The organism is Streptomyces sp. NPDC051064 (assembly GCF_044455985.1).
In the GTDB taxonomy this organism is placed as follows: domain Bacteria; phylum Actinomycetota; class Actinomycetes; order Streptomycetales; family Streptomycetaceae; genus Streptomyces.
In genome coordinates this window covers 1-112,277 of sequence record NZ_JBITFK010000011.1, presented here as the reverse complement: position 1 = coordinate 112,277, position 112,277 = coordinate 1, and the positions used below count along the sequence as shown (strand labels likewise).

Genomic DNA, 112,277 nt, shown 5'->3' with positions numbered 1-112,277 from the left:
CCGGTCAGGTCGCCGTGCCAGGCCACGCTGTCGCGCCCGTCCCGGTAGTAGCAGAGCCCGGCGGTGGTGAAGGGCTCGCCCAGCTCGTCACCGTAATGGGAGGACAGCGTGTCGCGGGCCTCGTCCAGCACGGGGTCCGGCAGTGCGTCCTCGGAGCGGTAGAAGGCGAGCAGCCGGGGCACGTCGACGGTGCGGTCGTACATCTGCCGGCGCTCGGCCCGCCAGGGCACTCTGTCCACGAGCTCGGCGAAGAGCTCGTCGGCGCCGCTCAGCCAGCCCGGCAGCAGGTCGATCCACGCCCCGTCACCCAGGACCGTCCTGCGCACCCCGGTGAGCGGGCCCAGGCGGGGGCGGTCGGCCTGGTCGAACAGCGAACCCTGGAGATGAACGGACATGGGTCAAGCCTACCCGGCCATTAGAACAAACGTTCCCGTCGGTCATACGGGGCCGTACAGGCGTGATCACCGCCTCCCGTCGCCTTGCCGTGGGTCGGCGGCCCGCCCCGGTCGCAGCGGCCGGGGATCGGCCATAAGCTGCCGGGGCCGACGGGGTACGGCCGCGACGGCCCTGACCAGGGGTTCCACTCCGCCCGGCAGCCGGACCGCACACCCGGGAGGACGGGCGGCCACCCGGAAATCCACATCACTGACATGCGCGCGGGTGGGCAGGAGAGCGGCGACGCCGCACGGCCCCCCTACGGTCGGCGGCGGGTACGGCAGACCTTGAGGGAAGGAGCGCCCCCATGTCGGAACAAGGACGCGGTGACGACGTCTACCAGCCGGACGGTTCGGACGCGGACAACCGTCCGACGGACGACCTCGACCCGGAGAACGTGATCGACGAGCCCGACCTCGACGACACTCTGGACACCGGGTACTCCCCGCCGGAGAAGCCCCTGGGCGTGTCGAAGTACGGCACGACCGGCGAGGAGCAGAGGGAGGGCGAGTCCCTCGACGGGCGCCTGGCACAGGAGGTGCCCGAGGAGGACCCGCTGCTCGCCGACGACGGGCCGGAGGACAACGGCCCGGAGGAGGACGACGCCGGGGCCGAGCGCGCCGGACGCGTCGCCACCGCCGACGAGGAACCCGGAGCCACGCGCAACAACAGGGTGCTGGGCCGGGACGTCGGCATCGACGGAGGCGCGGCCTCCGCCGAGGAGGCCGCGGTCCACATTCAGGAGGACGACGGAGCCTGATCGGCCGGGGCATGTGTCCTGGGCCCTCGGGACACATGCCCCGGCCGATCAGGGGAACGTCACGATCGCGGGCCACAACCAGGTGGACCGCGCGCAGGAAGGGTGACAAACGATGACCGACAACGGCAAGAAGCAGCGCAAGGTACTGGCCGTGGTCACCAACTACGGCGTGGAACAGGACGAGCTCGTGGTGCCCGTCGACCGACTCCGCGGTGCGGGGGTCCAGGTCGACGTCGCGGCCGTGTCGACGGACGACATCGTGACGCTGGTCGGTGACAAGGACCCGGGAAAGAGTGTCCGTCCCGACCTCACGCTGGACGACGCCGACCCCACGGCCTACGACCTGCTGCTCATTCCGGGCGGCACCCTGAACGCCGACACGCTCCGGCTCCAGAGCGCCACGACCGGGATCGTCCGCTCCTTCACGGACTCCGGCCGCCCTGTCGCGGCCATCTGCCACGGCCCCTGGGCCGTGGTCGAGGCGGACGTCGTCACGGGCAAGCGGCTGACCTCCTACGCGTCGTTGCGGACCGACATCCGCAACGCGGGCGGCGAATGGACGGACGAGCCGGTGGTGACGGACGGTTCCGGCGGCTGGACGCTGATCACCTCGCGCAACCCGGGTGACCTGGAACCCTTCGTAGGGGAAATCCGTACGGCACTCGCGGAGCGCCCCTGACCGCGGGCGGCGACCGGCTTCGCGGGCGGGGAAATCGGTGGCGCCGCGCGGGACGAGCCGATAACTTCCGCCTGAGCCCGGTGGGCTGCGGGACATGACGGCGAGGGGACCGGACGTGGAGACCGAGGGCGCACGGACCGACCGGCTGGGCCTGCTGCTCACCCAGTTCGACCAGGCCAGGGAGATGGCCCAGGTGCGGCTGACAGGGCTCGGTGACGAGGAGTACCTGTGGGAGCCGGTGGCCGGTTGCTGGTCGGTCCGGCCCCGGGGTGAGGCCACGACTCCCCGGGCGTACGGGCCGGGTGAGTGGGTGCTCGACAAGGGCGCCCCTGACATCCCGGCGAACGAGTACGCCGAGGTCGCCCGGCAGGCCGCCGGCGGCATGACCGTCTCCAGGATCGCCGATGACTGGAGTGTGAGCGTCGAGCGGGTCGAGCAGGTCCTCGCGCACACCGGCGTGCCGGAGCCCGACGAGACACCGGTCACCACCATCGCGTGGCGGCTGGGCCATCTGCACTCGTGCCTGGCGGGCCAATGGGAGTGGACCTTCGGCGAACGCCGCGAGGAGCCGCAGCTGCTGGTCGACTTCACCCCCTCCGCCGGGCCGGCACTCGAAAGGTTCTGGGCGCTGATCGACCGCTGGCGCGCGAGTGTCGCCGCCCTCACGGACGAGCAGCTCGACACGGTCGGCCTCTCGCAGTATCCGTACGGCTCCGATCCCGACGACCCCTTCGTCAGCGTGCTGGCGGGGGCCAACCTCGAATTCATCCACCACATGGCCGAGATCGCGGTGCTCCGCGACCTCCACAGGGCCCGGTTCGCCGGTCCCGGGTAGCCGGTTGAGCCGGAACGCCACCTGGCGGGAGCCCCGCCGATAGGGTCGTGGTCCATGGACAACAGTGCGGTTACGGAACTGGTCGAGAAGTACATCGCGGTCTGGAACGAGTCGGACGACCGGGTGCGGCGGGCCATGCTCGACGAGGTCTTCACCCCGGACGGCGTCTACGTCGATCCGATGGTGGAAGCCGACGGCACAGCGGCGCTCGACACGTACATCAGCGATTCGCAGAAGAACTTCGGCGGGATGCTCTTCACCCACGGCGCGGTGCTGACCCACCACGACGCCGTCCACTTCTCGTGGGAGGTCGGTCCCACGGGTGGGGCTCCGGCGGTGACCGGATACGACGTGGCGTTCTTCGAGGGCGGCCGGATCAGTCGTCTGTACGGGTTCTTCAACGGCTTCTGACCGGCCTGGCCTGAGCGGTCAACCGGCTTTGTCGAGCGTGGAGTTGATATTTCCGGAGGGCGCACACCATGTCCGGTACGGCCCCCAGCCGTGACAGTCGTCGCACAGCACACGGTCGGCCGTGCTGAGGGTGAACGGCGGCTGGGACAACTGCCGTTCGGTGTACACGACCGGCCTCCAGCCGGTGAACGGCATGAGACCTCGCCCGCTCCCCTCGTAGACCCTCACCTCGAAGCCCTCGTGCACGGCCGTCACCGGCGCGCTCGCAGCGGTCGGTCAACGTTCCGGCGCATGCGGGGAGTTCCGGTGCTTCTGGCGCAACATCCTTGTCCAGGCCGACGAGCACCTCCTCTCCCGGTTCGTCGGCACCTGCCGGGGATGTGCCGCGCAGTGTGCCTACGCCTTCACGCTTCCACCGGGCCGGGACGCGGCGTAGGGACTGGAGCGATCAGGTCACGCTCGAACCAGGTGCCCGGCTCACCGCCGATGTGGGCCGGATCGGCGGGGCCGACGGGGACGAAGCCGGCTCCGGTCAGCACCTTCCGGGACGCGACGTTCCGATGCGTCGCGGCCGCCCGAACGGTGCGCAGCCCGTGGTCGGCCGCCGCGAGGCGGCACACTTCCCGGACGGTCGCGGTCGCCACGCCGCGGCCGGTGGCGTGCTGAGCGACCCGGTAGCCGAGTTCCGCGGTGCGGTCCTCGATGTCGACCAGATTGAACCTGCCGATCACCGAGCCGTCCTCGGCGAGAAGCACGTGGAAGGCGCAGACTCCCGCCTCCTGCTCCGCCAGCAAGGCGCCGTACCTCTCGGTGAACCGGGCGAAGAAGTCGTCGCCGCGGTCGGAGACCGCTGCGGCGAAGTAGGCGCGGTTCGCCGACTCGAAGGCCAGGACCGCCGGGGCATGACTGACGTGCAGCCGCTTCAGCTCGGGCATCGCCCCACCCTACTCAGGTGGTTCGCGGGGGCCACCTGGTTTTCCCAGGGGGACACGGCGGAAGTGCCCTGCCGATCGCGTGTACCGGACGCTTCAGCAGCCTCCGTCACAGCAGCTCGCAGGACACTTCCACGTGTGTCACCGTGTCAGGGGATCAGGCCCAGCAGCCGTTCACGGTGGCGGCGAGGCCGTCCAGGGAGTCCTTGATGGCGGCGCCGTCCGCGGTGGAGTTGTTCTCGATGAAGGAGAAGATCTTCCAGCGGCCGTCCTTCCCCTGCGTGAGCCCGCTCAGAGCGGTGGCCCCCGTCAGGGTGCCGGTCTTGCCCTTGACCTGGCCCACGGCACACTCGGAGTTGGCGGTGTCGAACCGTCCCCACTCGGGCCCGAGCGTGCTGCCCGCCTCACCGGCGACCGGCAGGCCTTCGGAGACGGACTTCAGCCTCGTGTGCCGGGGGTCGGTGGTGAGATCGAGGATCTCGGCGACGGTCTGGGCCGTGATGCGGTTGGAGCGGGACAGCCCGCTGCCGTCGTGGATCTCGAAGTTGGACACCGAGATCCCGTACCAGCCGGTGAGGACGTCACGCACGGCCGCAGTGCCGCCCTCGTAGGTGGCCGCCCGGCCGGAGGCGAGGCCGGTCGCCCGCAGCAGCGTCTCGGCGATATCGTTGTCACTGGTCTTGAGCATCTGCTTGACGATCACGGACAGCTCCGCGGACCGGTGCTCGGCCACGGGGAAGTCCGTCGAAGCGGCCTGGCCGCGGGTCACGTCCCCCGTGACGCCGATGCCCTGTTCGGCGAGTTGCGCCGCGAAGACGTTCCCCGCGTCGATGGCGGTGTCCTGGACGAGCTTCCCGTCCACCACCAGGGAGCGCACGGGCGCGATCTGGTCGTCGTAGTAGCTGCTGTTCCAGCCCTCGGCGAGTGTCGGCGCCGCGAAGAGACTGTCGTCGATCCGGACCTTCACCGTGCCGAGGCCGGCGTTCTTCAGACCCGCGGCCGCGCTCTTGGCGAGCTCGGTCAGATCGGCGGTCGTCAGAGTGCGGTCGCCCCCACCGACCAGAGTGAGTGTGCCGTCGCCGTAGACCACCTTGGTCGTGAACGTGTGGTCGGGGCCGAGCAGGGTCAGGGCGCCGGTCGCGGTGGCGAGCTTGGTGTTGGACGCCGGCATCAGCGCCGTCTTCGCGTCGTGACCCCAGATCATTTCGTCGGACTCGGCGTCCAGCACCACTCCGCTGAAGGTGCTGCCGATGTTCTTGTCCTGGGACCGGGCGTCGAGGTTGTCCACGAGCTTCTGGTCGGTGGAGTCGAGTCTGCTGACGCTTTCTTCGCTCGCCGCCGGCTGGTCGGCGGCGAAGGCCGACTGACCGGCCATGACCGCGCCGGCGACCGGGGTGAGAACCGCGGCGACGAGCGTCCGGCGGACGGATCTGTTCACGGGCTGGGCCTTTCGGTGACGGCCTCCGGTGGAGGATACGGGCGCGGCGTCAGAACTGGGTATCACAGGGTCTCCACGTCACACACATGACGAGTAGGGGCATGAGGAATGCAAATAAACCTAGTGGCAGTCACCCCTTTCACAGGGGCCGCACCGAGCCGCTCGCTGTGCAGATTCAGTGACGGTACGGAGACCGTTTCAGTACCGGTACACGGGTAGCTGGGGCCTCTCGTCCGGATCATGCCGGGCTCGCGATGCCTGGTCCGGACGGAAGACCCTAGCGTTCCACACGCCTCAGGCCGCGCACGGCCGGGATCGCGAGCAGCAGGGCGCAGGCGACGAGCGCCATGGACGCGGACACGTACAGCAGCGGCACGGCCCCGGCGACGACGGCGAGCGGCCCGGCCGCGGCCTGCCCTACCGGCTTCATCACCAGCGAGCCGGCGGCGTCGTACGCGTGCACCCGGCCGAGGACATGCTGCGGGATGTGCGTCTGCACGCTCGTGTGGAACATGACGATCCAGAACGCCATGCCGACGCCGCTCACCCCGTAGCATCCGGCGATGAGCGGGGCGGGAAGGTCGAGAGCGACCCCCAACGGCATGAACACCCAAAGGATCATGGACAGGGCGCCGGCCCGGAGGGGATACCGCGGGCGGAGCCTGATCGCGACGATCCCGCCCAGCACGCTTCCCGCCCCGAGGGACGACATGACCAGGCCGAAGACCGATGCTCCGTGGTCGGTGACGAGCGCGCTGTTGCCGAGAGTGGTGGTGGGGCCCGCGCCGGCCAGCTGCCAGAGCATGAAGACGACGATGACGCTCCACAGCCAGGTCCTGGCCCGGAACTCCCGCCATCCCTCGACGAGATCGGCCCTGAACGACGATTCACCGTTCCGCCCGGCGGCAGGGCCCATCGGGACCGAGCGGAGCAGGAGGAGGCAGGCGCCGCTGGCCGCATAGGTCAGGGCGTCGAGGGCGACCACCGCCGCGGGTGAGGAGACCGCGAGCAGCAGGCCGGCCAGAGACGGTCCGATGACGAGGGTGACGGACTCCGATATACGCAGGGTCGCGTTGGCCTTCTGCACGTCGTGGGCGGTGAGCGGGGTGATGCTGGCGACTCCGGGCTGGAAGATGGCGCTGCCTGCTCCGATCAGGGCCAGCAGTACCAGGATCTGCCACAACTGCGGTGCACCCAGCAGGAACAGCAGTGCGAGCACTCCCTGGGAGCAGAGCCGGGCCGTGTCCGAGACGACCATCAGCCGCCGAGCGCCGAAGCGGTCGGACATCACCCCGCCGAAGATGATCAGTACCGCGAACGGGGCTACGAGCGCGGCGAGCGCATAGCCCACCCCGCTCGCCCCGTATCCCGCCCGGATCACGGCGGCAGTGATCGCGACGGGAAGCATCGCGTCGCCCAGCAGAGAGGTGGTTCGGGCGGTGAAGAACAACCGGAAGTCCGCTGTCCACAGCGGCGGATCGGACGAGCTCACCTTGACTCGCAGGTCAGGGTCATGTCCGAGCCGGTCACCGGTCACCGCTCACCGTCCCACGTATTCCGTTGATTACGCCACGACCGCAGCCACGATAACGGCCGTGTTCCCGGCCCGCCGCCGACTGTTCGGATCTCACGTATCCGAGGATCCTACGCGGATGATCGTCTTGACGTCGGCGCCCGCCGGGGGCTCCGTCCACGCGCGGTGGGCCTCGTGCAACGGAAGCCTCCGGGTGACCAGTTCGTCAGCCCGGTAGCGGCCTGCGGCGAGCCCGGCGATCACCGTCGGCCAGGTGAACCGGTAGCGCATGACACCCCGGATCTCGACCTCACGCTCGATCACGGAGGGCATCGGGACAGACGCGTCCTGAGCACCGACACCGACGAAGACGGCCTTCCCGCCCGGCCGGACGAAACCGCACCCGGAGTGCCGCACCTGCTGGACGCCGGTGCACTCCATGAGGACGTCGTACCCGTCCCGCAGAGCCGGGTGCCCGGCGGCAGCAAGTTCGTCCAAGGAGGAGAAGGTGTCAGCGCCCAGACGTACAGCGACCAGGCGGCGCGATTCCTGGGGCTCGATCACGGTCACGCTTTCGGCACCGCGTGCGTCGGCCACCTGGAGCGCGAACAGCCCGATGGGGCCGCCGCCGGTGACGAGCACCCGGTCGCCGATGGTGATTTCGCCTCGTTGCGAGGCCCAGAGGGACACCGAGATGGTCTCGACCATGGCGGCGGCGTCGTCGCTGACCTCGCCGGGGATCGGGTAGGCGTTGCCGGCGGGGACGACCACGTACTCCTGGAGAGCACCCTCCGCCCCCGGGACGCCGTGGAAGAGCTGGGTGGGGCAGACGTTGTACTCGCCGCGACGGCAGCTGCGGCATGTGCCGCAGGGGACCAGCGGCTCGACGGCGACCCGCTCGCCGATCCGGCCGGTTTCGACACCGGGGCCCACCGCCGCGACGCGTCCGCCGAACTCGTGTCCCATCACGAACGGTTCGGTCATGACGTCGCTGCTCGCGCGTCCCTCGTGGAAGAAGTGCTTGTCGGAGCCGCAGACTCCGACCGATCCCACCGCGAGCAGGATCTCGCCCGGGCCAGGCGCCGGAACGGGCCGCTCTTCCAGGCGCAGGTCCTCCTTGCTGTGCAGGACCAGGGCCTTCATCGTGGCCGGGAGGGTGGGAGTGTCAGTCATGGTGGTCTACCGAAGTCTCTCTACGGGCCGGAGGCGGTGGCGTCCGGCAGCCGGTGCGTTGGGGGCGGGGAGGACGGCTCAGCGGGTCCTGACCGGACGCCCGTGTGCGGCGAACGTGCCGTCGAGCAGGCTGGTCTCGATCTCCTCCAGGGTGCGGCCCTTGGTCTCCGCCATCCTCCGCAGCGCGAAGACCCAGGCGAGGACGTTGAACAGGGCCAGCACTCCGAAGACGAGCCCGACGCCGAGCCGGTCGGCGGCGAAGTACAGCAGGAGGGTGACGAGGAAGTTGGTGATCCACAGGACCAATGCGGTCAGGCTGGTGCCCTTGCCGCGTACCCGCAGCGGGAAGATCTCCGCGAAGTACAGCCAGGCCACGACGGAGAGGCTGCCGCCGTTGAAGGCGAAGTACGCCAGCAGGCAGGTGATCACGACAGTCTGCCCGCCACCACCCAGTACCTCCGGGGAGCCGCTGGACCAGGGAAGCATCAGCGCCATCACGGCCAGCGCCACGACCGCGCCGGGGAGGCCGATGACGACCAGCTTGCGCCGGCCCCAGCGTTCCACCAGGTAGATGCCGAGGACGGTGAACACCGTGAGGACGACACCGACCCCGACCGAGCCGAGAGTGGAAGCAGACTCCCCGAAGCCGGAGAGTTCCAGGAGCGACGGCGCGTAGTAGATGATGGCGCTGATTCCGGTGATCTGGGAGAACAGGGCCACCCCGACACCGGCGACGACCGCGGGGCGCACGGCGGGCTGGAACAGCTCCCGCCAGGAACCCTGTTCGGTGTGGAGCGTTCCTCGGATGTCGTCCATCTCGGTGTCCACCTCGTCGGCCGACGAGCGCACCCGGGCCAGCACCGCGCGCGCCTGTGCCTCACGGCCTCGGCTGAGCAGCCAGCGCGGGCTCTCCGGCAGGAAAGCCATACCGATCAGGAACAGCAGGGCAGGCACGGCCGCCAGTGCCAGCATCCAACGCCACGCGTGGCTCGGGCCCAGCACATGCCCCGAGAGGTACGCGAGCAGGGTGCCGACGCAGATCATCACCTGGAACAGCGAGGTCTGGGCGCCGCGCACGGCCGGCGGCGCGAGCTCGGCGATGTACACGGGGACGATTTGAGAGGCACCCCCGACGGCGAGGCCGAGAAGGAAGCGCATCACCAGCAGCACGGTCAGATCGGGTGCCACCCCGCAGCCCACGGCGAAGACGATGAAGAGCACGGCGACCAGCATCGTCGTGGGGCGCCGCCCCATCCGGTCGGAGACCGGCCCGGTGAGGAGGGCTCCGAGGATGGCGCCGAGCAGCGTGATGGCGGTGACGGCGGACTGCACGAACGTGTCGTCGGCGATGCCCATCGGGCCCTTGAGATGGAGCAGGGCGCTGCCGATGATGCCGGTGTCGTAACCGTAGAGGAGCCCGCCGACGCTGGCGCTCAGCGCGATCAACAGGGTGAAGCCCCGGCTGTGCCCGGCCGGGGGTGCGGCGCTCCCGGTGGGCGCTTCCGCCCGGACCGTGCGGGCGCTCACGGCTGCACCAGCCGGTACTCAACTCCCAGCAGGTCGGCCAGTGCCTCGATGTCGGCGGCCCGGTGCCCGACGCCCATCGCCCAATGATGCGTGGAGCCCGACCGGCTCCAGGCGTCCGCCCAGTCGGCCGGGTCGCAACCGAAGTCCACCCGGGAGGTGGTGTTGCCGATGCTCAGCAGGGGGCCGTCGACGACCGAGCCCTCCGAGGCGATGAACCGCAGGCTGCCGTCCCGGAGTTCCCCGATGGAGAACTGGGTGACCGGTCCCTGGCGGATGTCCACCTCGACGGACACGCCGCCGCCGGACTTCCCGTGATACACGTCCAGACCGCGCAACAGCGGCTTGCGGGCGGTGATCGCCATGTCCGCGGCGTCGTTGTGGCCCACTTCGCACACGCCGTCGTCGAAGTTGAGTGCCTGCCCCTCGGTGAGGGTGCCGCCGGCGCCGAACTGGTCCAGTACGTACATGGCGGCGGCCGCTCTGACTTCGTACTCGGTGACGGTCGGTATGCCCCGGGAGGAGAGGAGGGTGGCACCGATGGCGAAGCCGGCACCCAGCCGCTGGAGCAGAGTGTCGTTCTCGCCGAAGTAGAAGTACGCGAGCGTGTCGAGGCCGTACTCCTCCACCAGCCGGTCCAGCGCGGCCGACACCCGCGCCTGGAAGCGGATGTTCTCCTGGTCGGCGCCGGGGTGCACGGTGAACACCTCTTCGACGGTGGCCAGCACCCGCTCGGTGTCCGCGTCGGTGACCCGGTCGTAGCGGAGCTTGAGGTCGTCGAACTCCAGGACCTCGACATGTCCGCCGAACGTCCCTGTGAGGGCTGTGATGTTGGTGGCGATATCGAACATACCGGGGTAGAGGTGCCCCATCATCCCGTGCCGGGCGCCGCGGAGGGCGCGCACCACCCCGGCCGCGCGCACCCAGCGGTCGATCTTCGCCCAGGCGCGTTCGTCCGCCAGGTGTCCCGAGACGCTGCGGACGGGCATACCCAGGCGCTCGAGGGCCACACCGATCTCGGGGAGCCCGGCGAAGCCGGCGTAGCCGAGCCAATCGCCGGTGCCGAAGGTGGCATGGTCCATGGAGGTGCCGGGCTGCAGATTGACCAACAGGATCGGTGCGCCGCCGTACTTGAAGACGGGGAGGACCTGGGCCGAGGCCATATAGGTGGCGACGAACACGATGATCAGGTCACAGTCCGCCTTCCGCAACCGTTCGGCGGCGGCGGAGCCCTGGACCGGATCGGAGATCACTCCCGCGTACTCGACGTGCGCGCCTGTCGCCTCGACGCGCTCGCCTATCACCGCCGCGGACTTCTCGATGGTGGGCAGCAGGTCGGGGAACTGCGGCCAGTAGTTGCCGAGTCCGCCGGTGACGAGGCCGATCCGGGCGGGTGTGGCGGGCACCCGGGTGAGTGGGGCGGGAGGGACTACTGCGGTGAGAGGCATGTGGGGCTCCTGCGGGGAGGTGAGGGGCACTGGTCCCGGGACGTTCCGGCCCCGGAGCGGATCGGCAGAAGAGGCGGTTCAGAGGACTTCGGTGCCGTCGACGAGGCGGAAGGGCAGGCCGAGCAGATCGGCGGTGGCCTTCAGGTCCTTGGCGCGGTGCCCGGTGCACAGAGTCCAGTGGTGTCCCGCACCGGACGCGGACCAGGCGTCGGTCCACTCGCCCGGGTCCACGCCGAAGTCGACCCGGGACGTGGTGTTGCCGATCTCCAGCAGCGGCCCGGGGACCACCTCGCCCTCGGACACGATGAAGACGAATCTTCCGTCCGCCTCCTGCCCCAGTCCGAACGTGGTGACCGGGCCATGCGTGACGTCGAACTCGACGCTGACGCCCCAGCCTCGCTTGCCGTGGTAGACGCCGAGTCCGCGCAGCAGCGGGTCCTTGGAACTGATGGCGAGATGGGCAGGTCCGTCGTGCCCCATCTCTACCACTCCGTCACGGAAGTTGAGGGCCTGGAGCTCGGTGAAGGATCCACCCGCGCCGAGGGTGTCGGCGACGAGCATCGCCAGGCTGGTACGCAACTCGTACTCACCTGCCACGGGCAGGCCGCGTGCGGTGAGCAGCGAGGCACCCAGGATCATGCCGGCGCCCAGCCGCTCGTGCAGCTCACCGTCCAGACCGCGGTGGTAGTAGGCGAGGCTCTGAAGCGCGAAGTCCTCGACCAGCCGGTCGAGCCCCACGGAGACCCGCGCCGCCCAGTCGAAGTCCTCGGCGTCCACCGAATCGTCCAGCGTGAAGACCTCCCGGGCCAGCGCCACACGCGCGGCGGCCTCCTGATCCGTGACCGCCGCAACCCGGACCCGCAGGTCGTCGAACTCCAGCACCTCCATGTGCCCGCCCAACTGGGCGGAGACCAGGGTCATGTCCGTGGAGACGTCGAGCATGCCCGGGTAGAGGTGCCCCATCAGCCCGTGCCGGCCGTGCCGCAGGGCCGCCCGCACGCCGGCCGCGCCGATCCAGCGGCCGATGCGGCTCCAGGCGTTCTCGTCGCGCAGGTATCCGGAGACCGAGCGGAACGGGATGCCGCTCCGGCGGAATACGTTGGCGACCTCCGGCAGCGGGCACTGGCCGCAGTAGGCGAGCCACTCACCGGTGCCGAACTTCGCGTGGTCCATCGCCTCGGTCGGCTGTAGGTCGATGACCAGCACCGGGGCGCCGCTCCGCTGGGCGATCGGCAGCACCATCGAGGACGTGAGGTACGTGGTGAGGAAGGTGACGATGATGTCGCAGTCCGCGCGCCGCAGGACCTCGGCGGCCCCGACGGCCTCAGCCGGATCGGAGACGAACCCCGCGTCCGTGACCTCGCACCCCATGGACTCCAGGCGACGGGTGACGAAGCCGGCGGACTTCCGGAGCTGTTCCAGCAGCCCTGGGAACTGCGGCCAGTACGCCCCCAGGCCGCCGGAGACCAGGCCCACCCGGGTCGATCGGCGGGTTATGCGTTCCAGACCCGCACCGGACGCCACGACAGGTTCGGCAACCATGACAACTTCCCTCCGCGATGTATTCTTGATGGGACACTAAACATGGATGTAACAAGAGGGCAAGGGTTTGAATCGACTCAATCAGCAGCGCAAAGAGGGACAAGCGCGGCAGACACCGCGACATTCAGGCGTTTTCGTTACTCATCCGATGAACAGCCCGGCTCGACGATGTTGTGCACTGTGATAGAAAAAGCGCATGACTGAGGATGTGAACGTGGACAGTCAGGCCCGGCGCGCCTCGATCGTCACCGCCCTGCGTGACGGGGTTCAGCGCATCGACGACCTGGCCCGCCTCTGCGGCGTGAGCGCCATGACCATCCGCCGCGATCTCCAGGCTCTGGAGGAACAGAACAAGATCCGACGCGTGCGCGGGGGCGCCATCCCCGTCGACGCCTGGTCCTTCGAACACCGGATGGGCCGCACGGTGGCGGCCAAGCAGACGATCGCGGCCAAGCTGAGGACCATGGTGCCCGCCACGGGCGGCATCGGCATGGACGGCTCGACCACGGTGCACCAGCTGGCACTCGCCCTGGGCGACCGCACGCCCCGCGACCTCACAGCCGTCACCACGGGACTGGAGACCTTCCATCAGCTGACCCGCACCCCGGGCGTGCGGGCCTACTCGACGGGCGGGACCGCCGACGCCCACACCGGAAGCCTTGTCGGGCCGCTTGCGGCGCTCACAGCCCGCCAGTTCACACTGCACACCTTCTTCGCATCGGCGACCTACATGGACGAGAGGCTCGGGTCCACGGAGTTCACCGCCGATGAGGCCGCGGTGAAGCAGGCCATGGCCGGTGTCGCCCGCCGGACCGTCCTCGCGGTCGACTCGACCAAGCTCGGCAAACATGCTGTCGCCAAGTGTTTCGCACTGGAGGAGATCGACTTCCTGGTCACCGAACTCCCGCCGGACGCACCGGAGTTGGCTGAATACGTCGGTAAGACCGAAATCCTCTGAAACTGCCCGGATCGGGCCGTCACCTACCGTCGAGGCCGCGCCGAAGCCTCCGGGCCCCGGTCGCGGCGTTCGCCCGCCCCCACCCCGGGGAGCGGCCCTCGCGGACAAGCTTCATGCCCGCTCGCCCTCGGTCGAGGGCGCCGGCCCCCGAAAAGCCCCCAGGAACGGCCGGGGGCCGGTTTCGGATTTCTCCGAAACCGGCCCTGACAAGTGCGCGGATACCGCCTGGTCCCCAACTGGTCCCCACAGCGCATGTCCGTGACGCCCGCGTCCAAGGACCGCCCCCAGGTCAAGTGGCTGGCTCGCCAGGGCCAGGGCCTGTTGCGAAAGCCTCGAGCGACAAGAGTGGCGGTGTTAGGGGCCCGCGGTGCGCTTCTACTGGGGTCGCATCAGGTGCAGGTCCTCACCCCATGCGTCCAGCACCGCGCCGTGTCCGGCCCGCCGGGCCACTGCCTCAACCTGGGCGAAGAGACGACGCTGTGTGGACACTTCGCCCGTGCCTGAGATGTGGTCTGCAGCGTCGAGCAGCAGCCTGGTGTCCCAGTCGGGCAGCGGGAATCGGGCAAGCTCCCATTTCAGGTACTTGTTGTAGGGGCGGGGGCGCCGGTCTACGGCGAAGAGCAGCTCCAGCAGGAACCGGATGCTGTCGGCGGCGTCGAGTCGGGCCGCGAGGGCATGTCCGTCACGGACATTCTTGACCGAGCGGTAGAGGGAGTTGACGTAGGCATCGAGCCATTCACCCGCCTCCCGGAAGGCTTCACGGGCGGCGAGTCGTGCCTTGCTGGCCAGGATCTGGGCGATGAGTCCGTCGAGCCGGTCGAGCACGATCCGGGCGCGGGCGAGAGCGTACCGCTCGAAGCCGGGCATTCCGGCGGCGCGGAACTCGTCGAGGGAGAGGACGACGAGGTCGAGTTCTGGGGTGCGGTGCCCCGTGAACCGGGTGAGGTTCGTCTTTGCGCCATCGGCCAGGACGACGTATAGGTCATGGTCGGAGTGCTTGGTGGTCATGCCCTCGTGGGCCCGGGAGCCCTTGAGGACAAGGCCGACGACAGCTGAATCGGCGGCGGCGAGCTCGACAAACGCGTCGTAGGTGAGGGGCTCCTGAGCAGTCATTGCGTGATCTCCGGCGTTGTAGTGACGGGTATGCCAGCCGGGCGGCCCCGGCTCATCGGGGTCGCCCGCACCGTCTGCGGCGGCGCTTGGCCGCCGCCCGGAAGATCAACGCATGTGGGGACTCTATCGCCCGGCCCGCTGAGCGGTCTCGCATTCGGCCGCCTCAAGAACGGCAGGTAGGCAGGTCAGTCTTGAGCCCCGAGATTCCGGTCATAGCCATTCATTGATGACCGCGATCTGGACGGTGGCCTCGTAGCGGACGGCAAGTGTCGTACCTCGTGGCGACGGCCCGGTGTCTCTTGAGTCGGTTGATGCCGCACTCGACTGCATGGCGCCCGCGGTAGTCGGTCTTGTCGAACTTCGACGGTCGGCCGCCTCGGGACCCGAGGCTCTGCCGGTGGCGGGCGCGATCCGCGGGGATCGGGATCGTGGCCTTGATGCCGTGTCTGCGCAGGTAAGCACGGTTCTTGCGCGAGTCGTATGCCTTGTCGGCTCGCACTCGTTCGGGGCGTTTGCGAGGCCGCCCCAGGGCCGGTCGGGGCACCCGGATGGCTTCCAGGACAGGCTCGAACTGCGGAGAGTCACCGCGCTGTCCGGCGGTGATCACGACCGACAGGGGCTTCTGGCTCTGTTCCACCGCGAGGTGGATCTTGGTGGTCAGTCCGCCGCGGGAGCGTCCGAGCGCATGGTCAGCCGGCTAGGCGGTGTCCCCGCCGGGCGGTTCCTTCTGCAGGTCCCCCTTTTCGCCGCCCCGGCGGCGTGCTGATGTGCCCGGCAGACAGTGGAGTCGACGTTCACGTCCCACGTGATCAGCCCGTTGGCATCCGCCTCGGCTTGGAGCTGGGTGACAATCCCGGCCCAGGTGCTGTCTCGCTGCCAGCGCCTGAACAGGTCGTACACCCTGTCCCACGGGCCATACCGCTCGGGCACGTCCCGCCATGGGGCGCCGGTCCGGGTCCGGTGGGAGGTCGGCAGCGGTCGTCAGCACCGGCGTGCGGTGTCAAACAGCGAATCCGCGGGAGGAAAGCGTCCGAAACCTGTGGTAGTGCCGCAGCGGATGCGGTCACCGAATCGGGCCCGCGCGCGGCGACGGACCTCCGGGCCCTGGGCCCCGCGGGCAGCCTCCGCCGAACTGGTCAGAACGTCGACAAGTCGGTGTCGTTTCGGTTGGTAGTACCCCGTAACACGCTCCGTCGCGGGTCACGGCACACACCCCTTGCATATGCGGACACGCCGGTGGCGAAGCCGGTGGAGCTGACGGTGCTGGCTGACTGCCGCCACGGAGACGGCGCGCTCCCTGCTCACCAGGGGCGGGTGATGGTGTTGGTGTCCAGGGTTACCGAGCCGTCGCGGGCCAGGGACTGGCCGCTGACGCTCACGCCGGCGTTTACCGTAATTGAAGTCGCGGCCAGGATCCTGCCGACGAAGGCGGTGTCGGTGCCTAGGGTGACTGAACTTCCGACCTGCCAGATGACATTGCGGGCCGTGGCACCATTGATGAGTAGCACGCTGCTTGCGGTTGCGGTCGTCAGGGTTGTTCCGATCTGGAAGATCCACTCGGCGTTGCGGTCGCCCTCGGCGTCCAGTGTGAGCAGGCCGGTGAGCCCGATGGAGGAGGCCGCGCTGTAGACGCCGGGAGTCAGCGTCAGACCACCGAGGTCTCCGAAGATGCTCGCGTCCGGGAGCCGGCCGACGGCGGCGTCGTACGTCGCGACCAGATCGGAGTGGGCCTGAACGGCGTCCGCGTCCGAAATATGGATGGTTCCATTCACTTGACCGGGCGGGAACCCGGTAACGGATACTCCTGGGCTCACTCCCAAGTCTCCGGTGACGCTTGACGGGCCCGTGTTGGTTACAGACTGCCCGCCCAACACCGCGAAGCGTCCCAGATAGGTGTACGCGCCCGAGGCGGTGGTGGTGCCGCCGAGGGTGGTGACCGTGATATCGGCCGGGCCGAGCGCTCCGGCGGGTACCACGGCGTCGATCTCCGTGTCCGAGGCGACCCGGTAGGAGACGACGGGTGTTCCGCCGATGGAAACGCCGGTGGTGTAGGAAAACGCGGTCCCCGTGATGACGACGAGATTGCCCCCGTCCACCACTCCTGAGTCGAGAGTGACGACGGTGACGGAAGGCGACCCGAGATAGGTGTAGGTGACTCCGCTCGCGATCCCGCCCCTGGTGCGTATGGTGACCGCCACAGGGCCGGCAGAGGACGCCGCGGGAACCGTCACCGTGAGTTGGCCGTCGGAGTCGACGATGAACGAGGCTGCCTGCGAACCGAACCGGACCTCAATCGTGGTGAAGAGGCCGAGGCCGGTGAGGATCACGGTGTTACCGCCCGCCAGGGGGCCCGCGGCAGGCGGAAGGATTCGGAAGGAGGGCGGCGGCAGGTAGTAGAAGGTCCCGACGACTCCGGTACTTCCGGGCGTGGTCACGGAGACGGGCGCGGGGCCTTGGCCGGAGGGCGTGATGGTGGCGGTGGTGCTGTCGCTGAGCACCACGAAGCTGGTGGCCTGGCGTGAGCCATAGCGAACGCTGTTGGTACCCATGAAGTGGCTGCCAGTGAGGGTGACCGCGTCGCCGCCGCCGGTGGATCCCTGGTTCGGTGAGACCGGCATAGGGGACTCCTGAATCCATCGGGTCGACTGACGGAGCGTTTCGGTTCAGCCGGTCTCGTCGACCACCGCAACTGTTCGTTACGCGAAGTAGCCCACCGACGAGAAACTGCGGCAAGGGCCAGGACGCTGTTTCACCCGAAGGGGTGAGCACCACGACCTGACGGCGGCCCGCACTCACCGGATCTGCGAACGCCAAGACGTCCCCGTCCTTGCCGACCGCGCCTACCAAGGCGCCGACCCCTGGGTAACCACCGGGCGCAGACGGCCGCCCGGCGGCCAACTGTCCGCAGCACAGCAGACGGTCATCCGGGCCTGGCAGCGTCCGGGGCCGCCCTATACGCAACGCCGCCATCGGCGCACTCCGCAGCACCGGCGTCACCAACATCGCCGCCGCCAACCGCCACCACGCCCGCGACAGCACCCGACCACTGGCACTACTCGGCATCACCTAAGGGCTCGCAGAGAATCAACATGCTGATTTGATCGCGACGGCGGTGGCCGCCGCTGCTGACCTTCCTGTCCTCGCGCGGCCAGCCGTGGCGGAAGGCGACGAGGCAGGATCTGGCGGACTACCGGCACTGGCGGTGCTGGGCCCCGGAGAACCCGCGCCGGATCAGCGGGACGAGGGGGGGCGGGCGGCGACCGTGTTCACCAAGCTGTTCCGGTGGGCGAAAGTGCATCCGTTGCCGGTAGACGTCTCGCGGCGTGAGGACCGGGCTGTGGACGCGGTGAGCTCGAAGGTGTTGTGGCTGACGCTCCGGACGTGGCGATCTTCCAGTAGGCGAAGCCCTGAGGCTGCGAGCCCAGCTGTCCCTGGAGAGGGCAGTGTTGGATGAGCAGTTGGGGGGATCTGCCGCGAACTCGACCCGGTACGCCAGGCTTCCTGAGCGCCGAGGACCTCCTGGAACAGGGGTGGGACGAGAACGCCGACCCGTTCACCAGCACGGTGACCGTCATCGTCGGCCGGTTGCGCCGCAAGTTGGGCAGCCCGGCGGTCATCACGACGACGCCCGGGGTGGGTTCCCGCATAGCCGAGGCTCCGACCGCCGAGCGCCGCAGGTAGTTCGTGTCACGGAAGCACTGCACCGCTCACCCGGTGATCCGGGGCACGGTGGTGACGCACTGCACCCCTGCGGCGGCCTGACCCCACCCGCACGCCAGGGTTGAGTCGGCCGATCAGGGGCAGATACCGCGATTTTGCGTAATCCCTTCGAGTAAGTCGTGACCCATAAAGGGCGAACCGGCACAATATGGGGGCGGCTGGTGGAAGGTGAATCGACGGGAGAGTGGTGCATGCCTTTTCGGAAGAGTAAGGCGCAGCTGAAGGCCCGGGCCGGGCAGGCGGCGGTCAATGGATACGGCGCGGCGGACGGGCGGCTGCCTGTCAGCGAGTTGGCCAGGCAGTTGTTGCGCAAAGCCTTTCCCGACCACTGGTCCTTCCTCCTTGGCGAGATCGCCCTTTACTCCTTTGTGGTACTGCTCCTCACCGGCGTGTATCTCACCCTGTTCTTCGACCCGAGCATGGTGGTGAGCGTCTACTCCGGTTCCTATGCGCCCCTTAAGGGTGAGAGGATGACCCAGGCATACGCCACCACCCTCGACATCAGCTTCGCCGTGCGCGGAGGACTGTTGATCCGTCAGATCCACCACTGGGCGGCACTGGTGTTCCTCGCCGCGATTGCCGTCCATATGCTGCGGATCTTCTTCACCGGCGCCTTCCGCAAACCGCGGGAGGCCAATTGGATCGTGGGCGTCACACTGTTCATGCTCGCGCTCCTCGAAGGATTCGCTGGCTACTCGCTGCCTGACGACCTGCTGTCCGGTACGGGCCTGAGGACGGCTGCCACCATCATGGGGTCGATCCCGGTCGTCGGAACGTACCTGGAACTGTTCGTCTTCGGGGGAGAGTTCCCGGGCAGTGTCGTCATCCCCCGTCTGTACATCGTGCATGTCCTGCTCGTGCCCGGCCTGATGGTGGCGCTGATCACCGCTCACCTCATCCTGGTGGTCTATCTCAAACACACCCACTGGGCGGCCCAAGGGAAGACCAACAAGAACGCTGTCGGTTCGCCGGCCTTCCCTCAGTTCACCGCAAAGACCACCGGTTTCTTCTTCTTGGTGTTCGGGGTACTGACCTTTCTGGGCGCGCTCGCCCAGATCAATCCCGTATGGAACTACGGTCCCTACCGCACCGACCTGGTCTCCGGGAACGCACAGCCGGACTGGTATGTCGGGTTCCTGGAGGGCGCGCTCCGGCTGATGCCACCGTGGGAGACCCATATCGCGGGCCACACCATCATGTGGAATGTGTTCATTCCGGCGATCGTGCTGCCCGGCGTTGTCTTCACGGTGCTGTTCCTCTATCCCTTCTTCGAGAAGTGGGTGACGGGCGATCGCAGGGAGCACCATCTGTGCGACCGGCCACGCAACCGGCCGACCCGTGCGGGGCTCGGCGTGGCGGCCATCGTCTTCTACGCCGTTCTCCTGGTCGCCGGCGGCGATGACGTCGTCGCGTTCGCCTTCCGGATTTCGATCGAGACCACGACCTGGATCCTCAGGATCGCGCTGATCGTCGCCCCGCTCCTGGCCTTCGCGGTGACCAAGCGCCTCTGCCTCGCTCTTCAGATGCGGGACCGCCGCCGCCTGACCGAGGGAGAGGAGACCGGCCAGGTGACCCAATCGGTGTCCGGCGCGCTCTCGGAAGGCCACCGCGACCTGAGCCCGACCGCCCGCTACCGACTGCTGATGCGTGATGTCCCGGTGCCCCTGGAGCTCCCCGCGGAGGGCCCGATCTCGCGTCGGCGACGGCTGAGGACCGTACTGAGCGGCTGGTACTACGGAGACATCGTGGAGCTGCCCGCCACGGACGAGCAACGGTCTCTGATCACGGAACGGACTGCGCCGGCGCCCGAGAAGGCCGGCGAGCGCCAGGACTGAAACGCCGCCCTCAGTCCTGCGGACGGGCGTACTGGAAGACCATTCCGAACACCCCCGCCAGCAGCACGCCCAGGCCGTTCAGGAAGAGCCACAGACCGAACACCACCCCGAGGGCTGCCAGGGCCAACCCCGCGGCGGTCAGCACCGGCCAGACGCTGTGCGGAGGGAAGAAGTCCACCGGACCGGATCGCTCATGGATGTCCCCGTCCCTGCGGTCCTCGGGGCGCAGTCCCTTCCTCCGGTAGTTGGTGGCGAAGAAGAACGTAACCAGCAACGCCATGAGGAATGAGACGGTGAGCGCCGCCGTACCGGCTGGATCCTTGGACCACACGGCGTAGAGAACATCGGTCACGAGAAAGAATCCCGCGACTCCGGCGAAGAGGATGGCCTCGGTCTTCATTCGCCAGTCTCCTTTGGGGGCTCACCCCGGCCGAGGCGCGGTTTCTCCTTCTCCAGTGTCTCCGGGTGGGCCAGATCGAAGGCCGGCGAGTCGGAACGCACCCGGGGCAGAGTAAGGAAATTGTGCCTTGGGGGTGGACAGGAGGTCGCCCATTCCAAGGAGCGGCCGAACCCCCAGGGATCGTCCACGTCGACTTTCGGTGCGTATCGGCTGGTGCGCCACACGTTGTACAGGAATGGGAGTGTCGACAGGCCCAGCAGAAAGGAGCCGATGGACGAGATCGTATTGAGGATGGTGAAGCCGTCCGCCGCCAGATAGTCGGCATAACGGCGAGGTATTCCGGACTGCCCCAGCCAGTGCTGGCCCAGGAAGGTGATCTGAAAGCCGGAGAACAAGGTCCAGAAGTGGATGCGCCCGAGGCGTTCGTCGAGCATGCGTCCCGTCCACTTGGGCCACCAGAAGTAGAACCCGCCGAACATCGCGAAGACCACCGTGCCGAAGAGCACGTAATGGAGGTGGGCGACGATGAAGTACGAGTCGGTGAGGTGGAAGTCCAGCGGGGGCGAGGCGATCAGCACCCCGCTGAGGCCCCCGAGGAGAAACGTGACGAGGAAGCCCACCGCCCAGAGCATGGGTGTCTCGAAGGAGATACTGCCGTGCCACATGGTGCCGATCCAGTTGAAGAACTTGACCCCCGTGGGCACGGCGATGATGAACGACATGGCGGAGAAGAACGGGAGGAGGACGGCTCCTGTCGCGAACATGTGATGGGCCCAGACGGCCGCCGAGAGCATGGTGATGGTGATCGTGGCCATGACCATGCCGAAATACCCGAACATGGGCTTTCGGCTGAACACGGGAATGATCTCACTCACCACTCCGAAGAACGGCAACGCGACGATATAGACCTCGGGGTGGCCGAAGAACCAGAACAGGTGCTGCCACAGCAGCGCGCCGCCGTTGGCGGAGTCGTAGATATGGGACCCGAACTTCCGGTCGGCTTCGAGGGCGAGCAGCGCGGCGGCGAGCACCGGGAACGAGAGCAGCGCGAGGATCGAGGTGAAGAGAACATTCCAGGTGAAGATCGGCAGCCGGAACATGGTCATTCCCGGGGCGCGCAGACAGACGATCGTGGTGATGAAGTTGACCGATGCCAGGGTTGTGCTGATCCCGGACAGCACCAGGCCCATGGTCCACAGGTCTCCGCCGGCGCCGGGCGAGAAGACGGCGCTGTTCAGCGGGGCGTAGGCGAACCAGCCGAAGTGGGCCGCGCCGCCCGGGACGACGAATCCGGACACCACGATGATTCCGCCGAAGAGGAAGAGCCAGTAGGTGAGCGCGTTGAGGCGTGGGAAGGCAACGTCGGGTGCGCCGATCTGCAGCGGCATGATGGCGTTCGCGAAGCCGCCGAACATTGGCGTGGCGAACAGCAGCATCATGACGGTTCCGTGGATGGTGAACAGCTGGTTGTACTGTTCGGCGCTGACGACCTGCATGCCGGGCCGGGCCAGCTCCGCTCGCATGACCATGGCCATCACCCCGCCCAGGAGGAAGAACCCGAACGCGGTCACCATGTAGAGATTGCCGATGACTTTGTGGTCCGTGGTCGTCAGCCAGCCCATGAGCCTGACGCCGGCGCTGATGCGCTTGTTGGTCACCGGCTCGGCCGGCGCGGCTTCCTGCTGGTCCAGCGCCATCGGTTCTCCGTCTCGTCTCTGGTGACTCGATAGTGGAGCCTTCGACCACGGACGGGCGTACGACTGGCCGTAGGACTGGCGGCGGCGCCCCGAATTTCACCAGTTCACCGGCGCACCCAACGGCGTCCGAGTGTCCCGCCGCCCGCTGGGCGCCGGCTGCGGCTCCATAGGACGGTGCCCGTTTCGTCCAAGATGACAGCCGCTCGTCTCTACTGGCCAACGCCTGGTGTACGACGAGCGATCTCGCCGCCTGCCTGCGTGTAAATTCCTCGACTCTGCGCCGTTGGCGCACCGCTCGGCCACCGCAGGGCCCGCCGTTCGTCTCCGTTTCAGAACGCGTCATCATGTATAGCGCGCTGGACGTTGAGGAATGGTTGCACAGCCACCGGATCGTCCCGCGTCGAGAAGCCTGATGGCCGAGAAAGCCATTGTGCCGGTCGGTGTCCGACTCTCCACCGACATCGAGTACCGGCCGGATCGCCTCAACCCCCTACCGCGCGCGAGTCCGCTGGTTCGATCCGGCTACGAAGCGCCGCCTGTCCCTGTCGGAAGGAAAGGCGGACGAGGACGAAGCACAGGAGTGGCTCCAGTCCATCATCGAAGCCGCAGAGGCAGGACTGTCCCCGTCGCTCGCCACCATGAAGCTCGCCGAATACGGCGACGCGAACATGGATCTCGCCCTGCACGGCCTGGAGTTGAAAACACTCGACCCATATCTCGCAGGCTGGCGGATGCGTGTCGTCCCCGCCCTGGGCCCTCTCGCGGTCCGGATGATCACTAACGGCGCTGTCGATCGCACCGTGCAGAACTGGATCGCCGACGAGCACAGCCGCTCAACGGTGAAGAACACCATCGCCGTCCTGGTCCGCGTCATGGAGCAGGCAGTCCGTGACGGCATCATCAAGGTGAACCCCGCCCGGGTGACCGGCTGGCAAAAACTTTACAAGCAGGCAGAGGACGAACTCCTCGACCCACGCGCGCTGGCCCTGCCCGACTGGGAGACGCTCGTCGCACTGGCCGACGCACTTGTGGCCGCCCCCCACGACGAGTACCGGGGCTGGGGCGCATCATGTCCGCTGGCCCCAATCCCGACGCCCGCCTGTTCACGGGCCCGCGAGGCGGACGCATCTCCACCGCCGTCCTACGCGACGCCACACACTGGGACGACGTGGTCACCAAGCTCGGCTACGAGCATCTGCGCCGCCATGACCTCCGGCACACCGGATTGACCTGGTTCGCCGACGCCGGGGTCCAAGTAAACGTCCTTCGCGGGATCACCGGCCACGGTTCACTGACCACCACCCAGCGCTACCTGCACCCGGACGTACACAAGATCACGGCTCAAGCGCGCTGGTCCCCAACTGGTCCCCAGGAACTGCTCAGGGCCAGTTTCGGATTTCTCCGAAACCGGCCCTGACCTACGACTGTCTCCAGTCGGGACGACAGGATTTGAACCTGCGACCCCTTGACCCCCAGTCAAGTGCGCTACCAAGCTGCGCCACGTCCCGATGCGATTCCCCCGGCTTCCCGGGTGACCGCGCAGGACAAACATTACCTCACTCCGAGGACCGTATCGACGCCCCTACCTGCTGCGCGCGGGTCGCCAGCCCTTCGGCGCCGCAGGCGGTGGCGAGCTTCTCGGCCCGGGCGAGCTCCTGCCGGGAGCGGATCGCGGTGCCGTACTCGAAGCGGGCCACGGCGTGCTCGTACGCCGACGGGGATGCCTCCAGGCGGCGTACTGACTCGGCCAGCAGGTGGGTGGCCTCCTCCTCCGGTGCGAACAGGGCCACACAGCGCAGTGCCTCACCGATCGCCGTGTCCGTGCCGAAGCGTTCCGCGTGGACGCGCGCCCGGGTGGCCAGCTGCGCGGCCCGGGCCGGGTCCGTGTCGGCCAGGGCCCGGGCGAGATCCCCCGCCCAGGGCGCCCAGACGCCGTTGAAGCGGCCTCGTGGCTCCAGTGCCGCTCCAGCCGACTCCAGCTCGGCCACGGCTTCCTCCGTGCGCCCCTCGGCCAGCAGCAGCCGTCCGCGTACGCACGGGGCGTCCGGCAGGACCATCGCGCTGGGGTAGGGCGGGCCGAAGTCGTACCGGTCGGCGACCAGCCTCGCCTCGGCCGTCCGGCCGCGGGCGAGCAGGGTCTCGACGAGGAGACAGGTGGCGTCCCAGTGGACGGGCAGTCCGCTGCCGACCCGGTCGGCCAGGCGCAGCCCCTCGCGCAGGAAGCCCTCCGCCTCGGCGAGACGGCCGCGTCTGCGGTGGACGAGGCCCAGGAGGGTGTGCGCGAACGCGAGGTGCGCACCGCTCCATCCCGAGATCTCGAAGGCGCGGACCGCCTCGCCGAAGAGTGCCTCCGCCCGGTCGAGCTGGTCGGTGAACGCGTAGGTGATACCCACCATGGTGGGGAGTTCGAAGCCCCATTCGGAGTCGGTCCAGCCGAGCCCGCGCGCGGGCCTCCCGTCGACGAGGGCGCGCTCGCAGAAGCCGACGACGAGCTGGGCGTTCTCGCCGCGGAGCATGGCGTCGAAGGCCCGCAGGGTGAGCAGGGCGCGCTCGGCGTTGTCGCGGCCCTTGAGGTGGTCCGCGTTGCGGGCGAGACGGGCCGACCGTGCGGGTCCGTCGTCCTCGGCGGCCTGCATGCCCTCCCACAGGAAGTGCGCGGCCTGCAGACGCATCAGACCGGGGCCGGGAGCGGTTCGCGAGGCCTCGGCCGCCAGCGAGAGCGCCGCGTCCTTGAGCTGGTTGTTGTGGGAGAGGGCGGAGGCGAGCCGGAAGGTGGCGTCGATCCGGAGGGTCTCGTCGAGCCCAGGCGTGTCGAGCGCGGCGCACAGGTGCTGCACCGTGGTGGCAGGCGAGGAGAGCAGTGTGGCGCAGCCCAGTTCGTACAGCAGCGCCGCTCGGTCCTGGGGGCGCGGCGGCTCGTCCAGGGCGCGTTCGAGACAGCGCCTGGCGGCTTCCGGGGCGCCGACGGCGAGGTGCTGCCGTGCTGCCTCGCGGAGCTGCGCGACCAGCTCCTGGTCGTCGTCCGGGTGGACTTCGAGCAGATGGCGGGAGGCCGCAGCCGCCCCGAGCCCGGCCTGGGTGATCGCCCAGGCCGCCCGTCCGTGCATGGCGGTGCGGGTCGCCGGAGGGATCGAGCGGTAGACGGCGGTGGCGATGAGCGGGTGGACGAATTCCAGCGGGTCGAAGCCGCTGACGATGCGGGCGTCCCGCAGCCGGGCCGTGCAGTCGGCGGCCTCCGCCGAGCTCATTCCCGCCAGTGTCGCGGCGAGCTCCTGGGAGATCTCGGTGCCGAGCACGGCCGCCGCCCAGGCGAAGCGGTTGGCGTTGGTGCCCAGACGCTCGAGGCGGGCGACGAGCCCGCTGCCCCGGGCCGAGGCACCGAGCTCGCGCAGGAGGCCGGCGGATTCCTCGACCGGTGCCAGTTCGCGGTCCTGCGCCTTGGCGACGAGTTCGACCGCTTCGTACGGGTTGCCTCCGGTGACGGCCCAGACCTCGCGGCAGAACGGGTCGTCAGCGTGGTCACCAAGGCCGGCGCGCACCAGATCGGCGGTGGCCTCGGGGGTGAGCGCCCGCAACGCGACCCGGGTCAGCGCCGGGTGGCCGGCGGCGCTGCTCTCCTGGGGGCGGGCCATGGCCCAGTCGGCGTCGCGGTCGGCGAGCTCCTGGGGGCGGTGGGCCTGGACGACCAGCACCGGCAGTTCGGAAAGGCGCGCGGTGAAACCTGCGAGCCAGGCGAGGGATTCGCCGTCGGCCCAGTGCGCGTCGTCCACTATGAGGAGCAGCGGCCGGTGGCTGAGGCGGGAGGCGAGCCGGGACACGACGTGGTCGAGGCCGTCCCTGACACCCTGCGGGTCGGGCTGCGGGCCGCTGGGGTCGGCCAGGCCCAGTGCGGGTGCCGCGATCTCGAACCAGTCGCCGAAGAGGGCGCGGGTCTCGTCGGCGGGGAACCGGGCCAGCGCGGGCTGGAGCAGCTGGCGTACGACGTGGAACGGCACCGAGGTGACCGTCTCGCCGCCGCGCGCGGACCAGATGGTGCAGCGGTCGGCAGCCATGGCCTGGATCTCTCCGAGCAGTGCGGTCTTGCCGATGCCGGCCTCTCCGCTGAAGACCAGCAGTCCGCCGGCGGCTTGTCCGCCGCAGAGGGCGTCCAACGCCTGTGCGGCTGCGGCGAGTTCCGGTTCGCGCTCGTACAACGGCCGGGACGGCTTCATGCCTCCCCTTCCCAGGGTGGTTGCGAAGAGCACAGAGCCTAACCGTGCGCGGGTGCGGACGGACAGGGTTCCCGCGGTTTCCGCAGGTGCGAGGCACAATCGGGGGGTGGACGAATCTCGCAGGGACCGCGACGAGGAAGGGCGGGCGCGCAATGCGCGCCCCCGGGACGGGCTGGGGCGCCCCCTGCCCTACGGGGCTCCGGGGGTGGAGCGGCAGCCCGAGGGTGTGGTGCGCTCCCCCGACGAGACGGTGGGCGAGGCCCAGCGGCTGCTGGACGCGGGCATGCCGTTCCATGCCCATGAGGTGTTCGAGGACGCCTGGAAGTCGGGGCCGGACGCGGAGCGCGAGCTGTGGCGGGGGCTCGCGCAGATGGCGGTGGGGCTGACCCATGCCGCTCGGGGCAACACGGCGGGCGGGGCGCGGCTGTTGAGGCGGGGCGCCGCGGCCGTCGACGGGTTCCGGGCGTCGGATCCGCACGGGATCGGTGTGGACGGGCTGATCGGCTGGGCGCGGGAGCTGGCGGGCCGGGTGGATCCCTCCGCGTCCGGGGGCGCGGGCGGGGCCGCCGGCCGTCAGGAGGGCGCTCCTGCCGTGGACGCGGCCGCGGAGGCGCCCTGGTTGCGGCGGGGAGACCGGCCCGGGGAGTGAGAACACGAATGCGGTAGGTTTTGCTACTTCTTGACGCCGTGTCGATCACACCCGTCATGTTCACGTTCCATTCTTCGACCACTCTCTCAGGAGACGGACGCCCCGATGACCGACATCATCAACGGCCTCGGCCGTGCCACCGCGTACGGGGCCCTCGGCGTCGTACTGCTCGTTCTCGGCATATTTCTGATCGACGCCCTGACCCCGGGCAAGCTCGGCCGCCAGATATGGGAGGAGCGCAACCGCAACGCGGCGCTGCTCCTCAGCTCGGCGCTGCTGGGCATCGGCGGCATCGTGTTCACGTCGATCTGGACGACGTACGAGGACTTCGGCAAGGGGCTCGCCTCGACGGCCGCGTTCGGTCTGCTCGGCCTGATCATGATGGCGGTGGCCTTCCTCGTCGTCGACCTGGTCACGCCCGGAAAGCTGGGTGCCACGCTGGTGGAGCGGGAGCCGCACCCTGCGGTGTGGGTAACGGCGGCCTGCAACCTGGCGGTGTCCGCGATCGTCTCCGCGTCGATCGCCTGATCACCCCGGGATCCCCCGGTCCGGCGAACATCACGGTGCGCAGCCATTACGATCCGGCGTCATGAGCACTTCTGACCAGGACCAGGAACAGGATCACCGGCAAGCGCAGGACCGCGAGCCGGGTGAGAGCCCCGCGGCGATACCGGGGGCCGCGGCGCAGGAGCGGAGACTCACTCCGCGTCAGGCGCGGCGGCTGCGGATCGTTCTCTCCTCGGTGGGCATGGCGGCGATGGCCGTCGTCCTGGCTCTCCGGATCGCCAGCCGTTCGTCGGTCCTGGTCGTCGGGGTCTACGGGCTCGCGCTCATCCTCTGCGGCGTGGTGATCGAGCTCAGCAGGAACGGCCGCACCCGGCTCGGCAGCTGGCTGCTGGGGGTCGGCCTGGTGGCGGCCGTCGGCGCCGACTGGCTGCTCATTCCCTGAGCCGGTCCCGCCCCGCCGTCACAGCGCGCTGATCCGTACGGACGGGCCGTCCGGGGCGACGTGGTCGGTCCAGTCGGCCGCCAGATGGAACGGTCTGCCCGGGACGGCGGCCGACAGCAGCCGCTGCCGGTGGAGTTCGCGTCCGTCCTGCGAGACGACGAGCAACGGCCGGGACAGCCGCCGCGCGGTGCGCAGGACGAAGCGGTCCCCCTGCGGGCGCGCGCCGTGGGGACCCGTCATGTTGGGGGCGATCCACCGCAGGGGTGCGTCGACGACCAGGGGCCGGCCGCCGCCCGCGGGTTCGTCGGTGCCGGCCAGGCGGTGCAGCACGGGCACAGCGACGGCCCGTCCCTCCTGGGCCGCGAACCCCGCGCGTTCGACGGCGTGCAGCACGTTCCCGGCGGCGAAGACGCCCGGCCGCGAGGTGCGGAACGCGGCGTCGTACGCCGGTCCCCGGGTGCCGGGGTCGAGGAGGATGCCACCACGCCTGGCCAGTTCGTGGTCGGGTACGAAGTCGCCGGTCAGGACGACGGTGTCGCAGCGCAGCGTGAGGGTGCGGCCGTCGTCGTGCCGCAGGGCCACCCCGGAGAGCCGGGTCCTGCCCGTGAGCCCTGTGACGGTGGCGGCGGTGAGCAGCGGGGTGTGCCCGCTCCGCAGCCGGAGCGGTCGGGGCGGCCGGCCGGTGACCATGGCGACGACATGGACCCCGGCGGCACGCAGGGTGGCGGCGGCCGCGTGCCCGACGGGCTCGTCGCCGACGACGACCGCCCTGGTGCCGATCCGCTGCCCGTACAGATGGACGGCCTGCTGGAGTTCGCCGGTGGTGTAGACGCCGGGCGGCCGGGTGCCGGGGATCAGGCGGGCGCTGCGCGGCCGTTCGCGGGCGCCGGTGGCGAGGACGACGGCCCGGGCGGTGATCCGCTCGAGTCCTGCGGGCCCGGTGGTCTCGACGGTGCGGGGGCCCGCCCAGCCGGTGACGGTGACGCCGGTGCGCAGCTCGGCGCCCGCGTCCAGGGCCGCGGCCACGCTCCACCGGGCGTAGGCGGGCCCGCTCGTCCCTCCTCGGGCGTACGCGGATCCGGTGGCCGACGCCCAGGCGTGGGCGGCCCGTTCGAGGCGCCCGCCGAATCCGCCGTGGTGGCAGTGGCGGGGGATCCCGCCCGCCTCCTGCTCGCGTTCCAGGATCTCCACCCGGCCCGCTCCCGCCGCGGCGAGTTCGGCTCCGGCCGCGAGACCGGCGGGGCCTCCGCCGATGATCAGGACGTCGATGTCGCGTGCGTGTCCGGTCACGGTCGCGCCTCCTCGAACAGGGCGCGGACGGCGGCGCCGCAGTAGAAGCCCTGGCACCGGCCGCCACGGGCGCGTGTGCGGCGCCGCAGGCCGTCCAGGGAGTGCGGCGGGACCGTGGAGGACAGCGCGTCCCGGATCTCCCCGAGGGTGACCTGTTCGCAGTGGCACACGAGTGTGCCGTACGCCGGGTCCCCAGCGATCAGGGCGGCGTTGCGGTAGGGGCGGGGGTACGCCTCGCCGAGGTTGGGCATCGTGAGGGGCGGGAGCGGGCGGGGCTCGGTGAGGTCCAGGCCGGTGGCGGCCAGCAGGCCCATGACGTGGCGGCCGATCGCCATGGACGCGGTGAGACCGGTGGAGCGGATGCCGCCCACGGCGACGTAGCGCAGTTCGGGGTACTCCTGGATGCGGTAGTCCTCCTGCCCGGTGGCGGCGCGCAGCCCGGCGTAGACGGCGGTGACCTCCTCGTCGAGGAGGGCCGGCACGATGCGGCGGCCCTTCTCGCGCAGGAGGCCCAGACCGTCGGCGGTGGACCCGGTGGCGGTCTTGTCGTCGAGTTCCTCTGCGGTGGGGCCGAGGAGGACGTTGCCGAAGACGGTCGGCGCGACCAGGACGCCCTTGCCCGCCGGGCCGGGAACCGGCAGGAGGATGTGGCCGACGAGCTCGCGGGCGAGCTTGTCGAAGACGATGAGCTGGCCTCGGCGAGGGGTCACGGTGAAGACGTCGTGGCCGAGGAGCCGGTCGATCTCGTCGGCGTACAGCCCGGCGGCGTTGACCAGGTGGCGGGTGCGCAGCGGGCCGCGCGAGGTGGTGAGCGTGTGGCCTTCGGTATCGCTCGCGATGCCCTGCACCCGGCAGTTCAGGTGCAGGTGGACGCCTGCCCGCACGGCCTGGGTGGCGAAGGCGAGCGGGGTGGTCCAGGGGCAGATGACGCTCTCGTCGGGGATCTCGAGCGCGCCGAGCGCTCCGGGCCCCAGGTGCGGTTCGACGGAACGCAGTTCGTCGGCGCCGATGATGCGGGACGCGTGGTAGCCGTTGCGCTCGGCCTTGTCCCGGAGCCGGGGCAGTGCGGCGAGCTGGTCCTCGTCCCAGGCCACCAGGAGGGCGCCGACCCGCTCGACCGGGATGCCGGTCTCGGCGGCGTAGTCGGCGAGGAGATCCCGTCCTTCGCGTACGAGGCGGGCCTCGAGCGAACCGGGGACGGCGTCGAAACCGGTGTGCAGGATCGCGGTGTTGGCCTTCGACGTGCCGTTGCCGATGTCGTCGGCGGCGTCGACCAGTGCGGTGCGCAGGCGGTAGCGGGCGAGTTCGCGGGCGATGGCCGTGCCCACGACGCCCGCGCCGACGACGGTCACGTCGTACGTGTCCTCCGCGTCCTGCTCCGAGGGCAGCGTGCCGGTGGTGGTGAGGGTGACGGTCACGCGCGCTCCAGCAGGCTGTCCACCGCGGTACGGAATCCGGCGAGGCGCTCCGACGCCTCCTCGGGGCCGATCCGTGGTTCGTACACGGCGGAGGGCCGCCACTCCGGGGTCGCGCTGCCCGGCGGCAGCCGCGGGTCGAGCCCGAGCCTGGCCACGACGCCGGCGCCGAGCGCGGTCACGTCGGGCAGCGCCGACACCTCGACCGGCCGTTGCAGCAGGTCCGCCTGTGTCTGCATGAGCAGGGAGGAGCGGGTCAGGCCGCCGTCGACCCGCAGCGCGGTCAGTGGGGCCCCCAGGTCCGCGGCGACGGCGTCCGCCAGGGCGACGACCTGCGCGGCGATGCCCTCGCAGAGGGCGCGGACCAGGTGGCCCGCGGTGGTGTCGAGGCCGAGGCCGGTCACGGAACCGCGCAGGTCACTGCGCCACCAGGGCGCGGCGAGGCCGGCGAGCGCGGGGACGAAGGTGACTCCCCCGGTGCCGTCGACCGAGGCGCCCACCGGGTCGAGGTCCGCGGCTCCTGAGATCACCCCGAGGTCGGTGAGCCAGCGCACGGCCGAGGCCGCCGTGTAGACCTGTCCGTCGAGGCAGTAGTCCGTCCGGCCGCCGAGGCGCCAGGCGACACAGCTGACCAGGCCGGTGGAGCCGGTGCTGGGCCGGGGGCCGGTCTGGGCGAGGAGGAACGCCCCGGTGCCGTACGTGCATTTGGCCTGGCCGGGTTCGAGTGCGTTCTGTGCCAGCAGGGCGGCCTGCTGGTCGACGATGAGGCCGGTCAGGGGGACTTCTCCACCGAACGCGGTGGTGGTGCCGACGGACCCGGCGCAGTCGACGACCGTGGGCAGCCGCTCGTCGGACAGTCCGAAGATCTTCAGGGCGTCGGGCGACCAGCCGACGTCCTGGAGGCCGAGCAGCTGGGTGCGTCCCGCGGTGGCCGCGTCGGTGACGAAGGCTCCGGTGAGCTGGTGGACCAGCCAGGAGTCGCTGGTCGTGACGACCCCCTCCCGGGTCAGTTCGCGGCGGATCCACGCCATCTTGGGCGCGGCGAAGTACGGATCGAGCGGCAGCCCGGTGAGCTGCTTGAGCTCGTCCCCGTGTGCGGCGAGGGCGCCGCAGATCTTTTCGGCACGACGGTCCTGCCAGACGACGGCGTCGGTGAGCGGCCGGCCGGTCGCGGGGTCCCAGGCCAGCACCGTCTCGCCCTGGTTGGCCAGGCCGACGGCCGCCACGGGTTCGGCGGCGTCCGCGACCGCCTGCCGGCCGGCGTCGAGGACCGACCCGATCAGCTGAGCCGGGTCGGCCTCCACGAGGCCCCCGGCGCCGTACCGCGGGCGCACGGGAGCGGAACCGGAACCGATCACACCGCGCTCGGGACAGATCACCAGCGCCTTGGTCCCGGACGTCCCCTGGTCGATGGCGAGCACCGGTCCTGTCAATCCACGCTCCAGCCGTGCGGGCCGCCCGGACCCGAGCGGAATCGTGATCATTCGGTCCCTGCCCCACAGTCGTGCAGACCACGCCCTGCGTCAAGCCTCCCAGAACATCCCGTCCGGAGCCGCCGGGGATGATCAACGTCCGGTATACGCGGGCTACTTGAGTAAGATCCGCACAGCCGCCGGAAGGCGGGCACGCGGCGCTCTACACTCACCGCCGAGTGGACAACCGGACGATGACCACCCGCAGTTCATGACCGAACCGCCCAACCCCCCACGTTCCTTGAGGATTCATGACGAGAAGAACCTGCGCCGTGCCGCTGTGCCCGGCCCACCGCCCCTCCCTCACCGCGTGTTCAGGGGCGGGGCGCACACATGGCTGCCGGTGACTTCCGGCCGGTCTACCACCCCGCAGGGCACGATCACCCGCTGCGTGTGGCGCTACAGGACCTGCGTACCGGCCGTTGGCTCTCCATGCGGAATCTGCTGGAAAGCACACCGGACTGGGCGCTGTGGACCCAGCGGACCCAGGTCCTCGCGGCCGTGGCGGCGGGCTCCGACACGGTGCACGCCTGGCTGGCCGAGGAGCCTCGGAGTGTGGCCGCGGCGGTGATGCACGCCCGGGTGACGGTGGAACGCGCCGTCCGCGCCCACCGGGAGAGGCACCCGAGGGCCGAGGAACTGTGGCAGGAGGCGTGGGAGGGGTGCCGCACCGCCGCGCACGCCTCGCCCGCGGATCCTGTGCCCTGGGTATGCCTCCTCGCCCTGTCCCAGCTCGACGAGGGACAGCGCCTGGAGGAGCACCGTCTGCTGCCGCCGGGCCCGATGCTGTTCCCGGGGCCGTGGGGTCTGCTGGCGGAGGCGGACAAACGTGATCCGTTCAATCGCGAGGCGTACCACCGGATGCTGCAGTTCGTCTATGCGCGACAGCCGGGCGGCACGCTCTCCGAGGCGGTCAACTTCGTCCAGTGGGCGGCCTCCTCCGCCCCGGAGGGCTCCGCGCTCCATGTGCTGCCGCTGTATGTCCGGGTGGAGCGCTACCGGCGCGAGCACGGCAACGAGCGGGCACTGGACCTGCACTGGGTCACCGAGGACGGCGAGCGGGACGCCCGGCGCGCCCTGCGCATCTGGTTCGCCGCGGCGGACCCGGCCGCCCGGTCCCTGCTCGACCTCAACCACCTGGCGCACGCGCTGTGGGGTTCGCTCCGGTTCGCCGACGCCGCCCCGGTGTTCCGGGCGATGGGCCCGTACTACACGTCCGTCCCCTGGGCCCACCGCACCCGTACACCGCAGGATCCGGCCAGTGCCGAAGACGTGTTCCTCCGGGCCCGTAGCCGCTGTCTGGCCGCCGAGCCAGAGCCCGGGAGGGAGCCGCCCGGCTGACCGGCCGGCGCCCCTCCGTGGAGAGGCCGGTCCGGCCGCCGCTCCGCCCCACGATTTTCCCCGTCCCCCTTCCCCCTGGAGGTCGTCTCCATGTCCATATCCGCCTCGACCCCGTCGAGCACGGAGCCCACGCCGCACAAGGACGAAGAGCAGCGGCTGCGCGAGCTCGGCTATCAGCCGGTGCTGGCACGTCGCATGGGCGGCTTCGGCAACTTCGCGATCAGCTTCTCCGTCATCTCGATCCTCTCCGGCTGCATGACGCTGTACGGCTTCGGCATGTCGACCGGCGGCCCGTCCGTGATGCTCTGGGGCTGGGCCGGCGTCGGCCTGTTCGTGCTCTGCGTGGGCATGGCCCTGGCAGAGGTCACCAGCGCTTACCCGACGTCCGGGGCCCTCTACTACATGGCCGACCGGCTCGGTGGCCGTAAGTGGGGCTGGTACACCGGGTGGCTGAACCTGCTCGGTCTGCTGGGCGCGATCGCCGGCATCGACTACGGGGCTGCGCTGTTCACGGGCGCCCTGCTCAATCTGCAGTGGGGGTTCGATCCCACCCCCGGCTCCACGATGGTGATCTTCCTCTGCATCCTGCTGCTGCACGCCGTGATGAACCTCTTCGGGGTGCGCCTGGTCAGTGTGCTCAACTCGATCAGCGTCTGGTGGCACCTGGCCGGTGTCGCCGTGATCGTGACGGTGCTGGCGATCGTGCCCGCGAACCACCAGTCGCCGTCGTTCGTCTTCACCGAGTTCGTCAACGACACCGGCTGGGAGAACCCGATCTATGTGGCGGCGATCGGTCTGCTCCTGGCGCAGTACACCTTCTGCGGTTACGACGCCTCGGCCCACCTGTCCGAGGAGACCTCGAACGCTTCGGTGACGGCGGCCAAGGGCATCGTCCGCGCGATCTGGGTCTCGTGGATCGCCGGTTTCGTTCTGCTGGCCGGACTGACCTTCGCCATCCAGGACTACGCGGGCACCCAGAACAGTGCCACCGGGGTCCCGCCCGCCCAGATCCTCATCGACTCGCTGGGGACGGCGGGCGCCACCGCCATGCTGCTGATCGTCATCGCGGCCCAGCTGTTCTGCGGCAACGCGGAGGTGGCGGCCGCGAGCCGGATGGTCTTCGCCTTCAGCCGGGACAACGCGCTGCCGGGCTCGGCGCTGTGGCGCAAGGTGAGCGCGCGTACGCAGACCCCGGTGCCCGCCGTGTGGCTCTCCGTCGGTGTCGCGGCGCTGCTGGCGGTGCCGTCGCTGTACTCCGCGACCGCGTACGGCGCGGTCACGGCGATCAACGTCATCGGGATCACACCCGCGTACGCCATCCCTATCTACCTGAAGCTGCGCGCCGGGGACCGCTTCCAGCGCGGCCCCTGGCACCTCGGCCGCTGGTCGAAGCCGATCGGCTGGATCGCCGTGGTGTGGGTCGCCGTGGTGACGGTGCTCTTCCTGCTGCCGCAGTCCTCGCCGGTGACGATCGACTCGATGAACTACGCGTCGATCGCCCTGGTCGCCGTGCTGGTCCTGGCCACGGTGTGGTGGTTCGTCGCGCGCCGTTCGTACAGCACACCGGCCGCGTACGGGAACGCCCGTGAGCAGGCGGAGATCGCCGAGGGCATCGTCTGACATCCGCCCCCCGGGCGGTCTTCAGCGCAGCAGCAGCTGGAGGCCGCCCAGGACGGTGGCTCCGATGACGATCCGGTCGAAGAGCTTCTGGTTGATCCGGCCGACGCAGGCACGGCCGAGGTAGGCACCCGGGACGACGAACAGCACCAGGGCCGCGTCCAGCATCAGCGACTGCGCGTCGATGAGGCCGAGTCCCACGCTGAAGGGCACCTTGGACGTGTTGACGATCAGGAAGAACCACGCCGACGTCCCCAGGAAGCCGAGCTTCCGGAATCCCGCGGAGAGCAGATAGAGCGACATCACGGGGCCACCCGCGTTGGCGACCATGGTCGTGAAGCCTCCCAGCACCCCGTAGGTCCGGGCCTTGAGGCGCCCGCCGCGCGAGGGTCCGCCCGTCTCCTCCTCCGCGGGCGGCCGGGGACGGGCGCGCCGACGCCAGAGGGTGACGCCCGCCATGAAGAGCAGGATCGCACCGATGGAGCGGGCCACGGCCTCGTCGTCGGCCCACAGCATGAAGACCGTGCCCGCCACCACGCCCGCGGCGACGGCGGGGAAGAGCCGCAGCAGTGTGGGCCAGTGGGCGTGCCGGCGGTAGACCAGCACAGCGAGGATGTCACCGGCGATCAGGATCGGGAGCAGAACTCCGGTCGATTCGCGGGCCGGCAGTACGGCCGCGAAGACCGCGAGGCTGATCGTGTTGGCGCCGCTGACGGCCGTCTTGGAGAAGCCGACGAGCAGGGATGCCGCCGCGAGCGCGGCCAGTGGCCACAGTGTGATGGTGTCCATTCCGGATCAGATGGTAGACACGTCTTCCTCTCGGCGGATCATCGTTCCATCCTGTGAGCCCTCGAGTGGCGGCCCTCGCTATGCTGCGATCACTCGAAACGTTCAAACGAACATCGCACAGCGGTAGGCAAGGGGGCCAGCATGCGGGAGCCGGTTGAGCTGAGGCGCAAGCGCATTCTCGCGGTGGTGCACGCACGCGGTGCCGTCAAGGTGAGTTCGCTCGCCGACGAGCTGGACGTCTCGGCGGTGACGCTGCGGCGGGACGTGGAGGAGCTGGCCAGGACGGGGATGCTGCGGCGCGGGCACGGGGTGGTCCGGCCGATGGGGGACGCCGGCCCGGCCACGGCCGTGCCGGCGGCCCGTGGCGGGGAGCCGGCCGGGGAAGGGGCCGCGATCGCCCTGGTCGTACCGGAGCGGCATTCGTATCTCTACGAGACCCTGCACGGCGCCAGGACCGCCCTGGAGGAGGCCGGGTCCCGGATCACCCTGCACATCGCCCCACAGGCGGCCGGCGCGGAACGGCCGCAGGTGGAGCGGGCGCTGGCAGGCGGGGCTCGCGGCCTGCTGATCGCCCCCCGGTGGCGGAGCGCCGCGGGCGAGGAGGCGGACTACGGCTGGCTCGCCGAACTGGAGGTGCCGACGGTCCTGATGGAGCGGCGGCCCCGGCCCGGAAGCGGGCTGCACGCCCTGGACTCGGTGTGTTCCGACCACTGGTACGGCATCCACCTGGCCGTGGACCACCTGATCTCGCTCGGCCACCGCCGGCTCGTCCTCGCCGCCAGGAACGACAGCCCGACCGCGCGCTCCATACGTTCCGCGTTCACCGACATAGCCGCCTCCCGGCCCGAGGTGGAGGACTGGTCCGTGGTGCTCAGCTCCCCGAACGCGGGCCCCGGGGAACCCGGCACACGGGAAGCGGTCCCGGATCTCACGGCGCTGCTGAGGGAGCGCGGTGTGACCGGCGCCGTCCTGCACGGCGACGAGGACGCCCTGATGCTGGTCCAGCGACTGGCGGAGAGCGGGATCCGGGTGCCGAGGGACTGCTCCGTGGTGGCGTACGACGATGTCGTCGCGGCGCTGGGCAGCACCGCACTCACCGCGGTCGCCCCGCCGAGGGCCGAGATCGGGCGGGCGGCGGCGGAGTTGCTCCTGCACCGGCTGGCGCACCCGGCCGGGACCACCGGCCCGGTGCGCCGGGTGGAGCTGCTCCCCCGCCTCGAAGTGCGCGGATCGACTCAGGAGTTGCCCCGCACCGCTAACTGATCGTTTGAACACTTCAATCTTCTTTTGATCGATCTATTGACCGCTACCGATCAGCCGATCAGTATTCCCGTGTCTCGAATCAGGAGCCGCGGGAGGCGCACATGCCTGGTCGACAGAGCCGTCGATCCGTGCTCGCCACGATCGCCGCACTGCCTCTGACGGGCGCGCTCAGCGCCTGCGGAGGTGGTGGCGGAGACACACGATCGGGCGGTACGAGCAGTACCGGCAGGAACGTAAGCAGCAGGACCGGCAGGAAGACGCGGATCACCTTCTGGTCCGCCCTGCGGGGCAGTCAGGAGGTCGTGGACGCGTTCAACCGCGGACACGACACCATCGAGGTCGATTACCAGCAGGTCCCGTCGGGGACCCAGGGCGGTTACGCCAAACTCAGCAGCGCCGCACGGGCCGGCAACGCCCCGGACATCGCCACCCTCGAATACCCGCAGGTCCCGGGCTTCGCCATCGACGGGGTCTGCCGCGACATCACGGACCTGGTCGGCGAGGGGCTGCGGGCGAAACTGCTGCCGCAGGCCCTGGGGCTGACCACCTTCGAGAAGCGGGTGTTCAGCGTCCCGCTCGACATAGAACCGATGGTGCTGCACTACCGCACGGACCTCTTCGAGCGGTACGGGCTGACCGTCCCGCGCACCTGGGAGGACTTCGAGGACGCGGCAAGGACCGTGCGCGGCAGGAGCGGTGACCGTCGGATGGCGCTCTTCCCGACGGACGGTGACACGCACCTCGCCGCGTTCGCGTGGCAGGCGGGCGCCCAGTGGTTCGACACGGCGGGCGGCGCCTGGAACGTCTCGCTCGCCGACGCGCCCACCCGCCGGGTGTCCGCCTTCTGGCAGCGGCTGACCGACCAGGACCTGGTCTTCATGAACGCGGTGGAGAGCCGTCAGAGCGATGTCCAGATCGGCAACGGCCTGGTGCTCAGCCGGCTCAGCGGCGCGTGGGACGCCGGTGCCCAGATGAAGGCCCGGCCGAAGCAGACGGGGAAGTGGGCACTCGCGCCGATCCCCCAGTGGGATCCGGCCGACCCCGGTGTCGGGACCCATGGCGGCTCGACCTTCGCGATCACCAAGGACAGCGCGCACCCGGAGGCCGCGATGGAGTTCATCGAGTGGCAGGTCTCGCATCCGGACGCTCTTCGGGCCCGGCTCTCCAGCGGTGCGAGCAGTCAGTACCCCGCCGCGCCGGGCCTGGTCGACGTGGGCCGCAAGGCCTTCGACCGGGCCTACTACGGCGGGCAGGACATCTACACCCTCTTCGAGCAGGAGGCGCAGAAGGTCCGCCCGGGCTGGATCTGGGGCCCCCGCATGACGGCCACCGGCAGGCTCATGAAGGACGGACTGGCGCGGGCGAGCGGAGGCCAGGGTTCCATCCTCGGAGCGGTCCGTGCGGCGGAGGAGGGCACCATGCCGGACCTCAAGGCGCTCGGTCTCTCCACCACCCGGCGCTCCACCTGACAGGCGATCCGCATCCCGTTCCCAGCAGCAGAGAGGCAGGTGACACCATGACCAGCGCCACCCCTGTGTCCGTACCGGCGGACGCCCCCGCCCGGCCGTCGCCGGAGAGCCCGGCCGCCGCCGCGCCGGCGCCCACCGCCCGCAGGTCCGCCCGGCGTCGCGAACTCGGCGCCTGCGGCGCCCTGATGACGCCGTTCTTCGTCCTCCTGGTGACCGTCTTCCTGATCCCGGTCGCCACCGCCGTCTACCTGAGCTTCTTCAGCGACGACCAGCCCGGGCTCGGCTTCGGCCCCGAGCGGACCGTCTTCGCCGGACTCCGCAACTACGCCGCCGTACTGGCGGACCCGACGTTTCTCAGCGGTCTCGGCATCGTCGCCCTGTACTGCGTGGTCTACATCCCGCTGATGGTGATCGGCGCCCTCGTGCTGGCGCTGCTGCTGGACTCCGGGGTGGTCCGCCTGCGGGGCACCGTCCAGCTCGCCCTGTTCCTGCCGCACGCCGTGCCGGGCATCATCGCGGCTCTGATCTGGCTGTATCTGTACACCCCCGGCATCAGTCCGGTCATCGACCTGCTCGGCAGTGCCGACATCACGGTCGACTTCCTCGGGGTGCACATGGTGCTCCCGTCCATCGTGAACATCGCGCTGTGGAGCAACCTCGGCTACAACATGGTCGTGTTCTACGCCGCCCTGCAGGCGGTCCCCCGCGAGGTCATCGAGGCGTCGGTCGTCGACGGCGCGGGCCCGGTCCGCACGGCGCTCCAGGTGAAGGCCCCGCTGGTGCGGTCATCGATCGTCATGGTCGCGATGTTCACGCTGATCTTCGCGCTCCAGCTCTTCACCGAGCCGATGCTGCTCAGCCAGTCGACCCCGATGATCAACTCCCGCTTCTCACCCAGCATGTACATCTACGACGCGGCCTTCACCCGCAACAACTACGGTCTCGCGGCGGCCGCCTCGGTCATCCTGCTCCTGTGCACGATCGCCCTCTCCTACGGCGTCACCCGCTGGACCAACCGCGCCAACGCCGCCGAGGAGGGCTCCCGATGAGTGCGTCGACCGTCACCCGCACCGCCTCGCCCCTGCGGCCCCGGCTCCTCGGGCGCTCCGTCGTCAACCTGGTGGTCTTCGTCTCGGTGCTCTACACCCTGCTGCCGGTGCTGTGGCTGGTGCTCGCCTCCACCAAGGACAGGGACGCCCTGTTCAGCAGCGACATCCTGTCGACGAGCGGCTTCTCCTTCGTCCAGAACATGAAGGACCTCTTCGCCATCGACGGCGGGCTGTACGGCCGCTGGTACGGCAACAGCCTGCTGTACGCGGTGCTCGGCGCGGCCCTGGGCGCGCTGATCAGCGTCGCCTGCGGCTACGCCTTCGACAAGTACCGCTTCGCGCACAAGGAGAAGCTGTTCGGCCTGGTGCTGGCCGCCGTCATGGTGCCGCAGACCGTGCTCGCCCTGCCGCTCTATCTGATGGCCTCAGGCGCCGGTCTCGTGAACACCTTCTGGGCGGTGTTCATCCCCGTCCTGTTCAATCCGTTCGGTGTCTATCTCGGCCGGATCTTCAGCCAGGGGTACGTGCCCGACGAGGTCCTCGAGGCCGCGCGGATGGACGGCGCGGGCGAACTGGCCGCCTACTTCCGGGTGGCGCTCCGCATGCTGGGGCCGGGTCTGGTCACCGTGTTCCTCTTCCAGCTCACCGCCATCTGGAACAACTTCTTCCTTCCCATGGTGATGCTCTCCGACCAGGACCTGTATCCGGTCAGCCTCGGCCTGTACTCCTGGAACAGCGCCGCGTCCGTGTCACCCGAGTACTACCCCGTCGTCGTCATGGGCTCGCTGCTCGCGGTGCTGCCCCTGATCCTCGCCTTCGCCCTGCTCCAGCGATTCTGGCGGTCCGGACTGACGGCGGGAGCCGTCAAGTAGCCGCGCCGCCCCGCCCGGACCACCGCACAGGAGAACCATGCCCAGCACTCCCCCCGCACCCCGCCGGCCGCGCGCCGCGCTCGCCATGGGAGCGGAAGCCGCAGCCGCGGTGCTCTCCCCCGACTCCCTGGCGGCGCTGGCCGAGGTGTGCGATCTCGCGCCCCTGCCCGCGATCGACGACTTCACGACCGAGGAGGCCAGGGCCGTACTCGCGGACACGGAGGTCCTGATCACCGGCTGGGGCTGCCCGCCGATCCACGCGGGTGTCCTGGCCGCCGCTCCCGCGCTGCGGGCCGTCGTGCACACGGCGGGCTCGGTGCGCGGCCATGTCACCGACGCCTGCTGGGACAGGGGCATCGAGGTGTCGTCGGCCGCGGCGGCCAACGCGCTCCCGGTCGCCGAGTACACCGTCGCGATGATCCTGCTGTCCGGCAAGCGGGCCATCGAGCGGGCCGGGGAGTACCGGGCCACCCGCGTTCGCGACAACTGGCTCGCGATGCCGCCCGGTGTCGGCAACTACCGCCGCACGGTGGGCATTCTGTCCGCTTCCCTGATCGGCCGACGGGTGATCGAACTGCTCCGGCCGTACGACCTGGAGGTGCTGCTCCACGACCCGTACGTCACGGACGAGGAGGCCGCCGGGCTCGGTGTCCGCCCCGTCTCCCTGGCCGGACTCTTCGTGGAGAGCGACGTGGTCAGCGTCCACACCCCGCTGCTGCCCGCCACCACAGGGCTGGTCAGCCGAGGGCTGCTCGCCTCGATGCGGCCCGACGCCGTCCTGATCAACACGTCCCGCGGCGCGGTCGTCGACCAGGACGCCCTCACCGACGCACTGCGTGCCGGCCGGATCCGGGCGGTGCTCGACGTCACCGACCCCGACCCGCTGCCGGCCGGCCATCCGCTGTGGGACTGCGACAACGCGCTCATCACCCCCCATCTCGCGGGTTCCCAGGGCAACGAGCTGCGGCGGCTGGCCGATCTGGCCGTCGGCGAGATCGCCCGGTGGGCCGCGGGCGACGGCTTCACCCATCCCGTACGACGCGAAAGGCTGGCATTTCTCGCATGACCTCCACTCCCTTTCAACTCCCCTCCGAGGACCGCGCGCGGAGCCCGTACACCGGCTACACCCGGGACCACTGGGAAGCCGTGGCGGACGGACTGCTGGACGCCGCCTGGAAGTGGGCCACCCCCGGCCGGGCCCTCCTCGACCTGCCGGGCCGCCCCTCCCGCTCGGGGGTCCGGTCCGACGGCCTGGAGGGCTATGCCCGTACGTTCCTCACCGCCGCGTTCCGGGTCGCCGGCGCGGAGGGCAAGGATCCGCACAACTGGCTGGAGCGGTACGCCGACGGGCTCACCGCCGGTACGCGTTCGGCCGGGCGCGACGACGCCGAGTCCTGGCCGCTGATCCTGGACCACACCGTCTTCGGCCAGCCGATGGTGGAGTCGGCCTCGGTGGCGATCGGGCTGCGGCTCACCCGGCCGTGGCTGTGGGACCGCCTGGACGCCACCACGCAGGACCGTGCGGAGGAGTGGCTGCGGGGCGCCCTGCGGCACACTCCCGCGCCCAACAACTGGTATCTCTTCCCCTTCTCCGTCGCCGGGTTCCTGGAGTCGGTGGGGCGGGGCGACGCGGAGACGGCCCGGGGCCGGCAGCGGGCGCTCGACCTGCTGGAGGTCTGGTACCGCGGCGAGGGCTGGTACGCCGACGGGGACGGGCGCGCCTTCGACCACTACAACGGCTGGGCGCTGCACCTGTATCCGGTGCTGGACGCGTATCTGTCGGGTGACGCGGAGCTGTCCGCGCACTACGGGGCACGGCTGAGCGAACATCTGGAGAGCTTCTCGCTGATGTTCGGCGCTGACGGCTCTCCGCTGCACTTCGGGCGCTCCCTCACCTACCGTTTCGCGGCGGGGGCGGCGGTCGGGATGGGCGCCGTGGCCGGGCACACCCCTCTGGCTCCGGGCGTCTCGCGCCGGCTGATCAGCGGTTCGCTGCGGTACTTCCTGGAGCGCGGGTCGGCCGGGGACGACGGTCTACTGAGCCTGGGCTGGCACGGGCCGCACGACGCGACGCTCCAGGTGTACTCCGGTCCGTCGTCGCCGTACTGGGCGTCGAAGGCCTTCGTCGCTTTGCTCGCCCCGGCGGAGCATCCGCTGTGGACGGCGGACGAGGAGCCCGCCCCGAGCGAGGGTCCGGACCGGGTACTGGCGCTCCCGTCGCCGGGACTGCTGGTGCAGTCGACACGGGCGGACGGCGTGGTGCGGCTGCACAATCACGGCAGTGACCATGTCCGGCCGCACGAGGGCGAGACGGCGGACCTCTCGGACCCGCTCTACGCGCGCCTCGCGTATTCGACGGCCACCGGCCCGACGGCGTCCGCGAACACCGCGGACAACCATCTGTCGGTGCGAGTGGGTGGCTCCCGCAGCAGCCGGGTCCGCATCCACCCGCTGGGCGCCGGACATGGCGAGGGCTGGGGCTGGGCCGCGTCCTGGCACCGTCCGGTCTTCCCGGAGGGCCCGCCGACGGTACCGGGGCTGCGGGTGGAGAGCGTCACCGTCGTCCGGGGCAGGTACGAACTGCGGGTGCACCGGGTCCTGGGCGCCCCCGCCGGGACACGGGCCGAGCTGACCGGCTGGGCGACGGACCCCCAGGGCCCGGTGCGTTCCGCGTTGCACGGACTGTACGGCTGGCCGGAGCAGGAGGACGTACGCGCTCCGCAGGGCACGGCGTTCACGCGGTGGGCCGTGCTGCCCCGGCTGGGTGCCGAGGTGGAGGGAACCGAGGTGCTGGTGGCGCTGGCCTCGCTCACCGGGGAAGCGGACACCGGGCCTCTCGGTGCGGCGGTGAGCGGAGTGGACGTGAACGGGGAGACGGTCACGGTGCGCTGGGCCGACGACGGTGCGACGACCCGTATCGGCTTCGCACCGCTGGAGGTCACCCACGTTCCCTGAGCCGCTCGGCAAACGGAGAGTTGCACTTGTCTTAACGGAATACTGCGGAACCGGTAATACAACGGGGCCGTTCCCGGAACTCCACAGAATCCCCTGAAATCATTTCCGGAGATCACGTCGCACAGTTACGCTGAGCCCGCTTCGCCGAATGGTGGAGCGACTGCCGAAACGCCCAGGGAGGGGCGTGGACAGCAGTTTCGGGGTGGGGAATTCAGGGGGCTGCTCCGCCATGCCGTGGAGACGGCTGACGGCGCACGACTGGGCCGTGCCGTTCATTCGACGAATCCGCCGATAAAGCGACCGGAAACCATGGCGAACCCTTTGTCCCGCAGGCCCGGAATTCTTTGACGACAAGTGAGGAAGACCCTGTGCGACGCATCACGTCCGTTTTTCTTTCCCTGAGTGCCCTTGTTGCGGCCTCCGCGCTGGCCGTACCGGCGGCCGGGGCCGCACCGGCGGTGGACAGACCGGCCGCCGTGCCCAGCGGTTGGGAGGCGGTGGACGGCGCCGAGCTGGCGCGTACCGCCGAGGGGACAGACGCCCGGCAGGCCCCGTTCGCGTCCGGTGAGGGTGTCTCCGCCACGGCCGGGGAGACCGAACTCGTAGCCCTGCAGTCGGGCCGCAACGCGCAGTTCGTCGCCACCGAGGTGAACTACTCCGCTCCGAACACCGGTGTACTGCGGGCCCGTTCCCTGGAAGTCGGCGGGTCATGGGAGGGATTCGCCTTCGAGTGGGACGACGCCTCGGCGACGTTCGCCATGAAGTCCCTGGCGAACAACCGCTATGTGGCGGTCGAGAAGAACTACACCGGCAGCGCACAGAACGTGCTGCGCGCGCGTTCCACGAGCGTGGGCGGCTGGGAACGGTTCGTCCTGTACTACAACGAGGTCCTGGACCGCTGGGCGCTCCAGTCCACGCTGAACGGGCTGTTCGTCACCATGGAGAACAGCTACACCGGATCGCTCCAGTACGTGCTGCGCGCCCGGTCGGCCGACATCACCGGGGCCTGGGAGGAGTTCGTCCTCTACGACCTCGGCGCCTGACACCCTGACACGTCTCCGGGGTCCGCGTGTGTCGCGGGCCCCGGGGACGTGCGGCTTCTACGGGTGCACGGGGAAGGAGGCCTGGAACGCGAGCCGGTACTCGGCTCCGTCGCCTATGTGCACCAGCAGGTCGTCGAGTGCGAGGTATTCCTCCCAGCGCTCCCTTCCGGTTGCTTCCGCCAGCCGCGCGACGACGAGATCTTCGAGTCCGGCGACGCGCTTGTTCTTCCAGACCTTGTCCGCCGTGCTCACCAGCAGGTCTTCGAGCGTCACACCGGGCGCGGTCCAGGAGGCGTGGGTCCCTGCGAACCGGGCCATGTCAGGGCTGAACCCATGAGCCAGCAGCAGTTCCCTCCCGGCCTCCTCGTGCGAGGAGCCTGGTCCGGACAGTTCGGCGACGTGCACGGTCTTGCCGATGTCATGGGTCGCCGCGCCGAACAGCACGGCCGCCCGGTCGACGGCGATGTCCGGGTAGCGGCGCTCCGTCCAGTCGACAAGCTGGGCCGCCACGTCGTGGACGGCACGCAGATGGGCGGCGAGCCGCGGCGGTGCGCCGAGGGACCGGAGGAGCTCCGCCACCGGGGGCGGGAGGAGGCGAAGGGGCGGATCGGCCGGACCGTGCAGGGCCCGGTGAAGGAAGCCTGATGGTGTCACCGGCTCAGGCTACTGACGCGCCCGGCTGCCGTCTGCCGCCCCGCCCCGGGCCCTCAGGTATCGGTACGGATCACCACCGCGAGGGTGCGGGGGCCGTGGACGCCCTCCACCCGCTCCAGTTCGATGTCGGACGTGGCCGAGGGGCCGCTGATCAGTGTCGTCGGCCTCTGAGGCACCAGCCGGGCCACCGCCTCCGGGACGCCCGCCACGACGGAGGACAGGTCGACCACGCAGACGTGGAGGTCGGGGACGAGGGACAGGGCGCGCCGGCCCTGGTCGGGCGACCCGTCGAGGAAGATCGTGCCGGTCTCCGCGCAGCTGACGGCGGAGGCCGTCACCACTCCGTCCAGCGCGTCGAGGCTCGGGGCCGGGATGTCCGCCGAGTCCCGCTGGATCTCGCCGTCGTAGGCGGTGAGCCACTGCTCGTCCAGGCCGTCCGGAACGCCGATCCGACGGGCGCCGCGCTCCTGCAGGATCTCGGCGATCACCTCGGCCGTGCGGTCGGCGGTGCAGGGGTGGACCTGCGCCTTGTAGTCGACGAGCCGGTCGGTCAGCAGCTCCAGACGTTCGTCGTCCGGGAGGGTGCGACCGGTGCGGTACTCGCGAGGGATCTCGACGCCGGGGGTGGGGGCGATGGCCAGGGCATCCCTGATCCGGCCGAGCACCGTGTCGCGCGCGGTGGTCGTCACTGTTCCTCCTGGTGGTCGTCGGCGCGCCGGGCGGCGCCCTCCTCCGCGGCATCCCGCATGGTGGCCGCGCCTTCGGCGGAGGCCAGCCAGGAGCGGAAGGACTGCTTGGGCGGTGCCGCGGTGTCGCGGCTGTCGCTCCAGCCGTCGAACGGTGCGGGCAGGTGGGAGATGGTGCGGTCGCGTCCGCCTACGCCGACGGAGCGGCTGAGGGAGGCGGCCTTCTGCGCGGCCGTGTAGATCTTCGGCGACTTCATCACGGCGGCGGCGGCCTTCATCGCCAGCTTCTCCGCCGTGGTGCCGGCCTGTTCGGTGTTCTGGTGGCGGAGTTCGACCAGCAGAGAGGGGATGTCGATCTTGACCGGGCAGGCGTCGAAACAGGCGCCGCAGAGGCTGGAGGCGTACGGCAGTGAGCTGTTGGGGTCGTCCTTCGCGGCGTGCATCCCGGCGAGCTGCGGGGTGAGGACCGCGCCGATGGGGCCGGGGTACGTCGATCCGTACGCGTGCCCGCCGGCCCGTTCGTACACCGGGCAGACATTGAGACAGGCCGAGCAGCGGATGCAGTTGAGGGCTTCGCGGCCGACCTTGTCGGCGAGCGCGGCCGTGCGACCGTTGTCGAGGAGGACGAGGTGGAACTGCTGCGGGCCGTCCCCGGGGGTCACCCCGGTCCACATCGACGTGTAGGGGTTCATCCGCTCACCGGTGGAGGAACGCGGCAGCAGCTGGAAGAAGACCTCCAGGTCCTGGAAGCGCGGCAGGACCTTCTCGATCCCCATCACGGTGATCAGGGTGTCGGGCAGGGTCAGGCACATCCGGCCGTTGCCCTCGGACTCGACGACGGAGAGGGTTCCGGACTCGGCGATGCCGAAGTTCGCACCGGAGACGGCCACCTTGGTGGTCATGAACTTCTCGCGCAGATAGGCGCGGGCGGCGGCGGCCAGGTGCGCGGGAACGTTGTCGAGCGCGGGATCGACACCGGGGATCTCCTTGAGGAAAATCTCCCGGATCTCGTCGCGGTTGCGGTGGATCGCGGGGACCAGGATGTGCGAGGGCTTGTCGTGCGCGAGCTGCACGATGAGCTCTGCGAGGTCGGTCTCGTAGGGCGTGATGCCCTCGGCCTCCAGGTGTTCGTTGAGGCCGATCTCCTGCGTGGCCATCGACTTGACCTTGATCACGTCGCTGCTGCCGGTGTCCTTGATCAGCCGGGTGACGATCTCGTTGGCCTCGACGCCGTCGCGCGCCCAGTGGACGGTGCCGCCGTGCTCGGTGACCTTCCGCTCCAGCTGCTCGAGCAGCTCGGGCAGCCGGTTCATGGTGTCGGTCTTGATGGCCGATCCGGCGTCACGCAGCTCTTCCCAGTCCGGGAGTTCGCCGGTGACGTTGATGCGCTTGGCACGGATCGTGCGGGTGGCCCGGCCGAGGTTGCGGCGCAGCTGCTCGTTGCGCAGTTCGTCGTGGGCGGCCTTGGGGAACTTACGCTCCCCCCGGAGGTTCCCTGTCCCGTACGGGGAGCGGGGCGGGGCGGCGGGCATGCCGAGGAACGTGCTCATCGGGCGGCCTCCATCAGGGCGTACGGCGCGGTGCGGGTGGAGCCGAGGATCTGGGCGAGATGCAGCGTGCGCGTACCGGACCTGATGCGGGAGAGCCCGCCGCCGATGTGCATCAGGCAGGAGGAGTCCCCTGCGGAGCAGACATCGGCCTTCGTGGCGGAGATGTTGCGCATCTTGTCCTGGAGCATCGCGGTGGAGGTCTCGGCGTTCTTGACGGCGAAGGTGCCGCCGAAGCCGCAGCAGGAGTCCGCCTCCGGCAGCTCGACGAGGTCGATCTCCTCGACGGCGCGCAGCAGCCGCAGCGGCTTGTCACCGACCCGCAGCATCCGCAGGGAGTGGCAGGTGGGGTGGTAGGTGACGCGGTGCGGGAAGTACGCGCCGACCTGGGTGACTCCGAGGACGTCGACGAGCAGCTCGGAGAGCTCGTACGTCTTGGCCTTGACCGTGGCGACCCCGGCGCGGAGCGCGGCGTCGCCGTACCGCTCGGCGACGATCTCGTGCTGGTGGCGCACCGAGCCGGCACACGATCCGGACGGCATGACGACCGCGTCGATCGAGGCGTCCCCGAACTGCTCGGCGAAGTTGCGCACCAGCGGGACGGGTTCACGCTGGTAGCCGGTGTTGACGTGCATCTGTCCGCAGCAGGTCTGGTCCGGCGGGAAGACCACCTCGTGGCCCAGGCGGGCGAGCAGCACCGCGGTGGATTTCACCGCCTCCGGGAAGAGTGTGTCTCCCAGACAGGTGGCGAAGAGTCCGATACGCATGGGGCCTCCCCGATCGCAAGTTATGGTCGGACCATACTACCCTCCGTCCGTTTCCGGAAGGGTGCGCACGCCCATCAGAGGACACCACGCGAAGGCGGGAGCAAGCGCTTTCCGCCGCACCTCCACCGAACTTCCTCCTGAAGTGACCTACCAATCAATTGGTCTGACCTTATTGACATAGGACATATGCGGTGTCCTACTGATCGCTGAACCAGCTGCCTGCCGGCTGTCCGCTCCTCGAGCCCGCATCCGTACGAGGCCAGGACAGGGCGGTGCACGGCTCAGGCCGGTTCGCTCTGCCCCGTACCACTCGATGAGGAGTAACTCCGTGGCCACCGCGCCCGCCACCGCGCTTGCTTCGTACACACCAGATGTACATGCCATTGCGGACAGCCTCCTGGCGACCGCCCTGGTCAGCCTGATCCCCCTCGCCGTGTTCTTCCTGCTCCTGATGGTGGCGAAGCGCTCGGCACTGGTGTCCGCACTGGGCTCGGTGCTCACGGCCCTCCTCGTGGCGGTGCTCGGGTTCCGGATGCCGGTCGAGCTCGGCCTGCTCTCGGCGTCCCAGGGCCTGCTCTTCGGCCTGTTCCCGGTGATGCTGATCGTCGTCGCGGCGATCTGGTTCTACGAGCTGACGGTCGTCAGTGGCAGGTTCGAGGATCTGCGCCGCTCGTTCAGCGCCGTCGGCCGGGGCGACCTGCGCGTACAGGCGACGCTCATCGCGTTCTGTTTCGGCGGCCTGCTCGAGGCGCTCGCGGGATTCGGCGCACCCGTCGCCATCACGGCCGTGATGCTGATGGCGCTCGGCCTGCCCCCGGTCAAGGCCGCCGTGACGGTTCTTCTCGCCAACACAGCGCCGGTCGCGTTCGGCGCCATGGCCATCCCCGTCACCACGGCGGGCAACCTGACCGGTATCCCGGCGGAGGACATCGCCGCGGTCATCGGCCGCCAGTCCCCGCTGCTCGCGCTCTTCGTGCCCCTGCTGCTGCTGTTCGTCGTGGACGGCACGCGTGGCATCCGTCAGCTGTGGCCCATCGCGCTGGTCACCGGGGCGGTCTTCGCCGTAGCGCAGTACTGGTGCTCCAGCCACTTCGCGTACGAGCTCACCGACGTGGTCGCCTCACTCGCCGGCTTCGGCGCCGCCGTGCTCATGCTGCGCTTCTGGAAGCCCCGCACCCCCGACGACCAGCACTCCCGGATCGAGAAAGAGGCGCTCACGCCGCGCCGGGTCACCTACGCCGTGCTCCCGTACATCCTGGTGATCGCCATCTTCGCCGTCGCCAAGCTGAACATCGGCCCGGTCGACGCGCCCGAGCTCCTCGGCCACCTGAATCTCACCATCGAATGGCCGGGCCTCTACGGCGAGCTGCTCACTTCCAGCGGCGACCCCTCGTCCAGCGCGATCTACAAGCTGGAGGTCCTGGGCAACCCGGGCACCCTGCTGATCGTCTCGGGCATCCTGGTCACGCTGATCTACCGGTACGCGAAGGACCGCGACGCCTATCCGATGACCGGGGCCATGGCTCTCTCCGCGGGCGGCCGCACCCTGAAGAACATGCGGGGCGCCATCATGACGGTCGCCACGGTGCTCGCACTGAGCTACGTGATGAACCAGTCGGGCCAGACCGTGGCCATCGGCACCTGGCTGGCGACAGCGGGCGGACTCTTCGCCCTCCTCTCGCCGACCCTCGGCTGGCTGGGCACCGCGGTGACGGGCTCCGACACCTCCGCCAACGCGCTCTTCGCCAACCTCCAGCAGACAGCCGGCCAGACCGCCGGGATCGACCCGACGCTCCTGGTCGCCGCGAACACCTCGGGCGGCGTGGTGGCCAAGCTGGTGAGCCCGCAGAACCTGACCATCGCCGCCACCGCGGTGGGGATGCCCGGCTCGGAACGCATCCTGCTGCGCAAGGTGGCCGGGTACAGCGTGGGCATGCTGGCCATCCTGTGTGTGCTGGTCTATCTCCAGTCCACGTCGGTGCTCTCCTGGATGCTGCCGTGACCGAGGCGCCGCCGCTACGCGGTACCGCCGTCGACGGCACCGTCCCGGTCCTCGTCGACCAGCGTGCCGTGGAATCCGCGGATGTGGAGCTCGGCCAGGTCGGCCGCCGCCTCGCCCTCGCCGGTGCGGACCAGCCTCAGCAACTCGGTGTGCTGGGAGTTGAGTTGCGTCCGGGTGGCCTCCCAGTCGTCCACCTCTTCGAGGGCCCGCAGGATGAGGGGCCGCACGGACTCCCGCACCGCCGAGGTCAGGGTCGAGGTGAGCGCGTTGCCCGAACTGCTGGCCACCTTGACGTGGAACTGGGTGTCGAGTTCGTTGAACTCCTCCGGCAGGATGCCCGGCTGTGACATCCGGTGGACCACCGCGCCCGCCTCGTCCAGGTCCACCTCGACGGCGTGCGTCGCCGCGGCGGCGAAGCTGGAACGCTCCAGGGCGACCCGGGCCTCCATCACGTCGTGCAGGCTGTAGCTGCCCAGGGCGAAATGGAGGCGCAGCAGCCGACCGAGGGCGTCGTCCGGGTTACGCACTATGCGCGCCCCCGAATCCGGGCCCCGGCCGGGCTGCGCGACCAGCACGCCGATTGTCTCCAGCACGCGGAGCGCCTCCCGCAGAGCGGAACGGCTCACTCCGAAGACGGGGGCGAGCTCACGCTCGGGCGGCAGCCGGTCACCGGCCCTGAGTTTCCCGGCGAAGACCTGCTCCTCGATGCTCTGCAGTACGAGTTCATGGGTTCGGGACTGCCGCACGGGCTGCCACTCGACAGGCATCCGCTACTCCCCATTCCGACCGATATGCATAACTCGACTATGTCACACACGCCATGTGGTCGGACCAGAAAGGCGAGAGATGTCCTGGGCCCGGGCACCGGGTGCGTGAAGCCGCGCCGCGCCGGAGGGCCGGGGCGGTGCGATGCGGCTGTCGTGGGGCGGTTCCGTCCTGGTACCGCCCCGGAGCTGCTCGTCCTGGTAACTTCGATCGTCGTACGAGAGGACGGCCCGGTCCATCAGGACCGGCACCCACCTTCGGGGGGCGGCACCATGTAGACGCGCCCCGGGCGGCGGCCCTGCGCGTCGCTCCGGGTGCGGACCGGCCATAGTGGAGGCGCTCCCCCGAGCGTACGAAGGAGGCCCGGCCGAGCGTGTCCTGTTCTGGCGCGTCTTCCTGCTCAACGCCGCGGTGCTGGTCGCCGCCGGGGCCCTGCCGCTGCGCGGCCCGATCACCGTTTCCGCCCCTGTGGTGCCGACCGAAGCCCTGAGCCTGGCCGGTGGAATGGCCCTGATGCTCGGCGCGAACGCGTTTCTCCTGCGCCTGGGACTCGCTCCGCTGCAACGGGTCACCGGGGCGATGACGACCATCGACCTGCTGAGCCCGCAGCCGCGTCCCGAGGTCGCCGGCGAGGGAGAGGTCGCGGCCCTGATCGAGACGTTCAACAGCATGCTCGACCGGCTGGAGGCGGAGCGGGCGACGAGCGGGCCAAGGGTGCCGAACGCCGCCGGGTCGCGCTCACCCAGGTCCAGGAGATCACCCGGGGCAGCCTCGACGAGAGATCCGCCGGATCGAGTTCCGCGACGAGCCGGTCGACAAGGGCCTGTACGAGGGGGCGCAGCGCCTCGGTGCGACGTGGGGTGAATGCCGAGGAGATCAGGTTGCGCAGCCTGCGGTGGTCGGAGCCGTAGGAGGTGAAGGCACTTACCACCCGGAGATGGGCGCCGGTGGGTCGAGCACGGGACAGCTCCTGGTTTCCATCTGCTCTCCTTAGTGTCGCAGAAATGAAGCCAACCACCGTACCCAGAAGGGACGTTGGGGTCCTGGTCGAGGCGGCGAGGAGTCGTCCAGGATGCTCATGCCACGGCATCGGCAGCAAGACGGCCTGGCGGTGCACGCAGGTGTGGCTCACTCCCGGCGCGACACGGCGACCTCCGGCGTGACTACGACCACGCTGTGCGTTTCATAGGATTCTCACCCAGTGCGCCTACGGTGCTCTCGTGACCCAGACGACCCCGCCCGGCTGGCATCCAGACCCCGGGCACTCAGGAATCGGCCCCCTTCATGAACGCTGGTGGGACGGGAGCCGCTGGACCGACCAGCTCCGGATACCTCCCGCGACGGTCCGGCGCCGCCGCATACGCATCGGCGCGGGCATAGCCGCCGGCATCGTCGTACTCGCGGCCGTCGGTGGCGGCGCGTACCTGCTGGGCGACAGCTCGGACGACCGCGCCGACACCGTGTCCACGGGCCCCGCCCCCTCGGGGAGCCCACGCCTGCCGGGCGCCCCGGACGGCGGCGGGCGGGACGGCGGCGGGAGCGGCGGCCAGGACGACGGCGGAGGCCAGAGCCCCGATCAGCAGATGCCGCAGACCGAGGAGGGGTACGCAACCGACGCGGCCAGTGGCATAAGCATCCCCGTACCGGACGGCTGGACCGGCCAGTCCGGACCGATCGGCGCGGGGGTGACGACCGGTGAGTACGCCTGCCCCGGCGACGAGTCCGAGAAGTGCGTGCGCGGCGGGGTGTTCTCCGCACCGGCTCAGGCACTGAAGGTCGAGGCGACCACGGCGAAGGCCGCGGCGGAGGCCGACATCAAGGCCAACGCCGAGGAGTCGTACGGCGAGAAGATCTACGGCGGCATCACCTCTCACGAGGAGCTCAAGTCCGAGTCCGTCACGGTCGCCGGGCAGAAGGGCTATCAGGTGCGCTGGAAGGTGGTGACGAAGAACGGCGACGACGGATACGTCGAGTCGCTCGCGTTCCCGTCCCCCAACGTCGAGGGCATGCTTGTGGTTGTCCGCTCAGGCTTCGACATCAGCACCGAGGCGCCGAAGCTCTCGGTGCTGGACGACATCACCAAGGGCATCAAGGAAGCGGAGGGCGCTGGTTCCGGCTCCGACGCGGGTGAGACCGCCTGAGTGATTTGATCACGAACGGAGGCCGTACCGAAGAGTCCCGGTACGGCCTCCGTTCGTACGTTTCGGCCGCCGCTCAAGGCATTCGGTCCGGCAGAGGGAACAACCTGCCGCTCCGACGCTCGTCGTCGACCCCATCGGGTTGCCTCAGACGGATGCCGAAGGCGTTCCCTGGAGAGTGTGGAAGTCGACGACGGTCTCGCCGCCGACCGCGTACGTGAACCAGTGCATCGGCCAGGGCCGGATGCCCGGCAAGGACACGTTCTGCCCCGCAGGCTGAACCCCGTCCCGGCGGACGCCGGGGGGCGGAGATCCCGGACGTCCTGACGCCGCTGCCGATTGCGGGTGGGTCGTCAGACGCAGGTGGATGTGTCCGGGGTGCAGAGCTTGACCTGCGGGTAGCGCTGGGACGGCTTGTCCAGGAGGGGCTGGGGCCGGTGGCGCAGGTGCAGTTCCAGGAACGCGCGGGTATACCTGCGGACGATCTCCGAGGCACGCGCCGCCGGCAGGTCGGCACCGATATCGATCCCCAGTTGCTCCGCCAGCAGCCCGACGTCGGTGAAGGAGGCGTGTTCGGCTCCGGCCACCACGAGCCACCGCTTCCACCCGGTCAGGCGTTCCCAGTCGCGTTCCCAGGTGGCGACCGCGCCGCCACCGCTGCCCGGGCTGTACTGAGCCTGCCTGCCGAGGAACAGGAACGGCCGGGACAGGCCGCCCTCCGGGATCGGGATTTGGGTCGAGCCGTCGACGTCGATTCCCACGCGCACCCGCGAATCGGCCAGCATGGACGTGACGGCGCTCGCACCGCCGACGGAGTGGCCCGCCATCGCGATCCGCGACGGATCGATGAGCCGGGCGCCGCTCCATTTCGCCTGCGGCCCGGTCAGTTCGTCCAGTACGAAGGAGACGTCGGCGGCCCTGCCCGTGACCAGCCGGTTCCAGAACGCTTCGTCATGCGGGACCTCGCAGGCGGCGCAGGTGGCGACCCGCCCGTCCGGGAAGGTGGTGGCGACACTCTCATAGGTGTGGTCGATCGCGGCCACGATGTAGCCGTGGCTCGCGAGCTCCTCGGCGAGATTGGTCAGCGTGGTGCGCGGCTTGGAGAAGCCCGGTGAGAGCACGACCAGCGGCAGACCGCGCACGCGCCCTGCCGGTCGGGCGTCGGCGAAGGCGTTGGTCCGCGTCGTGCTCAACACGTCCAACGGCACACCGGTGATGCCGCCTTCCTCGAGGAGCAGCTCCGACTCCGTCGGAGTCATGTACTGCGCCCGCTGTCCGCTCGGCGCCGCCGCCGGATACCACAGGGAGACCATGAGTTCGCGTGCGCTCACCTCGGGAACCCAGGGATCGGAACGGGAGCCGTCCGTGAGGTGCAGGGTGGTGGTGCCGACCGCATGGAGTCCGGTCGGCTCGGGCAGATACGGCGCACTGCCCGAGCCGTCGGCCACAGCGGCAGGAGGCCCGCCCACACCGACGGCGAGCGTGAACAGTGCCGTGGCAACGGTCAGGCCACGACGGAAGAGCGCATGGTTCATCGGGTTGTCCGTTCTCCGCTCAGGGCGGGCGGGCCGTCGTCGTAGCGGCGGCTCACCTCGCGTAGTTCGATCACCGGCATGGCCATGAAAGGCTCCTTGTCTACGCACACTTGGCTGCGTGAACGCTAGGTGCGGGCCCAGCCCGGACGCGTCCCCCGCCCGGACCCTTTGCGGTACCGCTCTGGGACGACCCCCCGGGAAACGTCATCCCTGCGATGTACGCGGGCGATGTATCCGGCGCAATGGAGGACCACCGGGACGGACTCCCCCAGGACCGGGGAGAAGTGGTCGGACTACTCCCGGATGACCTCGGTCACCGTCGCCGGGAAGACGTACGCCGGGCAGTACGGCTGTGGAGGGTCGGCCGGGGCACAGCGGCCATGTCCGTGAGGAGCTGGCGGGCGGTCACCTCGCCGGGCGGCCGGTGCTGTACTTCGGGCCAGAAGGTGTCACGCGCAGGCAGTCGGTCCACTCCGAGTACCATCTCTGCGGGGCTTTCCGGCCGGCGCTCCGCAATGAATCCACTTCGGCAGCACGCTCCGGCCGATCACGCGGATCTGGCTGGGCCCGCTACAGAACAGATGCTTGCGGCCGCCGAGGAACGGATGGGTATCCCCCTCCCTCAGGATCTGCGGGCGTGGCTGCTGCAGAACAATCTGGATCTTCCCGAAGAAGATGCGGACGACGATGTGGCATGTTGCGGCTTCGCCGGTTTCCCCGATGAAGGAAACTTCTTTCTGGGTATCCGGGCGGTGGAGAAGCTCTTGCCGTTGAGGGAGGTGTTCAAAGCCTCGACCCAACGGCACAGGAGCGCTGTTGGTGCCCCATCCTGCCCCACTCGACCCGCGTCACACCCTGGCTGAATTTCTCAGCGCCCGTCGCCGTTGCGGCGGCAGTGGTCGACTTCGCCTACACCCCGTCGAAGAAGGGTCCGGAGGACACCTATGCGGATGCCGCGGCAGCACCAGGGAAGGTGAGGTACCGGGGAAGCACCTTCCGGACACACCGCCCTCCGGCCGCCGCCGCGCAGGTCCGCCCAGCCCGGCCGCCGACGCCCGAGCGCGGGGACCTGCTGCGACCCCGGAGTTCGCGGTCGTTCGTCCTAGGTCCGGGCATGTCCGTCGGCGCGCTCGCCGGCGGCGTGCGCGCCGTGCTGGACGGAAGGGGGATCGGGACGACTCCCGGTATCCTCGGCATCAAAATTCTCGGGCTCGCTCTTGCCATCGCGTGGTTCGTTGCATACGCGCAGGAGCGCTGAGAATCATAAGCCAGCGAGCGGCACCCCGGCGTCCCGCCACGTTTTACGCCCACCACCATCGCCGTCCGCCGGGCACGGCCCCTCCTGGGGCGAGCCGGCCCGTCGACGTGGACCGAGGGGCTGGTCCCCGGCTGCTCCCAAGAATGACCGAGGGCCGGTTTCGGATTTCTCCGAAACCGGCCCAGATCTACGACTCTCACGAGTCGGGACGACAGGATTTGAACCTGCGACCCCTTGACCCCCAGTCAAGTGCGCTACCAAGCTGCGCCACGTCCCGATACCCGCTGACCTGGGGTTTCCCCTGGCCGAACGCGCATGAGAACAATACCGCACTTACACCGGTGCTCACGAACCCGTTTCCGGTGAACGGACCTCGACCTCGCTCGATGCCGCCACGTGCACGGCGGGTCACGGTCCGAGCACGACGCCTCAGCCGTCGCCTGGCGCCAGGCCGAGCGCCGGGTGCTCGGCGGCGAGCCCGCGCGGGGCGGCCTGCCGCCAGGAGTCGGCGAGGGTCGCCCTCAGCTCCGCCACGCCGTCGAGGGCGGCGAGCCGCACCCGCAGCCACGCGTACGTGTCGTCGTGCCCCTCACGCACGAAGAACTTCGCCGGTTCCGCAGCGATCAGCCCGGCACGGTCCTCGACCGGACACTTGACGCCCATGGTCGCGTCATCCTCCAGCGCTTGGAAGATCCTTCCGGCGACCCGGAAGGTCGGTAGGCCCCAGGCGGGCTTCTCGGCCGTATCGGGCAGGGACAGCGCGATCGCGCGGCCGTCGTCGGTGATGGTCATCCACGGTCTCCGTTCCGAAGGCTGCGTTCGGTCCGACCGTAGCCCTCTGACCGCGGCGCCCTGGGGGTTCACGGCGAGCCCGTCGGCCCATTGACCCGGCACGGCCGTGAACCTACTCTGAACCACGCACATCAGAAAGCGCTTTCTACCCCCCCATGCCCGGCCCCACCGCACCGGGAGCGCACTCATGAGCAGCCGTCCGTTACCCAGGACTCCCGCGTCCCCCGCTTCTCCCCCGGCGTCGATCGCCCTCGTGGCCCTCGTCGCACTTCTGACGCTGATCATCGGCTCGGTCGCGGCCGCCTCGTTCCCCAGGGCTCCGGCCGAGCCGTTCCGCGTACTGGTCTACTCCGGGGGGACGCACGCGTCCCAGGACTCGGTCCGCGCAGGTGTCGACGCGGTGAGGAAGCTCGGGGCGGACCACGGGTTCGGGGTCGAGGCGACCGACGATCCGGATGTGTTCGACGACGCCGTGCTGGCCCGGTTCCACGCGGTCGTCTTCAACAACGCCGCGCCCGCGTCGAGGAAGGGGAAGGACCTCGACGAGGGCGGTCGCGCCGCCCTGCAGAAGTACATCCGGACGGGGGGCGGCTGGGTCGGCCTGCATGACGCCGCCGCCGGCACCGGCTGGGACTGGTACGGAGGACTGGTCGGCGCGACCCTCGACCGGGGCACGCCGGTGCAGACCGGCAGGGTCGAGGTCCTCGACCACGCGCATCCCTCGACGGTGACTCTTCCCGACCTCTGGGAACGTACGGAGGAGTGGCACAACTGGCGCGCCGATCCGGCCGGCACGGTGCACACCCTCGCGGAGATCAGGGTGCGTGACGGCGTCACGGGCCTGGACGAGGGCGCGGACCACCCCTGGTCGTGGTGTCAGAACTACGACGGCGGGCGTTCGTGGTTCACCGCGGGCGGCCACGCGCCCTCGGCCTTCCAGGAGGACGCCTTTCTCGCCCATCTGCTGGGCGGCATCGAGTGGGCCGCGGGCGCGAAGCCCGGCGACTGCACGGCGACCGGCGCCGGTTCCTTCCAGCGGACCCCGCTCGCGACCGGAGGTCTGACCGATCCGGTCGCTGTGGCGGTCGCCCCCGACCGCCGGGTGTTCGTCGCACAGCGCACCGGCGAACTCGAGGTCGTCGACCAGCGGACCATGAAGGTTTCCACCGCACTCGACCTGGCGTACTCCCCGGAGACGGCTGCCCGTTCGGACGGACTGACCGGTCTCGCCCTGGATCCGGACTTCGCGGTGAACAACTGGCTCTACCTGCTGAGTTCAGAACCCACGGGAAAGCGGTTGGCCCTCTCCCGTTTCACGGCCGACGGCGGCACGGTCGATCCCGCCTCGGAGAAGCGCCTGCTCGTTCTTCCGGGCCGGCGGTCCACGGACAGCGGGGCCCCGGCAACATCCGGGTCGCTCGGGTTCGACCGGGAAGGCCGCCTGTACGTGGCGACCGGCGACGTCAGCCCGCCTCTGGCGTCGGGGGCTCCGGATGATCTGCGGGGCGCGATCCTGCGGATCACCCCGCAGGACGACGGCACCTACACCGTGCCCCAGGACAATCTCTTCGAGCCGGGTACGGCCGGCACCCGCCCGGAGATCTACGCGACGGGCATGCGGAACCCCTACAGCTTCACCGTGGACCCGGTCAGCGGTGATCTGCTGGCCGCCGATGCCGGCGCCGACGGCGCGGTGGGCTACTTCCGGATCACCGAAGCGGGGCAGGTGGGCCGGCCGTACTGCTCCGGAGGCACCGCCCGCGGAGCGGCGGGCTGCTCCCCGCGGGTCAACGGCGCACCGCCGGACAGCGGCCCGGGCAGCGGTGGCGCGTCGAGCGGCCCTGTCTACACCTATGACCCGGAGAGTCTCCACCACAGCAAGTTCCCCGAATACTTCGCAGGGAAGTGGCTGACGTACGACCCGGCCGGCCGACGCTTCACCACGCACTCGTTCCAGCGCGGGAACCAGACGTTCTCCGACCCGCGCTTCGGACCGGTCGAGACCGGTGAACTCCAGTCCGTCAACGTCGTCTTCGACGACATGGAGTGGAGCCGGCCGTCGGCCGCCGTCTTCGGTCCGGACGGCGCCCTGTACGTCATCGACGCGGGGCTCGGCAGCGGCGCGGGCCGCGACGGCGGCGACGAGGGCGCGGGGGTCTACCGGATCGACCACGTCGGCGAGGGCCGGCTGCCCGGTGCGGCCGTCACCACCGACCGGGACAACGGCCCCGCCCCGCTGACCGTGGCCTTCACGGGCGCGGGCTCCGGGCTCCCCCAAGGGGTGCCGGTCAGCTACGCCTGGGACTTCGACGGGGACGGCGGCACCGACTCGACGGAGGCGAACCCCTCGTACACCTACCGCACGGAAGGGCAATTCACGGCGCGCCTCACGGTGACCGGTCCCGAAGGTACGACGGCCATGGCCGGTCAGGAGATCACCGTAGGCAACACCCGGCCCCGGATCACGGTCCGCCAGTTGCCGGACGGCGGCTTGTACCGCCCCGGCGACACCGTGCCCCTCACGGTGGACGTGAAAGATGACGAGGACGGGACGAGGCCGGTCGACTGCTCACGGATCCTCGTACGCTCACAGGCCGGCCTCCCCGGCACGGTGCACCCCCTCGCCGGCACCCCGGGAGGAGGACGGCGGTGCGGGGGCTCCTTGGTCATGGCGACCGGGGAGGTGTCCCGGTCCGGCTCGCACCTGGTCACGGTGCAGTACACGGACAGGGGCGCACCGAATGCCCCGGAGCTCACAGGCTCCGCCTCACTCACCCTGCGTACGGCCTTCCAGGAGGCGGAGCAGTACACTTCGACCGGGGGCACCCACGACGGAGCCGTGGCCGGCAGGCGTACGGGGGCCTCGGGCGGCAGGGCGCTGACGGAGATCGAGGACGGGGACTGGATCGCCTTCGATCCGGTGAGCCTGCGGAACATCCGGTCCGTGACGGTCGGTGCGACGCCGTGCGGGACAGGCGGAACGGTCGAATTCCGGGCCGGGTCCCCTGACGGCCCCCTGCTCGGCTCGCTGACCGTCCCCGGCGCGGAGGACGGGGTGGCGGGAAGCGGGACGGCCCGGGGCGGGACCGTGTCACCGACGGCCGCGTTGAGGAGCCCTGGCGGCAGCGCGGTGCTGTACGCGGTGTTCACCGACCCGGCGTGGAACAGCGAGCAGCCGGACCTGTTCGCCGTGGACTGGCTGCGCTTCGACGGACCGGGCGCCGGGAGGGCGGGAGCCCGGTGACGGCGGCCCACGGCGCTCAGTGCGAGGCGAGGAACGTCCGGTACCAGGCGAGGGTGGCGTCCAGCGTGTCGGAGAGCGGGGTGGGCGACAGCCCGTAGGCCTTCTCGATGGCGGAGGAGTCGACCGTCTGGCCTTCGGTGTGCTGGTAGAACATCTCGGCGTACGCCGTCATGAACACCTCGTCGAAGGGTCCGAACGGGCGCGGCTCGGCGACGGCCGTGAGATCCAGGGGACGGCCGACCCGCTCCTCGATCATCGCGAAGATCCGGCGTGTGGTGAGTGCGGGAGCCGTGGGAAGGTGCCAGACCCGTCCGTCGCCACCCGGGTCCGCACCGAGGGTGGCGAGCCCGGCCGCGACATCGGCGATGTACGTGTAGCTGTGCGGCAGATCGATGTCGCCGAGGGCCGGGACCTGGCCGCCGGTGAGCGCCGCGGGGAAGACGGCGCCGCCCAGCGTGGAGTTGAGCACTCCCGGCCCGACGAAGTCTGCGGAGCGTCCCAGCACGACGCGGACCCGCCCTTCCGCGTGCGCGGCGAGGTACCGGGCGTCGAGCTCGGCGCGCATCACGCCCTTGCTGCTGGTGGCGTTCCACGGAGTGTCCTCGGTCATCACCGCACCGTGCGTCTCCCCGTACGGGTAGAGCGTGTCGAGGACGACCAGACGGGCGCCGGCCGCCTCGACCGCCGCGAGGACGGCCTCCTGTATGCGGGGCATCACCTCGACCTGGAGGTGATAGCCGACGTTGACGCAGTGGTACACGACAGCCGCCCCCTCGACGGCCTCGCGCGCGCCTTCGGGGGTGGACACGTCGGCCGCGAACCGGCCGACGCCCTCGATCTCGGGCCCCTGCCCCTTCCGGTCGACGAGGCGGACCCGGTGGCCCCGGGTGGCGAGCTCCCGGGCCAGGGCGGTGCCGGCCGGTCCGGCGCCGAGGACGGTGTGGAGAGCGGGTGCGGTGCTCATGGTGTGCCCCTTCGACTCATCGAGAGTTACTGTCTCTCACTTCTGTTAGACACTGTAACTCGCATGACGAGCCATAGCAATGCCGCCCCGCAGCCCCCTGCCCCCTCACTCCGGCCCTCGGCGGCGGCGCTTCGGATCGGCCAGGACCGCGGCGCCCTAGCCCGCGTCGTCCGGGTTGAGGCCGGCACCCGGAGCCACGACGCGGTCGATGCGGTCCAGCACAGCGGGCCCCAGGACGACGTCCGCGGCGTCCAGTGGGCCGCGCAGATGACCGGCGGTGCGCGGGCCGATGATCGCTGCGGAGACCGCGGGGTGCACAGGCCGAGCGGCTGCTCGACCTGCTGATGCACGGCATCACCCGCCCGGAGGGGTGGCGTGAGCCTTGTTAGGCTCCGTAACGGAAGTAAGCGCGTCTAGCAGCCCCGTACGCCGAGCAGAGTGAGCAGAGGAGTCCGCGATGGTCCGAGGCCAGGAGGGCCCCCGTGCCCGGTACAGGGAGCAGACCCGGTCCGAGATCAAGGACACGGCGCTGCGGCAGCTGGCCGAATCGGGAGCCGGCGCCCTCGCGCTGACCCGCATCGCCAAGGAGATGGGCCTCTCGGGCCCGGCGCTCTACCGGTACTTCGCCGGCCGTGACGATCTGCTGAGCGCCCTGATCAGGGACGCCTACGACGACGCCGCCACGGCGGTCGCCGATGCGGCGGCCGCAGCGGAGGAGGCGGGGCTGAGCCCACGCGCCCGGCTGCACGCACTGGGCGGTGCCTACCGCGCCTGGGCGGCGACGGAGCCGCACCGCTATCTGCTGATCCAGGGAGCCCCCGTGCCGGGCTACGTCGCCCCCGACGACACCCGGGACCGTGCCCGGGCGGTGCTCGGCCCGTTCCTGCCGCTCTTCGCGGACGGATCACCCGGGACGAGCGCGTCCGCGCTGGTGACCGAGATGGAGGCCTGGCTCACGGCCGATGCGGGGGTCGCCGAGTGGGTCGCCCGGTACGCCCCGCACACGGCCTCGGACACGCGCCGCGCGGCGTACGGGCTGGCGGGCGCCGTGCTCGTATGGGCGCAGTTGCACGGCTCCGTGGGGCTGGAGACGGCGGGACAGTTCACCGGGATGGGACACAGCGGCGACACCCTGCTCGCTACACAACTGCACCTGCTCGCGGACGCGTTCGCATGGGACTGAGCGCCGCCCCCGAGGTCAGGGGTTCACGGCCTCCCGGCGCTCGATCTGTACGACGAACTCCCGGGCCAGCAGCTTGATGGTGTCGAGTCCGGCCCGGCCCCAGGCACGCGGCACGGTGTCCACGGCGCAGACGGTGCCGAGCGCGACGCCCGTACGGTCGATGAGCGGGGCGCCGAGGTAGGAGCGGATGCCTATGTCGTCGACCACCGGGTTGCCGGCGAACCGCGGGTAGTCGCAGACGTCCTCCAGCACCAGGGCCTTACGCCGCACGAGCACATGCGGGCAGTAACCGTGATCCCGGGCCAGATACCGGCCGCCGCTTCCGGCCGCGGCAGCCGCACCCAGGTCCGCTCCGCTCCGGATGCCTGCCGGGGTGTGCAGCCCCGCGAAGAACTGCCGGTTCTCGTCGATGAAGTTGACTATCGAGAAGGGCGTCGCGGTGACCTCCGCCACCCGGTCGGCGAAGGCGTCGAAGCTGTCGAACGAGGCGTCGGCACGCTCCCCCAGGCCGAGCCTCCGCAGCCGTGCGCTCCTGCGCGCCCCGTCCCGGTCGACGGGGGTGAGCAGCGGCCGGCCCGTCCCGTACGGGATCACGGGTGGACTCCGAAACCCGAGAGCGGCGCCGGCGCCGTGGCGTTGATGAGGTGCTGGACGAGCGTGACCAGCGCCCCGGTGCCCGAGCTGGCGATCCTGGCGTCGCAGAGGACGACCGGCACCGCCGGCCCCAGGTCGAGAGCCGCCCGCACCTCCTCCGGTTCGTAACGGTAGGCGCCGTCGAACTCGTTGACCGCGACGATGAAGCCGATGCCGCGCCGCTCGAAGAAGTCGACGGCCGCGAAGCATTCGGCGAGCCGACGCGTGTCGGCGAGCACGACCGCTCCGAGGGCGCCCTTGGACAGCTCGTCCCACATGAACCAGAAGCGCTCCTGCCCGGGGGTTCCGAAGAGGTAGAGCACGTGCTGCTCGGACAGCGTGATCCGGCCGAAGTCCATGGCCACGGTGGTCGCCGACTTGGACTCAATGCCTTCGAGGCTGTCGGTCGCGGCGCTGACCTGCGTCAGGAGCTCCTCGGTACTCAGCGGTGCGATCTCGCTGACGGCGCCCACGAACGTCGTCTTGCCGACGCCGAAACCGCCCGCGACCAGGATCTTGAGGGCCACGGGGAAGTATTCGGAGCTGTCAGAGCTGTCGTCGTAGACCATCGAGCACTGCCTCCAGCAGGGATCGGTCGGTTGGCATGTCATGGAACGCGGGGGCGTGCGCGGTGACCGCTCCGCAGTCGACCAGGTCGGACAGGAGGACCTTGGTGATGACGGCGGGCAGCCGCAGATGGGCGGCGATCTCCGCCACGGACGTGGGTCCGCAGCAGAGCTCCAGGGCCACGGTGTGTTCAGGGCCGAGGTGGACCTGGGGCACGCTCCCCGTGGCCATCACCAGGGAGAGCAGGTCGAGCACGGTGGTCGGCCTCGTCCGGCCGTTGCTCACGGTGTACGGGCGGATGAGCCGGCCTGCCGCATCGTCGAGCAACGGCCCGTCCTGCGGGGCCGGCATCCTCACAGCCCCGGGGTGAACGGCGCTCCGGCCGGCTGCCGGAGCGGCGTCATCAGGTAGGGGCGCACGCTCTTGACCAGCATGGCCATCTCGTACCCCAGTACGGCGGCATCCGCTTCGCGGTCGGCGAGGACGGCGAGACAGGTGCCGGAGCCTGCGGTGGAGACGAACAGGAGCGTCGAGTCGAGCTCGACCACGATCTGCCTCACGTCGCCTTTGTCACCGAATCTGGCACCGGCGCTTCGGCCGAGTGAGTACAGGCCGGCGGCCAGGGCGGCCATGTGATCGGCGCTGTCGGCGTCCATGCCGTGCACGGATTTCACCAGGCCGTCCGCCGAGAGGAGGACGGCGCTGCGTGTGTAGGGCACGCGTTGGACCAGGCCGCTCAACAGCCAGTCGAGGTCCGAGACCTGACCGGACGGCATTTTGCTCGTCATGGTGCATCTACTCCTTGAACATGTTCTCGGTTCGTGGATCCGGTTCGGGCGTCTGCGGTTCCCGGAGTCCGGTGTCCGCCCGCTCGGTACCGGCTGTCGCGGTGGTCGCGGGGCTGCGGAACGGCAGCGGGGCCGGGCCGTGGGAACGCTGTGCCCCGACGGTCACGGCGGGGCCGGGGGCGGCGGGCTCGGCGCCCGGTGCGCCGTATGCGTCCGGCGGTTCCGGCTCCTCAGCGGTCCGGCCCTCCGCGAGGTCGACCCCACGCCGGAAGGCAGCCATCAGGCCGGGGTCGTGCAGGGCCTTCCCGTCCTCGGCGCGTGGCACCGGGGCCTCCCTGAGCTGCGGAACCAGATGCTCCTGGTTGCTGCGCCTGGGGAGCTGGGGGCGGTCCGGGGCGGCCGCGGGCGCCTCGGCTGGGGCGCCGGTGTCCGTGGCGGTCCGGACGAATGCGACGGACCCGGCGGACGGGGCGGGTCCTCCGGCCGAGGGGGCAGTCACAGCCGACGGGGCGGGCAAGACCGCGGGAGTCGGCCCCGCCGGCGGTGCGGGCTCGGCGGACGGCGGCGCGGGCTCGGCGGTCTCGAAGGACCGGACGCCCGACGGGGACGCCGCCAGGTTCGGGCGGTCGACCCGCTCGGCACGCAGCGGCAACGGCGGCGGCCCCTCCCCCTGTGCCCGGTCCAGCCGCAGTGGGGACTGGACCGCCGCCTGCGGTGGGGCTACGGGCGATGAGTCGTGGGTTCCGGACGGCGGGGCCGTCGTCGCCCCGGCCGGCGACGTGGCATCGATGTCGATGCCCAGGAGGATCTCGGGCAGCACGAGCACCGCCTGCGTGCCCCCGTAGATGTTGCTCTGCAGCCGCACGGCGATGCCGTGCCTCCGGGCCAGGGAGGCGACGACGAACAGCCCGATCCGCCCGTCCTGCAGCAGATGGGCGACGTTGACCTGGTCGGGGTCGGCGAGCAGGGTGTTCATCCGCTTCTGCTCGGGACCGGGCATGCCGAGTCCCCGGTCTTCCACCTCCAGGGCCAGCCCGGCGGTGACGCGCTGGGCTCGCAGCAGGACCTGGGTGTGCGGGGCGGAGAACACGGTTGCGTTCTCGACGAGTTCGGCGAGGAGGTGGATCACGTCGGCCACCGCGTGTCCGCGCAGGGTGCCGTCGATCGGCGGGACCAGCTTGACCCGTGGGTACTGCTCGACCTCGGCGATAGCCGAGCGCAGCACTTCGGTCATGGTCACGGGATTGCTCCACTGCCGCCGTGAGACCGCGCCGCCGAGCACGGCGAGGTTCTCGGCGTGCCTGCGGATACGGGTGGCGAGGTGGTCCACGTGGAAGAGGCCCTTGAGCAGGTCGGGGTCCTCGACTTCGTGCTCCAGCTCGTCGAGGATCTGGATCTCCCGGTGCACGAGGGACTGCAGCCGCCGGGCGAGGTTGACGAAGACCTCGACCTTCTGTTCGTTCCCGTTGCTGCGGAACAGCTGTGAGGCCTGGACGACGGCCGCCACCGCCTCGTCCTGCGAGCGGCCCATCTCCTGGGCGAGGAGATCGAAGGCGTCCGCGTCGTCGGCGGCGGCCGGTGTCGGCCGGCGGGCGGGCAGGGGTTCACCGTCGCGGAGCTGTTCCACGACGCGCTGGAGCTCGGCCTGGTGCTGGGCGCCGGTGCGCCGGAGTGCCAGAGCGCGGTCGAGGACGCCGGTGGCGACACGGCCTGAACCGAGAAAGGCCGCGGTCACGGCCGCCACGGCGAGCGCCCCGGATCCTCCGAGCGCCGCCAGGAGGCTGCCGGAGGGGCGCACCCCGGAGGCCCGGATGGTGAAGATGACGGCCGCCGCTCCGCTGAGCACGGCGGCCACGGTCGGCAGGAGGGCGGTGCGCAGCAGCTGCGGTCGCAGTCGGCTGTCGGGAACGGGCTGCGCGGCTCGCGGCCGGCTCGCGGCCGAGTGCGAACGGCCACCCGGACGACCGTGCCGTCCACCTTCGCGGCGTTCCGGTCGCGCGTTGGGTGCGCGAAGTTGAGACATCATCGTCCTCGGTACGTGGGGCACCAGGAATCGGCATTCGTGTGGTGACACCTACGGTGGTCGGTCAGGCCCGGGTCAACGGTTGGGGCAGGCTCGACCGATATGAGCCCAGCGTTGATCACCGGACACACACGGTAGTCGTCAATCGCCCGTGCTCGACGTGCAGTTGTCGAAGTTGCCCGCCAGGCGTCCCGCTCTGGTATGACGCCTCGCACGGGCAACCGAATCCGTCCACCGCCAACTCCGCACGGGTGGCCGAGCATCGGCCATGTGTGCGAATACGCGGGGCGGGTGCACCGAGGAGTTCCCCGCACAAGCGAAGGAGCGGTGAGCCCCGGACGTTCCGGGGCCCACCGCTCCTTCGGATGCGCGCCGGCGGAAGACAGGGGCGGCTGATCCGCCCACGCCCGCCGCCGGGTCACTGCGCGCTGTGCACGATCTGGATCAGGTTGCCGCAGGTGTCGTCCAGAACCGCCGTGGTGACCGGGCCCATCTCCAGCGGGTCCTGGGTGAAGCGCACACCGAGCCCGCGCAGCCGGTCGAACTCCGCGCGCACGTCGTCCACGGCGAAGGAGGTGGCCGGGATCCCGTCCTTGACCAGCGCGTCCTTGTACGGCTTCGCCGCGGGGTGACCGTCGGGCTCCAGCAGCAGTTCGGTCCCGTCGGGGGCCTCCGGCGAGACGACGGTCAGCCATCGGTCCGCCCCGAGCGGGACGTCGGCCTTCTTCACGAAGCCCAGCACATCCGTGTAGAAGCGCAGGGCCTTTTCCTGGTCATCGACGAAGACGCTGGACAGATGGATCTTCATGCGGTGCTCTCCGGCGTGTCGGGCCTGAGCCACCGGGTCACGATGTGCTCAAGGGGTTCGGTGTCCAGGTCGTGGAACTTGTAGCGGCCCTGGCGGCGCACAAGGACCAGACCCGCGGATTCCAGCACGGACAGATGCTGGCTGACCGCCTGGCGGGACAGCCCGAGACCGTGCTTGGTCACCAGCCGCGCGCAGATCTCGAACAGGGTCTGGCCGTCGCGTTCCGCCAGCTCGTCGAGAATGCGCCGACGGGTGGGGTCGGCCAGGGCCTTGAAGACATCCTCCGCCATGACCACCACCATAGGCAAGTATCGACTTGCCTATCAAACCGGGTTTCCCCCGCCGCCAGGTCATGATGTGGCACATCACCTCGGGCGGGCGGGCTGGAGCCCCGCGTACACACCGTCCGTGCTCAGCAGCTCCTCGTGCGTTCCCACCTCGGCGATCCTGCCGCCCTCCATGGCCACGATGCGGTCGGCGCCCTGGATGGTGGAGAGCCGGTGGGCGACGACGAAGACGGTCCGGCCGTCCACGAGCCTGGCGAGCGCCTCCTGCACGAGGGCTTCGGAGCGGTTGTCGAGCGCCGAAGTCGCCTCGTCGAGCACCAGCACCCTCGGGTCGCGGATCAGCGCCCTGGCGATGGCGAGCCGCTGCTTCTGACCGCCCGACAGCTGTGCGCCGCGCTCCCCGATGACCGTGTCCAGGCCGCGCGGCAGACCGTTCACGAATTCCAGCGCGTTGGCGTCCCGGAGGGCGCGCATCAGCATCTCCTCGTCCGTGTCCCCCATGCCGTACGTGACGTTGTCGCGGATGCTGCCCTCGAAGAGGATCGACTCCTGGGGCACCACCGAGAGGAACCGCCGGTAGGTCCGGAGATCCAGTCCGGCCATGTCGGTCCCGTCCAGCAGGATGCGGCCCGAGGTGGGCCTGATGAACCCGATGAGCAGGTTGAGCACCGTGGACTTGCCCGCACCCGAGGCCCCGACGAGCGCGATGGTCTCACCCGGCCGAGCGGAGAGGGTGAACCCGTCGACCGCCGGCTCCCCGTCCTCGTAGGCGAACCCGACGTCCTCGAAGTCGATGCGGCCGACGACGCTCTCGACCCGCGCCTTGCCGGCGTTGTTCTCCAGGTCGGGTGCCTGCAGCACCTCACCTGCCGAACGCACCGACTCCAGGCCCTTGGTGAGGACCGGAGCCAGGCCCAGCAGGGTCGTCACGGAGCCGGTCAGCACGGTGAAGAAGGCGCTGAGCATCACCACGTCGCCGGCGGTGATGGGCATCCAGCCGTGGTAGGCGACCAGGGCCGAGCCCGAAAGGCACAGGACACCCAGCGTGTTGAGGATGACCCAGGCCAGCGATCCGAAGCGGCCGTTGATCATGTCCAGACGCAGCCCGGCCGCGAACACCTGGCGCAGCGACCCGTCGACCCGGCCGAGCGCGGTCCGCTCCAGTCCGTGGGCGCGGGTGATGGGAATCAGGGTGGTCATCTCCCCGACACGGGAGGAGAGGTGTTCGACCTCGCGGCGGAAGGACTCGTTGTGGCTGCGGAGCCGGCTGCGCAGTTTCATCACGAGGAAGCCGGCCGCGGGGACGACGACGAGGAAGAGGGGCAGGAACTCGGGCACCCGTACGCCGATGACGACGAGTCCGCCGATCAGCGTGACGACGGCACCGAGGCCCATGTCGGAGCTCTGCTGGACCATCTGTTCCACGGCTTCGACGTCGCGGACCACCTTGGCCTGGAGGACGCTCGAACTGACCCGCGCGTGATAGCCGACGGAGAGCTGCTGCATACGGCGGCAGAGCGCCGAGCGCAGGGTCGTGCCCATACGGCGGATGCTGCCTCCGAGCAGGCGCACGTACCACTGGTGGAGCGGGTAGTTGATCACGAGGATGAACAGCAGGACTCCGGTGGACTTCCAGATCCCTGATTCGGGACCGTGCTGGACGACCACGTCGAGGACGGTCGCGGTGATCAGCGGCAGCAGCCAGATGGGGCTGTGCTTCACGACGAAGATGGCGACCGCGAGGACCAGCTTGCCGCGGTCGGGGCGGAAGAGGTGGCCGAGGGTGCGGACCGGGTTCTCTCCGCGGTAGCGGTGGTCCAGGTGGTCGAAGGACGCCAGGGGTTCGGCGGAGAGCGGTGAAAGCGCTTTCTTCATACGATCATCCCACCTGCTCCCGTCGCTGCCGACAACCCCCGTTCCACGGGAAGAGACAGAGGGCCGTGGCGTGACCGGCGGGAATCTTTCGGGGTCACCCTGCGTACCCGCTCGCCGACCGGGTACCGGGCGGAGATGTTCAGACATAGGCGTGTACGAGTTGTGACCGTGCTGCTCATCGGCTGGTCGGTGCTGACGGGCGTGGAGCGTTGGGCGGAGCGGGCACCGTGGCCGAGCGCCGTGCTGAGCGGCCTCATGTGGGCGTGCGTGGTGGCCGGCGTCTGGTGGTTCGCCGAGTGGACCCAGTCGCCGCTGCGTACCGCACGCCAGGCGGCCGCGGCCCGCGAGCCGGCGGCAGCGCCCAGCCCGAAGGAGGAGGCCCCGCACGAACCGGACGCGGACACCGGCGCAGACGGAGAACAGGTGGTGGCCGGTCGGCCGGATTCCTCAGCTCCGTCGCGACGCTGACCCCCTGTCGGGCCCGCGACAGACGGGAACCGCCCGTGCGCACCTCCGTGGTGCGCACGGGCGGTTCCCGTCTGCGGGGGCCGTACGGGGCGTGGTCACACCCCCCGAGGCCCGTCACCCGCGGCCGTGGACTCGGCCAGCTTCTGGAACTCGCCCAGGTCGTAGTTGGCCAGTGCCGAGTCGAGATTGGTCAGTGCACCCAAGTGCTCGACGAACCCGTTGGGGTCGTACTCGATCTGCAGGGCGACCCGGCTGGAGGTGTCGTCGAGCCGGTGGAAGGTGACCACGCCCGCGTGGTGCACGCCCTCGATCGTCTTCCAGGCGATCCGGTCCTGCGGGACGACCTCGGTGAGCTCCGCGACGAAGCTCTTGTCGGCGCCCGGGAGGGACAACTGCCAGGAGAACCGGCGCTCGTCCATCGGATCCACCCGTCGCACGTGGCTCAGGAACTTCGGCCACTGCGTCACATCGCTCCACAGAGCCCAGGTGACGCTGACCGGTGCCTTGATGTCGACGGTTTCCACGAGGGAGGAGGACATGGAGGAACAGCTCCTTCTTTTGCTCGGTTACCCCGTGCGCTGCCGACTACCCGATGGCCGGCAGCGCACGCATGCACCTCCGTCTTCCCGGTCGGACCGGCCGTACTCACGAGACCTCGAGCGCGTCGCGCCAGGCGGCACTTTCCACGTAGTGGTTGTCGAAGCGCTCCGCCGACTCGGCTATCTCCTTCGGGTCCGCCTCCCCCCTCATGACCCGGCCGAGCAGACGCAGGTACGCGAAGCGGTCCATGTGGCTGTCGAACACGAACAGGACGTCCGCGGTGAAGCCCGGGGCAGCGGCGAACGCGTGCGGCGTGTGGGGCGGTACGGACAGGAAGTCCCCTTCCCGCAGGACGGTCACCTCTTCGCCTACGAGCACGCGCAGGGCTCCGCCGAGCACGAAGAACATTTCCGTCGCCTTGGTGTGGAAGTGAGCCGGTGCCCCCACAGCGCCCTCGGCGAAGGTGGACCGGTAGCTCGTGAAGCCCCCATCCGTGCGGCGGCCCTCGCCGAGCAGGCGCATCGTGCTGCTCGGGTCGACGCAGGTCTCGGCGTCGGCGTGACGGGTGAGCACCAGGGGAAAGGTGGTCCTGTTCTCGGTCATGAGCACGACTCTATGGCCGTACATGCCCAGTGCCGAGAGCCACTTGGGCGCGAAGAGCATGGGCCAATCCTGCGTATCCGCGATCAGCTCCGGCCGGTCCTGCCGGTCGCGTCGGCCGCGTCGGTCCTGCCGGTCGCGTCGACCGCACGGCGCGTTCCGGCTGGGGCCCGCTCCGGCGCACTCCGCTCGCCTCGTGACGTCCGCGCGAGCGCCGTCACCGCCCGCGGCCCTCGCCTCCTGGAGTGGGACGGTTCGCTCGACCTTGACGTTCTGTTCCTCCTGGAGAAGCTGAACCCCCTCGAACGGGCTGCTTACGTCCTGAGGGAAGCCCCTCGGCCGTCGATGAAGCGGTGCGCTCCTGTCCGTCGACGTGTCGGCGCGGGGCATCGAACACATCATGTGGGTGATGAACCCGCCAAAGCTGTCTGCGTACGTGGATCCCCTGGACAGCTGAGCCGGGCCCCCGCGACGGCCTGGCGGGGACCGTCCGCCGACGGTCAGGCGCCGGGCGGAGCTTCGGATGCCAATCGTGCCGCCGGCGGCAGCGGTGCGTGCCGAGGACAGGCCTCGAACGCCTGGATCGCCAGCGCCGCGAAGCGCCGGGAGGCCATGACCTGGGTGGCGGTCGATCTGGTCTGGATCCCCTTGTTGGCCATGAGGACGAGAATGAGGTCGTCCAGGACGAAGTCGGACCGCAGGCGCCCCGCGTCCTTGGCTCGCTGGGCCAGTCCGGCGAGTGCCTTCACCGTGTACTCGCGGCCCGCGACATCCGGCGCCCCGGGGAGCGTCGACAGGAAGGCTTCGGTGAAGCCCCTGTCCCGGGCGTGCAGCTCACAGATCTTCTCGATCACCAGGCAGAGGCCACGCCACGGATCGGGATCGGCGCACCCCTCGTCGACGATGGTGCGGCAGGCGCGCAACTGGTCCGCGAAGGCTTCGGCGACCAGCGCCTGCTTGGTGGGGAAGCGACGGTAGAGAGTGGCGGGTCCGACCTCCGCGCGGCGCGCGATCTCCCGCATCGGCACGTCCAGACCGTCGGCGGAGAACAGTGCCCGGGCCGCGTCGAGGATGCGCTCGCGGTTGTCCAGCGCATCGGAGCGCAGCGTGTGAGGCAAACCGTCGTCCACGCTCTCACTTTACCTAAACGGACGGGGGCGTCCACTACCGTCCGGGACGAAGCGGCGCACCGGGGTCATCTGGGGCGCGCATCACCTGGGCCGGGCGCCGGCCGTGCCGTGGGCCCCTCCCCGTCGGCGACGGGCGGCGGCCGAGCACGACCGCATGGGAACGGTCCGAGAGCATGGGAGACGACGTTGAAGGCAATCACGATCCAGACGTACGGAGGCCCCGAAGGGCTGGCGGTGGTCCGCATGCCGGCCCCCACGCCTTCCGCCGGACAGGTCCTGATCGCCACCGAGGCGGTGGGCGTCGGTGGGGTCGACACCGTGATCCGAAGCGGTGCCCTGGCCGCCTACGGCTTCGAGGAGGGCTTCATCCCGGGCAGCGAGGTGGCGGGCACGGTGACCGCGGTCGGCGGCGGGGTCGACGCCTCGTGGATCGGCCGGCGGGTGTGGGCGTTCACCGGAACCGGCGGAGGCTACGTCGAACAGGCCGTCGCGCCGGTCGACGAGATCATTCCCCTGCCCGTGGGACTCTCCGCCGTCGACGCGGTGACGCTGGGGAGTTCCGGCGTGGTGGCACACTTCGGGCTCCGCCACGCCCGATTCGCTCCCGGGGAGACGGTCCTGGTGCGTGGTGCGGCCGGCAGCATCGGAATCATGGCCGTACAACTCGCCGCTCGCGGCGGTGCGGCCGCAGTGGCGGTCACCACCTCTTCCGCCGAGCGCGGCGAGAGGCTGCGACGCCTCGGCGCGAGCCATGTGCTGGACCGCTCCGGCGAGGGAGGACATCAGGCCCCCTCGGGCTACGACGTCATCATCGACGTGGTGGCGGGTGAGGACATGCCGTCGTTCTTCGACCGGCTCAACCCCAACGGCCGCCTGGTGGCCGTGGGAGCGGTCGGAGGTCAGCCTCCGGCGGACTTCGGTACGAAGATCATGGCGGCGTTCCGGAAGTCGTTGTCCTTCGCCGCTTTCAGCGCAGCCACGGTCACGGGAGCCGAGCGGCGAGCCGTACGGAGCGAGCAGTTCGCGGCAGCGAGCCGGGGCGAGATCGAAACAGTGGTGCACGAGACGCTCCCCCTGGACGCAGCCGTGCTGGCACACCGGAGGATGGACGCGGGCGAGGTCTTCGGCAGGATCGTGCTGACCCCGTAGTCGACAGCGCGGGCTGTGGAGTGCACCGCGGGCCCGAGCTCACGCTCCCCGGCTCGCCTCGGACCTCCCTGCTCGACAGGTACGAGTGGCGCAGCGCCTTGCGGAGGCCGGGTACGACGCCGTCGTACCGCGCGGCGAGCGCTTAGAACGCCTGGCTTGTGCGCGCCGGCGCTCGTCGGACTCGGACTTGACGACGCGGACGTCGTTGCCGCCCTGGACCACCATGAGAGGTGTGCGGATCCGACCCACCCGGCTGATGGGCGAGCGCGCCCGCAACTCCGCTTCCTGCGCGGAGCTTTCGGGGTTCCGGTCGACGCGCTTCCCCGGCCTCTCCGGCCCCGATGTCCTCAGACGACGGAGTCGCCGACGACCCCGCTGGTGGCCGTGCGGATCACATGGGCATACCGCCGGGCGACCGCCGCCACGTCGGTGAACTCCGTGAGGTCGGCGCCGGGGAGGAGGGCGGCACCGATGTGCTCGTCCAGCACCCGCACGCCCGACGCGGTGGCCGCGGCGTGCAGCCGCACCTCGAGGTCGTCCGCCGGACGGCCGAGGCGGTCGCCGATGATGCCGCACATCTGGCGCTCCACCTGGTCGCAGGCCATCAACCACGCCGTACGGAGCGCCGGCTCCGTGTCGGCTAGCCGGACCTCAGGGCGTCCCCTTCACCACGCCCTGACCGTCGAATGCCGTTCCGCCCCCGGACCCGAGGCCCAGCCACAGTTCGGTGAACCGGTCGAGCAGCCCGGCCGCGCGGGTCACATCGTCCGTCAGCGGCCGGTCGGCCAGCTCCGCTTCGAGGACCGAGTCCGCCAGCTCGAAGGCGCGCCCGACGGGCAGCCCGGGATCGAGCCGCATATCGCGCTGCCGCAACGCCCGTACGGCCGCTACGAGTTCACAGCCCACGACGAGCCGGTACGCCTCGCACGCCCGCAGCGTCTGGCGCGCCGCCAGCGAGGCGAAGCTGGCCTGTTCCTCGACGCCCCGCGAGAGCACCGCGTGACCCAGCGACGCGGGCGCGGAGAAGGCCCGCAGGTCGCCGAGCGCCGCCCCGGCCGCGTATTCGAGGATCATCACGCCGGACGACGCCGGCTCGCCGTCCGCGAGGAACGGCCGCAGACGGGTGAATCCCGGTTCGTTGAGCGTGGAGAGGCGTGAGGTCGACAGGCGCGCCACCTGTGACACAGCCAGCCTGAAGTGGTCCAGTGACAGGGCGAGTTGAGCGAGGTAGAAGCCGCCGTGGTGGTAGGCCGCCATGTCGTCCGCCGAGATCAGCGGATTCTCGGCCGCCGCGTTGATCTCGACCGCGAGGACGTCTTCGAGCGCGTCCGCCGCGTCGTGCGCGGGCCCGTGGATCTGCGGCACACAACGGAAGCCGTACGGGTCCTGGATCCGGCCGAGCGGCGGCGTGGGGCGGTCGGGCGCGCCGAGCAGCAGTCGCATGCGTTCCGCGACGGCGTACGAACCGGCGTGCCGCCGCGCCTCGTGCACCGGCAGCGCGTACGCCTCGTACGAACCGTCGGTCGCCATCAGGGACAGCGCCGCCACCACCTGTGTGGCCGCGATCAGGCCGCGCAGCTCGTGCACCGCGAGCGCCGACTGGCCGAGGGTGAGGGCGTTGCTGCTGATCAGGGCGAGGGCGTCGTTGTTGTCGAGGGGCTGCGGGTCGGGGGCCGTCCCCGGTCCCTGCCAGGGGTGTTCGCCCGCCAGCGCGAGGCCCATCTGCGCGAGCGCGGCGATGTCGCCTGTGCCGACCGAGCCGAATTCGTTGACCTTCGGGTAGGCACCCGTCTCCAGCGCCTCGCAGAGCGCCGTGACGACGGTGGGGCGCAGGCCGGCGCCACCCGCGAGCAGTTGGTTGGCGCGGACCGCCAGCATGGCGCGGACCTGCCGCGCCGGGAGCTCCTCACCGATCGCCCCGGCATGGCTGCGCAGCAGCCGCAGGCCGTGGTCGGCTGCGGCGTCCGTCGGCACGGACTCATTCCGGTTAGCCCCCACACCGGTGGAGCGACCGTAGACACGACCCCACGACGCGATCTCCCGTGCGGCGACCCAGGAGGCCTCGACGCGCTTCATCCCGTCTGCTGCGGGGACGGGCTTCGCTGCGGATTCGGCCATGCGTACGACATCTGCGACCATCAGTCCGCGGCCGTCGAGGACGACGATCGCGCCGCTGTCGTCGACCGCCGTGTTCACCATACGAGACGACATCACTCGTAATTCCTCCTCAATCAGGCGCCTCGTCTTGCCTTACGGCCACTCGTAACCAGGGATTTACGCCTGAGCGGCGACCAGCTATTGACAACCTATTCAGTCACCGAGAACTCTGCATGATGATATGCAGCCGGGCAAGGGACTCCTCATGATCCAATTCGACAAGGCCCACAAGCGCTTCCCGAACGGCACAACCGCTGTGCACGACCTCACCCTTGAGATGCCGGAAGGGGGTGTGACCGTCCTCGTCGGATCTTCCGGTTGCGGCAAGACGACGACCCTCCGCATGATCAACCGGATGGTCGATCCGACCTCCGGGACCATCAGGGTCAACGGCAAGGACGTCCTGGAACAGGACGCCGCCGAACTACGCCGTTCCATCGGTTACGTCATCCAGCAGTCCGGGCTCTTCCCCCACCGCACCGTCCTGGACAACATCGCGACCGTGCCGCTGCTGCTCGGCTGGGGCCGCAGGAAGGCTCGAACGCGGGCCGCGGAACTCCTGGAGACGGTCGGTCTCTCCGCCGACACCGGGAAGCGCTACCCGCACCAGCTCTCCGGCGGCCAGCAGCAGCGGGTCGGCGTGGCGCGGGCGCTCGCCGCGGACCCTCCGGTGCTCTTGATGGACGAGCCGTTCGGCGCCGTCGACCCCGTGGTCCGCACCCAGCTCCAGGACGAACTTCTGCGGCTTCAGAGAGAGTTGAACAAGACCATCGTCTTCGTCACGCATGACATCGACGAGGCCGTACGACTCGGCGACCGCATAGCCGTCTTCCGGACCGGCGGCCACCTCGTCCAGTGCGCGAGCCCCGCCGAGCTTCTGGCCCGGCCCGCGGACGCGTTCGTCGCGGACTTCCTGGGCGCGGAGCGAGGCCTGAAGCTGCTGTCCCTGTCGACGCTGGCGCAGGTGCCCCAGGGGCCCGCGCCCGTCGGCTCCCGCTGGCAGCTGGCCCTCGACCCCGCCCGGAAGCCGCTGGCCTGGCGCGACAGCGAGACAGATGCGGAGACCCCGGTCCGGCCCCTGCGGGACACGGATTCGCTCCTCTCGGCTCTCAACGAGTCGATCGCAGCGCCGAGCGGCCTGGTCGCCCGGGTCGACGCGGAGGGCGTCCTCACCGGGGTGACGTCCCGCGGGGACATCCACGACCACGCGGGGCGTGTGCACAGCGAGGCAAGCGCGGTGGCCGCATGACCTTCGACTGGTCGTGGACAGCCGACCACACCGGTGACCTCACCACCCTGGCCCTCTCCCACCTCCAGGCCGCCCTCACCGCCGTACTCCTCGGCCTGATCGTCTCGCTCCCCCTGGCTGTGGTCGCGCACCGGGTACGCAGACTGCGCGGGCTCCTCCTCGGCCTGTCGAACGTCCTGTTCACCATCCCCTCCATCGCCGTCTTCGTGCTCCTCCTGCCGGTCAGCGGTCTCACCCGCACGACCACCGTCATCGGCCTGACGATCTACACGCTCGTCGTGCTCCTGCGGAACACGGTCGAGGGCCTGGACTCCGTACCCGCCAGGACGAAGGAAGCCGCGAAGGCCATGGGCTCCCGGCCGTTGCGCACCCTGCTCACGGTCGAACTGCCCCTCGCCCTCCCGGTGATCATGGCGGGCGTGCGGATCGCGACGGTGATGGCCATCTCCCTCGTCTCCGTGGCCACGTACATCGGCGACGGCGGACTCGGGCAGCTCTTCACGGACGGGTTCCAGCGCAACTTCCCCACCCCCGTGATCGTCGGCGTTGTCCTGACCCTGCTTCTCGCACTCGTCGCGGACGCGCTTCTCGTCGCCCTTCAGTACGTCCTGACCCCCTGGACCCGCCGGCAGAAGCAGAGGGCCTGACCCGTGTACGAACTCTTCAAGAACCTCGGCGCCTGGCTCGTCAGCGGCGAACAGTGGGCCGGGGCGGACGGCATCGGCCACCGTCTCGCCGAGCACCTCCAGTACTCGCTGCTCGCCACGCTCGTCGCCGCGGCCGTCGCACTGCCGATCGGCCTGCTCATCGGTCACACCGGACGCGGCGCGTTCGTCGCCATCAACCTCTCCAGCTTCGGCCGGGCGCTGCCCACCGTCGGCCTCGTCGTGCTGGTCTTCCTCGCGAGCGGCCTGTCGATGTGGCCCGTCTACATCGCGCTGGTGGCGCTCGCCGTGCCCTCCATCGTCACCAACACCTACGCGGGCATGACCGCCGTCGACCCCGAGGTGCGGGACGCGGCGCGCGGGCAGGGCATGCGCCGGCACCAGGTCCTCCTCCAGGTCGAACTGCCGCTCGCGCTCCCGCTGATCATGACCGGGCTCCGGCTCGCGCTCATCCAGGTCGTCGCGACGGCCACCATCGCCGCGTACGTCTCCTTCGGCGGGCTCGGCCGGTACGTCTTCGACGGGCTCGCCCAGCGTGACCTCGTGCAGGTGCTCGGGGGCGCCGTGCTCGTCGCGGTCGTCGCCGTCGTCCTCGATCTCACGCTCTCCGCGCTCCAGCGCGCCCTTTTCCGTAATCGCCCCGCCAAGTCGGCCTAGGAGCAAGCACGATGAACCGCAGAACTCTCCTCGGCGGGCTCTTCGCCGCCGCCTCCGTCCCCGCGCTCGCCTCCTGCAGCGGCGGCATCACCTCCCTCGACGGCCAGGGCTCCGGCGGAGGAGGCGGAGGCTCCAGCGAGGGCGGCGTCACCATCGGCACCGCCAACTTCACCGAGAACCAGGTCCTGGGCCATCTCTACGCGGCGGCCCTCGAAGCGGCCGGCGTGAAGACCACGGTCCGCCCCAACCTCGGTACCCGCGAGATCCTCATACCCGCCCTCGAGGGCGGTGACATCGACCTCCTGCCCGAGTACCAGGGCGCCCTGCTGCACTACCTCGACGCCGAGGCGAAGGCCACGGAGGAGGGCGAGATGCAGAACGCCCTCGCCATGGCCCTGCCGCGCGGCCTCCAGATCCTTCCCTACGGCATGGCGGAGGACTCCGACGCCTTCGTCGTCACCCGGGGGACCGCCGAGAAGTACGGCCTCAAGTCCCTCGCCGACCTCGCCGAGCACAACGGCAAGCTCGTCATCGGCGCGGCGCCGGAGGTCAAGAAGCGCACGGTGGGCGCGGTAGGCCTCAAGGACGTGTACGGCGTGGAGTTCAAGGAGTTCAAGTCCCTCGACTCCTCGGGGCCGCTGGTCAAGGGCGCCCTGAGGAAGGGCGACGTCGACGTGGCGAACCTCTTCACCACGGACACCGACATCGTCGCCGAGCACTGGGTCGTCCTCACCGACCCGAAGAACCTCGTCCCCGGCCAGCACGTCGTCCCGCTCATCGCCGACCGCAAGGCCGACTCGACGGTGCGCAAGGCGCTCGCCCGGCTCGGCAGCGCGCTGACGACCGAGGACCTCACCGAGCTCAACCGCCTGGTGGACAAGGACAAGAAGGACCCCGAGGACGTCGCGCACGACTGGGCGGCAGAGCACGGGATCAAGAAGAAGTAGCCGCCGCCGGACCGAGCGGCAGAACACACCACCGAGAGGCCAGGTACACGAGTCATGGCAGCTGAAGACCTGGTGGAGCGGCGCTCCATCGACGTCGTCCCGGACGACGAACGGCACGGGACAGCGTTCAGTCAGTTCACCCTCTGGCTCGGCGCCAACCTCCAGATCACCGCGGTCGTCACGGGCGCACTCGCCGTCGTCTTCGGCGGCGACGTGGTGTGGTCGGTCGTCGGCCTGCTGCTCGGCAACCTCCTGGGCGGCGCCGTCATGGCCCTGCACTCCGCGCAGGGCCCGAAGCTCGGCCTGCCCCAGATGATCCAGTCCCGCGCCCAGTTCGGGGTGCGCGGCGCGGTCGTCCCCCTCCTCCTGGTCATCCTCATGTACGTGGGCTTCTTCGCGAGCGGCAGTGTCCTCGCCGGACAGGCGACCGCGGAGCTCACCCACACGGACGAGACCACCGGCATCGTCGTCTTCGCCCTCGTCACGGCCGTGACGGCGGCGGTCGGCTACCGGGTGATCCACGCCCTGGGGCGGGTGGCCAGCGTGGTCTGCGCGCTCGCGTTCATCTACCTGGGCATCCGCCTCCTGGATCGTGCGGACCTGTCGGCGCTGCTCGGTGACGCGCACTTCGACCTGCCGATGTTCCTGCTCGCGGTGTCGCTCTCGGCATCCTGGCAGCTCGCCTTCGGGCCGTACGTCGCGGACTACTCGCGCTATCTGCCGCGTACGACGTCGGGGCGGGCCACGTTCTGGTGGACCCTTTCGGGATCGGCCGTCGGCTCGCAGTGGTCGATGACGTTCGGCGTGCTCGTGGCGGCGAGCGCCGGCGAGGCGTTCCTGGCCGACCAGGTCGGATACGTGGTCGGCCTGGGGGGCACGGGTCTGATCGCGTCGTTCCTGTACTTCGTGATCGCGCTCGGCAAGTTGACCATCAACGTGCTGAACACCTACGGCGGCTTCATGTCGATGGTGACCAGCATCAGCGGGTTCCGCGGCCGGAAGACGCTGTCGCGGCGCGGCAGGACCGCGTACATCGCACTGATCATGGTGGCCGGGACGGTGGTGGCGCTCCTGGGCAAGGACAGCTTCCTGACGTCCTTCAAGGACTTCCTGCTGTTCCTGCTGACGTTCTTCACGCCGTGGTCGGCGATCAACCTGGTCGACTACTACCTGATCTCACGGGAGCGGTACGACATACCGGCGCTGTCCGACCCCGAGGGCCGCTACGGCGCCTGGCGCTGGGACGCCCTCGCGGTCTACGCGGTGGGAATCCTCGCCCAGCTCCCGTTCCTCGTCACGCACTTCTACACGGGGCCGCTGGCGGACCCGCTGGGCGGCGCGGACATCTCCTGGATCGTGGGCCTGGCGGTCCCGGCAGCCCTGTACTGGCTGCTGGCACGCCGGGACACGACCCACGTCCCGGAGGAGACGCGGTACACCCTGGCTTCTCCGCGGAAGCCCTGAGCCCGGAAGCCGCCGATCGCTGGTCCGTCAGCTACGGACCCCGCGTTCCTCCTCGGCATCTCCGCACCCCGCGCCCGTGAGGATCGCGCTCGCGACAACCCCGAAGAGGCGGTCCGCGCGCGGCGCGAGCGAGGGCTGATCGCCGAGCCAGGCGAGCGCCGCCACCAGCGCGAACAAGTCGGCGCCGTCGATGTCGGTCCGCGCCACGCCAGCGTCCTGGGCGCGGGTGAGGAGCCGCGCGCCGGCCGCGCGCAGAGTGACGCACGAAGCATGGAGTGCGGACTCGGTGTCCTCGATGGCGGCCGCCATCAGCACGGTCACGCCCCGGTACTCGGTCGTCCACGCGACGCAGTCGCGCAGCCACGAGACGAGAGCGCCCTGCGGCGAGCTCGACGTCTCGAGCTCGGCCGCCTGCGCCGTCAGCGCGTCGAAGCTCGTCCGGAGCAGGGCCTCGAGCAGTGCCTCCCGTGTCGGGAAGTGACGCAGCAGCGTCGCGAGCCCGACATCCGCCCTGCGCGCGATGTCGCGCAGGGACACGTCGACGCCATGTTCGGCGACGGCGTCGCCCGCCACTGCGAGCAGGTGGTCGCGGTTCTTCCTGGCGTCGGCCCGCATCAGTTCCCCTTGACTATCCGGATCAGTGATCCATATATTCGTACCAGTGATCCGTTTATTCGGATCACCGATCTGGATAAGCCTATCCCGCAGCGCGGGCAGGAGAAGACGATGCCGACACACACGATGAGGGCGGTCCGGCTCCATGAGCACGGCGGCCCCGAAGTCCTTCGCTACGACGAGGTGCCGATTCCCGAGCCGGGGCCGGGTGAGGTGCTCGTCCGCGTGCACGCGGTCGGCGTCAATCCGCCGGACTGGTACCTGCGCGACGGGATGTCCAACCTGCCTCCGGAGACGAGGCCGGAGTTCGACCTTCCCGTGATCCCGGGGACGGACCTGTCGGGCGTCGTCGCGGCCGTCGCCGCGGATGTGGACGGCTTCTCCGTCGGTGACGAGGTCTTCGGCCTCCTCCGCTTCCCCAGCTTCGACGGCAGCACATACGCCGAGTACGTGGCCGCGCCCGCGTCGGACCTCGCCCGCAAGCCGGCCGGTATCGATCATGTGCACGCCGCAGGGGCGCCGATGGCCGGGCTCACCGCATGGCAGTTCCTGATCGAGCTCGGACACGATCATCCCTCGCCCTTCCAGGCGGCGCGGCATCGCCCGGTGCCACTCGACGCCGGCGTGACGGTGCTGATCAACGGTGCGGCGGGCGGCGTGGGGCACTTGGCGCTGCAGCTGGCCAAGTGGAAGGGCGCGCGCGTCATCGCCGTGGCATCGGGCGCGCACGAATCGTTCCTGAGCGAGCTCGGCGCCGACGAGTTCATCGACTACACCAGGGGCCGTCCCGAGGAACTCGTACGCGACCTCGACCTCGTCCTGGACACCGTCGGCGGCCCTCACAGCAGCCGCTTCCTGCGCACGCTCAAGCGCGGCGGGTCCCAGTTCCCGGTGTTCTTCGGCGAGTTCGACGAGGAAGAGACCGCGGAACTCGGCGTGACGGTCACGGGCACCCAGGTCCGCTCGAACGGCGCGCAGCTGGCCGAACTGGGCCGCCTGCTCGACACGGGCACGGTCCGCGTCGCGATCGACAGCACGTTTCCGCTGGCGGACGCCCGGGCCGCGCACGAACGCGCCGCCCGGGGACATATCCAGGGCAAGATCGTGCTCACCGTCGGCTGACCCTCGCCCCAGGGCCCCTCACGACTCCGTCAGCCGGTCCCGGCAACCTTTTCCGCGCCTGCTGCCACTGGACTTCGACGATTCCTCGACGAACCCACGGAGAAGGCCAGATGAGCCGTACAGCCACGGTCAGCAGCACCAGCCGCAGACACTTGCTCCTCGGCGCCGCGGGCGCGCTCGGTGCCGGCGTCGTGGGCGCGCTGGGTGTTTCCGGTACCGCCGCCGCCGTCACCTCGTCCGCAACCGGCGGGAGGGACGCGGCGGCGAACGGCACCGTGTACATCGCGAGTGACTCCACCGCGCAGACGTACAGCTCGGGCTACTACCCGCAGGCCGGGTGGGGCCAGAAGCTGTCCTCGTACTTCACCTCGGACATCACCGTCACCAACCGTGCCATCGGCGGCCGCAGTTCGCGGTCGTTCATCGAGCAGGGGCGGCTGGCCGCGATCCACGACGTGATCGAACCCGGCGACTACCTCTTCGTGCAGTTCGGGCACAACGACGCGACCGTCGGCAATGCCGAGCGCTACACGCCGCCCGCCGACTACAAGGAGTACCTGCGCAACGACTACATCCGCGCGACCCGGGCCCTGGGCGCAACGCCGGTCGTGGTGACTCCGGTGTCACGGCGCTCCTACAACGCCTCCACCGGGAAGTTCAACGTCTCGTTCCCCGCGTACGTGGATGCCGCGAAGGCGGTGGCGCAGGAGGAGGCGGCCGCACTGGTCGATCTCTCGGCGGCCAGCCGGGCCTACCTCGACGGGGTCGGGGTGGAGGCGTCCAAGGGGATCTTCCTGTGGCTGAACGCCGGGCAGTACCCGAACTTCCCCGACGGCGTCCAGGACGACACCCACTTCCAGGAGCGAGGAGCCGTCGAGATGGCCCGCCTCGTCTCCAGGGCCGTGGCGGGGCTGGGACTGCCCCTCTCGGGAGAGGTGGTGCCCACGGCCACGCGCTGACCCGAGGCCGTCCTGGCCGCCTTCACGGACCGATGTGCGTATCAGTGCTCTTGGTGACATCGAGCGCCTCCTGCCTGGTCCGGGAGGCCGGATGGACGGGCGTCGCCAACACGCTTGAGATCAAAAGCGCGGCTAGGGCCGGCAGCGGGCGGTGACCTCGCATGGTGTCAGCCCCGGCGCTCCGTTGCCGCCTGCGGTGGCCGGTGGGCCGCTGCCAGAGCGTTGCGGACAGCAAGGCGGCCGGCCTGCAGGAACGCCCGCGGGTGGGAATCGACCGGGTGGAAGCGCATGCGCCGCAGGACGACCGCTGCCGCCGAGGACAACCCGGCCCCTCCCTGGGTGAGCTCGTCGCGGATACCCGCCTCGACAGCGGCCCGGCACTCGGCCTCCCACTCCGGATCGTCGTCTCCGTCGACAGCCAGATCAGCGGCCACTTCGAAGACGACACCCGCCTCCCACGGCTCGAAGTCCACGGTGACCTCCGCGAAGTCGGAAGGACAGCTTGCCTGCCGCGCGTACACGGCTCGGACACCCCGGATCGGGTGCGGCGGGAACGTTCCGGTGTCAGATTCCACGGGGTCACGATAGCCAGTGAGGCCGGGGCCGAAGCCGCGCCGACGCAGTTCGCCTTACTCCTTCAGCACCTGGTCGAAGCGGGCGTACGCCTCCTCGTCGAACAGCACGAACCGGACCTCGGTGACCGGAGGGAGCGCGGCGTCGCGGACCGTACGCACGGCGATCCGGGCCCCGTCGTCGAGCGGCCAGCCGTAGATGCCCGTCGAGATCGCCGGAAAGGCAACCGTCCGGGCTCCCAGCTCCGACGCAACCCGCAGGGACTCCCGGTAGCAGGAGGCCAGCAACGCTGAACGGTCTTCAGTGCTCGACCAGACCGGGCCGACCGTGTGGACGACGTGCTCCGCATGCAGCCGGCCGGCCGTCGTCGCCACCGCCTGCCCGGTCGGCAGTCCCTTGCCGTAGTGCGAGGCCCGCAGGTCACGGCAGGCGGCGAGGATCTCGGGCCCGCCACGCCGGTGGATCGCGCCGTCCACCCCACCACCGCCGAGGAGCGAGGAGTTGGCGGCGTTGACCAGGACGTCTGCGTGCTGCTCTGTGATGTCCCCGCGTACGAGGGTGATCATCGGTCGTGTCGTCATGCGGCCATACTGCCGCCTGCCAGGAGAGGACGCGGGACCACGGCCGTCACAGCCCTCGTCCGTGCGCGGCTCCGCCCGCGCCACCGCGGGCCGGCCGACCCGGGCCACCACGGGGCCGCCGGCGAAGCGGCCCGCCGCCATGGTGGCGGCGAAGCCGCCGGAAGAGCACCAGACCCATCTCGGCGGTGGAGGCGCCGAGCCGGTCCCGGACGTCGGGAGTCCGGGTCGCCCCGGTGGCGAGCGACGGGCCGGGTATCGCGAAGCAGGGCTGCAGGGCCCTGTTCGTTCGCGCTCCTGACCAGGCACCCCGTTCAGTGCGGTGCCGGTGCCGGGTTCAGGGCGTTGCCGATGGTGCAGCCGCCCTCTCCGGGCATCCGCTGGATCCGGGACGGCACCCACACCTCGGTGGCTCCGGGCCCCACACGGGCGAGCAGGCAGTCCTGCGGGTCGAAGCCGTTGCCCTTCACCGACAGGAGAACGCCGACCCGGCCGCCGTCGGCCTTCACCTCGGTACGGATCGCCGGTTGCAGGTCCAGGGCGGCGATCCCACGGCGTACCTCGGCCTCGTCCACGCGGCCGCCCTCCGGCACCCGGGGAAGTTTCGCGCGGAGTTCCTCGTACGGCAGTCGGGGCGGTTCGGGCGGTGGGGCGAAGTTCAGCGGACGGCCATCCGGACAGTCCACGTCGCGGGGTTCCTCACGCCACTCCGACGTGGGCGACACCCGCACTTCGAAACAGCGCCGCACGGTGACCTCCTCGACGTCGAACCAGCTGCTGTACGCCGAGCCGGACGTGCGGACGACCACGTCGACGCCGTCCCCGTCGTGTGTCGAGGTACCCGTCACCCGCAGTACCTCCACCCCGTCGATGCCTGAGGCAGCGCGTCCGACCTCCTCCGCCGTGCGCGGGCGCTGACCGTAGAGGCGCTCGCCCGCCCTCGCGGCCACCTCCCGTGCGGCATCGGTGGCCTCGCCCTCGGAGGACTGCACCACCCCGCAGGCGGCGGTGAACAACAACAACGGTACGAGCGGCAGCAGTCGGCGCATGGGTTCACCCTTTCCGGCGCCACGTGCGGCGGGCGACCGCTCGCGTACTCACACCGCGTATGTGATCGTACTCATCGCTCGAAGTCGTCGCGGTCGGGGAGGAGATCACGCCCCGGGACAACATCCGCGAAAGTGCGCTCCGGTCTGCGTAAGGTGCTTGGGACGACTCAAGGGCCGGTGGTCTTGGGTCCGGCCACTCCGTGGCTCCGTCCCCGCGATGAGAACTCAGAGGCGCCAAAGGTCCCGGGCCTTGGACAATGACCGGCATGACGTCCCTTCACTCGAACCCGCTTTTCACCCGGCTCGCAGATGCCGAACGGATCCTCGTCGCGGGTGCGGGAGGCGGCTTCGACATCTATTCCGGCCTGCCGTTGGCTCTCTCCCTCCTGCATCAAGGCAAGCAGGTGCATCTCGCGAACCTCTCCTTCAGCGCACTCGAAGGTCTCCCGACCGATGACTGGGCTGCCCCCGACCTGGCCGCCGTCACTCCCGACTCCGCTCTGCACCAGAGCTACTTCCCCGAGCGGACCCTCGCCCAGTGGCTGCACCAGCACGATTACCCGTCCACCGTGTACGCCTTCCCTCAGACCGGGGTGCGTCCGCTGCGCACCGCCTACCAGGCACTGGTCGAGCTGCACCGGATCGATGCCGTGGTGTTGGTCGACGGCGGTACGGACATCCTGATGCGCGGTGACGAAGCCGGGCTCGGCACTCCGGAGGAGGATCTGGCCAGCGTGGCGGCGCTGGCCGCGCTGGTCGACGTACCGATCCGCCTCGTCGTGTCAGTCGGGTTCGGTGTGGACGCTTACCACGGCGTCAACCACTCACACGTACTGGAGAATATCGCCGCGCTGGAGCGCGACGGCGCGTACCTCGGTGCGTTCTCGATACCCCGCGCCACCCGCGAGGGCGCTCTCTACCTTGACGCGGTGGCGCACGCTCAGCATCACACCCCGCAGCACCCGAGCATCGTGAACGGTTCGATCGCGGCAGCCGTGCGCGGCTCCTTCGGAGACGTCCGGTTCACTGATCGCACCCGGGGCAGCGAGTTGTTCGTGAACCCGCTGATGTCCCTGTACTTCGCCTTCGACCTCCCGGGCCTGGCTGCCCGCTGTCTGTACCTGGACCGGATCGAGGACACTTACCTGATGCGCCAAGTCCACTCGCGCATAGCTGAGTTCCGCGAATCCATGGTGACTCGCCCACCCCGCCGTTTCCCGCACTGAGGCATGACGTGCGGACGTGCGCTCGACCTGCGCCGCACCGCCGGCCGCTACAGCTCAACTCGACAGGTGGGGCGGCCCGGCAGGTCGAGCCAGCCCAGGGCGGGCCTGCGGTGGCCCCGGCGGCTCAGCGACCAGGTGGTCCCGTGCTCGGGGTTGCGGGTGTGCAGGGTGTCCAGGCCGAGGTCTTCGGTCGCTTGCATGCCCTCAGGGGACAGGTTGATGAAGTAGCCGCCGGTGCAGCGCTCGGGCGCCCGCTCGATGATCACCGGTGTCCACCCGGCCCGGCGCAGTCCTATGGCCGCGGACATACCCGCGATGCCGAGGCCCACGACCAGCGCACGTTTCTGCATGACTCACTCCTTGTCTCGTCCGGTTGCCTGAGAGTGGAGGGGTGACAGGCAGCCGGGACACGTGAGGTGGGAGGTCGGCCGAGGGCTTCAGGGCACAAGGACCAGACGCTCGCTGGTCCTTTCGGACCATGCCTCCGCGATCCGGGCCAGCGGCACCGCGCGGGCCCGGACGTCGATGGCGCCCTCGGTCACCGCTTTCGCCAGTTCGGGCAATTCGGCGATGAAGTCGCGGGGAGAGACCGAGCCGATGCCACTGCCCACGATCTTCAGCCGGGCCGCACGCAGCGCCGTGGAAGGAATCGCGGCGGACTCGCCCGCCATGGAGCCGATCTGGACCCAGGTCAGCGGGGCGGAGCGATCGGCACGGGCCGTGAGCATCGGAAGCATGGCTCCGGCGGCGGGAGCGCCCCACACGAAGTCGAGGACGACATCGACGTCGGATGCGGCGGCGATTTCGTCGAAGGTGAGCGCCCGGTCTGCGCCGAGGCCGGACAGCTCTTTGAGGCGAGTGGTGTCGCGGCCGGCGGCGAACACCTGGGCGGCACCGAACCGCTTGGCGATCTGGATGGCCATGCGTCCGGCGCTGCCGGTGGCACCGAGGATGAGAACCCTCTGGCCCTCACGGAAGGTGATGCGGCGGCGCAGGGCGACCCAGGAGGACATGCCCGGGTTCATCGCGGCGGCGATCCGGACGGGATCCACGTCGTCGGGCAGGACGACGCTTCGGCGTATGTCGATCACGGCGCGCTCGGCGAAGGTGCCGAGGTCCGTGTCGTCCAGGACTGCGTAACGCAGGCGGCCCGAGGAGTCGCGCACGACGCCGTCGACGCCGGGCACCAGCGGGAAGACGCGGGTGGCGGAGTAGTGGGTGCCGTCCGCCTTGGCCCGGGTCAGGTGGTGCAGGCCCGCCGCGAGGACGTCCACGACGATCTCGTGCTCACCCTGGGCCACAGGGTCGGGGTGCTCGCCGTAGACGGGCGGCGCGTCGTACGCCGTGATGACCGCAGCATGCATGAGGACTCCCCAGGTTGGTTTGTATTGCCAATCACCACCAGAGTTATTGGTAATGCAAATAATGTCAAGTAGGGTGGCGCGCATGGTTCCCGATGACTCCACGGACGACCTGATCGACGGCCTGGTCCGCAGCGCCTTCCAGGTCATGGGCGTGCTCACCCGCGTCGGCGCCGAGTACGACCTGTCCCTCACCCAGCTGCGCGTGCTCGGCATTTTGCGCGACCGGCGCCCCCGCATGAGTGACCTTGCGGCCTTCCTGGGCCTGGACAAGTCGACCCTGTCCGGCCTCATCGCCCGCGCCGAACGGCGTGGGCTGCTGACACGCGGTACGAGCCCCGAGGACAAGCGCGCCGTCGTGGTCCTGATCACCGATGAGGGACGCGACCTCACCCAGCGCCTGTACGAGGAAGCCCGGGACGCCCTCGCACCGGCCACCGGCCGGCTCGATCCGGGGCAGCGCGAGCAGCTGGCCCAGCTGCTTGAGCCCCTCCTCTCCCCGCCCTTGCCGGCAACGCCGCGTCCCGAGCGCCCGGTGCCCGGCACGCCCTGAGCCCGGGACCGCCGGTCGGCGCCGGGCCGGCCCGGCGCGCCGAGGCCGCGTGGCCGGACTGCGTCGTGGTCCGCTGCGGCGGCCCAGCGACGGATCGGCTGGTCGGGGTGTCGTCCGGAGCGGGATCGCGTACCCCACCGGGTCCGTACCCCGGGGGCGATCTGCTGCAGAGGCACATGGGGGCAGCATCAGGCCCGCACGGCACCCGCTCGCTCAGCATCCGTGCCGACCCGTGGACAGTCGACCAGTGCCGCGATCACACGGCGGCGCCCTCATGCGTGGACCGCCGGCTCGACGAACGGGGCAGGTTCGAGCAGTGGCCTACGCACCGCAAGGGCGAGGCGGCGGGCATGGCGGTGGCACCTCCTTGGTCATCCCGAGGCCAGTTGTTCCGCTATTTCCTGGATCCAACCGGCGCTCTTCGCGGGGTCGTTGAGGGACTCAGCCCACGCTTCCGGCTCCAGATTGTGCTTGGCCGGGCCGGATTTGAGTGCGATGAGCAGGGCCCTGCCGGACTCCCGCATCTCAGCCGTCGTATTGCCACTCCCTGAGATGCCGGGCCCTGCCGCCAGGGCGTAGATCTCGCGCGCCATGGCCTGGCGTTCGCCCTTCGACACCTTCTTCCAGAACTTCAGGGCATGCTGCAGCGACTCCTTGCGGGACGCGGCCTCCGCCGGAGTCTCGCCCTCCGGCCCCCAACGCTCGGGGTGGCGGACCTCCTCGTAGCGCTTCGTGGCGGCGCGGAGCGCCTTGTACATGGTGACGCCGAGGACGAGGCCGGCCCCGGCCCCGGCGAGGCCCCATCCGACCGGGTTGCTCGCGAGCCCGGCCGTTCCCGCCGCGACCGCCGTCACGACACCGGCCGCGGCCTTGGTGGACTCGCCCAACCCGCCGCCGACCGTCTCCTTGCCTATCTTGGTGAGCTGCTTCTTCTTCGCGTACCCCTGCAACGTGCTCAGCCTTTCAACGTCTTTTTCGGCACGCTGGAGACGCTCGGCGGCATCACGGGCTTCACCCATCGCCTCCCAGGCGGCGTCGACGGCCTCGGAAACGAGCTCCAGCCGTCCTTGGCCCTCGTCCTTCCAGTAGGCGTCCAGCGCGACGTAAGCCTCCGCCGCGGCCCAGTTGGCCTGCTCCCGCGACTCGTTCAGCCGGGCCAGTGACCCCGTGTGGACGAGGTGGGGATCCCCAAGCTCCTTGATCTGCTTGTACTTGCGGGCCGCTCCCCCGACGCGGAACACGGACCGCACACCCTTGATCGCACCGATGGAAGCGCTGGCGATCCCGCTCGCCTCGGACGCCACCGCGGCATCCGCCGCCTTCTGGATCTTGGTCACCTCCTTGGCGATGGCGGCGCTGTAGCTTCCCGAACTGGCGGCGCCGACGACCGCGTCGGTTCCCTTGGTCTTGGCCTTCTTCTTCGCCGTGTGGTGGCCGGCCCCTGTCTCGTGCTTCTTGGCGTCCTTGATGTTCTTGTACGCGTCCATGCCACTGACCACGGCGCCGGCGGCCTCCGTGAGAAGGTTCCCCGACGCCGCGGAGGTGCCCGAGGCGGCGGCGGAGTGCTTGAGGCCCTCCTTGGCCGCGGCGGCGGCCTGCTGGGTGAAGGCCGCGTTGGTGGGGGTCTGGAAGCCCTTGATGAAGGTGTCGATGGGTTCGAGATTCTTCTTGAACCTGTCGAGAAGCCCGGCGATCCGGTCGCGATAGTTCTTCTTCGCTCCAGCGGACGCGCCGCCGTTCCCCGCCGCTCTTCCTCTCTCGGCGTCCCGGGCGCGCTGCACCACCGCGGTCGCGGCCCGGTTGCCGGCGCGGGACTGCATCTCGAGGAGGGCGTGCTCCGTCGAGCGTGCGGACGTACTCCCGGCCCGGCTCCCTGCCCGACGATGCAGGGCCGACGTCAGGGCGACTGCGGACTGCCGTGTCGAGGTGCGGTGGATCGGGGTGCTCATGGATGTACCTCTCCTACTACCGGACCGGGCGAGGCGAAGGTAGCCGGACCTGGCTAACAGAAGGGGTGCGGCGGGGAAATTCCTCACAGATGCTGCGGGATGCGTTGTGGTGCGTTCAGCTGGTCGTCTCGTCGCCCGCACACGTGGGCGCGGCAGTGCGGCCATACCGATCAGGACCGGTCGCCGATGGCCGCCCCCTGCAACCCCGCTCCTTCGCGGCGACCTTGTGATCGCGGGTGGGGACCAGGGTGCCGTCCACGATCAGCCCGGTCGGCGGCCGACTTGGGCACCCCGAATAACGCCGCCAGTTGCCGCATCGTGAGGTTCGTCCGCCAGTACGCCGCGACCAGCAGCACCCGATCCTCCAGCGACAGCTTCCACGGCCGGCCGCGGCCCTGGGCATCGACGCCCTCACGGCGCAGCTGGGCACCAACGTGTCGAACGTCTGCGGGCTCAGCCCGCTGAACGGGGCTGTCCAGGACGGCTCCGCCGCAGTAATCACACCAGCCACGGCCCGATCTTTCCAGGCCGTGGCTGGTGTGATCGGGCGTCGCTACATGCAGACCTACTCTTCGTTCCTCGATCGCGCCGTTAGGGGGTTAGTGCGGTGGCGACTCGGGCCAGACGCGCCGCTGGCCAGGCGAAGCGGTTGGCGGGGTTGCGGAACGAGTAGTCGCCGTCGTTGATCGGGTAGCCCCCCTCGGCCGTAGTCCAGTGCGCGGGACCGCATGGCCCCTGATCCTCCAGGAGCGCAGCGGCGAGCCGCTCGGGCGCCTCGACTCGAGTGCAGGCGCGCAACGCCGCGGTCAGGCGCTCGACGGCGCTGTCCGGCACGGCGTCATCACCGAACGCAGGTAGCAGGAGCAGCAGCCGGGCGTGGGGATCGGTGGTGCTGCCGCCGGGCAGACGATTGTCCGCCGCGGCGATCAACTCCGCCCAGGACAGCCCGGGTCCCATGAAGTGCCCTTCGTCTTGCGCGAGGTGCTCGGCAGCATCCCAGTCCGGGTGGTGCAGCAGGTAGTCGATTCCCTCGTTCTCCACGAAGGCTCGATACACCACATACAGGCGATGGCCGCCGGCGAGCGGCACCGTGAAGACGGGCCAGGTGTCGCCTCCCAGCAGGCGCGACTGCAAGGCTCCGGCCTCCTGCTCGTCCGAATCGCCTACGAGCTCCTCGGCTTCTTCGCTCTCGGAGTAGTAGTTGTGCAGGTGGCCCACCCAAAACAAGTGGTCGTCCAGGAGTTCGTGTTGGTGGTGGAAGGGGCCGCCGTCATAGCCCGGGATCCGGGTCAGAGGTGCCTGCGGGCTACGCGTCACGAGGTCATCATGTCCCCCGTCGCGTCACGAGTGACAGCCGGGGCACCCGAAGCGTTACGGGACAGCCCTTGCCTTGTTTCGGGTCATCGGTCCGGCAGCAGCTCCAAGGCCATCTCGAGGACGGCGTCGGGGGCCGGCCCCGTGTCCACTGAGCCTCCGCGCTCGTCCGGTTCCAGCGGTTCCAGCGTCGCCTCCTGTGAATCCAGCAGCATTGTTGGCATGAAATGATCAGCGCGCTTGCTCAGGCGCCTCTCCAGCAGATCATGGCCGGCCGTCAGGTGTACGAAGAAGGCGGTCGGGCATTTTGCGCGCAAGACGTCTCGGTAGCGGCGCCGCAGTGCTGAGCAGGCCACCACGCCTCCGGTGCCTGCCACGTCGCGCTCGTGCAGCCAGCGGCCGACGGACTCCAGCCAGGACTCGCGGTCGGCATCATCGAGCGGGATGCCGCTTGACATCTTGGCGATGTTGGCAGGCGAATGAAAATTGTCCGCCTCGGCGAAAGGGATGTCCAGCCGCTGGGCAAGGACCCGGGCCACCGTGGTCTTGCCCACCCCAGACACCCCTATCACGACAACACACGGTAGGCGGGGAGGCCCTCCTGGCATCGGGGTGCTCACTCTCCATGGCAGATCAGGCGTCGCCCTGCAGGGCCGTTTCCTCACGGAGCAGGTCGTCCCGCCGCACAGGGCCAGGACCGTACGGTTGCCGAGCGGGCGGTCCGTCCGAGCCTGCCGGGTAGTCCTGCAGCGGAACGAGATTCCTCTCCCACGCCGAGATGACGGGTTCGAGCACGCGCCATGCTTCCTCTGCCTCGTCGCCGCGGATCGACAAGGCCGGGTCTCCGTTGAGGACGTCCAGCAGCAGCCTGCCGTAGGCGGGCAGGTCGGGCGGTTCCATCCCGGCGGCGAGCTCGAGTGGGGTGAGGTGGCCGGTTTGGGAGCCTGTGCCCATCAGATCCAGGGTCAGGCCCTCCGGTTCGAGTCCGAAACGCAGCACGTTGGGCAGGACCTCCCCGCTGTGGCCGAAGGGCAAGTGGGGAACGGAACGGAAACGCACCGCGACCTCCTTACGGTCCGACCCGAGTGCCTTGCCGCTGCGGAGCCGGAACGTCGTTCCTGACCAGCGCCAGCTGTCCAACTCCAGTTCCACCTCGGCGAAGGTCTCGGTGCGGCGTCTCGGGTCCACGCCCTCTTCGTCGGCGTAGGACGGGAGGTCGTGGTTGCCGCTTCGGCCGGACGAGTAGCGGGCGCGGCGCGTGCGGTGGACCACGTCGTGGTCGGTCAGCGGGCGCACGGATCGTAGAACGTCGACCTTACGGTCGCGCAGGTCCCGCTCCCCCAGTGTGATGGGGGGTTCCATGGCGACGAGGCAGAGCACTTGGAGCAGGTGGTTCTGCACCATGTCCTTCAGTGCGCCCACGTGGTCGTAGTAGCCGGCCCTGCCTTCGAGTGCGAGGGTCTCGTCCCAGACGATCTCCACCTCGGCGATGTGGGTGCTGTTCCACAGAGGTTCGAGCACGCGGTTGGCGAGCCTGCTGCCGAGCACGTTCTGGACGGTCGTCATGGCCAGGAAGTGGTCGACCCGGAAGACCGCCTGCTCCGGGACCAGCTCGGTGAGCAGCCGGTTCAGTTCCTGTGCGCTGTCCAGGTCTTCGCCAAATGGTTTTTCCAGCACGATCCGGCTGCCCGATGGCAGGCCCGCCTGGTGCAGTGCGCCGACCACGCGGGGAAAGAGCGATGGGGGAAGCGCGAGGTAGACAACGACGGGTTCGTCACCGGCGACGGCCGCTTTGACCTCGGCGGCGTCGGTGACATCGGCCCTCTGGTAGCAAGCCGAGGCCGCGACCGCCTGTTGGGCCTCGGCCGAGCAGGATCCGCCGTGTCGGCCGAGCTGTTCGGCGATCCACTCCCGGAACTGCTCGGTGCTCCAGTCCTCCCGGCTCGCGCCGGTCAGCCGGAACCCGGTGCCAAGGTGTCCTGCCGCCTGCAGGACGGCCAGAGCCGGCAGGAGGAATCGTGCGCTGAGGTCGCCCGTCGCGCCGAAGAGGACGAGTCGGTTGATCTTCATTGCGTCTCCGCCTTCGCCCGTTCGAGGTTCACACCACTGGCGATGATGCCGATGTGGCTGAACGCCTGAGGGAAGTTGCCCATGAACTCTCCGGTGGTTGGGTGGATCTGTTCCGGTAGCAGCCCGAGCGGGCTGGCCCGCGCGCACAGCGAGGCGTAGAGCTCCGCCGCGTCCTCCCTTCGCCCCTGCCCGATCAGGTTGTCGACCAGCCAGAAACTGCACAGTACGAAGGCGCCCTCATCGCCGGTCAGACCGTCGGGGGACTCGTGGTGCAGGTAGCGATAGAGCAGCCCGTCACCGGCCGACAGTCGCTCGGCGATGGCCGCCGTAGTTGCCACCATCCGCGGGTGACTGGCGGGGACGACCTCGCGCAAGGGCAACGCAAGCAGGCTCGCGTCCACGCCCCCGCCGCCGTTCAGGTGCACGCTCAGAGTCTGCGCATCCTCGTCCCAGGACTGTTCCAGGATCAGCCGACGAAGCTGGTCGGACTCGGTCCGCCACTGGCCGATGGGCCCGGGCAGGCCGTGCCGCTCGCCGATCCGCACCGCCCTGTCCAGGGCGACCTGGCACAGACCGGCCGAGTAGGTGAAGGCGTTCCCCTCGTTGCGTACCTCCCAGATCCCCTGGTCCGGCTGCCGCCACGCCTGCCCTGCCATGTCCGCGAGACCGGCCAGGGTGGCCCACAGTGCGGGCTGGACCTCACCACCCGAAAGCAGCCACTGGTCGGCACAGTCCAGAATTTCGCCGTATACGTCGTGCTGGCGCTGATCGGCCGCGCCGTTACCCCAACGCACCGGGGACGAGCGCCGGTAGCCCTCCAGCCCGCCGTCCTCCATCTCGTCCGGCACCGTCCCGCCCTGCAGGGTGTACATGATGCGCGGCTTGCGGCTCTGCTCGAAGGCGTCGAGGACCCAGCCGAGGAAGGAGTCGGCCTCGTTCTGGAAGCCGATGCGGCGCAGTGCGAACACGGCGTATGCCGCGTCACGGATCCAGGTGTAGCGGTAGTCCCAGTTGCGGATGCCGCCGATCGGGGCGGGCAAGGAAGAGGTGGGGGCGGCGACCAGTGAGCCATTGGCCCAGTCGTCGCACATTTTCAGGGTGAGCGCGGAGCGCCTGACCAGGGGTTCCTCGGGGCCGCCGTAGTCGAAGTGCCGCATCCAGCGGTGCCAGGCGTCAACGGTTCCCTTCAGCACGGCGTCGGTGTCGAACCGGTGGTGGCGGTGGATGCGTCCCCAGGACAGCACCAGGTCCAGGCGGTCGCCCTGCCGCATGTCGTACATGGTGTGAAGGCCGTTCAGGGGGCGGCTGGACCGCAGGTGGAGCCGCACGCCGGGCTGCCGGTGCGGTCGCACCTCCAGTCCGCTGAACAGCGTCCGTGCCTGCCCGCCGCCGCGGGGTTCCAGGTCTGCTCTCAGACGGACATTGCCGGACAGGACGACCGCGGACCGTACCAGTTCTGCCCGATCTACCGGTGCGTCGTCGGTGAGGTCGGCGCCGGAGCGCAGCGCCAGCGCATCGGTGACGCGCACCACGCCGGTGGGGGTGCGCAGTTCGGTGATGAGCACGCCGGTGTCGGGTTCATAGCGCTGCCGAGCTTCCACCAGGTCCTGCGGGGCCACGGTGAAATGCCCGCCGTGTTGATGGTCAAGCAGGGCGCAGAACAGGGGTTCCGAGTCAAAGCGGGGGAGGCACATCCACGGAATGGAGCCGTCCAGGCCGACGAGGGCCACCGTTGCGCCGTCCCCGATGAGGCCGAGGTCCTCGAGCGGAAGGTAGCCCTCCTGCCTGCGGACCGGCCGGAACGGCGGATCGGGGTCATACATTGTGCCATCGCCTTCCTTGCGCCAAATCTGCCATCCGACGCTCACGCTCTCAGGTCTGGAAGGTGATCAGTACCTTCACGACGTCCTCGAGTTTCTTGTCGGATACCTCGAAGGCTCGCTCCATCTCATTGAAGGTGAACTCATGGCTCGTCATATGGGTCGGATCGAGGCGTTTTTTCTCGAGCACCCGCAGGAGCCGCTCCATGCGCAGTCTCCCTCCAGGACAGAGACCGGTAGCGATCGTTTTGTCGGCCATGCCGACGCCCCATTCGACGCGCGGGATGCGCACGAATTCTCCCTCGCCGAAATAGCCGATGTTGGAGATCGTTCCTCCGGGCTTTGTCGCCTTGACCGCGGTCTGGAACGTCACGTCGGCGCCGAGCGCCTCGATGGCGGTGTCCACTCCCTGGCCGTTGGTCAGCTCAAGGATCCGCTGGACCGGGTCCTCCTTGGTGAAATCCACGATCTCGTCCGCGCCATAGGTCCGCGCGAGCACCTGCCGGCTGGGAACCGACTCGATCCCGATGACGAGTCCGGCGCCGCTGAGTCTGGCCCCCGCTGTTGCCATCAACCCGACAGGACCCTGCGCGAGGACGGCCACAGTCCCGCCCATCGGGATGTTCCCGTGCTCCGCGCCCATGAAGCCGGTCGACAGCATGTCAGCGCAGTAGACCGCGGCTTCGTCACTGATGGCGTCGGGGATTTTCGCGAGATTGGCGTCGGCCTCGTTCACATGGAAATATTCGGCGAAGACCCCGTCCTTGGAGTTTGCGAACTTAAAGCCTCCGAGCGGTCCTCCGGACTGTGATGGGTATCCGTTCTGAGAGGCCGGGTCACCCCAGTCGGGGGTGATGGCGCCGACCAGCACACGGTCGCCGGGCCGGAAGTCCTTCACCTCGCTGCCCACAGCATGCACAAGGCCCACCGCTTCGTGGCCCAGCGTCAGGTTCTCCCGAGGACCGATGCCGCCTTGAACGGTGTGGGAGTCGGACGTGCAGATCAGGGCCCGGGTGGTCTGAACGACAGCATCGCCCGGCCCCGGTTGCGGAATGGGCTTCTCCAGGAAACCCACACGCCCGATTTCCTTCATCACGAACGCCTTCACTCGTCTTTCCTTCTTCCTGGCACACCGCCCCCGTGGCAACGGCGTGCCGATGAATCGGCCCCGGCATCCGGCGGCCGGATCCGCCGCTCGTTCTCTCACTGTCGCAAGGGCAGATCCTGCCCGCGACTCGACCGCGCCGACGGCAGCCGCTCTGGAGAAGCGGGCCGGCCGGCGCCCACACGATTCGCCGTCGCGGCCCGATGCAAACAGCTCGCGTGATGCTCCGGTCGGTGACGAAAAACGGCGTCCTCACAGCCCAGCCGTCGGCAAAGCAGAATCTCCACCGCCGCCAAGACGGCCGCCCCCGCGCGCCGGGATCGGAACAGCCGGTGCCCACGGCCGTTCTGCTGAATCCACCCGCACGCAGGCATTGCCTGACGCAGCGGGAGAGACGCCTCTGCTAGCTTCGCGTTTCGCGCGAGCAAGGGCGGAGGACGCTGTGGGAGAGAAGGGCACAGGGCGGGCCTTCATCGGGTCGTTCACCTCAGCGGGCGGGCGCGGAATCATAGTGACCGCCGTGGATCCAGCATCCGGAGCGCTGACCGAAACCGGCGTCGTCGATGGCGTACCCGACCCGTCGTATCTCGCCGTCCATCTCACCGGAGCCGGCCCGGTCCTCTACGCGGTCTCCGAGACGGCACAGGGTGCGGTCGCCGCCTGGGACATCGCCGGTCCAGTGCCCCGCTCGATCTGCGCACCCGTTGCCGTGCACGGGGAGGCACCCACGCATCTCGCAGTCGTTCACGATCACCTGCTGACCGCCAACTACGACTCCGGCAGCATCACCGTACTGCCGCTCGTCTCCGACGGTTCCCCGCGGGCCGCCAGCGACGTCCTGGGCCACGAAGGCAGAGGACCGGACCGCGCCCGCCAGTTGGGCCCGCACGCGCACCAGGTGCTTCCCGATCCATCGGGACGCTGGGTGCTCAGCGTCGACCTCGGCACCGACTCGGTGCGGATCTGCTCCTTGAACGCACAATCGGGCAAGCTGACGGTGCACAGGGAGACAGCACTCCGGCCCGGCACCGGTCCACGTCACCTCGCCTTCCACCCGGCCGGACGTCACGTGTACGTTCTCGGAGAACTCGATCCCACCATCACCGTGTGCCGCTGGGACGCTGCTACCGGGGTGCTCGAGCCGGTAGGGGCGACGTCGCTGTTCCCGGACGGTATCGACGGTGCCGTCTCTCCATCGGCGCCGGTCGTCTCACACGACGGCCGCCACTTGTGGGCGGCCGTGCGGGGCACCGACACCATCGCCGTCCTGTCCCTCGACCCGGTCGGCGAACAGGCGGACCTGATCGCGTCGGTGCCGTGCGGGGGCCGGTGGCCGCGCGATCTGGTCCTGGACCCGTCGGGCACGCACCTGTACGTGGCCAACGAGCATTCAGGCGACGTCACGTGGCTGGACGTCGACTCAGCCACAGGCATCCCTCTCCGCGCAGGTTCCCTGCCGGTCCCGGCGGCTTCCAACGTCGTCTTCGCCTGACGGCCGAGAGCTTCATGCGACAGGATCCCTCACCGCGCCGGTCAGGTCATTCCTTGCCGCGGACAACGGTGACGGGGCAGTGCGCGTGGTGCAACAGTGCCTGGCTCACCGAACCCAAGAGCAGTCCGGCAAAACCGCCCCGCCCCCTGGCTCCGACAACCAAGAGCTGCGCAGTCTTGCTCGCCTCGATCAGTACCTCGCGGGTTTCACCGCCCACCACGTCATGTCTGACCGCGACGTCCGGATACCTCTCCGTACGGCCGGCGAGTGCGTGGGCCAGCAGACGCTCCGCGCTCTCGGGGCCCGCACCGAGCGGCGCATAGTCCGGCGGCGACGCGTGCACGGCCTTGATCTCAGCCTTGCGCAGCGCTGCCTCGGAGAAAGCGAAATCGACCGCTTTCTCGCCGGCCGAAGAGCCGTCGACAGCCAGCACGATCGGCCCGGCGCCAGCCGGTTCCTCGCGGACCACCATCACTGGACAGTGACTGTGGGCGGCCAGGGACACCGCCGTTGATCCCAGCAGCATCCCGATGACGCCCCCGATACCCCGGGAGCCGACTACTACCAGGCCGGCGGCTCGTGACTCAGCCTCCAGCACCGCCACGGCGTCGCCGGTCACCACGGCCTCGGTGACCTCCAGCTCAGGTGCCACGCTCCGGGCATGCTGTGCCGCCTCGTGCACCAAGCGATTGAGCGGCGATGGGTCCAGCGGCGTATACATGGGCCCGACAGGCCAACTGAAGGCGTGTACCACCCGCAGCTCCGCACGGCGCCGCTGGGCCTCCGCCGAAGCCCCTTCCACCGCGGCAAGACTCGAGGACGAGCCGTCCACTCCCACGACGATCAGATTGCCCACCGCTCCTCCATCACTCGCTCCGGCTTCCAATCCTCACTCCGGCGATGCGTTGCTGCCATCGCAGCAGGCAGCGGGGATCGAATTTCATCAGCCGCGTATGTGCGCCATGCGGGTTCGACTACCCGCGGACAACAGCGAAGCCGGTGCGCATGCGGCAGTCGGCGGCCGCCCTGGCGTCCGGGCCTTTCGCCACCCACACCGAGTCGGTGTGCGCTGCGGGCCTCGCCGCCTCTCCAGCCTGGCCGACAGCGCGCTGAACTCCCACACGAGTGGCGTCACTTGCTGCGGCTACGCAGGGCGCAGGGCTGACCCATGGACCGCGGCGGGGGTTCCCGAACGCACCTGCCCTGCTCGTGCGCCCAAGCCTCCTGGCCAGGCCCGGACTGCCCCGGGGTGCCGGAACTGGCGCCCCGCCATATGGCCGCAGCGGTCCGGCCCAGGGCGCCGAGAGTCTGCCCGTCCGTGCTGACACATTGCAGTCGCGGGCCCGAAAGAACAAGGGCAGGCTGTCAAGCGAGCGTGGCATTCCTCGCATGGCCGGTGTGCGTTGGTGACCGCGCAGGACAGGAAGGCGACGGCCATGGCAGCGACGCCCGGCAAGGGGCAGCGGAAGCCTGACAACAGCGACATGATCAGCGGCGTTTCGCTGTCCGCCGGGGCGATGCTCATGCTGAGTGGCCCGCTCAGCATTCTTCTGGGTGTCACCGGCATCGCACACGACACCCTGTTCTCCTCACCTCGATACGCCTACCGGTTCGACCTGACCGCCTGGGGCTGGCTTCACCTCGTCATCGGACTGGCCCTGGTCATTGCCGGCGTGGGAATTCTGGCCGGCAAGAGCTGGGGGCGAGGGGCCGGAATCGCGCTGGCAGGGATCAGTCTGATCACTCAGTTCATGTTCATCCCGTACTACCCGGTGTGGTCCATCATCGTGATGACCCTGGACCTCATCATCGTGTGGGTGCTGAGCAGGCTCCATCCCGGAACCGCCGGCGGTTAGCCTCGAGCCTTCACGTGGTGGGGCGTCCGGTACGTGATCGGAAACGCGAAGAGTGCTCCTGACCTGCAACGATGGGACGATCAGCATCGTAAAAGAGCGGCGCTGCCCAACACACCCGTGTGGCCCCGAACCTACCGTTCGGGGCCACACCGCTTCAGATCACTCAGCAACTGACATGCTCAAGATCACCTCTGTCTTCCGTCACCGCTCGCCCGCGAGGTCGACTTCTTCCCGGTGCACCGGTGCCGCCTCCGCCACCTCGGAACGGCGCCACGAGTGCGCGACGGGCTCCGACACCGCGCGCCACCAAGCATCCGTGGGAAGCTCCCCGGCCGGTTCGAACGGCTCACCCGCGCGGGGGAAGGCGGCCGGCTGCCCCGCCTCCTCGGCCACGTCCTTCATCCACTCCCCCGGCTCCGCCCACGGATGCGGGGCGAGGTTGAAGGTGCCCCAGTGGATGGGCATCAGCGCGCCGTGCGGCCTGCCCCCCTGAAGGTCCAGGTGTGCGCGCAGGCCCTCGGCCGGTGTCATATGGATGTCCGGCCAGTACTCCGAATAGGCGCCGACCTGGATCATCGTCAGGTCGAAGGGGCCGTGCTCGGCGCCGATGTCCCGGAATCCGGAGAAGTAGCCGGTGTCCCCGCTGTGGTAGACCCGGTGCTCCGGACCCGCGACGACCCACGACGCCCAGAGCGTGTGCTGCTGGTTGCGGAGCCCACGGCCGCAGAAATGCCGGGCGGGGGTGGCGGTCAGGCTGATGCCGGCGATCTCCGCGGTCTCGTTCCAGTCGAGCTCGTGGATGCGGTCAAGGGGCACGCCCCACCGCTCCAGGTGGGCGCCTACACCGAGCGGCACCGCGAAGACCGTGTCCATCCCTGCCAGGGCCTTGATCGTGGGCAGGTCGAGGTGGTCGTAATGGTCATGGGAGATCACTACGGCGTCGACCGGCCCGAGCGAGGCGAGCGGCAGCGGGACGGGGTGCAGCCGCTTGGGCCCGGCGAAGGCGAACGGCGAGCAGCGCTCGCTCCAGACCGGGTCGAACAGCACCTTGCGGCCGTCGATCTCGGTGAGCACGCTGGAGTGGCCCAGCCAGGTCACCCGCAGGCCCGTTGCCGGCGGCGCGGCCAGATCGGCCAAGGTCGTGGCATGGACGGGCACGGTGCCGAGAGGGGACCTGCGGGCCCGTTGCTCCTTGTGGAAGTACACCTTGGCGAATTCGAGCATGGAGCCGGAGGGCCTGGTCCGCGCCCCCTCCGGGTTCTGGAAGACACCGTCGGCGAAATTGGGCGAGCGGCGGATCCGGTCCATCCGCACCCCCGCCGGGTCCGCGCCGAAGGCGTCGGGGCGCAGCGAGCGCAGTCTGGTACGGAGCGAAGGCTGGTTGTCTGCGCCGGTCACAACATCTCCTGAGGGAGTCGGTGTCGTCATTATGGTCTGGAATCAGGACGGAGCGAGAGCTCGGCGGTGAACGGAGCACGGTCAGGGGTCACCCGGAACCGTGCCGCGAGGGGCCCCACCTCAGGCGCGCGGCTGGCCGTACACATGCTCGATCCGCAGGGTCAGGACGACTCTGCGGTCCTGGACCATCACCCGGCGGTAGTCGTCCCAGTCCGGGTGCTCTCCCCGCACGTCCCGGTAGAGGGAGACCAGCTGCTCCACGACAGTGTCGTGCGGGTCGGCCGCGGGCGGGGTCAGCTCGGCGGTGACATCGGCGACGGTCCAGGCCCACCGGTCCTCGCTGGTCACGTGGTAGCTCGCCCGTGGGTCCCGGCGGAGATTGCGGGTCTTCGCACGCCCCTCGGTGATGGACACGCGGATCACCCCCTCTTCGGGGTAATAGGCGTGGTTCACATTGGACAGCTGGGGCCTGCCGTCACGCTTGAGGGTGACCAGCACCCCGCCGTCGTACTCCCCGATGAGTCGTAGCAGCGCCGCACGCGAGGGTTCTGTCATGCCGACTCCAACGTCCGTGCCTCCCGCAGGATTCCGCATCGGGCGTACGACGCTGTCACATCCGGTGTGCCGCACGCGTTGACAGCCGTGTCCCGCCCTCTGATACTGACTCGCTGTTCAGTACATCGACACAGGTGAATCCAGGAGCCGCCCGATGCAGTCCCCCTCCTACGCCCCGCTGGTCTCCCTGACCTGGACGGACCATGTCACCGGCACCGAGGGATACCTCGTCGTCGACCGGTTGGTGCGCGGGGTGTCGAGCGGAGGCCTGCGGATGAGGAAGGGCTGCACCCTCGCGGAGGTGGCCGGCCTGGCACGGGGCATGACCATGAAGGAGGCCCTGCACTTCGACGCCGGCGACCCGCGGACGCGCTACATCCCGCTGGGCGGCTCCAAGGGTGGCATCGACTGCGACCCTCGCGATCCGGCCGCCTACGGGGTGCTCGTCCGCTTCCTGCGGGCGATGCGTCCGTACATCGAGAACGTCTGGACGACCGGCGAGGATCTCGGGCTGAGCCAGGATCTCGTCGACCGTGCCGCGGCTGAGGCCGGCCTCGTCTCCACGGTCCAGGCGGTCTATCCCCTGCTGGACGACGAGGCGGTCGCACGGCGACGGCTCGCGGACGCCTTCGCGGTCACGGTCGACGGGATCGGGCTTGACGAGCTGGTCGGCGGGTGCGGGGTCGCGGAATCCACGCTCGCCGCACTGGACCGGGCGGGTGTGGCGCACGGCGGTGCCCGGGTCTCCCTCCAGGGGTTCGGCACCATGGGCGGGGCGACGGCCCGCTTCCTCTCCCGGGCCGGGCTGTCCGTCGTCGCGGTCGCGGACATCAGGGGCACCATCGCCAATCCCGCCGGCCTGGACGTCGAGGCACTGCTCGCCTCCCGGGACGCGCACGGGGCCCTGGACCGGCGCACGCTGCGCGACGGGGACCAGGAGCTGCCGGCCGACGCCTGGCTGGCCGCCGACGTCGACGTACTGGTTCCGGCCGCGGTGTCGTACGCCGTGGACTCCGCGAACCAGGCCTCGGTCAGGGCCCGTTGGGTGGTCGAGGCGGCGAACATGCCGGTGCTCCCGGAGGCGGAGACACTGCTCGCCGAGCGCGGAATCACGGTTCTCCCCGACGTGGTCGTCAACTCCGGTACGAACGCGTGGTGGTGGTGGACGCTGTTCGGGGACATCGGCCCCGATGCGGAGGAGGCGTTCGGACACACCCGCCGCTCGATGCGCGTCCTGATGGACCGCGTCCTGGAGCGGGCGGCCGCGGACGGCTGCACCCCGCGGGCAGCGGCGCACTCGCTCGTCGCGGACCGTCTGCCGGTGATGGCGGAGCGGTTCGGCTGGTACCGGTAGGCCGTGGGCACGGGGGCCGGATGCCGGCGCCGCAGCGTTGGTTAGGGTAACCGCGTGGCGAGAGTGCGGCTGAGTGTGGCGGAGCGACGTGAGGAGCTCCTGCGCGCTGCCGTCGAGCAGATCGAGGTCCGGGGCGTGTCCGCGGTCAGGATCGCCGATGTGGCCGCTGTTCTCGGGGTGAGCAACGCGCTGGTGCTCTACCACTTCTCGTCCAAGGAGAAACTGGTGGCCGCCGCGTTCGCATACGCGGCGGAGGCCGATCTCGCCCATCTGCGCAAGCTGCTGACCCGGCGCACCAGCGCGGTCCGGCGGCTCCGTTCCGCCGTTCGCTGGTACGCACCGACCGGACAGGCCAAGGGCTGGCGCCTGTGGATCGAGGGCTGGGCCTCCTCCCTCCGTGACCCGGTGCTGCGCGAGGTGGCCGGAGACCTCGACCAGCAGTGGAAGGCCGAGCTGGCCGAGGTGATCGAAGAGGGGGCCGCGGCGGGTGAGTTCCACTGCGAGGACCCGATGTCCGTGGCCTGGCGGCTGACAGCCCTCCTGGACGGGCTGGCCGTCCAGATGACGTCGTACGCGGGTCCGCTCTCCCGGGCCACCATGCTGCAGTGGACCGAGGAGGCGCTCGCCCGCGAACTCGGCATCGACCACGAGGTCCTGACCGCCTGAGGCGCCGACGGGCGGGTCAGGTCTGGCGCACCGGGGCGTAGGCCTCCCCCTCGATCCCGAAGGTCCAGGCGACGCCCTCCTTCGCGGTCCGGGTCCTGGGCGGCACCCGTAGCCGGTAGACGCGGTGCGTCCCGTCGGGCTCGGGGGTGGAGTTGACGACTTCGACCATGACGACGTCCTCGTCACCCTCCGTCGCGATGCGCCGGAGGATCCGGTCTCGTCCCGGTGCACGCGGCCGGTCTGCCCTGCCGGACCGGTGAGTCGGTGATCTCGGTGGACGGTGACGGGACCGTGCGGCGCTGTCACTTCGTCCGTGCGGAGCTGGGCAATCCCTATGACGGCAGCTATCGGAGTTCGCTCCGCCCGCGTGGCTGCCCGCTCGGTGTCTGCGACTGCCACATCGGCTATGTGCACCTGGAGACACTGCCGTTGTACGACGTCTTCGCGGGCGGGGTACTGGAGCGGATACCCGCCCGCCCGGTGCGGGTATCCGCATCGGACGGGCTCGTTCCGCCGGGCCCGGCCCGGCGTCCGCTCCCCATGGCCGGCCCCTGACGACGGGTCAGCGGCCGAGCGGGTCAGAGCGGCAGCAGGTCGGGGCGCTTGGCCTCGACGTGGTCCCCGGAGGACTCCCCGCGCAGTCGGCGGCCGATCCACGGGACGAGGTATTCGCGCGCCCATTGGATGTCGTCGCGCCGGACCTCGAGTGCCCCGCGCTGTGCCTGCGGGGGCCACACCTGGTCGGGGTCGGCCGGCACCTGGAGGCCGAGGACCTGGGCGGCCCGCAGTGCGACGCGGGTGTGCCCCTCCGCCGAGAGGTGCAGCCGGTCGTTGTCCCACGCCCGCCTGTCCTGCACGGACCGCAGGGACCACAGGTCCAGTACCGGGCAGTCGTAGCGGTCGGCGATGGACCGGACATGGGCGGTGTACATGGCGATCTTGCCCCGCAGGTGCTTGAGCACGGGGATGCCACGGGTGTCGAAGCCGGTGGTGACCATGACCGTGCCGACCGCCTGCGTCAGGTCGGCGACCGCTCGCTCGAAGCGCTCCGCCACGTCGTCCGGGTCGGAGCCGGGACGGAGGATGTCGTTGCCGCCGGCGCAGAAGCTCACCAGATCAGGTGCCAGCTGCTTGGCGCGGGGGACCTGTTCCTCGACTATCTGGTCGAGGAGCCGTCCGCGTACGGCGAGATTGGCGTACCGGAAGTTGCCGTGCGTGTCGTCCGCGGGGGCGACCGCCGCGTCGGGGCCCGGGAGCTGGTCCGCGAGGATCACCGCGAGCCGGTCGGCCCAGCCGACGAGTGTCCCACCGGGGCCGGGGTCTCCGACGCCCTCGGTGAAGCTGTCGCCAATCGCTGCGTACGACCCGATGATGCCTCGTTGTTTGTTTCTCGAATCGTCTGCCACAAGGGCTTATCTTGCACCTTCGATTGTGACCTACGCGACCGTAATAAGGGGTTGACGGATGGTGAGAAAGACCACCCGGTCAGTTTTTGGTAAAGCCGGAATAAGGAGAGGGGCGGTGCGCAAGCGCGCACCGCCCCTCTCCTTCAGCCTGGGATGACACCCTCAGGCGGCGTGTCTCAGATGGAGACGCCGTGCGAACGCAGGTAGGCGATCGGGTCGACGTCGGAGCCGTAGCTCGGGCCGGTCCGGACCTCGAAGTGGAGGTGCGGGCCGGTGGAGTTGCCGGTGGTGCCGGAGAGGCCGATCTGCTGGCCGCCGGTGACGGTCTGGCCGGCCGTGACCTCGAGCGAGGAGAGGTGGGCGTACTGGGAGTACATGCCGTCGCTGTGCTGGATGACGACCTCGTTGCCGTACGAGCCGCTCCAGCCGGCGGAGACCACGGTGCCCGGGCCGATGGACCGGACGCTGGTGCCGGAGGCCGCCTGGAAGTCGGAGCCGGTGTGGTAGCCGCTGGACCAGCTGGCGCCCGAGGCGCGGTACTGGGTGGTGACGTTGGCGTTCTCGACCGGGGCGGCCCAGCCGGAGCCGGTGCTCTCCTCCGACGCGCCGGAGTCGGCGGTCTTGGCCGCCGGAGCGGACGTCGCCTCGGCCGGAGCGGACGTCGCCTCGGCCGGAGCGGCCTTCTTCTCGGCCGGGGCGGCCTTCTTCGCCGCCGACGGGGCGGACTTGGAGGGCGCGGCCTCGGAGCCGGAGGCCTTGGCCCCGAGGGTCAGCTTCATGCCCGGGAGAATCAGGCTGGGGTTCTCGCCGACGACGTCGCGGTTGTCCTGGTACAGCTTCTGCCAGCCGCCCTTGACCTTCTGCTCGCCCGCGATCTTCGCCAGGTAGTCGCCGGAGACCACGGAGTAGGTCTTCGGAGTGCTCTTCGCCGAGGCCGGGGCGCTGTGCGCGGCGGCGGACTTGGCGGCCGGCGCGGCCTGCTCGGCGGCGTGGGCGCCGGTGGCGCCGATCAGCGGGAGGGCGAGAACGGCGCCGCCGGTCCCCGCGGCAAGGACGCCTCGGGTTATCGGGCCGGTCTTCGTACGACGGTGCTTGCCTTTTGCGGGCATGGGGATTTCCTCTCCGGCGCCTGCGAGGTGAGCTGTCGGGTTCGGACTGGAGATGCCCGGCCGCGCGGTGCGCGTCTTGACCCCGAGCCGTACCGGATCCCTCCGGCCGGCGGCCTACCTGGTTCCCCCGCTCCTGCCACACGTGAGTCGGTGCGGATTCCGGGCGGCGGCAGGATTAGGCGTTCCGTCCGGATTGACCGTGACCGTAAGCGAGCCGGGACGTCGCGAACAAGCCGCGGTTTCCGAACCGGAATCCGCGCTTCATTTCCGGCGCGGAATTCCCGTCACACTCCGTGGATTACGGATCTTGGCTTTCCGCACAGCGCCCGGAATAACCCCCGCCACCTTCACCACACACCGTCACGGATATGATCCCGCTCACCCGCCTCACCCCATCTCCCGTACAAGCGGGGCATGTTCCGCTAAATGCACCAATACGGACATTGCGCGATCTTGTCCGCCCAGGAAGACCAGGGCCACAGCGACCGAGACAGTTGTCCGATGCAGCCATGTCGTATCGTCGCGGGCGTGCCCCCGTCGGCGAGCGGCGCCGACGCCCGACACCCCAGGAGCCCTTGTGACGCAGCTGCCAGAGGTCCCGCCGGTCGGCCCCGAGCCGACGGACGTCGACCTGACCGGTGTCCGCAACTTCCGCGACGTCGGCGGGCTGCCGACCGTCGACGGCGGCACCGTGCGGTACGGGCGCCTCTACCGCAGCGGTCACCTCGCCCATGCCACGGAGGCCGACACCGCCTTCCTCGCCGGGCTCGGCCTGCACACGATCTTCGATTTCCGCAACGCGGCGGACCACAAGCTCGACGGCCTCGACGTGGAGCTGCCCGGCGTCCGTAATGTCAGCATTCCTCTCTCCGACCCGGCGGACGGCGCGGAGTTCTGGCGGCTGGTGCGCGACGGGAACATCCAGCAGCTGCGCTCGATCCTGGCCGACGGCAAGGGGACGGGGCGGATGATCGCCTCGTACCGCTCGATCATCAAGGACCGCACCGCCGAACACAGCCGTGTGCTGCACGCGCTGGCCGAGGACAGCGTGCCTGCGCTGATGCACTGCGCGGCGGGCAAGGACCGGGCCGGCCTGTCGATCGCGGTCTCCCTGCTCGCGGTCGGCGTCGAGAAGGAGGCCATCGAGGCCGACTACCTCAAGTCGAACGACGCGCACCGCCGCTACAAGGTGCGCCGCAGCGACACCTCACCGGTAGGGATGTCCGACGAGGTGATGGAACTGCTCAATCCGCTCTTCGGCGCCCGCGCCGAATACCTCGCCGCAGCGTTCGACACCATCGACGAGATCTGGGGCAGCCCGGACCGGTATCTCCTGGAAGGGCTGAAGATCAGCGACGAGACCCGCGCGAAACTGCGTGAGCGGCTCGTCGAGGGCGCGTGACGCCGGGCGTCAGCCCTTGCCCGCCACGGTGAACAGAAGGAACAGGAAGCCCGCGATGACGTGTCCGGCCACGAGATAGGCGAAGAGCCGGATCACTACGCCGCGGGGCATCCGCCGTTCCTGCGTGTCCTCGCTCTTCGGCCTGCGCGGGGTGAGCGGGTCGTAGTACTCCGAATCGGACATGACAGTCCTCTCTTCCGGCCGTTCGGGCCGGGGTGGCAAGGGGGCGCGCGGTGTGGGTGTGCGGGATCAGAGCCGGTGGATCCCGCTGCCCAGGCACAGCTCGGCGGCCGGGCTCTGCAGCAGCGTGTGAACGAAGAGCAGTCGCGCCCCACCGCGGTCCAGAGCCGCGATCCGGTGCGGGGTGAGCGAGTCGAAGTGCGCGCTGTCACCCGGATCGAGGTCGTGCACGGTCTCGCCCAGCACGACCCGCAGCCTGCCGTCGAGGACGTAGAGCCACTCCTCTCCGGGGTGGACGCGCACGAGGTCTCCCTCCACGCCGTACGGCACACGGACGTGCAGCGCCTGCATGGCGCGGCCCGGCCCGCCCGCCTGCCGGTAGAGCCAGCCGCCCGGCTCGGTGGAGCGGGGCGCGCCGGCGGGCGGGCCGCCGCGGACGATCGCGTCACGTTCGGGCGGCATCTCGCCCAGGAGCTCGGAGACGGTCGTACCGTAGACCCGGGCGAGGCCGAGCAGCATCGGCAGCGACGGCTGCCTCCGGCCCGTTTCGAGCCGGGAGAGGTGGGCCGGGGAGAGCCCCGCCCGTCCCGCCGCGCTCTCCAGGGTGAGGCCGCGGTTGCGGCGCAGGTCGCGTAGGCGTGGCGCGACCCCCGGGAGCTCGTCGGCCACCCCTCCGTCAGGAGGATTCATGCCTCCATTGGGCCAGGATTTTTCCTCTGAGGCAAACGATTTGCCTCAGAGGCAATATCAGCGATGGACCACGGCCTGTTTCACCAGTGTCCTGCCGAAGTCCCACATCAGTCCGCCCCCACTGTGTGCGTCGTCCATGACCGCGGTGAAGGCGGTGACGAAGCGGTCGACCTCCGGCTCCCCGATGACCAGGGGCGGAATCAGCTTGATCACCTCCAGGTGATCACCGGAGACCTGGGTGAGGATCCGGTGCTTCTGGAGCAGCGGCACGACCACCATCTGGGCGAAGAGCCCCTTGCGGGCGGCCTGCAGCATCGTCCATCGGCTGCGGAGCTTGAGGGAGGACGGCCGGCCGAACTCGATGCCGATCATCAGGCCACGGCCGCGCACCTCGTGCAGCAGCTCGTAACGGCCGACCAGCGCGGCGAGCCGCTCGCGCAGCAGGTCACCGGTGCGACGGGCGTTGGCGACGGTCTCCTCCTGCTCCATCACCGCGAGGACGGCGAGCCCGGCCGCCATGGCCTGGGCGTTGGAGCCGAAGCTGGCGGAGTGGACGAGGACCCGGTCCATCGAGGAGTAGACGCGCTTGAAGATCCAGTCCTTGCCGAGCGTCGCCCCGACCGGGACATAACCGCCGGAGAGCGCCTTGGCGACACAGAGCAGGTCGGGTTCGACACCCTCCTCGTGCTGGTACGCGTAGAAGTCACCGGTCCTGCCGAGCCCGGTCTGCACCTCGTCGGCGATGAGCACGGCCTTGTGCCGGTGCAGCAGCTCCTGTGCCTCGCGCAGGAAGCCGGGCGGTGAGGCGTGGACGCCCTTGCCCTGGATCGGCTCCACGACCAGCCCGGCCACGTCGCCGCGCTTCAGCTCGCGCCGCAGCGCGTCGAGGTCGCCGAGCGCGATGGCCGTGTCGGGCAGCAGGGGCGCGAACCCGTCGCGGAAGCCCTTCTCACCGTTGACGGAGAGCGAGCCGGTGGTCAGTCCGTGGAACGCGTGGTCGCAGTAGAGGATCCGCGGCTTGCCGGTGGCGTACCGGGCGAACTTCAGCGCGGTCTCGACCGCCTCCGTACCGCTGTTGCCGAAGAACACCCGGTCGAGGTGCGGGCTGTGCGCCAGCAGCTTCTCGGCCAGCAGTCCGGGCAGCGGCTGGCAGTCGAAGCGGGTGAGGTCGGCCAGCGAGGCGTCCAGGACGTCGTGGAGCGCCTTGCGTACGACGGGATGGTGCCTGCCCAGCCCCATCACGCCGAAGCCGGCGAGCATGTCGAGGTAGTCGTTGCCCTCCGCGTCCCAGAAGTGCGCGCCCTCGGCCCGCTCGTAGACCTTGTCGAAACCGAGGGTGTGGAGCATCCGCGGCAGCTGGTGGTTGAGGTGCCGGGTGTGGAGCTCGTAGCGTTCGGCCCCCCGTTCCGCGAGGAGCCGCGTCAGATCGAATCCCGGATGTCCGTCCTTCATGCCCCGTTCTCCTTCGGCATGTTCCGCTCTCCCACTGCCGTGCGGCGCTCGAGCGCCGTGCTGATGCGTCCGGCGATCTCCACCGGAGTGAGCCCGATCTCGGCCAGTACCTCACCGCGCCCGGCGTGCGCGAGGAACTGTTCGGGGATGCCGAACGTCCGCAGCGGTACGTCGACGCCGGCGTCCCGCAGGGCCTGTCCGACGGCCCAGCCGACCCCGCCCGACCGGCTGTTGTCCTCGACGACCGCCACCAGCCGGTGCTGCGCGGCGAGCGCGGGCAGCTGCTCGTCGACCGGTTTGACCCACCGCGGGTCGACGACCGTGCAGCGGATTCCGGATCCGGCGAGCAGGTCGGCGGCCTGCAGACAGACCGGGGCGAGTACGCCGACGGCCACCAGCAGGACGTCCGGGTCCGGAGCCCGGTACAGGACGTCCATCCCGCCGATCCTCCCGACGGCCGCGACCGGCTCCCCCACCGACTCCTTGGGGAACCGGACCACCGTCGGCGCGTCGTCGACGTCGACCGCCTCGCGCAGCTCCTCGCGCAGCCGGTCGGCGTCGCGCGGGGCCGCGATCCGCAGCCCCGGGACGACCTGGAGCACGGACATGTCCCACATGCCGTTGTGCGAGGGGCCGTCGACCCCGGTGACGCCGGCCCGGTCCAGCACGAAGGTCACTCCACACCGGTGGAGGGCGACGTCCATCAGCAGCTGGTCGAAGGCCCGGTTGAGGAAGGTCGCGTAGACGGCCACGACGGGGTGCAGACCTCCGGTGGCCAGCCCGGCGGCGGAGACCGCCGCATGCTGCTCGGCGATCCCGACGTCCCAGATCCGGTCCGGGAACTCCTCCGCGAAGCGGGTCAGCCCGACCGGATGCAGCATCGCCGCGGTGATCGCGACGACGTCCGGGCGCTCGGCCCCGATCTCCGCGATCTCGTCGCCGAACACCGACGTCCAGGAAGGCGCGGCGGGCACGACGAGTGGTTCGCAGGTCAGCGGGTCCATCCTGCCGACGGTGTGGAAACGGTCGGCGTCGTCGGCCAGGGCGGGCGCGAAGCCACGGCCCTTCTCGGTGATGCAGTGCACCAGCACCGGGCCGTGGAAACGCCTGGCCCGGTGCAGTGCGGACTCGACCGCCGCCGTGTCGTGCCCGTCGACCGGGCCGACGTACTTGAGGCCCAGGTCCTCGAACATGCCCTGGGGCGCGAAAGTGTCCTTGAAGCCCTTCTTCGCACCGTGCAGCGACCCGTACAGCGGCTGTCCGATGACCGGCGTCTGCTGCAGCACCCCCTTGCCCCAGGAAAGGAAGCGCTCGTAGCCGTCGGTGGTGCGGAGGGTGGCGAGGTGGCCGGCGAGCCCGCCGATGGTGGGGGCGTAGGAGCGCTCGTTGTCGTTCACGACGATGATCAGCGGGCGATTCCTGGCCGCGGCGATGTTGTTGAGCGCCTCCCAGGCCATTCCGCCGGTGAGGGCCCCGTCGCCGATGACCGCCACGACATGACGCCCACGCTCCAGCACCTCGTCGGCCTTGGCGAGGCCGTCGGCCCAGCCGAGCACGGCGGAGGCGTGGGAGTTCTCGATGACGTCGTGCTCGGACTCCTCGCGGGAGGGGTAGCCGGAGAGGCCGCCCTTGCTGCGCAGTTTGGAGAAGTCCTGCCGCCCGGTCAGCAGTTTGTGCACGTAACTCTGGTGCCCGGTGTCCCACAGGACCCGGTCCACCGGTGAGTCGAAGACCCGGTGCAGGGCGATGGTGAGTTCGACCACGCCGAGGTTGGGGCCGAGATGACCACCCGTCCTCGCCACCGCCCGGATGAGGAACGCCCTGATCTCCTCGGCGAGGGCACCGAGTTCCGGTCGGCTCAGTGCCTTGAGATCCTGCGGCCCCTTGATGGATTCCAGCATCGTCACGCCCGGGCCCCTCTCTCTGCTCCTGCTATCGGCTCACGGTCACGGCGGGGGCCCCGCCGGGCGTCCCCGCTTCCTCCATACCCTCCGCGATCTTCATGGCTTCCTCGATGAGGGTCTCCACGATCTTCGACTCGGGGACGGTCTTGATGACCTCGCCCTTCACGAAGATCTGGCCCT

General features: G+C 70.0%; 102 protein-coding genes, 2 tRNA genes, 9 pseudogenes and 1 riboswitch (1 of these 114 running past the window's edge). Of the genes and pseudogenes, 46 read left to right on the top strand and 67 right to left on the bottom strand.

What is annotated here, in order from left to right:
* On the bottom strand, positions 1–395 hold the 5' portion of the coding sequence (locus tag ACIBCU_RS32935) for an alpha-ketoglutarate-dependent dioxygenase AlkB (RefSeq protein ID WP_362928386.1). 232 nt of this gene lie to the left of the window's left edge; only the first 395 of its 627 coding nucleotides appear in the window; its start codon is at positions 393–395; the stop codon falls past the left edge of the window.
* Positions 396–742: 347 nt separating this feature from the next.
* Here ACIBCU_RS32935 and ACIBCU_RS32930 point away from each other — a divergent pair, with 347 nt between their 5' ends.
* From ACIBCU_RS32930 to ACIBCU_RS32915, 4 genes are all read left to right on the top strand, one after another.
* On the top strand, positions 743–1,195 hold the full coding sequence (locus ACIBCU_RS32930) for a DUF5709 domain-containing protein (protein WP_399235922.1): 453 nt from the start codon (positions 743–745) through the stop codon (positions 1,193–1,195).
* 112 nt (positions 1,196–1,307) lie between these two features.
* The gene (locus ACIBCU_RS32925) at positions 1,308–1,874 is read left to right on the top strand and encodes a type 1 glutamine amidotransferase domain-containing protein (protein WP_362928382.1); all 567 of its coding nucleotides are present in this window, start codon (positions 1,308–1,310) and stop codon (positions 1,872–1,874) included.
* A gap of 115 nt (positions 1,875–1,989) precedes the next feature.
* Complete coding sequence (locus tag ACIBCU_RS32920) at positions 1,990–2,709, top strand: DinB family protein (protein WP_399236140.1); 720 nt, start codon at positions 1,990–1,992, stop codon at positions 2,707–2,709.
* A 54-nt stretch (positions 2,710–2,763) separates the two neighbouring features.
* Positions 2,764–3,120: a nuclear transport factor 2 family protein gene (locus ACIBCU_RS32915; protein WP_399235919.1), complete on the top strand. Its 357-nt coding sequence runs from the start codon at positions 2,764–2,766 to the stop codon at positions 3,118–3,120.
* Between the two features lie 404 nt (positions 3,121–3,524).
* On the opposite strand, the gene ACIBCU_RS32910 is transcribed toward ACIBCU_RS32915, so the two are convergent.
* From ACIBCU_RS32910 to ACIBCU_RS32880, 7 genes are all read right to left on the bottom strand, one after another.
* Positions 3,525–4,055: a GNAT family N-acetyltransferase gene (locus ACIBCU_RS32910; RefSeq protein ID WP_399235917.1), complete on the bottom strand. Its 531-nt coding sequence runs from the start codon at positions 4,053–4,055 to the stop codon at positions 3,525–3,527.
* Positions 4,056–4,209: 154 nt separating this feature from the next.
* Positions 4,210–5,490 (bottom strand): D-alanyl-D-alanine carboxypeptidase/D-alanyl-D-alanine-endopeptidase, encoded by a 1,281-nt coding sequence (dacB, locus tag ACIBCU_RS32905; RefSeq protein ID WP_399235914.1) that lies wholly within the window; start codon positions 5,488–5,490, stop codon positions 4,210–4,212.
* 277 nt (positions 5,491–5,767) lie between these two features.
* A complete protein-coding gene (locus tag ACIBCU_RS32900) occupies positions 5,768–6,982 on the bottom strand; it encodes an MFS transporter (RefSeq protein ID WP_399235912.1) in 1,215 nt (404 codons plus the stop codon).
* 135 nt (positions 6,983–7,117) lie between these two features.
* Positions 7,118–8,176, bottom strand: a complete 1,059-nt coding sequence (locus ACIBCU_RS32895) for a zinc-binding dehydrogenase (RefSeq protein ID WP_399235910.1) — start codon at positions 8,174–8,176, stop codon at positions 7,118–7,120.
* A 78-nt stretch (positions 8,177–8,254) separates the two neighbouring features.
* The gene (locus tag ACIBCU_RS32890; RefSeq protein ID WP_399235908.1) at positions 8,255–9,703 is read right to left on the bottom strand and encodes a sugar porter family MFS transporter; all 1,449 of its coding nucleotides are present in this window, start codon (positions 9,701–9,703) and stop codon (positions 8,255–8,257) included.
* Entirely contained in the window at positions 9,700–11,148 is a 1,449-nt protein-coding gene (locus tag ACIBCU_RS32885; protein WP_399235907.1) for an arabinose isomerase, read from the bottom strand. Before ACIBCU_RS32885 ends, ACIBCU_RS32890 begins: the two co-directional genes overlap by 4 nt.
* Before the next feature lie 78 nt (positions 11,149–11,226).
* Positions 11,227–12,690 (bottom strand): arabinose isomerase, encoded by a 1,464-nt coding sequence (locus tag ACIBCU_RS32880; protein WP_399235905.1) that lies wholly within the window; start codon positions 12,688–12,690, stop codon positions 11,227–11,229.
* Between the two features lie 196 nt (positions 12,691–12,886).
* Between ACIBCU_RS32880 and ACIBCU_RS32875 the strand changes: the two genes are divergently transcribed.
* A complete protein-coding gene (locus ACIBCU_RS32875) occupies positions 12,887–13,648 on the top strand; it encodes a DeoR/GlpR family DNA-binding transcription regulator (RefSeq protein WP_399235903.1) in 762 nt (253 codons plus the stop codon).
* A 375-nt stretch (positions 13,649–14,023) separates the two neighbouring features.
* Here ACIBCU_RS32875 and ACIBCU_RS32870 read toward each other — a convergent pair whose 3' ends face one another.
* From ACIBCU_RS32870 to ACIBCU_RS32855, 4 genes are all read right to left on the bottom strand, one after another.
* Positions 14,024–14,761: a hypothetical protein gene (locus tag ACIBCU_RS32870; RefSeq protein ID WP_399235901.1), complete on the bottom strand. Its 738-nt coding sequence runs from the start codon at positions 14,759–14,761 to the stop codon at positions 14,024–14,026.
* A 220-nt stretch (positions 14,762–14,981) separates the two neighbouring features.
* Positions 14,982–15,398 carry a transposase gene (locus ACIBCU_RS32865; RefSeq protein ID WP_399235898.1) on the bottom strand — a complete coding sequence of 139 codons (417 nt, stop codon included), beginning with the start codon at positions 15,396–15,398 and terminating at the stop codon, positions 14,982–14,984.
* A 20-nt stretch (positions 15,399–15,418) separates the two neighbouring features.
* Positions 15,419–15,736: a transposase gene (locus ACIBCU_RS32860; RefSeq protein ID WP_399236138.1), complete on the bottom strand. Its 318-nt coding sequence runs from the start codon at positions 15,734–15,736 to the stop codon at positions 15,419–15,421.
* Between the two features lie 326 nt (positions 15,737–16,062).
* Positions 16,063–17,379 carry an ice-binding family protein gene (locus ACIBCU_RS32855; protein ID WP_399235896.1) on the bottom strand — a complete coding sequence of 439 codons (1,317 nt, stop codon included), beginning with the start codon at positions 17,377–17,379 and terminating at the stop codon, positions 16,063–16,065.
* A gap of 142 nt (positions 17,380–17,521) precedes the next feature.
* Here ACIBCU_RS32855 and ACIBCU_RS32850 point away from each other — a divergent pair.
* The 3 genes and pseudogenes from ACIBCU_RS32850 to ACIBCU_RS32840 form a co-directional block, all read left to right on the top strand.
* A pseudogene (locus tag ACIBCU_RS32850) lies at positions 17,522–17,692 on the top strand (IS5/IS1182 family transposase); the annotation flags it as partial.
* A gap of 561 nt (positions 17,693–18,253) precedes the next feature.
* Positions 18,254–18,442, top strand: a pseudogene (locus ACIBCU_RS32845) (winged helix-turn-helix domain-containing protein); the annotation flags it as partial.
* 230 nt (positions 18,443–18,672) lie between these two features.
* Positions 18,673–20,316, top strand: a complete 1,644-nt coding sequence (locus ACIBCU_RS32840; RefSeq protein WP_399236136.1) for a cytochrome bc complex cytochrome b subunit — start codon at positions 18,673–18,675, stop codon at positions 20,314–20,316.
* Positions 20,317–20,326: 10 nt separating this feature from the next.
* Here ACIBCU_RS32840 and ACIBCU_RS32835 read toward each other — a convergent pair whose 3' ends face one another.
* Both ACIBCU_RS32835 and ctaD read right to left on the bottom strand, forming a co-directional pair.
* Positions 20,327–20,716, bottom strand: a complete 390-nt coding sequence (locus ACIBCU_RS32835; RefSeq protein WP_362928358.1) for a cytochrome c oxidase subunit 4 — start codon at positions 20,714–20,716, stop codon at positions 20,327–20,329.
* Complete coding sequence (gene ctaD / locus ACIBCU_RS32830) at positions 20,713–22,413, bottom strand: cytochrome c oxidase subunit I (protein ID WP_362928356.1); 1,701 nt, start codon at positions 22,411–22,413, stop codon at positions 20,713–20,715. Before ctaD ends, ACIBCU_RS32835 begins: the two co-directional genes overlap by 4 nt.
* A gap of 440 nt (positions 22,414–22,853) precedes the next feature.
* Here ctaD and ACIBCU_RS32825 point away from each other — a divergent pair, with 440 nt between their 5' ends.
* Together ACIBCU_RS32825 and ACIBCU_RS32820 are read left to right on the top strand one after the other, a co-directional pair.
* Positions 22,854–23,642 carry a hypothetical protein gene (locus tag ACIBCU_RS32825; protein WP_399236159.1) on the top strand — a complete coding sequence of 263 codons (789 nt, stop codon included), beginning with the start codon at positions 22,854–22,856 and terminating at the stop codon, positions 23,640–23,642.
* Positions 23,540–23,830 carry a tyrosine-type recombinase/integrase gene (locus ACIBCU_RS32820; RefSeq protein ID WP_362928539.1) on the top strand — a complete coding sequence of 97 codons (291 nt, stop codon included), beginning with the start codon at positions 23,540–23,542 and terminating at the stop codon, positions 23,828–23,830. Before ACIBCU_RS32825 ends, ACIBCU_RS32820 begins: the two co-directional genes overlap by 103 nt.
* A 17-nt stretch (positions 23,831–23,847) precedes the next feature.
* On the opposite strand, the gene ACIBCU_RS32815 is transcribed toward ACIBCU_RS32820, so the two are convergent.
* Positions 23,848–23,921: transfer RNA gene (locus ACIBCU_RS32815), tRNA-Pro, on the bottom strand.
* 48 nt (positions 23,922–23,969) lie between these two features.
* A complete protein-coding gene (locus ACIBCU_RS32810; protein ID WP_362928354.1) occupies positions 23,970–26,624 on the bottom strand; it encodes an AAA family ATPase in 2,655 nt (884 codons plus the stop codon).
* A gap of 106 nt (positions 26,625–26,730) precedes the next feature.
* On the opposite strand from ACIBCU_RS32810, the gene ACIBCU_RS32805 reads away from it, so the two are divergent.
* The 3 genes from ACIBCU_RS32805 (at position 26,731) to ACIBCU_RS32795 (ending at position 28,222) form a co-directional block, all read left to right on the top strand.
* Positions 26,731–27,273 (top strand): DUF309 domain-containing protein, encoded by a 543-nt coding sequence (locus tag ACIBCU_RS32805; RefSeq protein WP_399235893.1) that lies wholly within the window; start codon positions 26,731–26,733, stop codon positions 27,271–27,273.
* A gap of 105 nt (positions 27,274–27,378) precedes the next feature.
* Complete coding sequence (locus ACIBCU_RS32800; protein WP_356715627.1) at positions 27,379–27,801, top strand: DUF350 domain-containing protein; 423 nt, start codon at positions 27,379–27,381, stop codon at positions 27,799–27,801.
* A gap of 61 nt (positions 27,802–27,862) precedes the next feature.
* Complete coding sequence (locus ACIBCU_RS32795) at positions 27,863–28,222, top strand: hypothetical protein (protein ID WP_362928350.1); 360 nt, start codon at positions 27,863–27,865, stop codon at positions 28,220–28,222.
* 18 nt (positions 28,223–28,240) lie between these two features.
* Here the strand turns inward: ACIBCU_RS32795 and ACIBCU_RS32790 are convergent, their stop codons facing one another.
* Genes ACIBCU_RS32790 through ACIBCU_RS32780 form a run of 3 tightly spaced genes read right to left on the bottom strand, consistent with a single transcriptional unit; the run spans position 28,241 to position 32,360 of the window.
* A complete protein-coding gene (locus tag ACIBCU_RS32790) occupies positions 28,241–29,512 on the bottom strand; it encodes an FAD-dependent oxidoreductase (protein WP_362928348.1) in 1,272 nt (423 codons plus the stop codon).
* Complete coding sequence (locus tag ACIBCU_RS32785) at positions 29,509–30,930, bottom strand: FAD-dependent oxidoreductase (protein ID WP_399235889.1); 1,422 nt, start codon at positions 30,928–30,930, stop codon at positions 29,509–29,511. The genes ACIBCU_RS32790 and ACIBCU_RS32785 overlap by 4 nt, the downstream gene beginning before the upstream one ends.
* A complete protein-coding gene (locus ACIBCU_RS32780) occupies positions 30,927–32,360 on the bottom strand; it encodes an FGGY family carbohydrate kinase (protein WP_399235887.1) in 1,434 nt (477 codons plus the stop codon). Before ACIBCU_RS32780 ends, ACIBCU_RS32785 begins: the two co-directional genes overlap by 4 nt.
* Positions 32,361–32,732: 372 nt before the next feature.
* On the opposite strand from ACIBCU_RS32780, the gene ACIBCU_RS32775 reads away from it, so the two are divergent.
* Together ACIBCU_RS32775 and ACIBCU_RS32770 are read left to right on the top strand one after the other, a co-directional pair.
* Positions 32,733–33,740, top strand: coding sequence for a hypothetical protein (locus tag ACIBCU_RS32775; RefSeq protein ID WP_399235885.1), 1,008 nt, complete (start codon positions 32,733–32,735; stop codon positions 33,738–33,740).
* A 90-nt stretch (positions 33,741–33,830) separates the two neighbouring features.
* Positions 33,831–35,360, top strand: a complete 1,530-nt coding sequence (locus ACIBCU_RS32770; RefSeq protein WP_362928341.1) for an amino acid permease — start codon at positions 33,831–33,833, stop codon at positions 35,358–35,360.
* 21 nt (positions 35,361–35,381) lie between these two features.
* On the opposite strand, the gene ACIBCU_RS32765 is transcribed toward ACIBCU_RS32770, so the two are convergent.
* Positions 35,382–36,146, bottom strand: coding sequence for a sulfite exporter TauE/SafE family protein (locus ACIBCU_RS32765; protein ID WP_399235882.1), 765 nt, complete (start codon positions 36,144–36,146; stop codon positions 35,382–35,384).
* A 141-nt stretch (positions 36,147–36,287) separates the two neighbouring features.
* Here ACIBCU_RS32765 and ACIBCU_RS32760 point away from each other — a divergent pair, with 141 nt between their 5' ends.
* From ACIBCU_RS32760 to ACIBCU_RS32730, 7 genes are all read left to right on the top strand, one after another.
* On the top strand, positions 36,288–37,409 hold the full coding sequence (locus tag ACIBCU_RS32760; protein WP_399235880.1) for a substrate-binding domain-containing protein: 1,122 nt from the start codon (positions 36,288–36,290) through the stop codon (positions 37,407–37,409).
* A 101-nt stretch (positions 37,410–37,510) separates the two neighbouring features.
* Positions 37,511–38,878 (top strand): ABC transporter substrate-binding protein, encoded by a 1,368-nt coding sequence (locus ACIBCU_RS32755; RefSeq protein ID WP_399235877.1) that lies wholly within the window; start codon positions 37,511–37,513, stop codon positions 38,876–38,878.
* Between the two features lie 47 nt (positions 38,879–38,925).
* A complete protein-coding gene (locus ACIBCU_RS32750; protein ID WP_399235875.1) occupies positions 38,926–39,927 on the top strand; it encodes a carbohydrate ABC transporter permease in 1,002 nt (333 codons plus the stop codon).
* Positions 39,924–40,799, top strand: a complete 876-nt coding sequence (locus ACIBCU_RS32745; RefSeq protein WP_362928331.1) for a carbohydrate ABC transporter permease — start codon at positions 39,924–39,926, stop codon at positions 40,797–40,799. Before ACIBCU_RS32750 ends, ACIBCU_RS32745 begins: the two co-directional genes overlap by 4 nt.
* 37 nt (positions 40,800–40,836) lie before the next feature.
* The gene (locus ACIBCU_RS32740; protein ID WP_362928329.1) at positions 40,837–41,865 is read left to right on the top strand and encodes a hydroxyacid dehydrogenase; all 1,029 of its coding nucleotides are present in this window, start codon (positions 40,837–40,839) and stop codon (positions 41,863–41,865) included.
* Positions 41,862–43,754 (top strand): DUF2264 domain-containing protein, encoded by a 1,893-nt coding sequence (locus ACIBCU_RS32735; protein ID WP_399235872.1) that lies wholly within the window; start codon positions 41,862–41,864, stop codon positions 43,752–43,754. The genes ACIBCU_RS32740 and ACIBCU_RS32735 overlap by 4 nt, the downstream gene beginning before the upstream one ends.
* 377 nt (positions 43,755–44,131) lie before the next feature.
* Positions 44,132–44,797: a fascin domain-containing protein gene (locus tag ACIBCU_RS32730; protein WP_399236133.1), complete on the top strand. Its 666-nt coding sequence runs from the start codon at positions 44,132–44,134 to the stop codon at positions 44,795–44,797.
* A 57-nt stretch (positions 44,798–44,854) separates the two neighbouring features.
* Here the strand turns inward: ACIBCU_RS32730 and ACIBCU_RS32725 are convergent, their stop codons facing one another.
* The 4 genes from ACIBCU_RS32725 to ACIBCU_RS32710 are packed head-to-tail and all read right to left on the bottom strand — an operon-like array spanning position 44,855 to position 48,451.
* Positions 44,855–45,451 (bottom strand): HD domain-containing protein, encoded by a 597-nt coding sequence (locus ACIBCU_RS32725; RefSeq protein WP_399235870.1) that lies wholly within the window; start codon positions 45,449–45,451, stop codon positions 44,855–44,857.
* 53 nt (positions 45,452–45,504) lie between these two features.
* Positions 45,505–46,140, bottom strand: a complete 636-nt coding sequence (locus ACIBCU_RS32720; protein ID WP_399235869.1) for a lactate utilization protein C — start codon at positions 46,138–46,140, stop codon at positions 45,505–45,507.
* Entirely contained in the window at positions 46,137–47,687 is a 1,551-nt protein-coding gene (locus tag ACIBCU_RS32715; RefSeq protein ID WP_362928321.1) for a lactate utilization protein B, read from the bottom strand. The genes ACIBCU_RS32720 and ACIBCU_RS32715 overlap by 4 nt, the downstream gene beginning before the upstream one ends.
* A complete protein-coding gene (locus ACIBCU_RS32710; protein ID WP_399235867.1) occupies positions 47,684–48,451 on the bottom strand; it encodes a (Fe-S)-binding protein in 768 nt (255 codons plus the stop codon). The genes ACIBCU_RS32715 and ACIBCU_RS32710 overlap by 4 nt, the downstream gene beginning before the upstream one ends.
* A gap of 313 nt (positions 48,452–48,764) precedes the next feature.
* On the opposite strand from ACIBCU_RS32710, the gene ACIBCU_RS32705 reads away from it, so the two are divergent.
* Entirely contained in the window at positions 48,765–50,453 is a 1,689-nt protein-coding gene (locus ACIBCU_RS32705) for an L-lactate permease (protein WP_399235865.1), read from the top strand.
* A gap of 14 nt (positions 50,454–50,467) precedes the next feature.
* Here the strand turns inward: ACIBCU_RS32705 and ACIBCU_RS32700 are convergent, their stop codons facing one another.
* Positions 50,468–51,220 (bottom strand): FCD domain-containing protein, encoded by a 753-nt coding sequence (locus ACIBCU_RS32700; RefSeq protein ID WP_362928315.1) that lies wholly within the window; start codon positions 51,218–51,220, stop codon positions 50,468–50,470.
* A 376-nt stretch (positions 51,221–51,596) separates the two neighbouring features.
* Here ACIBCU_RS32700 and ACIBCU_RS32695 point away from each other — a divergent pair.
* Both ACIBCU_RS32695 and ACIBCU_RS32690 read left to right on the top strand, forming a co-directional pair.
* A pseudogene (locus ACIBCU_RS32695) lies at positions 51,597–51,997 on the top strand (HAMP domain-containing protein); the annotation flags it as partial.
* Positions 51,998–52,438: 441 nt separating this feature from the next.
* Entirely contained in the window at positions 52,439–53,359 is a 921-nt protein-coding gene (locus ACIBCU_RS32690) for a DUF2510 domain-containing protein (RefSeq protein ID WP_399235863.1), read from the top strand.
* A 350-nt stretch (positions 53,360–53,709) separates the two neighbouring features.
* On the opposite strand, the gene ACIBCU_RS32685 is transcribed toward ACIBCU_RS32690, so the two are convergent.
* Positions 53,710–54,891, bottom strand: coding sequence for an alpha/beta hydrolase family protein (locus ACIBCU_RS32685; protein ID WP_399235861.1), 1,182 nt, complete (start codon positions 54,889–54,891; stop codon positions 53,710–53,712).
* 215 nt (positions 54,892–55,106) lie between these two features.
* On the opposite strand from ACIBCU_RS32685, the gene ACIBCU_RS32680 reads away from it, so the two are divergent.
* Both ACIBCU_RS32680 and ACIBCU_RS32675 read left to right on the top strand, forming a co-directional pair.
* Positions 55,107–55,754 carry an SMI1/KNR4 family protein gene (locus ACIBCU_RS32680; protein WP_399235859.1) on the top strand — a complete coding sequence of 216 codons (648 nt, stop codon included), beginning with the start codon at positions 55,107–55,109 and terminating at the stop codon, positions 55,752–55,754.
* A gap of 251 nt (positions 55,755–56,005) precedes the next feature.
* Positions 56,006–56,149 carry a hypothetical protein gene (locus ACIBCU_RS32675; protein ID WP_399235857.1) on the top strand — a complete coding sequence of 48 codons (144 nt, stop codon included), beginning with the start codon at positions 56,006–56,008 and terminating at the stop codon, positions 56,147–56,149.
* A gap of 203 nt (positions 56,150–56,352) precedes the next feature.
* Here ACIBCU_RS32675 and ACIBCU_RS32670 read toward each other — a convergent pair.
* A tRNA-Pro gene (locus tag ACIBCU_RS32670) sits at positions 56,353–56,426 on the bottom strand.
* 152 nt (positions 56,427–56,578) lie between these two features.
* Positions 56,579–56,941 (bottom strand): MmcQ/YjbR family DNA-binding protein, encoded by a 363-nt coding sequence (locus ACIBCU_RS32665; protein ID WP_399235855.1) that lies wholly within the window; start codon positions 56,939–56,941, stop codon positions 56,579–56,581.
* Positions 56,942–57,128: 187 nt separating this feature from the next.
* Between ACIBCU_RS32665 and ACIBCU_RS32660 the strand changes: the two genes are divergently transcribed.
* The gene (locus tag ACIBCU_RS32660; protein WP_399235853.1) at positions 57,129–60,185 is read left to right on the top strand and encodes a ThuA domain-containing protein; all 3,057 of its coding nucleotides are present in this window, start codon (positions 57,129–57,131) and stop codon (positions 60,183–60,185) included.
* Positions 60,186–60,201: 16 nt separating this feature from the next.
* On the opposite strand, the gene ACIBCU_RS32655 is transcribed toward ACIBCU_RS32660, so the two are convergent.
* On the bottom strand, positions 60,202–61,149 hold the full coding sequence (locus tag ACIBCU_RS32655; protein ID WP_399235851.1) for an NAD-dependent epimerase/dehydratase family protein: 948 nt from the start codon (positions 61,147–61,149) through the stop codon (positions 60,202–60,204).
* A gap of 156 nt (positions 61,150–61,305) precedes the next feature.
* Entirely contained in the window at positions 61,306–61,467 is a 162-nt protein-coding gene (locus ACIBCU_RS32650) for a hypothetical protein (RefSeq protein WP_399235849.1), read from the bottom strand.
* A 139-nt stretch (positions 61,468–61,606) separates the two neighbouring features.
* Between ACIBCU_RS32650 and ACIBCU_RS32645 the strand changes: the two genes are divergently transcribed.
* Positions 61,607–62,332 carry a TetR/AcrR family transcriptional regulator gene (locus ACIBCU_RS32645; protein WP_399235847.1) on the top strand — a complete coding sequence of 242 codons (726 nt, stop codon included), beginning with the start codon at positions 61,607–61,609 and terminating at the stop codon, positions 62,330–62,332.
* Positions 62,333–62,347: 15 nt separating this feature from the next.
* Here ACIBCU_RS32645 and ACIBCU_RS32640 read toward each other — a convergent pair whose 3' ends face one another.
* From ACIBCU_RS32640 to ACIBCU_RS32605, 8 genes are all read right to left on the bottom strand, one after another.
* Complete coding sequence (locus ACIBCU_RS32640) at positions 62,348–62,926, bottom strand: GAF domain-containing protein (RefSeq protein WP_362928297.1); 579 nt, start codon at positions 62,924–62,926, stop codon at positions 62,348–62,350.
* On the bottom strand, positions 62,923–63,534 hold the full coding sequence (locus ACIBCU_RS32635) for a GTP-binding protein (RefSeq protein ID WP_399235845.1): 612 nt from the start codon (positions 63,532–63,534) through the stop codon (positions 62,923–62,925). Before ACIBCU_RS32635 ends, ACIBCU_RS32640 begins: the two co-directional genes overlap by 4 nt.
* A complete protein-coding gene (locus ACIBCU_RS32630; RefSeq protein WP_362928293.1) occupies positions 63,512–63,883 on the bottom strand; it encodes a DUF742 domain-containing protein in 372 nt (123 codons plus the stop codon). The genes ACIBCU_RS32635 and ACIBCU_RS32630 overlap by 23 nt, the downstream gene beginning before the upstream one ends.
* Positions 63,884–63,885: 2 nt before the next feature.
* A complete protein-coding gene (locus ACIBCU_RS32625; RefSeq protein ID WP_362928291.1) occupies positions 63,886–64,320 on the bottom strand; it encodes a roadblock/LC7 domain-containing protein in 435 nt (144 codons plus the stop codon).
* A gap of 7 nt (positions 64,321–64,327) precedes the next feature.
* Positions 64,328–66,343, bottom strand: coding sequence for an ATP-binding protein (locus ACIBCU_RS32620; RefSeq protein WP_399235843.1), 2,016 nt, complete (start codon positions 66,341–66,343; stop codon positions 64,328–64,330).
* 418 nt (positions 66,344–66,761) lie between these two features.
* On the bottom strand, positions 66,762–67,151 hold the full coding sequence (locus ACIBCU_RS32615; protein ID WP_399235841.1) for a VOC family protein: 390 nt from the start codon (positions 67,149–67,151) through the stop codon (positions 66,762–66,764).
* Positions 67,148–67,441: a metalloregulator ArsR/SmtB family transcription factor gene (locus tag ACIBCU_RS32610; protein WP_362943651.1), complete on the bottom strand. Its 294-nt coding sequence runs from the start codon at positions 67,439–67,441 to the stop codon at positions 67,148–67,150. The genes ACIBCU_RS32615 and ACIBCU_RS32610 overlap by 4 nt, the downstream gene beginning before the upstream one ends.
* Before the next feature lie 75 nt (positions 67,442–67,516).
* Positions 67,517–69,313 (bottom strand): ABC transporter ATP-binding protein, encoded by a 1,797-nt coding sequence (locus ACIBCU_RS32605; protein ID WP_399235839.1) that lies wholly within the window; start codon positions 69,311–69,313, stop codon positions 67,517–67,519.
* A 162-nt stretch (positions 69,314–69,475) separates the two neighbouring features.
* Between ACIBCU_RS32605 and ACIBCU_RS32600 the strand changes: the two genes are divergently transcribed.
* Complete coding sequence (locus tag ACIBCU_RS32600) at positions 69,476–69,781, top strand: hypothetical protein (RefSeq protein WP_399235837.1); 306 nt, start codon at positions 69,476–69,478, stop codon at positions 69,779–69,781.
* A gap of 95 nt (positions 69,782–69,876) precedes the next feature.
* Here ACIBCU_RS32600 and ACIBCU_RS32595 read toward each other — a convergent pair whose 3' ends face one another.
* The 3 genes from ACIBCU_RS32595 to ACIBCU_RS32585 all read right to left on the bottom strand — a co-directional run bounded on the left by ACIBCU_RS32595 (position 69,877) and on the right by ACIBCU_RS32585 (position 72,051).
* Positions 69,877–70,320, bottom strand: a complete 444-nt coding sequence (locus ACIBCU_RS32595; protein WP_362940333.1) for an SRPBCC family protein — start codon at positions 70,318–70,320, stop codon at positions 69,877–69,879.
* 106 nt (positions 70,321–70,426) lie between these two features.
* Entirely contained in the window at positions 70,427–70,924 is a 498-nt protein-coding gene (locus tag ACIBCU_RS32590) for a cupin domain-containing protein (RefSeq protein ID WP_362940424.1), read from the bottom strand.
* Positions 70,925–71,421: 497 nt separating this feature from the next.
* Entirely contained in the window at positions 71,422–72,051 is a 630-nt protein-coding gene (locus tag ACIBCU_RS32585) for a TetR/AcrR family transcriptional regulator (protein ID WP_399235834.1), read from the bottom strand.
* A 186-nt stretch (positions 72,052–72,237) separates the two neighbouring features.
* Here ACIBCU_RS32585 and ACIBCU_RS32580 point away from each other — a divergent pair, with 186 nt between their 5' ends.
* The gene (locus ACIBCU_RS32580; RefSeq protein ID WP_399235832.1) at positions 72,238–73,200 is read left to right on the top strand and encodes a zinc-binding dehydrogenase; all 963 of its coding nucleotides are present in this window, start codon (positions 72,238–72,240) and stop codon (positions 73,198–73,200) included.
* Between the two features lie 347 nt (positions 73,201–73,547).
* On the opposite strand, the pseudogene ACIBCU_RS32575 reads toward ACIBCU_RS32580, so the two are convergent.
* Positions 73,548–73,838 (bottom strand): annotated as a pseudogene (locus ACIBCU_RS32575) (TetR/AcrR family transcriptional regulator); the annotation flags it as partial.
* 13 nt (positions 73,839–73,851) lie between these two features.
* Positions 73,852–75,411 carry an aromatic amino acid ammonia-lyase gene (locus tag ACIBCU_RS32570; protein ID WP_362940345.1) on the bottom strand — a complete coding sequence of 520 codons (1,560 nt, stop codon included), beginning with the start codon at positions 75,409–75,411 and terminating at the stop codon, positions 73,852–73,854.
* Positions 75,412–75,562: 151 nt separating this feature from the next.
* Between ACIBCU_RS32570 and ACIBCU_RS32565 the strand changes: the two genes are divergently transcribed.
* From ACIBCU_RS32565 to ACIBCU_RS32545, 5 genes are read left to right on the top strand one after another with little or no spacing between them, the layout of a single operon-like run.
* Positions 75,563–76,606 (top strand): ABC transporter ATP-binding protein, encoded by a 1,044-nt coding sequence (locus ACIBCU_RS32565; protein ID WP_362940348.1) that lies wholly within the window; start codon positions 75,563–75,565, stop codon positions 76,604–76,606.
* The gene (locus tag ACIBCU_RS32560; protein WP_362940351.1) at positions 76,603–77,253 is read left to right on the top strand and encodes an ABC transporter permease; all 651 of its coding nucleotides are present in this window, start codon (positions 76,603–76,605) and stop codon (positions 77,251–77,253) included. Before ACIBCU_RS32565 ends, ACIBCU_RS32560 begins: the two co-directional genes overlap by 4 nt.
* A 3-nt stretch (positions 77,254–77,256) precedes the next feature.
* Positions 77,257–77,928 (top strand): ABC transporter permease, encoded by a 672-nt coding sequence (locus ACIBCU_RS32555; RefSeq protein ID WP_362940354.1) that lies wholly within the window; start codon positions 77,257–77,259, stop codon positions 77,926–77,928.
* A gap of 11 nt (positions 77,929–77,939) precedes the next feature.
* Positions 77,940–78,875, top strand: coding sequence for an ABC transporter substrate-binding protein (locus ACIBCU_RS32550; protein ID WP_362940357.1), 936 nt, complete (start codon positions 77,940–77,942; stop codon positions 78,873–78,875).
* A gap of 54 nt (positions 78,876–78,929) precedes the next feature.
* Positions 78,930–80,339 carry a purine-cytosine permease family protein gene (locus ACIBCU_RS32545; RefSeq protein WP_399235829.1) on the top strand — a complete coding sequence of 470 codons (1,410 nt, stop codon included), beginning with the start codon at positions 78,930–78,932 and terminating at the stop codon, positions 80,337–80,339.
* A gap of 27 nt (positions 80,340–80,366) precedes the next feature.
* Here ACIBCU_RS32545 and ACIBCU_RS32540 read toward each other — a convergent pair whose 3' ends face one another.
* On the bottom strand, positions 80,367–80,954 hold the full coding sequence (locus tag ACIBCU_RS32540; RefSeq protein ID WP_362940363.1) for a TetR/AcrR family transcriptional regulator: 588 nt from the start codon (positions 80,952–80,954) through the stop codon (positions 80,367–80,369).
* A gap of 111 nt (positions 80,955–81,065) precedes the next feature.
* Here ACIBCU_RS32540 and ACIBCU_RS32535 point away from each other — a divergent pair, with 111 nt between their 5' ends.
* Together ACIBCU_RS32535 and ACIBCU_RS32530 are read left to right on the top strand one after the other, a co-directional pair.
* Entirely contained in the window at positions 81,066–82,076 is a 1,011-nt protein-coding gene (locus ACIBCU_RS32535; RefSeq protein ID WP_362940366.1) for an NADP-dependent oxidoreductase, read from the top strand.
* Between the two features lie 110 nt (positions 82,077–82,186).
* The gene (locus tag ACIBCU_RS32530; protein ID WP_399235827.1) at positions 82,187–83,035 is read left to right on the top strand and encodes a rhamnogalacturonan acetylesterase; all 849 of its coding nucleotides are present in this window, start codon (positions 82,187–82,189) and stop codon (positions 83,033–83,035) included.
* Positions 83,036–83,202: 167 nt separating this feature from the next.
* On the opposite strand, the gene ACIBCU_RS32525 is transcribed toward ACIBCU_RS32530, so the two are convergent.
* The 3 genes from ACIBCU_RS32525 to ACIBCU_RS32515 all read right to left on the bottom strand — a co-directional run bounded on the left by ACIBCU_RS32525 (position 83,203) and on the right by ACIBCU_RS32515 (position 85,235).
* Complete coding sequence (locus ACIBCU_RS32525) at positions 83,203–83,610, bottom strand: hypothetical protein (RefSeq protein WP_362940372.1); 408 nt, start codon at positions 83,608–83,610, stop codon at positions 83,203–83,205.
* A 54-nt stretch (positions 83,611–83,664) separates the two neighbouring features.
* Positions 83,665–84,189 carry an O-acetyl-ADP-ribose deacetylase gene (locus ACIBCU_RS32520; protein WP_399235824.1) on the bottom strand — a complete coding sequence of 175 codons (525 nt, stop codon included), beginning with the start codon at positions 84,187–84,189 and terminating at the stop codon, positions 83,665–83,667.
* A gap of 311 nt (positions 84,190–84,500) precedes the next feature.
* A complete protein-coding gene (locus ACIBCU_RS32515) occupies positions 84,501–85,235 on the bottom strand; it encodes a translation initiation factor IF-2 (RefSeq protein WP_399235821.1) in 735 nt (244 codons plus the stop codon).
* A gap of 266 nt (positions 85,236–85,501) precedes the next feature.
* Between ACIBCU_RS32515 and ACIBCU_RS32510 the strand changes: the two genes are divergently transcribed.
* Positions 85,502–86,461 (top strand): DUF1152 domain-containing protein, encoded by a 960-nt coding sequence (locus ACIBCU_RS32510; RefSeq protein ID WP_399235819.1) that lies wholly within the window; start codon positions 85,502–85,504, stop codon positions 86,459–86,461.
* A gap of 68 nt (positions 86,462–86,529) precedes the next feature.
* Here the strand turns inward: ACIBCU_RS32510 and ACIBCU_RS32505 are convergent.
* Positions 86,530–86,811: pseudogene (locus ACIBCU_RS32505) on the bottom strand (FAD-dependent oxidoreductase); the annotation flags it as partial.
* A gap of 87 nt (positions 86,812–86,898) precedes the next feature.
* On the bottom strand, positions 86,899–87,825 hold the full coding sequence (locus ACIBCU_RS32500; protein WP_362940383.1) for a zinc-binding alcohol dehydrogenase family protein: 927 nt from the start codon (positions 87,823–87,825) through the stop codon (positions 86,899–86,901).
* 82 nt (positions 87,826–87,907) lie between these two features.
* Here ACIBCU_RS32500 and ACIBCU_RS32495 point away from each other — a divergent pair, with 82 nt between their 5' ends.
* Positions 87,908–88,375 carry a MarR family transcriptional regulator gene (locus tag ACIBCU_RS32495; RefSeq protein ID WP_362940386.1) on the top strand — a complete coding sequence of 156 codons (468 nt, stop codon included), beginning with the start codon at positions 87,908–87,910 and terminating at the stop codon, positions 88,373–88,375.
* Between the two features lie 371 nt (positions 88,376–88,746).
* Here the strand turns inward: ACIBCU_RS32495 and ACIBCU_RS32490 are convergent, their stop codons facing one another.
* From ACIBCU_RS32490 to ACIBCU_RS32460, 7 genes and pseudogenes are all read right to left on the bottom strand, one after another.
* Positions 88,747–90,324 (bottom strand): hypothetical protein, encoded by a 1,578-nt coding sequence (locus ACIBCU_RS32490; RefSeq protein ID WP_399235816.1) that lies wholly within the window; start codon positions 90,322–90,324, stop codon positions 88,747–88,749.
* A 196-nt stretch (positions 90,325–90,520) separates the two neighbouring features.
* A pseudogene (locus ACIBCU_RS32485) lies at positions 90,521–90,835 on the bottom strand (transposase family protein); the annotation flags it as partial.
* 80 nt (positions 90,836–90,915) lie between these two features.
* Positions 90,916–91,641 (bottom strand): hypothetical protein, encoded by a 726-nt coding sequence (locus ACIBCU_RS32480; RefSeq protein ID WP_362940392.1) that lies wholly within the window; start codon positions 91,639–91,641, stop codon positions 90,916–90,918.
* 83 nt (positions 91,642–91,724) lie between these two features.
* Positions 91,725–92,246 carry a gluconokinase gene (locus ACIBCU_RS32475; protein ID WP_399236130.1) on the bottom strand — a complete coding sequence of 174 codons (522 nt, stop codon included), beginning with the start codon at positions 92,244–92,246 and terminating at the stop codon, positions 91,725–91,727.
* A gap of 25 nt (positions 92,247–92,271) precedes the next feature.
* A complete protein-coding gene (locus ACIBCU_RS32470; RefSeq protein ID WP_399235814.1) occupies positions 92,272–93,708 on the bottom strand; it encodes a glucose-6-phosphate dehydrogenase in 1,437 nt (478 codons plus the stop codon).
* A complete protein-coding gene (locus tag ACIBCU_RS32465) occupies positions 93,705–95,531 on the bottom strand; it encodes a glycoside hydrolase family 15 protein (protein ID WP_399236128.1) in 1,827 nt (608 codons plus the stop codon). Before ACIBCU_RS32465 ends, ACIBCU_RS32470 begins: the two co-directional genes overlap by 4 nt.
* Before the next feature lie 49 nt (positions 95,532–95,580).
* The gene (locus tag ACIBCU_RS32460; protein ID WP_362940401.1) at positions 95,581–96,636 is read right to left on the bottom strand and encodes an NAD(P)-dependent alcohol dehydrogenase; all 1,056 of its coding nucleotides are present in this window, start codon (positions 96,634–96,636) and stop codon (positions 95,581–95,583) included.
* Between the two features lie 439 nt (positions 96,637–97,075).
* On the opposite strand from ACIBCU_RS32460, the gene ACIBCU_RS32455 reads away from it, so the two are divergent.
* Positions 97,076–98,125: a lactonase family protein gene (locus tag ACIBCU_RS32455; RefSeq protein WP_362940404.1), complete on the top strand. Its 1,050-nt coding sequence runs from the start codon at positions 97,076–97,078 to the stop codon at positions 98,123–98,125.
* Between the two features lie 46 nt (positions 98,126–98,171).
* On the opposite strand, the gene ACIBCU_RS32450 is transcribed toward ACIBCU_RS32455, so the two are convergent.
* Positions 98,172–98,981, bottom strand: coding sequence for a universal stress protein (locus ACIBCU_RS32450; protein ID WP_362940407.1), 810 nt, complete (start codon positions 98,979–98,981; stop codon positions 98,172–98,174).
* Positions 98,982–99,561: 580 nt separating this feature from the next.
* Between ACIBCU_RS32450 and ACIBCU_RS32445 the strand changes: the two genes are divergently transcribed.
* Positions 99,562–99,981 (top strand): hypothetical protein, encoded by a 420-nt coding sequence (locus ACIBCU_RS32445; RefSeq protein ID WP_399235811.1) that lies wholly within the window; start codon positions 99,562–99,564, stop codon positions 99,979–99,981.
* A gap of 201 nt (positions 99,982–100,182) precedes the next feature.
* Here ACIBCU_RS32445 and ACIBCU_RS32440 read toward each other — a convergent pair whose 3' ends face one another.
* Together ACIBCU_RS32440 and ACIBCU_RS32435 are read right to left on the bottom strand one after the other, a co-directional pair.
* A complete protein-coding gene (locus tag ACIBCU_RS32440) occupies positions 100,183–101,379 on the bottom strand; it encodes an MBL fold metallo-hydrolase (RefSeq protein ID WP_362940413.1) in 1,197 nt (398 codons plus the stop codon).
* A gap of 120 nt (positions 101,380–101,499) precedes the next feature.
* Positions 101,500–101,934 carry a PPOX class F420-dependent oxidoreductase gene (locus tag ACIBCU_RS32435; protein WP_362940416.1) on the bottom strand — a complete coding sequence of 145 codons (435 nt, stop codon included), beginning with the start codon at positions 101,932–101,934 and terminating at the stop codon, positions 101,500–101,502.
* Positions 101,935–102,088: 154 nt separating this feature from the next.
* Between ACIBCU_RS32435 and ACIBCU_RS32430 the strand changes: the two genes are divergently transcribed.
* Entirely contained in the window at positions 102,089–103,288 is a 1,200-nt protein-coding gene (locus ACIBCU_RS32430; protein ID WP_399235809.1) for a Glu/Leu/Phe/Val dehydrogenase dimerization domain-containing protein, read from the top strand.
* A gap of 54 nt (positions 103,289–103,342) precedes the next feature.
* A complete protein-coding gene (locus ACIBCU_RS32425; protein ID WP_399235807.1) occupies positions 103,343–103,954 on the top strand; it encodes a TetR/AcrR family transcriptional regulator in 612 nt (203 codons plus the stop codon).
* Between the two features lie 16 nt (positions 103,955–103,970).
* Here the strand turns inward: ACIBCU_RS32425 and ACIBCU_RS32420 are convergent.
* Positions 103,971–104,185 (bottom strand): annotated as a pseudogene (locus tag ACIBCU_RS32420) (DUF6745 domain-containing protein); the annotation flags it as partial.
* Between ACIBCU_RS32420 and ACIBCU_RS32415 the strand changes: the two are divergent.
* A pseudogene (locus tag ACIBCU_RS32415) lies at positions 104,177–104,509 on the top strand (radical SAM protein); the annotation flags it as partial. The pseudogenes ACIBCU_RS32420 and ACIBCU_RS32415 overlap by 9 nt on opposite strands.
* A 23-nt stretch (positions 104,510–104,532) precedes the next feature.
* Here ACIBCU_RS32415 and ACIBCU_RS32410 read toward each other — a convergent pair.
* Complete coding sequence (locus ACIBCU_RS32410; RefSeq protein ID WP_362940422.1) at positions 104,533–105,360, bottom strand: SGNH/GDSL hydrolase family protein; 828 nt, start codon at positions 105,358–105,360, stop codon at positions 104,533–104,535.
* 176 nt (positions 105,361–105,536) lie between these two features.
* The gene (locus ACIBCU_RS32405) at positions 105,537–106,469 is read right to left on the bottom strand and encodes a LysM peptidoglycan-binding domain-containing M23 family metallopeptidase (protein WP_362943520.1); all 933 of its coding nucleotides are present in this window, start codon (positions 106,467–106,469) and stop codon (positions 105,537–105,539) included.
* Positions 106,470–106,473: 4 nt separating this feature from the next.
* A riboswitch (cyclic di-AMP (ydaO/yuaA leader) is annotated at positions 106,474–106,632 on the bottom strand.
* Between the two features lie 414 nt (positions 106,633–107,046).
* Here ACIBCU_RS32405 and ACIBCU_RS32400 point away from each other — a divergent pair.
* Positions 107,047–107,871, top strand: coding sequence for a tyrosine-protein phosphatase (locus tag ACIBCU_RS32400; RefSeq protein ID WP_399235804.1), 825 nt, complete (start codon positions 107,047–107,049; stop codon positions 107,869–107,871).
* A 9-nt stretch (positions 107,872–107,880) separates the two neighbouring features.
* On the opposite strand, the gene ACIBCU_RS32395 is transcribed toward ACIBCU_RS32400, so the two are convergent.
* From ACIBCU_RS32395 to ACIBCU_RS32375, 5 genes and pseudogenes are all read right to left on the bottom strand, one after another.
* Positions 107,881–108,054: a DUF6126 family protein gene (locus tag ACIBCU_RS32395; protein ID WP_362943527.1), complete on the bottom strand. Its 174-nt coding sequence runs from the start codon at positions 108,052–108,054 to the stop codon at positions 107,881–107,883.
* A gap of 66 nt (positions 108,055–108,120) precedes the next feature.
* A complete protein-coding gene (locus tag ACIBCU_RS32390; RefSeq protein WP_362943530.1) occupies positions 108,121–108,741 on the bottom strand; it encodes an XRE family transcriptional regulator in 621 nt (206 codons plus the stop codon).
* A 57-nt stretch (positions 108,742–108,798) separates the two neighbouring features.
* Positions 108,799–110,193, bottom strand: a complete 1,395-nt coding sequence (locus ACIBCU_RS32385; protein WP_399235801.1) for an aspartate aminotransferase family protein — start codon at positions 110,191–110,193, stop codon at positions 108,799–108,801.
* The gene (gene dxs, locus ACIBCU_RS32380; RefSeq protein ID WP_399235798.1) at positions 110,190–112,100 is read right to left on the bottom strand and encodes a 1-deoxy-D-xylulose-5-phosphate synthase; all 1,911 of its coding nucleotides are present in this window, start codon (positions 112,098–112,100) and stop codon (positions 110,190–110,192) included. The genes ACIBCU_RS32385 and dxs overlap by 4 nt, the downstream gene beginning before the upstream one ends.
* 25 nt (positions 112,101–112,125) lie before the next feature.
* Positions 112,126–112,277: pseudogene (locus ACIBCU_RS32375) on the bottom strand (4-hydroxy-3-methylbut-2-en-1-yl diphosphate synthase); the annotation flags it as partial.

Excerpts from the sequence above, each read along its gene's own strand:
- ACIBCU_RS32930 (WP_399235922.1), top strand. The coding sequence starts at position 743 with ATGTCGGAACAAGGACGCGGTGACGACGTCTACCAGCCGGACGGTTCG.
- ACIBCU_RS32855 (WP_399235896.1), bottom strand. The coding sequence starts at position 17,379 with ATGCCGGTCTCACCGAACCAGGGATCCACCGGCGGCGGCGACGCGGTC.
- ACIBCU_RS32560 (WP_362940351.1), top strand. The coding sequence starts at position 76,603 with ATGACCTTCGACTGGTCGTGGACAGCCGACCACACCGGTGACCTCACC.
- ACIBCU_RS32435 (WP_362940416.1), bottom strand. The coding sequence starts at position 101,934 with ATGACAGAACCCTCGCGTGCGGCGCTGCTACGACTCATCGGGGAGTAC.
- ACIBCU_RS32515 (WP_399235821.1), bottom strand. The coding sequence starts at position 85,235 with ATGCGCCGACTGCTGCCGCTCGTACCGTTGTTGTTGTTCACCGCCGCC.
- ACIBCU_RS32540 (WP_362940363.1), bottom strand. The coding sequence starts at position 80,954 with ATGCGGGCCGACGCCAGGAAGAACCGCGACCACCTGCTCGCAGTGGCG.
- ACIBCU_RS32500 (WP_362940383.1), bottom strand. The coding sequence starts at position 87,825 with ATGCATGCTGCGGTCATCACGGCGTACGACGCGCCGCCCGTCTACGGC.
- ACIBCU_RS32660 (WP_399235853.1), top strand. The coding sequence starts at position 57,129 with ATGAGCAGCCGTCCGTTACCCAGGACTCCCGCGTCCCCCGCTTCTCCC.
- ACIBCU_RS32745 (WP_362928331.1), top strand. The coding sequence starts at position 39,924 with ATGAGTGCGTCGACCGTCACCCGCACCGCCTCGCCCCTGCGGCCCCGG.
- ACIBCU_RS32735 (WP_399235872.1), top strand. The coding sequence starts at position 41,862 with ATGACCTCCACTCCCTTTCAACTCCCCTCCGAGGACCGCGCGCGGAGC.
- ACIBCU_RS32615 (WP_399235841.1), bottom strand. The coding sequence starts at position 67,151 with ATGAAGATCCATCTGTCCAGCGTCTTCGTCGATGACCAGGAAAAGGCC.
- ACIBCU_RS32645 (WP_399235847.1), top strand. The coding sequence starts at position 61,607 with ATGGTCCGAGGCCAGGAGGGCCCCCGTGCCCGGTACAGGGAGCAGACC.
- ACIBCU_RS32910 (WP_399235917.1), bottom strand. The coding sequence starts at position 4,055 with ATGCCCGAGCTGAAGCGGCTGCACGTCAGTCATGCCCCGGCGGTCCTG.
- ACIBCU_RS32665 (WP_399235855.1), bottom strand. The coding sequence starts at position 56,941 with ATGACCATCACCGACGACGGCCGCGCGATCGCGCTGTCCCTGCCCGAT.
- ACIBCU_RS32465 (WP_399236128.1), bottom strand. The coding sequence starts at position 95,531 with ATGTATGACCCCGATCCGCCGTTCCGGCCGGTCCGCAGGCAGGAGGGC.
- ACIBCU_RS32620 (WP_399235843.1), bottom strand. The coding sequence starts at position 66,343 with ATGTCTCAACTTCGCGCACCCAACGCGCGACCGGAACGCCGCGAAGGT.
- ACIBCU_RS32565 (WP_362940348.1), top strand. The coding sequence starts at position 75,563 with ATGATCCAATTCGACAAGGCCCACAAGCGCTTCCCGAACGGCACAACC.
- ACIBCU_RS32760 (WP_399235880.1), top strand. The coding sequence starts at position 36,288 with ATGCGGGAGCCGGTTGAGCTGAGGCGCAAGCGCATTCTCGCGGTGGTG.
- ACIBCU_RS32925 (WP_362928382.1), top strand. The coding sequence starts at position 1,308 with ATGACCGACAACGGCAAGAAGCAGCGCAAGGTACTGGCCGTGGTCACC.
- ACIBCU_RS32755 (WP_399235877.1), top strand. The coding sequence starts at position 37,511 with ATGCCTGGTCGACAGAGCCGTCGATCCGTGCTCGCCACGATCGCCGCA.
- ACIBCU_RS32605 (WP_399235839.1), bottom strand. The coding sequence starts at position 69,313 with ATGAAGAAAGCGCTTTCACCGCTCTCCGCCGAACCCCTGGCGTCCTTC.
- ACIBCU_RS32470 (WP_399235814.1), bottom strand. The coding sequence starts at position 93,708 with ATGAAGATCAACCGACTCGTCCTCTTCGGCGCGACGGGCGACCTCAGC.
- ACIBCU_RS32405 (WP_362943520.1), bottom strand. The coding sequence starts at position 106,469 with ATGCCCGCAAAAGGCAAGCACCGTCGTACGAAGACCGGCCCGATAACC.
- ACIBCU_RS32885 (WP_399235907.1), bottom strand. The coding sequence starts at position 11,148 with ATGCCTCTCACCGCAGTAGTCCCTCCCGCCCCACTCACCCGGGTGCCC.
- ACIBCU_RS32750 (WP_399235875.1), top strand. The coding sequence starts at position 38,926 with ATGACCAGCGCCACCCCTGTGTCCGTACCGGCGGACGCCCCCGCCCGG.
- ACIBCU_RS32385 (WP_399235801.1), bottom strand. The coding sequence starts at position 110,193 with ATGAAGGACGGACATCCGGGATTCGATCTGACGCGGCTCCTCGCGGAA.
- ACIBCU_RS32770 (WP_362928341.1), top strand. The coding sequence starts at position 33,831 with ATGTCCATATCCGCCTCGACCCCGTCGAGCACGGAGCCCACGCCGCAC.
- ACIBCU_RS32875 (WP_399235903.1), top strand. The coding sequence starts at position 12,887 with ATGACTGAGGATGTGAACGTGGACAGTCAGGCCCGGCGCGCCTCGATC.
- ACIBCU_RS32870 (WP_399235901.1), bottom strand. The coding sequence starts at position 14,761 with ATGACTGCTCAGGAGCCCCTCACCTACGACGCGTTTGTCGAGCTCGCC.
- ACIBCU_RS32475 (WP_399236130.1), bottom strand. The coding sequence starts at position 92,246 with ATGCCAGGAGGGCCTCCCCGCCTACCGTGTGTTGTCGTGATAGGGGTG.
- ACIBCU_RS32810 (WP_362928354.1), bottom strand. The coding sequence starts at position 26,624 with ATGAAGCCGTCCCGGCCGTTGTACGAGCGCGAACCGGAACTCGCCGCA.
- ACIBCU_RS32520 (WP_399235824.1), bottom strand. The coding sequence starts at position 84,189 with ATGACGACACGACCGATGATCACCCTCGTACGCGGGGACATCACAGAG.
- ACIBCU_RS32510 (WP_399235819.1), top strand. The coding sequence starts at position 85,502 with ATGACGTCCCTTCACTCGAACCCGCTTTTCACCCGGCTCGCAGATGCC.
- ACIBCU_RS32840 (WP_399236136.1), top strand. The coding sequence starts at position 18,673 with ATGCCTTTTCGGAAGAGTAAGGCGCAGCTGAAGGCCCGGGCCGGGCAG.
- ACIBCU_RS32495 (WP_362940386.1), top strand. The coding sequence starts at position 87,908 with ATGGTTCCCGATGACTCCACGGACGACCTGATCGACGGCCTGGTCCGC.
- ACIBCU_RS32895 (WP_399235910.1), bottom strand. The coding sequence starts at position 8,176 with ATGACTGACACTCCCACCCTCCCGGCCACGATGAAGGCCCTGGTCCTG.
- ACIBCU_RS32765 (WP_399235882.1), bottom strand. The coding sequence starts at position 36,146 with ATGGACACCATCACACTGTGGCCACTGGCCGCGCTCGCGGCGGCATCC.
- ACIBCU_RS32535 (WP_362940366.1), top strand. The coding sequence starts at position 81,066 with ATGCCGACACACACGATGAGGGCGGTCCGGCTCCATGAGCACGGCGGC.
- ACIBCU_RS32545 (WP_399235829.1), top strand. The coding sequence starts at position 78,930 with ATGGCAGCTGAAGACCTGGTGGAGCGGCGCTCCATCGACGTCGTCCCG.
- ACIBCU_RS32655 (WP_399235851.1), bottom strand. The coding sequence starts at position 61,149 with ATGAGCACCGCACCCGCTCTCCACACCGTCCTCGGCGCCGGACCGGCC.
- ACIBCU_RS32795 (WP_362928350.1), top strand. The coding sequence starts at position 27,863 with ATGAGCACTTCTGACCAGGACCAGGAACAGGATCACCGGCAAGCGCAG.
- ACIBCU_RS32680 (WP_399235859.1), top strand. The coding sequence starts at position 55,107 with ATGTACGCGGGCGATGTATCCGGCGCAATGGAGGACCACCGGGACGGA.
- ACIBCU_RS32685 (WP_399235861.1), bottom strand. The coding sequence starts at position 54,891 with ATGAACCATGCGCTCTTCCGTCGTGGCCTGACCGTTGCCACGGCACTG.
- ACIBCU_RS32775 (WP_399235885.1), top strand. The coding sequence starts at position 32,733 with ATGGCTGCCGGTGACTTCCGGCCGGTCTACCACCCCGCAGGGCACGAT.
- ACIBCU_RS32700 (WP_362928315.1), bottom strand. The coding sequence starts at position 51,220 with ATGCCTGTCGAGTGGCAGCCCGTGCGGCAGTCCCGAACCCATGAACTC.
- ACIBCU_RS32635 (WP_399235845.1), bottom strand. The coding sequence starts at position 63,534 with ATGGTCTACGACGACAGCTCTGACAGCTCCGAATACTTCCCCGTGGCC.
- ACIBCU_RS32880 (WP_399235905.1), bottom strand. The coding sequence starts at position 12,690 with ATGGTTGCCGAACCTGTCGTGGCGTCCGGTGCGGGTCTGGAACGCATA.
- ACIBCU_RS32610 (WP_362943651.1), bottom strand. The coding sequence starts at position 67,441 with ATGGCGGAGGATGTCTTCAAGGCCCTGGCCGACCCCACCCGTCGGCGC.
- ACIBCU_RS32530 (WP_399235827.1), top strand. The coding sequence starts at position 82,187 with ATGAGCCGTACAGCCACGGTCAGCAGCACCAGCCGCAGACACTTGCTC.
- ctaD (WP_362928356.1), bottom strand. The coding sequence starts at position 22,413 with ATGGCGCTGGACCAGCAGGAAGCCGCGCCGGCCGAGCCGGTGACCAAC.
- ACIBCU_RS32630 (WP_362928293.1), bottom strand. The coding sequence starts at position 63,883 with ATGCCGGCCCCGCAGGACGGGCCGTTGCTCGACGATGCGGCAGGCCGG.
- ACIBCU_RS32550 (WP_362940357.1), top strand. The coding sequence starts at position 77,940 with ATGAACCGCAGAACTCTCCTCGGCGGGCTCTTCGCCGCCGCCTCCGTC.
- ACIBCU_RS32835 (WP_362928358.1), bottom strand. The coding sequence starts at position 20,716 with ATGAAGACCGAGGCCATCCTCTTCGCCGGAGTCGCGGGATTCTTTCTC.
- ACIBCU_RS32390 (WP_362943530.1), bottom strand. The coding sequence starts at position 108,741 with ATGAATCCTCCTGACGGAGGGGTGGCCGACGAGCTCCCGGGGGTCGCG.
- ACIBCU_RS32915 (WP_399235919.1), top strand. The coding sequence starts at position 2,764 with ATGGACAACAGTGCGGTTACGGAACTGGTCGAGAAGTACATCGCGGTC.
- ACIBCU_RS32675 (WP_399235857.1), top strand. The coding sequence starts at position 56,006 with ATGTCCGTCGGCGCGCTCGCCGGCGGCGTGCGCGCCGTGCTGGACGGA.
- ACIBCU_RS32490 (WP_399235816.1), bottom strand. The coding sequence starts at position 90,324 with ATGAGCACCCCGATCCACCGCACCTCGACACGGCAGTCCGCAGTCGCC.
- ACIBCU_RS32395 (WP_362943527.1), bottom strand. The coding sequence starts at position 108,054 with ATGTCCGATTCGGAGTACTACGACCCGCTCACCCCGCGCAGGCCGAAG.
- ACIBCU_RS32590 (WP_362940424.1), bottom strand. The coding sequence starts at position 70,924 with ATGACCGAGAACAGGACCACCTTTCCCCTGGTGCTCACCCGTCACGCC.
- ACIBCU_RS32740 (WP_362928329.1), top strand. The coding sequence starts at position 40,837 with ATGCCCAGCACTCCCCCCGCACCCCGCCGGCCGCGCGCCGCGCTCGCC.
- ACIBCU_RS32705 (WP_399235865.1), top strand. The coding sequence starts at position 48,765 with ATGAGGAGTAACTCCGTGGCCACCGCGCCCGCCACCGCGCTTGCTTCG.
- ACIBCU_RS32800 (WP_356715627.1), top strand. The coding sequence starts at position 27,379 with ATGACCGACATCATCAACGGCCTCGGCCGTGCCACCGCGTACGGGGCC.
- ACIBCU_RS32625 (WP_362928291.1), bottom strand. The coding sequence starts at position 64,320 with ATGACGAGCAAAATGCCGTCCGGTCAGGTCTCGGACCTCGACTGGCTG.
- ACIBCU_RS32595 (WP_362940333.1), bottom strand. The coding sequence starts at position 70,320 with ATGTCCTCCTCCCTCGTGGAAACCGTCGACATCAAGGCACCGGTCAGC.
- ACIBCU_RS32710 (WP_399235867.1), bottom strand. The coding sequence starts at position 48,451 with ATGCGTATCGGACTCTTCGCCACCTGTCTGGGAGACACACTCTTCCCG.
- ACIBCU_RS32570 (WP_362940345.1), bottom strand. The coding sequence starts at position 75,411 with ATGTCGTCTCGTATGGTGAACACGGCGGTCGACGACAGCGGCGCGATC.
- ACIBCU_RS32445 (WP_399235811.1), top strand. The coding sequence starts at position 99,562 with ATGGCAGCGACGCCCGGCAAGGGGCAGCGGAAGCCTGACAACAGCGAC.
- ACIBCU_RS32430 (WP_399235809.1), top strand. The coding sequence starts at position 102,089 with ATGCAGTCCCCCTCCTACGCCCCGCTGGTCTCCCTGACCTGGACGGAC.
- ACIBCU_RS32715 (WP_362928321.1), bottom strand. The coding sequence starts at position 47,687 with ATGAGCACGTTCCTCGGCATGCCCGCCGCCCCGCCCCGCTCCCCGTAC.